Raw genomic sequence first — 114,823 nt, forward strand, 5'->3', positions numbered from 1 at the left:
CACTGCGTAAACTAGGGAACCGCCGTATACCGAACGGTACGTACGGTGGTGTGGGAGGTCGGCTACTCAAATAATGAGTAGCCTCCTACCCGATTTGGGTTATGAGGAAAAAGCTTCTTGCTGCAAGAGATTAATGAAACATTTTTAATTTTTGCACGTAGTAGGGTACAATACATGAAAAAGAGGAGGGCCTTCTTGCACATGAACCGATGGCGAAGAAGATTGTTCGGAGCACCAATGCTGCTGGCTGCATTGTTGCTCGTGACAATTGCAGGATTGTTAGGTGCTCCGTCGGAGCCCGCGAAAGCTACGGCCAATATAGGTCCAGCTGTCTATATTGTACCGGTGAAGCAAACGGTTGAATCAGGGCTTCAATCATTTTTGGAACGCGCTTTTAAGGAAGCAAAAGAAGCAAATGCAGAGCATGTCGTGCTCGTCATTAATACGCTCGGCGGACGAGTGGACAGTGCGGAACGGATTGGTCATCTTGTCCGGTCAAGCGGCATTCCGACGACCGCATTCGTAGAAGGGAAAGCTGTTTCGGCTGGAACGTATATTGCATTAAATGCCGGCAAGATTGTGATGCAGCCAGGCAGCACGATCGGCGCGGCAGCGGTTGTCGACGGCTCGGGTACGCTAATCGATAATCCCAAAACGGTTTCCTTCTGGGTGAAGCAAATGATGGAGGCTGCAGCTTTGAACGGACGGGACGATCAAATTGCCGCAGCAATGGTCGATCCGAAGGTCTCCTTAACGCTGCAGGATAAGATTGGCCGTGATAAGAAGGTTGGTGATATACTTACGTTATCCGCGAGTGAAGCGGAAAAAGTCGGATATTCGGACCATACTGCCAATACCGTAGATGAAGTTATTGCATGGCTTGGTTTGGAAGAGCGCGAACGGGTGGAGCTCAATCCGTCGCCTGCTGAGGCTGTTGCTAGGTGGCTGATTAACCCTGTCGTAGCAACGGTGCTTCTTATTCTCGGCATAGCAGGCGTAGCCATAGAGCTGCTTGTTCCGGGCTTCGGCGCTCCGGGAATTGTAGGAATACTGTCGTTTGGCTTATATTTCTTCGGTCACTATATCGCAGGATTCGCCGGAATGGAATCCGTCGTGCTGTTTGTACTCGGGATCGCTCTTCTTATCGTTGAGGTATTCGTCCCTAGCTTCGGCATATTGGGGATTCTTGGAAGCATTTCGTTAATTACGGGAGTGGTCATAGCGGCGCCTAACCCGATGACTGCTTTCATTTCGATTGTAATTGCGTTCGTCGCAGCGGTCTTCATTATCGTGTTCGCCGCCAGAAAGTATAAAAACCGCGGCATATGGAATAAGTTTATCCTTCGCGAGAAGCTGACGACGGAGCAAGGTTATTTGTCTGCGGATGTAAAGGACTCGCTGCTTGGCCAAGAGGGTTTAACTATAACGCCGTTAAGGCCTGCCGGCACAGTCCGAATCGGAGACAGCAGGATCGATGTCGTAACCTCCGGCGAGTTCGTAGATGCGAACAGGGCCGTAAAAGTAGTTAAAGCTGAAGGCACATGGGTAGTTGTGAAAGAAGTAGTAAAATAGGTGCAGGTCATTACAAAATATGGAGGTTATCTTACATGGATCCATTAATATCGGTTTTAATTTTAGTAGTCGTAGCTATCGTCGTTTTGTCAATATTTCTAAGCTTTTTCCCAATCATGCTGTGGATTTCCGCATTGGCTTCAGGTGTAAGGGTAGGTATCATTACACTCGTAGCGATGCGGTTGCGTCGAGTGGTCCCAAGCAGAATCGTTAATCCATTGATTAAAGCAACAAAAGCAGGGCTCGGTCTTAACATTAATCAGCTCGAAAGCCATTTCCTCGCAGGCGGTAACGTTGACCGCGTTGTGAATGCGCTGATTGCCGCTCAACGGGCGAACATTCCGCTTATATTCGAGCGTGCCGCAGCAATCGACCTTGCCGGTCGCGACGTGCTCCAGGCGGTACAAATGAGCGTTAATCCCCGCGTTATAGAAACACCGACCGTTGCGGCAGTTGCGAAAGACGGTATTGAAGTTAAAGTAAAAGCCCGCGTAACGGTTAGAGCGAATATCGACCGCCTTGTCGGGGGCGCCGGTGAAGAAACGATCATTGCCCGCGTCGGTGAAGGCATCGTAACGACTGTTGGATCCGCGAACTCCCATAAGGACGTGTTAGAAAATCCGGATATGATTTCGCGAACCGTTCTCGGTAAAGGGCTCGATGCCGGAACGGCATTTGAAATTTTATCGATCGATATTGCGGACGTTGATGTAGGCAAGAACATCGGTGCACATTTGCAAACCGAGCAAGCGGAGGCAGATAAGAAAATTGCCCAAGCCAAAGCAGAGGAACGCCGTGCAATGGCCGTTGCTCAAGAGCAAGAGAATAAAGCGAAGGTTGTAGAGATGAAAGCACGGGTTGTAGAATCCGAGTCTCAGGTGCCACTTGCCATGGCAGAAGCGCTCAAGAGCGGAAAAATCGGAGTAATGGACTACATGAGCCTGAAAAATATTGAAGCAGACACACAAATGCGAAGCTCTATCGGCAAGCCGGATGACTCCGCTGATAACAAAGAAGGTCGTTAATGCAAGCGTTCATTCAAGGGGAAATCGTTAGGCGCCGCCGAGCCTTGGAGGTGAAGGCATGATGAGAATTATTGAGTTTTTGTTAAATAACATCTTCATTGTAGTTATCATTTTTGGAGCTTTGGCTTCGTTATTCGGCAAAGCGGGTTCGAAGAAGAAACCAAGTCAAATGCCGAACTTCGGCGGGGGAGGATTGCCTCGCATTCCATCGCCGATGACGGATGAAAGGACGCATAGGGAAGAAAGGCCTCTGCAAGAACGCACAGATGTGCAGCCGCTCTATCGAAGCGCGAGTGAGCAGGAGCGTCAGCAAGCAAAGATGAGCGGGCCTTTAGCGGGCTCCCAAGAGGTCGGAAATGCTTACAGCACTTCACAAGCGGCCTCGCGCGAACGCTCGCCGCAAATAGTCGTCGCAGCGAATGTAACGAAGGAGGCACAGGGAGCTAGTGCCGCGCCCGTCAACAAAAGCTTCAGTGCAACCGCTGTACAAGCAAATGATCTGCGGCGAGCGGTGGTGTGGGCCGAGATTTTAGGACCGCCGCGCTCCAAAAGACCTTATCGCAGATAATAAACGAACCGTCGAAGCATCCAGCCTCGGCGGTTTTTGTTTTTTCGTCAAACTCGGCTGCATGTCCGCTACATTAATCTCATATTTAGCCGACAGTTTGCATATTTTGGTATAGTACATGAAAAATCTCATGCATTCGCTTACGAAGTAGGTTTGCTCCGCAAACCTTTAAGGAGGCAATGATTCGTCCATGCGTCGTATAAAAAGAAAATTTCGGAAAGTAACCGCTGAGCTATTGGATATGCCGCATGACGTCGTATATGATTTGCCGCGCTTAACGATGATAGGAGATCGACAATTATATATCGAAAATCACCGGGGAGTCGTACATTTTTCAAGCGAGCGTCTGCGACTTGCCTTAAGTAAGGGACAGCTGGAAGTAACGGGCAGCGATCTCGTCATCCGCACGATATGGACGGAGGAAGTATTTGTCGAAGGCCTCATTGAAAACATAAAATTTTTTCCTTGAATTCGCTTTTTCAAAAATAGCATTCATCTTTAGATTTTATGGGAGGGGAACCGTTTGAGCGTACAGGGCAGCACACAATGGTTGAAGGGGATCGTTACCGTTCAGATTCGCGGGGGACAACCTGAACAGCTTGTTAATCAGGCTCTTTCCGGCGGGCTTGAGCTGTCTTCCATCAGGTGGACAAGCAAAGGCTTGCTCGAATTCGAGCTGTCGGTTAGTGACTTTTTCCGGCTTCGCGCATACTTAAAGGAGACAGGCTGCCGTTCGCATGTGAGCAAACGGAAGGGCTTGCCTTTTTGGCTGGCGAAGGCCGAGCGGCGGAAGCTGTTTGCGGGCGGACTCGTCTTGTTTATTGCGCTTATTTTCATGCTTTCTTCACTTGTGTGGAGTGTCGAGGTTGAGGGGAACGTAAAACTCTCGGAGGAACAGATTCGCGAGGCAGCCAGGCAAGAGGGGCTCTACCCTATGCAATGGTCATTCCGGCTGGCGAATGCCGATGTGCTCTCCAAACAGCTTGTTCAGAAGCTCCCAGGCTCTTCATGGATCGGAGTGGAGAAGAAAGGGACAAAAGTCATCATTCAAGTTGTCGAGCAAACGATACCGGAACAGAGCCCCCTGCAAAATCCGCGGGACTTTGTCGCATCCGCCGATGCGGTAGTCACGGAGATTATTGCCGAGGCGGGCAGGCCTGTCGTCAAGAAGAACATGAGGGTCAAGAAGGGCGATACGCTTATCTCGGGAACAATCGGCGGAGAGGAATATTCGCGAACGGTCGTTGCGAAAGGGAAAGTGAGAGGGCTTGTATGGTATGAATTTGACATAGCAGCACCGCTGGTCCAGCATGTAAAAGTGTACACGGGCGAGAAGAAAACGAAGTGGTACGCTGTTATAGGTTCCAGGACTCTACAAGTTAGCGGGTACGGAGACCATCCATATGCGGCTTCGGAAACGATCCGACATGAGGAACAGGCGGCTTGGCGCAAATGGGCATTGCCGATCGGGCGAATGAAAGAGACGATTATGGAGATGAGAGTAGAGGATCGAACGTTAACGGAAGCCGAGGCGAAGAGTGTCGGCATTTTGCAGGCCAAAGCGGATGTGCTTATAAAAGCAGGCTCTGATTCCATCATCAGGAATGAAATTGTTTTGCATGAAAAGGCGGAGAATGGTAAAGTTTATATGAAAGTTCTTTTTGAGGTCGAGCAATCAATCGTTAAGGAAATGCCACTAGTCCAGATGCAAGGAGATTGAGAATTGTTGCAAATAGAGACGAAAGTAATTAAGATACCGCTCGGCAACGCAGTGGAAGGATTGGCTGTATTCGGACCGCAGGACAAGTACTTGCGCCAAGTACAGGAGCAGGTAGAAGCCTCAATTACGTCGCGTGACGCGGAGATCGTCATTTCGGGCCCGGCGGAGGAGGTTGAATCACTGGAGCAGCTCTATACCGTGCTGCTGCAGCTCGTTCGAGGGGGGTATACACCATCGGAGAGGGATGTATTTTACGCGCTTGAATTGGCAAGGTCTATGCAGGCCGAGGAGTTGCTAGACTTATTTAAAAAGGAAATTACGACGACCTTTCGCGGCAAGCCCATCCGTGTAAAGACGATTGGTCAGCGTCATTATGTGAAGACAATCCGCAAGCGGGATATCGTTTTCGGGATAGGGCCTGCCGGAACAGGCAAAACCTATCTAGCTGTCGTTCTCGCGGTGGCTGCTTTGAAAGAAGGCTCGATCAAACGGATCGTCCTTACGAGGCCGGCGGTCGAAGCGGGCGAGAACTTAGGCTTCCTGCCGGGTGACCTTCAGGAAAAAGTAGATCCATATTTGCGCCCGTTATACGATGCGCTGCATGACGTGCTTGGGCCCGAGCAAACGGTTAAGGCGATCGAACGCGGCATGATCGAAATCGCTCCGCTTGCTTATATGCGCGGACGTACACTGGACGATGCCTTTATTATTTTGGATGAAGCACAAAATACGACGCCCGAGCAAATGAAAATGTTTCTAACAAGACTCGGCTTCGGTTCGAAAATGGTTATTACGGGTGACGTCACGCAGATCGACTTGCCTCGAGGAAAAAACTCGGGTCTAATCGAAGCGCAGCGCATTTTAAAGGATATTGAGGAAATTGGTATCATTCTTTTCTCTGAACAGGATGTCGTTCGACATTCTTTAGTTCAGAAGATTATTGTGGCCTATAATTGGGATGCTGATAACAAAGCCTAGAGAGGAATGTCTGCTGCATGAACCAAAATCAGACCGGAAAACAGGGGAGCTTGCGGCCATCTAAGACGGCGGGTTGGAAGCATAGTGCAGCCGTTCGATGGGCGCTGATGTTTATGTTTGTGCTGCTGTTCTATTTCAGTTTAGCACCGCATGTAGTACCCGAAACGTACGATATTGAAGAGGGCGCCGTAAGCGAAAAAGACATTAAGGCGCCCTTCCAAATTAAAGACGACAAGGCGACGAGGCAAGCGGAGGAGGAGGCGGCCGAGAAGATCGATTTCATATATTCAATCGTTCCTCTTCGCAACGAAACGCTTGTCGACCAGATATTTGTGCGAATTGAGCAGCTGAATTTGGATGATCAAGTGACCGTACAAAATAAAATCGATATATACCGCAATGAAATTCCGGGCAGGTATTCTGAATATATCGATAATTTCGTTAAAGTTAACAAGGGCACGGGCACGTATAATGATGCGCTCCTGGAGGAAATGGCTATCATTGCGAAGGAGCAGCAATACACCATACCCGAAGAAACGTTTTACAAAATGCCGAACCTTACATCCGAAACGTTGACGGAAATGCGAAGCGTCGCGCGCGATATTGTTCGAAAGCTGACAGGCGAGCAGCTTCGTGAAGCGGAAACGGCAAGGACCCAAGTTGCCGAGCTCGTTAATGCAAGCTCGCTTTCGAGCCGGACAAGCCGTGAAATCGTACAGGAGCTGGCGAGGTTCGCCATTTCACCAAACAAATTTTTGGACAAGACAGCTACCGATGAGGCGAAGGAGCAGGCGAAGCAAAATACGCCTCCTGTCATCATCAAGGAAGGCGAATTGATCGTGAAGCGCGGCCAAACGATCACTCCTGACTTGTACAAGCTGTTAGCCGATTCCTCTTTGCTGCAAGATAAACAGAACTACTGGCCGCAGCTTGGACTGTTGATTATGTCGATTATGTTTATTGTTGTGCTGTATGCATATTTGCATCAATCAGGCAGCATTAACGGCTTAAAGCCAAAATATAACAACGCTTCACTCCTTATGCTATGGTTGATCTTTCTTATTAACATCATTACCATACAAATTATATCCCTGACGCAGACCGATGCTGCTCCCTATGCCGGATATCTTGCGCCAGCCGCGCTGGGAGCCATGCTTATCACCTTGCTGCTCGATATGCATCTAGCCATGATCAGCTCTATATTATTCGCGATTATGGGCAGTATTATATTAAATACAGGCCAGCATCAAATATTTGATTTTCAATATGGCTTTGTCATTATCGTCGTTTCAATTGCCGCGATCTTCTCCATACATCGGGCAAGTCAGCGATCCACCATACTCAAAGCAGGCATCATGGTCAGCTTATTCGGATCTTTGTCGGTCTTAACGATTTTGCTGCTATCTGAACAGCTTGAGCGAGTGTCCTTTATTTATTCGATTGCCTTCGCCTTTGCAAGCGGTTTGGTTACCGCGGTGCTGGTCATCGGGTTAATGCCGTTTTTTGAAGTGACGTTCGGCATCTTGTCTGCCCTGAAGCTCGTGGAGCTGTCCAATCCGAACCATCCGCTTCTGCGCAAACTGCTTACGGAAACGCCGGGAACCTATCACCATAGCGTGATGGTAGGAAATTTATCTGAAGCAGCGGCTGAAGCAATTGGAGCGGACGGGCTGCTTTGCCGGGTAGGCTCGTTTTACCATGATATCGGGAAGACGAAGCGGCCGAATTATTTTATCGAAAATCAGACAAACATCGAGAATCCGCATGATACGATTGATCCGAAGCTTAGCAAATCCATTATTGTCGCCCATGCAAGGGATGGTGTGGATATGCTTCGGGGGCATAATATACCTAAGCCGATCCGCGACATTGCAGAGCAGCATCACGGCACAACGTCGCTTAAGTTCTTTTATTACAAAGCGATTAAGCAACTGGAGGAGCAGGGTGTAGAGCCAACGTTTACGGAGGATGATTTCCGCTATCCCGGCCCGAAAGCCCAATCGAAGGAGGCTGCCGTCGTCGGAATCGCCGATTGCGTGGAAGCAGCGGTACGAAGCCTGCGGAATCCAACCGTAGAGCAGGTAGAAGCGATGATTAACAAGATCATCAAGTACAGGCTCGACGATAATCAATATAATGAATGCGATTTGACATTGAAGGAACTTGATAAAATTGCGCAATCGCTTAAAGAAAGCGTTATAGGTATCTTCCACTCACGCATTGAATACCCGGAAGATGTAAAAACAAAGGAGCGTATGGGATGAGCATACAATTGGATTGGAGCAATGAACAACAAAAGATGGAAATTCCGGATAGCTGGATAGTGAAGCTGGAACAATTGCTGCAATTAGCCGCTGAGGCGGAGGGCGTTACGGAAGGCGAGGTATCGCTGACATTTACGGACGATGAGGAAATTCATCAGCTAAACCGTGAATATCGCGGCATCGATAGGCCAACCGACGTATTATCATTTGCCATGCAGGAAGACGGTACGGAAGAGCTTGATATCATTTTTGAGGTGGAGAGCGAGAACGAATCCGATCCTATATCCGGCATGCTCGGAGACATCATCATTTCCGTGGAGACAGCGGCGGCACAAAGCGAAGAATACGGACATTCTTTAGAACGTGAAATAGGTTTTTTGTTTGTTCACGGCTTTTTACATTTGATTGGTTATGATCATCAGGACGATGCTGCTGAGGCGGAAATGACCGCAAAGCAGGAAGCCATCCTGCAGCAAGCGGGTCTTTCTCGTTAATGCGAAAACTTTTTCGCAGCTATTTAGTTGCATTGTCAGGCATAAGCTTTGCAATACGAACACAAGGACATATGCGTATTCACTTATTTGCGGCAATAGTTGCTTGCGGTTTAGGATGGTATGTGGCACTTAAACCATTGGAATGGGCGATTCTATTGCTGACAATTGCCGTTGTCCTCAGCGCGGAAATGATAAACACCGCTGTTGAACAAGCGGTAAATCTTGCAAGTCCGGACATTCATCCTGTCGCAAAGATAGCGAAGGATGTCGCTGCCGGTGCGGTTTTGATTGCGGCAACCATCTCTGCTGTTATTGGGCTGCTCATTATTGGGCCGCCCTTCTGGCATTTATTGTTCAAATGAGCCTGATTGAATTTGGGGGATCGTGAAATGGTGTTTGATGGTTTATCAGAGCCTTATACAAAGCTGCTATCCGCAGCAAGAGATGCAATGCCGAATGCGTATGTTCCCTATTCGAATTTTCAGGTAGGAGCCGCGTTGCTTGATGATGAAGGTCATATCCACCATGGTTGCAATGTAGAGAATGCCGCATACGGCCCTACGAATTGCGCTGAACGCACTGCGTTGTTTCGCGCGATTGCAGACGGAAAGCGAGCAGGACAGTTTAAGGCTATCGCGGTAATTGGCGACACGAAAGGTCCTATAGCGCCTTGCGGTATTTGCAGACAGGTCTTAGTTGAGCTTTGTGCACCTGATATGCCTGTTGTTATGGGAAATTTAAACGGACAGTGGACGATTTCGACCGTGTCCGATATATTGCCGGGAGCTTTTACTCCGGCATCATTAGATAATGGGGAGCGTTAATTAAAGGATGAGCAAAACAACATCGAAGGAACGCGATAATAAAAAATTTAAATCGGGCTTCGTAGCTATTATTGGCAGACCGAATGTCGGAAAATCAACGTTGATGAATCATTTGATTGGTCAGAAGATTGCCATTATGTCAGACAAGCCCCAAACGACACGAAACAAAATACACGGCGTTTACACAACAAACGATACACAGATCGTATTTTTGGATACGCCCGGTATTCATAAGCCGCAGTCGAAGCTTGGCAATTACATGATGCAAACGGCAGAAAGCGCCCTAAAGGAAGTGGAGGCCGCGTTGTTTTTGATCGATGCGTCTGAAGGCCTCGGTGGCGGCGACCGCTTTATAATCGAACAGCTAAAGAAGGTCAAAACACCCGTTTTCCTTGTTATGAACAAAATCGATAAGGTGGAGCCGGAGCAATTGCTGCCCATGATTACACAATATAACGAACTGCATGAATTTGCGGAAATTATTCCGATTTCTGCGCTTAAAGGCAATAATATCGAAACGCTGCTCGAGCAAATTTCCCGTTATTTGCCAGAAGGTCCGCAATACTACCCCGCTGATCAAATTACGGATCATCCTGAGCAATTCGTATGCTCGGAGCTTATTCGCGAGAAAATATTGCATATGACCCGCGATGAAATTCCGCATTCCATTGCGGTCACGATAGAAGATATGCGCGTAAAGGAAAACGGAGTTGTGTATATTGGAGCGGTCATCTTCGTCGAAAGGGACTCCCAGAAAGGGATCATAATCGGCAAAAAAGGGGAGCTGCTGAAGGAAGTCGGCAAGCAGGCCCGCAAGGATATCGAGGCATTGCTTGGCTCCCGCATTTTTCTGGAGCTTTGGGTCAAGGTTAAGAAGGATTGGCGTAATCAAGAGCGCGTGCTGAAGGATCTTGGCTTTCGACATGATTGAACCTATTTGACGAATTTTGTTAAGGATAGATGACGGTCGATTATCACATCCTAATAACGTCTGAAGCAGCATTTCAGGGGGACGAAAGGGATGAATACGAATGCGAGATTTTTCGTGGAAGTATTTTACGTTGACCGGGGATGTCGAATCCTTCATGCTTTACAAGGAGATGAATCAGTTTGGAGCGGAGGGTCCTGCTGATTCAATAGCTGGAGCCGAAGACGAGTTTGAAAAGATGGAATTGGAAGCTGAATCAAACTAACGGTTCCAATGAATTTATCGTATAGGCTGATTATCGAAAGAACGTTTAAAGAATATAAGCAAGCATAGCTTTTGATCGTATACTTGGCTTATATGTCGTCGCGCAGCGGAAGCGCGCCTCCATGGGAAGGCATGCTTCCGCTTTCGCGTTCAGGGGAGAGTTTGCGTTATGTTGTATCGTGTCGAAGGTATTGTTATTCGGAGCATGGATTATGGGGAAAACAACAAAATTGTAACGCTGCTTACAAAGACAAACGGCAAGGCAGGCGTACTTATACGCGGAGCAAAAAAAGTAAAAAGTAAGCACTCATCGCTTGCGCAGCCATTTACATACGGAGAGTTCGTTTATTTTCGAAGCAATGGTCTGGGAACGCTTAATCATGGTGAGATTATAGAATCTCACCATCTTTTGCGTGAACAGCTGGATATGGCAGCCTATGCGTCGTATGCGGTCGAGCTTACGGATCGCTCCTTACAGGACGAAGAGGCGACAGGTTTTCATTTTGAACAGTTAAATGCCTGCCTATCGGCACTTGAGCAAGGTAAGGATGCACAAATAGTCATTCATTTGTACGAGATGCGTATTCTGGATTTATCCGGCTATGCGCCAGAGCTTGAGGAATGTGTAAGCTGTGGCAATAGGTTGGGCCCTTTTAAATTATCGCCGCATGCAGGCGGTATTTTATGCTCTCGATGTTCAGGCAAGGATTCGAGTGCCATACCGCTGGGAGAAGGGGCGTATAAACTGCTCCGGTTATTTCGCATGATGGATATGCGAAGGCTGGGCAACATTCAAGTAAAGCTAGAAACGAAAGAGCAGTTAAAGGTGTGCATGCGCAAGCTGATTGATACTCATTTGGGGTTCCAGTTAAAGTCGCGCAGCTTTCTGGATCAGCTGGATAAGCTATTATAGGCAAACGGTTTGACATTTGGCATAAAAAAGCATAAAATAGTGCATTATGAATATGGGGCAGTGATGGAGAAAGTAATCGTTCGATGTCGTCTGAAATAGCGAGCCGGGAATAGTGAGAGCCTGGACGGACACGACGAAGAAAAGGCACTCCGGAGTCGTAATAAACTAAGAGGGTATACTCCAGAAGAGTAAACCAAGTAGGGTGGAACCGCGGGATAATAACTCTCGTCCCTACGTCTGGCAGCAGGCGTAGAGACGGGAGTTTTTTTGCATATCTGCCTTCGCTGATCCAGAAATAGTCCGCAAGCGGACATAAAACAGAGGAAGAAGGAGAGGATCGATTATGAATTTTCAAGGAATGATTTTGACGCTGCAGAAATTTTGGGCCGAACAAAACTGCATTCTGGTTCAGCCCTATGATGTAGAGAAAGGTGCGGGAACGATGAACCCTATGACGTTCCTGAGGTCAATCGGGCCTGAGCCTTGGAATGTTGCGTACGTGGAGCCGTCTCGTCGTCCTGCTGATGGCCGTTATGGCGAAAATCCTAACCGTCTATATCAGCATCATCAGTTTCAGGTCATTTTGAAGCCTTCACCGGACAATATTCAAGAGCTATATTTGGAGAGCCTGAAGCAGCTCGGAATCGATGCGAATGACCATGATATTCGCTTTGTTGAGGATAACTGGGAATCACCGACTCTAGGCGCATGGGGCTTAGGCTGGGAGGTGTGGCTGGATGGCATGGAAATTACGCAGTTTACTTATTTCCAGCAGGTTGGCGGTATCGATGCTAATCCTGTTGCCGTTGAAATTACCTATGGCATGGAGCGGCTTGCTTCTTATATTCAACAAAAAGAAAATGTGTTCGATCTGGAATGGGTGGATGGCGTAACGTATGGTGATGTCTTCAAGCAGCCCGAATATGAGCATTCGAAATATACGTTTGAAACGTCTGATTCGGCTATGCTGTTCACCTTGTTCAACATGTATGAGGAAGAAGCGAAAAAAACGATGGATCATAACCTCGTATTTCCTGCCTACGACTATGTGTTGAAATGTTCGCATACGTTCAATTTGCTTGATGCGCGCGGAGCAATCAGCGTGACGGAGAGAACGGGCTATATAACGAGGGTAAGGAATTTGGCACGTGCCTGCGCATCAACTTACTACGAGGAAAGGGAACGTCTTGGATTCCCGCTGCTGAACAAAGGAGTGAAGCAAAATGACTAGAGATTTGCTGCTGGAAATCGGTCTGGAGGAAGTGCCGGCAAGGTTTGTGCGCGGAGCAATGAACCAGCTGAAGGAAAAAACGGTTAAATGGCTATCCGATTCCCGCATTGAGCACGGCGGTGTGGATGCGTTCGCAACTCCGCGCCGACTCGCTGTGCTAGTGCGCGATGTGGCTGAGAAGCAGACTGATATGAACGAGGAGGCAAAGGGTCCAGCTCGAAAAATCGCTCAGGATGAGCAAGAAAATTGGAGTAAAGCGGCGCTTGGATTTGCGCGCAGTCAAGGCGTTGAGACAGATCAGTTGTATTTCCAAGAGTTGTCTGGCGTAGAGTACGTCTATGCAAAGAAAAACAGCATTGGAGCGGATACGACAAGCCTATTGCCAGAGGGACTGCTCTCCATCATTACTTCAATGTCTTTTCCAAAAAATATGCGATGGGGAACCCATGAGCTTCGTTTCGTAAGACCCATTCGCTGGCTTGTCGCGCTGTTTGGCAAAGAGGTTATTCCTTTTGAGATAACGAATGTAAAGACAAGCAACGTTTCTCGCGGTCACCGTTTCCTTGGCAGCGACGCAACGGTGCATGAACCGTCCCATTACATTGAGCGTCTGCGCGAGCAGCATGTCATTGTTGACGTAAGCGAACGCGAACAGCTAATCATCACTCAGATTAAGGAGTTGGTGAAGGAAAAGGGCTGGGAAATTGCGGTCAAGGAAGACTTGCTTGAAGAAGTGCTGTTCTTGGTTGAATATCCTAACGTATTGTTTGGCGGCTTTGAACCTGAATTCCTTCACATTCCGCAAGAAGTGCTCATTACCTCAATGCGCGAGCATCAGCGGTATTTCCCGGTGTTTAACGGGGAGGGCCAGCTTCAACCTTACTTCGTAACGGTACGGAACGGCGATCTTAAATCGATCGAGCTTGTTGCGAAAGGAAATGAGAAAGTGCTTCGGGCAAGACTTTCCGACGCGAAATTTTTCTATGAAGAGGATCATAAGCTAACGATTGAGCATGCGCTTTCGAAGCTTGAGAATATCGTTTATCACGAAGAGCTTGGTTCAGTTGCGGACAAAGTGAGACGCATCCGCGAAACGGCGGATTTGATTAGCAAGCATTTGCTTATTGATGGGCAGACTGCTCAGGATATTAGCCGTGCAGCGGATATTTGCAAATTCGATCTTGTATCGCAAATGGTATATGAGTTCCCTGAGCTTCAGGGAATTATGGGCGAGGATTATGCCCGCAAAGCGGGCGAGCGCGAAGCTGTGGCGAGAGCCATTAACGAACACTATCAGCCACGCTTTGCCGGCGACTTGGCTCCTTCCGATTCGACAGGAACAATCGTAAGCCTAGCGGATAAAATAGATACAATTGTCGGATGTTTCTCGATTGGCATTATTCCGACGGGCTCACAGGATCCATATGCGCTTAGAAGACAAGCTGCAGGCATCGTGCAAATCATTTTGGCACATGGCTTGAGGCTGCAATTGCACGATTTATATGATGCTGCATTGGCGGTTCATGAGAACCGCGGTTTGAAACGGAATGCAACGGATATTCGCAAGGATCTCTCGGATTTCTTTGCTCTTCGCGTGAAAAACGTGCTTTCCGAGCAGGGCGTACGCTACGACGTCATCGATGCGGTAATGGCTTTCGGATTTGCTGATTTGCGCTCCACGATCGAGCGCGCAGCAGTTGTTCAACTGCTTGCGGCCGGCGAGGATCGAGCGGAGTTTAAGCTTACGGTCGAGCAATTTAACCGCGTTAGCAATCTGGCGTCGAAGGCGACCAGTAACACGGTTGATCCTTCCCTGTTCGCAGAACAAGTGGAAACGGACCTGTATGAGCAATGGCTGGCGCAGCGTCCAACGTTCCTAACCGCAATCGAGCAAGGAGATATCACAAAAGCGGTACAATCCTTAACATCTTTGAAGCCTTTTATTCATACGTATTTTGAAAAAGTTATGGTCATGTCGCCGGATGAGGCAATTCGCGCGAACCGGTTGTCAACGCTTGCAAGCATTGCGGAAGATATCGCGATTGTCGCCGATTTCTCGAAGCTGGTTTGGTAGTCGAGCGAAAAAACGCTCATAGCTGATCTTCTTAACATTATGCGTCAGGGGGAAGATAGATGATGGCTAGCGCAATTCCAGAAGTAATTGTATTTGTCGTATCCGATGCCGCCGGAGATACGGGAGAGCTTGTCGTTCGTGCGGCAATCGCTCAGTTTCATCCGATAAATGCGGATATCCGAAGGGCGCCTTTTATTACGGATGAGGCAGGCTTGCAGCGCATTGCGCTGCAAGCGAAGCAAGCGGATGCGATTGTGCTGTATACATTAGTTATTCCGCAGCTTCGTGACAGCATGCGCAGGCTTTCCGAAGCTAACGGCATCGTGGCCATAGACCTGTTGGGGTCATTTATAGAGACGCTGGAATTGCGTACCGGTCGTAAATCAAGGCAAGAGCCTGGGCTTAATCATGTGCTTGATGCGGATTACTTCCGGAAGGTGGAAGCCGTCGAGTTTGCCGTTAAGTATGATGATGCGCGTGATACGTCCGGTGTTTTAAAGGCTGATATCGTGCTTGTCGGCGTGTCTCGGACCTCCAAAACTCCCTTGTCCATGTATCTTGCACACCAAAAATATAAGGTTGCTAACGTGCCGCTTGTTCCCGAGCTGAAACCGCCGGACGAGCTGTTTAAGCTACCGAAGCGCAAGGTGATCGGACTTACGATAGGTGTACCCTATTTGAATACGATACGCAAAGAGCGGTTAAAGGCGCTAGGTTTGCCTAACAATGCCTCCTATGCAACGACGGACCGAATTGAAAAGGAGCTTCAATATGCCGATACAATAATGAAGCAGCTCGGATGCGTTGTTATCGATGTTTCACACCGCGCCGTCGAGGAGACGGCAAGCTTAATTATGGAATATGTGCGGATGCCATAAGTACGTAAGGCAGGATTTTTTATAGTTTTGCCGTATATAATAGTACAGGTTAACAATTTGAATACGAGCGGTGATTCATTATTCGGATAGAGCAGCCAACCATTGTTGTCGATGCGGATGCATGCCCGGTAAAAGCGGAAATAGCAGAAGCTGCAAGATTGTTCGCGGTGCGCGTGCTAATGGTCGCGTCTCATGATCATCGTTTGCTGCCGCAAGAGGGAGTGGAAGTCGTTCAGGTGGATCGGTGCAATCAATCGGTTGATCTGTACATTGTGAACCATATAGTACGCGGAGATATTGTTATCACCCAAGATTTTGGTTTGGCATGTATAGCGATCGGTAAAGGTGCTCTCGTGCTGTCTCCGCGAGGCGAGCAATACACGGATGAAAACATCGATTATTTGATGGAACGAAGGCATGAGTTGGCTAAGCGGCGTCGAACCGGCGGTAAAACAAGAGGCCCAAAAGCCATGAACCAAGCAGATCGCGATCGTTTTCAACAAAAGTTGACAAAAGTTTTGCGAAATGAGCAGGAGAACCATGACGCATAGCGAATATTATTTACGTGTTACTAGGATGAAGGTGATGAACGATGACATACGGTAATAAAATACCGGAAGAGGTCATAGAGGCGGTACGTAAGCATCATGACATCGTAGAGACGGTCGGGAAATACGTTCATCTCACGAAGCACGGCAAATATATGAAGGGGTTATGTCCGTTCCATTCGGAGAAAACACCTTCGTTTACGGTTACGCCGGAACTCCAAATTTACCATTGCTACGGCTGCGGCAAAGGCGGTAATGTCATACGTTTTGTCGAAGAAATGGAAGGCTACACCTTTCCTGAAGCTGTACGGATGCTCGCAGAGGATGCAGGAATGCCCATTACGTGGGCTTCGCCTGACGGTAGTAAACCTACTCCTCATGATGCAGACCGGACAAAGATCATTGAAGCTCATGAGTTAACAATTAAGCTGTATCACCACGTGTTAAACAACACGAAGCAGGGGCAAGCAGCAAAGCAGTATTTGCGGGAACGCGGATTGAGCGATAAGCTGATCGATCATTTTATGATTGGCTATGCCCCTGAAGAATGGGATGTACTGGCAAGATTTTTAACGAAACGCGGATATGAGCTTGCATTAATGGAGAAAGGCGGATTGTTATCGGCTAAGTCGGACGGGAGCGGGTACGTGGATCGGTTTCGCAATCGCATTATGTTTCCAATTTGGGATCGAGACGGCAAAGCTGCCGCGTTTGCGGGTCGCATTATAGGCGAAGGACAGCCGAAATACTTGAATACCTCGGAGACGATGTTGTTTACGAAGAGCAAGACACTATACAACTTGCATTATGCGAGACCGGCTATCCGAAAAAGCAAGCAAGTTGTATTGTTTGAAGGCTACATGGATGTGATCAAATCTTGGAGTGCCGGCGTGAAAAACGGCATCGCAACGATGGGCACCGCCTTAACCGATGAGCATTGCGCCATTCTGAGGCGGCAAGCAGAAGAAGTCATCGTATGCTACGACGGTGATGACGCTGGACAAGCAGCCGCTTTCAAATCGATTCCGATGCTAGAGAACGCAGGTCTCAAAGTATCGGTAGCGATGCTTCCGAAGGGCAAGGATCCCGACGATTATATAAGTGAATACGGTCCGGAGGCATTCCTGCGGGAAACGATGGATCAGCCGGTATCGGTTACAAAATTTAAGCTTATATATTCTAGGAAAAACCATATACTGCTAAAAGAAGAAGGCAGGAAAAATTACCTGCTTGAAGCGGTAGAAACGATTGCGGAGCTTGATTCATCAACAGAACGCGAAGTCTACCTGAAGGAATTGTCCCGAGAGTTCGAAATCACACTTGACTCCTTGAAGCAGGACTGTTTTCAAAAGCGGCAAGAGCTTCAAAAAAAGAAGCCGCAAGGGGATAATAACGACAATTCGTGGAATAATGGTAGGAATGAAAAGCCCCGAAAGTCTGGTCCTCCTGCTCTTCGGCCTGCATACACTTATGCGGAGCGCAGATTGCTGCATGTTATGATGCGTGACAGAGATGTAGCGCAAGCGGTTCATGAACGTCTGGGCGATGCGTTTAATGTAGAGGATCATGCAGCGCTTGCCGCTTATTTATACGCTTATTATGCACAAGGCTATGATCCGGATGCCAGTCGATTTATTGCAACGCTGCATGATGACCGTTTAGAACGTACTGCCGCATCCATCTTGATGATGGACAGCGACTTTCCGTTTGATGAAACAACAATGGAAGCTTATATCCAGGATATTATAAAGGTTCCGCAGTTTCGGGATATTGAGCAGAGGAAAGAAGAAATGGTGCGTGCCGAGCGCGCTGGTGATGCTTTGTTGGCAGCACAATTAGGTCTTGAGATTATAACCCTAGAGAGACAGCTTAAAGCGAGACTGGACGATCGGATCTAGGGGGGAGGGAGTTGGAATATGGCGAATGATCAACATACTGAGCTAGATACGGAACAAAAGCTGGATCATGTAAAGGATCAATTGATCGAGCAGGGCAAAAAGAGGTCATCCTTAACGTATAAAGAAATTATGGAGAAATTGTCTCCGTTCGATCAGGATCCCGAACAAATTGACGAATTTTTTGAGCAGCTCGATGATTTTGGGATTGAGGTTCTGAACGAGAATGACGAAGAAAATCCGCTTGCCGCACAAGGGGAAGAGCAAGAGCGCGAGCAGGATGACTTTAATTTCGATGATGATTTGGCTTTGCCGCCAGGCATCAAAATTAACGATCCGGTAAGAATGTATTTAAAAGAAATCGGCAGGGTTCCGCTTCTTTCCGCGGATGATGAGATTGAGCTTGCTCAACGAATCGAGAATGGCGATGAAGAAGCTAAGCGGAGACTTGCGGAAGCGAATCTGCGTCTAGTGGTCAGCATCGCGAAACGATATGTCGGCAGAGGGATGCTGTTTCTCGACCTGATTCAAGAAGGGAACATGGGTCTTATTAAAGCCGTCGAGAAGTTTGATCATCAGAAGGGCTTTAAATTCAGTACGTATGCGACATGGTGGATTCGTCAAGCTATCACACGGGCGATTGCCGATCAAGCCCGAACGATTCGGATTCCGGTTCATATGGTGGAAACCATTAATAAGCTGATTCGCGTATCGCGCCAATTGCTGCAGGAGCTGGGACGTGAACCGACTCCGGAAGAGATAGCAGCGGAGATGGAGCTCAGCACCGAAAAGGTTCGCGAAATTATGAAAATTGCACAAGAGCCGGTATCGCTGGAGACGCCAATTGGAGAAGAGGATGATTCCCACCTCGGCGATTTCATTGAAGACCAAGAAGCGTTGGCACCGGCAGATGCTGCCGCGTATGAATTGCTTAAGGAACAACTCGAGGATGTACTCGATACGTTAACGGAGAGAGAAGAAAATGTGCTTCGCCTTCGCTTCGGGCTTGATGACGGACGCACAAGAACGCTAGAGGAAGTTGGCAAGGTATTCGGCGTTACGCGCGAGCGGATTCGTCAAATCGAGGCCAAGGCGCTTCGCAAGCTTCGTCATCCCAGCCGCAGCAAACGTTTGAAGGATTTTCTCGAATAAAAAGTTAGGAACATACATTGACCTTTCTGCTCCTGCAGCGAGGTCTTTTTTCTAAATATGAGATCGGATATTAGTCGAGACCGGAAGGACAACGGGTTATTATGAATCAGGACCGCCGAAATATTATCGTAAAGGAAATTGAACATTGGCGCCGAAGCAAGCTGCTGCCGGATCAATATTGTGATTTTCTGTTAAATTTATATGATGATCAAGATACGCACCGCATACCAAACGAGCAGCATGGTACAGTTGGCAAAGCCATAGCTGCAGTTCAGCGGGCAACCGGGATGCAATGGCTTCTTACTTTTGGAACTTTTACCTTAATCTCCTTTGTTGTGCTTTATTTTAACGAATTTCACTCATTATTGCAAATGGCTGTAATAGTGGGAGGAGCGGCCGTTTTTTTATGGATTGGCGGTCGTCTGCGCAGTAGGAATGAGGCTGCCGGAATGTCTTTGATCAGTACGGGAATGCTCCTTCTGTTAGGCGGGGGATTGTATATGCTGAATCTGCATAATTTAGAATATTGGGGCTGGAAAACGGGATTACTTGCTTTATGCTCGCTTTTTTGGGTCATTTATGGAATAGCTGCCCGCATACCTGTTCTGCACTTATGCGGCTGGTTAGCGGCAATATTGGTTTATGCATGGCTGTTATCTCAATATATGCTTGATTCCTATTGGTACGAAATACAACTATACTGGCTGCCGCTTGCTTGTTTATTCGGTTGGAGCAGCTGGTTCGTTCATCGTTGGGCCAAGTCTGTCTCCGCCGTATTGTTCTTGACTTGTGCCATCGTTTGGTTTATGCCTGAATTATATACAGCGATGTTTGATGATGTTGCGATTTGGCTTCAACTTCAGCTGCTGATTAAAATTGGAATCGGCGGAGGATTATTATTTTCAATGCGAAAACAATGGATGGTGTGGGTTGTATAATGTTAAAACTATCGAAACGTCTGCAAGGGATTGCAGATTACGTAAGTCCCGGATCCAAAATAGCCGATATCGGCTCGGATCATGCGATGCTGCCCGTTTATTTGCTGCAGATCGATAAATGCCCTGCCGCCATTGCGGGCGAGCTGAACGCCGGACCTTACGAGGCGGCAAAAAAACAAGGCGCCGATGCAGGATTGTCCAATCGATTGACGGTTCGTCAAGGCGATGGCTTGCAGGTATTACAGCCTGGGGAAGCTGATACCGTAACCATAGCGGGTATGGGCGGAAGTCTTATGAGCGAGATTTTGGAGGCGGGACATGCTGCAGGGAAGCTTGAGGGAGTAAAGGAGCTTGTTCTACAGCCAAATGTAGGCGAAGAAATTGTGCGTGAATGGCTTCTGGAGCATGGCTGGTATTTAGAAGCGGAGTCCATTCTTGAGGAAGACGGGAAGATCTATGAAATCATGCATGCCGTGAGGATATCCGAGGCCGATATTAGAAATGCGAATCTGTATGAGGGGGAATTTTTGCCGGCAGTCCTGCCGAATGAAACGAAAATCAAGCTGCTAAAGAAAATGGGTCCTCATTTGCTTCGCAATCCTAAGCCTGTTCTGTATAAGAAGTGGCGACATGAGCTGAATAAGCTCGAAAGAATTTGTGATCAGTTAGCCGGCTCAGATTTGGCGGAATCGGCACATAAACAAGCGCTGTTCCGTGCAGAGATAAAAGCAGTTGAGGAGGTTTTGCAATGTTTGCCCATGGCCAAACCGTAATTCAGATCATGGAGCAGCTGGCTCCAAAGCATTACGCGGTTGAGAATGATAAAATCGGTCTGCAGCTAGGCACGTTAAATAAGCCGATAAAGAAGCTGCTGGTCGCACTGGATGTGACAGATTCCGTCGTTAATGAAGCGATAAAGCAAGGTGTTGAACTCATTATCGCTCACCATGCGATTATATACCGTCCCCTTGCGAAGCTGGATACTTCGACAGCCGCCGGACAACTTTATGAGAAGCTTATCAAGCATGATATAGCCGTATATATTTCGCATACGAACTTAGACGTAGCTGACGGCGGGATGAATGATTGGCTCGCGGATCTGGTCGGAATCGTACCGGAAGAACGTCAATGTCTAGAAGAAGTACATACTGATAAATTGTATAAGCTAGTCGTGTTCGTACCCGAAAGTCACCATGAACAGGTTTTAGAAGCTGTATGGCGCTCGGGAGCCGGGGAAGTTGGCAACTATACCAATTGCAGCTTCAACATGAAAGGAACCGGAACTTTTATACCGGGTCAAGGAACCGATCCGTTTGTCGGCACGCAAGGCAAGCTTGAGAAAGCGGATGAGATTCGAATCGAAACGATCGTTCCCTACAGCGTTCATCGCAAAACGGTGCAGGCGTTGTTAAAGGCGCATCCTTATGAGGAGGTCGCCTATGATTTATATCCGGTTGATTTGAAGGGACGCTCGTTCGGTCTCGGACGCTCCGGCAAGCTGGCAGAGCCTGTTAGCTTAGGAGAGCTTGCTGAGCAAGTGAAACGAATTTTCGAAGTTCCAGCTGTTCGGGTCGTAGGTCCGCTGGACCGGGTTGTGCGCAAAGCAGCGGTACTGGGAGGCGCCGGGGCAAAATATGTGAGGCATGCGATTTTCGCCGGAGCGGATGTCCTAATTACGGGCGATATCGATTATCATACCGCTCACGACGCTTTAGCAGCCGGTATGACGATCATTGATCCCGGTCATAACATGGAGAAGGTTATGAAGCAGCGCGTCGCAGATTGGATGAACGAGCGTCTCCAGGGAAGTAAATATGAAACGACAGCAGTTGCCTCTGTTATGAATACGGAGCCGTTCACGTTCATCTAACTGGAAATCGTTTCACTGGAATTCGTTTCAGGGTTGAGCTTTTTCAAATTACCTTGTATACTTAGTCATGCTACGGAAAGTTTGACAGACAATCGCTGGCGGCCTTGTTGCCGCGAGAGGAAAGTCCGGGCTCCACAGGGCAGGATGCTGGATAACGTCCAGTCAGCGCGAGCTGAAGGATAGTGCCACAGAAATGGACCGCCGATGGCCGGCTTTACAGAGCCGGTACAGGTAAGGGTGGAACCGTGGTGTAAGAGACCACGAGGAGCATAGGTGACTATGTTCCTGGTAAACCCCATCTGGAGCAAGACCGAGAGGACGCGGCAGCCTTCGAGCTGCAGCCTTAGCCTGAGGCGCGTCCGGGTTGGTTGCTGGAGCCGTGCAGCAATGTACGGCCTAGATAGATGATTGTCGCTTCTTCGTGGGAGGGTCGTTCCCGTTCGCACCACCAGAAGTACAGAACCCGGCTTACGGCAAACTTTCCACACGACCACTCGAATCAAAGAGCACCCTTCGCATGCGAAGGGTGCTTTATTGTTGCCGCTTTGAAGGCCATCACTTAACTATTCGTATTTTGAAGCGATCCGCTCTAATCTGCGTTTGACATGCTCAGGAAAGGTTTGCAGCGTGCCTCCGAAAGTGGAGGCAGCCTGCAGAGCTTTATCCACATCAATTTCCCCATAGCCGAAATAGATATCTTTGCCTTCGGCGCCTAAATCAACAGCTGATTTCCGCATGATATCCATAACCTCGACATTAGAAAGCTCCGGATTAACGGAACGGATTAATCCGGCGAGCGCAGCCACGTGCGGGCTAGCCATCGATGTGCCTGACAGTGCGGCATATTGGCTGCCGTGATACGTGCTTGCGATGCTGTCGCCAGGCGCAGCGACGTCAATATAGTCTCCGTAGTTGGAGAACGAAGCTTTTTCTTTATTGCTGTCAGTCGCGGCAACGGCGAATACCTCAGGGTAAGCTGCAGGATACCCCGGCCGCTCTGTGTTGTCATTGCCGCTTGCCGCGATCATTACAACATCCCGCTCATAAGCGTACTTTATCGCATCGTGCAAAAAGTCTGCCTGGGCATAATTGCCGAGACTCATATTAATGACTTTGGCGCCGTGGTCAACCGCCCATATAATCCCTTGCGCAACGGAATAGGTGGAGCCTGCGCCGCTGCTGTCCAAAACTTTAATCGGCATGATTTTGTTATACCAAGAGAGTCCGGCAACGCCTTCGCCATTGTTGACCGTGGCCCCGATTATTCCGGATACATGCGTGCCATGACCAACATCGTCATTCGGCTCCTGCTCCTCGTCGATAAGATTAATGCCTTCTGTTATTTTATTTTTGAGGTCAGGATGGTTGCTTTGAACTCCGGTATCCAGAACGGCAACGACAATTTGTTCATCGCCTTTGGAAATATTCCAGCCTTTTTCAGTTTCAATGGAAGGAAGGTTCCATTGGTATTCCGAATAGAGAGCGTCGTTCGGCACAATCGAATCTTCTTCGTCATTGGTTAAATATAAATAATGGGGCTCCGTATATTCGGTCTGCCATTTTTGCTTGAAATAAGGAATGAGCTGCTCGGTTTCCATGTTTTTTGAACGGAAAACGAAAGTATCGCCAATCTGCTTCACCGATTCAGCATGAATATCTTGTTTCACTTGTTTCATTTCGGCTTCTGACATTGGTTTGGCGAAATGGACAACAACGTCGCGAACATGGTAATGACTTGCATTTCCATTTTCCTCACCCGTACGTACGGTTGTATCTATAGTTGAATTTGGCTTGACGGATTCAATTTTGTAATTGCCCTCCGCAGGGTAAGGGACGAGGCGAAGGTTCCGCATTTGATGCTTTTCAACCGATTTGACGATATCCTGCTTAATCACTCCTATGACCCCGATGCCGGCATGCCGGGAATCAGGCACTCCAAGCACCATGTAGCGGCTTCCGTCCAATGCTGTAAAAGCAGACGATTCAAACTTTGCTCCTTTGCCAACCTGCGCTTTAGCGGTCGCTACGTAGGCTTCGGCTTCATTTTTGCCGGTTTTGGGAATGCTGCCGCGATCGACGCTGCGCGTGCCGGAAACCCAACTCACGTAGCTCATGTGCATGTGCTCATGCATCATCTGCTTTAGTTGCGCATCTGCTTTTGCGCGCGATCCGTCGCTTGCACTCATCAGCTGTTGAAAATCTTTGGAGCATTCCGATATGCATAACATGGCAGTCGCATTCATATCCTCTTGTACGGCAGCGAGCTTAAGCGTATGCTCACGCTTGGCCGAGAAGCTCGACGATTGAGGCGCTCTATCGCTTTCGTACTCGCGAGGCTCGAATAAATTTGTTGACGGTATAAGTAAAGCAGCAACTGCTAAAATTGTAAGAGCACCAATCCATTTTTTTCCCATACATACAACCTCCCGTAATCGATCTGATAAGAGATGAGCCTAAACTATAGGTTCGGATTTCTAAGATGAAAATATGCGAACGGAAGCCTTAATCGCCAGTACCATCTCGATGTAATTTGTGGTACGATGATGATGATTGTAGTTTTTATGCTTGCTTGGATTATGAAAGGGGATCTACCTATATGCCATCTGCTAACGTCAAAGCACTTACGGAATCAACCCGCACAAAGCTAAAGGATGCAGTAAACCAGCTTGAACCGTTTCTTAACAACTATGCTTTACTCCAATTGACCGGAGAGAACAATGGAGAGGACGCTCAAACGTTTTATAAAGGCTTATTATCCGATTTAAGACATTTGTTGGTGTTTTCTGAAGTCTCGGTTGAAAAGCTGGGAGTTTTGCTCAGACGGCCCAATTTCGATACAGATTATGCGGAACGCGTGCTGTATGAGGTTTACCATCATTGCGTGAGCGCGTTCTTCTATCCGAAAAACGAATGTTATTCCGAGGACGGCCGATACGCTTACACAGGCCAGGATGCTATCCGTTTCCGATACAAGCCTATTCGCGAAGCTCGTGATATCGTGCTTGGCGTTTCGAAAATTTTCGAGGAGCTGCGCGATGAATTGGCCTATTACGAAAATGACTACATGACGCAGCGCCGCATGCAAGGACAAAAATAAGGCAGAATGAATCACCTCCGATCAGGGAAACTTGATAACGGAGGTGATTTTTTATGCCGAAAGGCGTGACATGTAGTGTCGCTAACTGCAACTTCTGGAAAGAAGGCAATAACTGCGGTGCTGATGAAATTAAAATCGAAATTGATCAGCATGCAGGAGCTAATTTAAACGAGGAGTTTGCCGGTGACGAGTTAGGCTTATATCATCAGGATGAAGCAAAGCAATCAGCCGCAACATGCTGCCAAACCTTTAAACCAAAGGAGTGAAGGTCGATGGGCAAGTATGAAGAAGATTTTAAACAATTGTTGGATGAACGAGACCGGCTATCACATGCGGGCAGATCTGTTGAAGGAACGAACGGCTTGCAAAATGTCAATGAAGAAATGGGCGCTGATTTTGCGGTCGACAGTCCAGTCGTGCATGCGGAGCGGAGAGAGGAACGATTCGTTGAGCGGTCAGAGCGGGCAGACGCCAAAACAGGCGGATATGCGCTTGGATGGGTATCACTTGTATTTGCGATAGCTTCATGGTTTATTTGGCCGGTTTTGCTTGGAGCAACAGCAGCGGTACTCGGCTTTATCGCATACCGACAAGGTGCGCGAGGGCTCGGCGGTTGGTCTATGGCAATCGGAATCATTGCATTAGCATTAAACTTACTCATTGTGCCTTTTTATTACGCGGTAACTTGAAATAAGAAGGAGCTCCTCCCCGGTTAGGGAAGGAGCTTCTTCTTATTTCAACGCCTGCTCGCGCAGCTGCTCCTGAATATGTGGCGGAATCTGTTTATTAAATTTATAATAAATCTTATGGACGTACGGAAGATAGGAGAGGGATTCAATGATTATAGACATAAGAAATGTATCATGGGCACGCGAAAACAAAACCATTTTACAAAATATAAATTGGTCGGTACGCGAAGGAGAGCACTGGTGTCTGCTCGGATTGAACGGTTCGGGCAAAACAACGCTCCTTAATATGATAAATGGGTATATATGGCCGTCCGAAGGGACGATGTCGGTGCTTGGCAAAACGTTTGGCGAATTCGATTTGCGCGAGCTGCGCAAAAGCATAGGCTGGGTCAGCACCTCGTTGCAGCAAATGCTGTATGGCAGCGAGACGGCATTAAATATTGTCCTTAGCGGAAAGTTTGCTACGATCGGGTTATATGATGCAACCGACGCGGAGGACAGGGATAAAGCTGAAGCGCTTATGCGCTCACTAGGCTGTTCAGCTTTAATCGGCCGAGTCTACGATACACTATCGCAAGGGGAAAGACAGCGTGTACTTATCGCGCGCGCCCTTATGGCTTCGCCGAAGCTGCTCATTCTAGACGAGCCGTGTACGGGCCTTGATGTGTTTGCCAGAGAGCAGCTCCTTCAGATGATCGCAATGGTTGCGAAGCAACGACAAGCTCCAACCATTGTGTACGTAACCCATCATGTAGAGGAAATTTTGCCTTGCTTTACGAATTCGCTTCTAATCAAGGATGGACAAGTATTTGCGGCTAGTGAAACGAAAGAAGTGCTTACATCTGCCATGATGAGCGATTTCTTAGGCGTGTCTGTTGAAATGAACAGACGTTCCGATAGAAGCTGGTTGTCTGTTAAGGGGGCTTTATGGAGCTAACTTTGGAAGAGTCAAAGCAGCAAATGCCGGAGCCAAGCAGACCGCAACAAATGAAAGCATGGGTGATGAATCGTTATTATGTGCGCAACAAACGGGATACGTACGTATGGCGCGTCGCAACCGGCAGTACGGCCATGTTCGGATCGCTATCGATGCTGACAGCCGCTCTGGGAATGCCAACCGGGTTTGGAACCTTTGTCGACTTGATTTTATTTTTAAGTGCCAATATCATTGCCATGTTCGCAGCATCGTTTCTGCTAACCTTTATTTTTTCACTTATGTATATCCCGCTGCCGCGGCGGTTTATTTCTACTGTGTTATACGTCGTTATAGAAACATACCTGATTTTATATTTTGCTGAATTTGGTCGAATGATGTCGATTGCGCTTGCTGCGGCATTCGCCTTCATAGGCGCCTTTGCGGGAGTTCTTATTGGACTGCTTTACCGTTGGGAAACGAAAGCTGTCCGAAAAATAGGTATTGCATTTCTGACAGCTCTTCTTTCCGTTGCCATATTTAAGTTCTCGGATTGGCCGGCTCCTGCCGACATTCCGCAAAGGGAAGAAGCGCAATCCGGCCAAGCGGCCGATTGGCGCCGACCTTTGCAAATACCCAATCCTGCTGAAAAAGGAAACCTTACCGTTCAAACCTTCACATACGGCAGCGGCAAAGACAAGCATAGAAATTGGTTTGGCGATCAGGTGGACGTTCGGACTGCCAGCGTTGATGCATCTGGCTACATCACGAAATGGCCGAAGCTTAAAACCTTTTTCTGGGGCTTTGACGAGCACGCACTTCCATTAAACGGACAAGTATGGATGCCTAAGGAAGCAGGAACGTATCCGCTGGCTTTGATTGTGCACGGCAATCATCTTATGGAACATTTTTCAGACGGCGGATATCGTTATTTGGGCGAGCTGCTGGCCAGTAAAGGCATTATTGCGGTATCGGTGGACGAAAATTTTCTCAACTATTCGGTATGGTCGGGTATACCCAATCACGATATGAAAATGCGCGCTTGGGTGCTTCTCAAGCATCTGCAGCAAATTCAGCAGCTGAATGAGCAAACCGAAAACCCGCTTTCAGGCCGAGTGGATTTGAGTCGGGTTGCTTTAGTAGGGCATTCAAGAGGTGGCCAGGCTGCCGCGATGGCTGCAGATGCGGACCGCTGGTTCAAACAGGATCAAACGATTGACAGCCTGGAGCATATTCACATTGAATCCGTTATTGCCATTGCGCCTACTGATAAGAAAGTGGATAAGCAATCGGCCCGGCTGGTTGATGTCAATTATTTGACGCTTCAGGGTGCTAGAGATGCCGATGTGAACAATTTTTATGGCGACCGGCAGTACAGCAGAGTCTCGTTCGGACCGCAAAGCGATAAATTTAAAGCGGCATTATATATTGAGGACGCCAATCATAGTCAGTTTAATTCAGATTGGGGCAGTATGGATGAACGGCCGCCCGGGGGCTTGTTCTTGAATCGCAAAGGATTATTGGAAAGTGAAGATCAGCGCCAACTATCAAAGGTATACATTTCAGCCTTCCTGGAGGCTACTTTGCTCGGAGAGAGGGAGTATGCGGCATTGTTCCGAGATTACAGGAGCGGACTAGACTGGCTGCCAAGCACGGGATACATGAATCGTTACGAAGAGTCAGGTTTCACCGAGATCGCACGGTTCGAACAGAGCAGCAAGACAGTGCTGAACGATGGAGGGAAAGCGGCAGCGCAAGGGATGAAGCAATGGCAGGTCACGTTCGCGGAAGATCGAGACGGCAAAAGTAAGGGGACGAAGGGAATTGAGCTGGAGTGGGCGGAGCCTGGAGCGGAATATAAGTTGGAGCTGTCTTCCTCAACGGTTGAGCTCGCTGAACAATTATCCGACCCAAGTCTCGTATTTTCAATGGCCAACCTGGAGCGTGATTTGATCGACCTGAACGAAGAAGATCTTAAGCCGGTCAAAGCTGAAGAAATCGCGCTGCCTCCCTTGCCGGAGCTGGAAGTCGTTTTAACGATGTCGGATGGTGGGACGAGAAAGCTGGAGCTCGATGCTATCATGCCAGTTCCTCCATCCGTTTATACGGCGTTTATGTCACTATCATGGCTGGAGGAGAGGATGAAGGACGAGAAATATAAGGAGCCAACGGAGCCGGTGTTTCAAACTTACATCCTGCCTATTGAGCAATTCGGTACGGAGGAGACGGTAATCGCCTTAAATGAGATCAGACAAATTACGTTCCGCTTCGTGAGCGGACCGGGTAAGGTCATGCTCAATGATATTGGTTTTATATCCAAATAAAGGAGTGTTATTATGACTAATCCGATTGATCAGCTGAGTCTCGAGCAGCGGCGCGTAGAAGAAGTGACGGGCATTATTCGTGCAAGAATAGAGGAGCTTCGCAATCAGGTAGGCGGAATGCGTGAGGATATTGTCGATATAAGGCGAAATTTCTGGGACGATGTGACTTTGAATTTCGAGGATGCGGCTGAATCGGCAGAGTCGCACGCGAGTATGAAGCAGCAGGCGGAGCTGCTGTCGGAGCGTGAAAGAAGCCATCGCCATGCGGTGGAACAGCTTCAAACCTTAACGAAGCTTGCCCAATCTCCGTATTTCGGAAGAATCGATTTCAACGAAAAAGGCGAGTCGCGAGCGGAGCAAATCTATTTAGGCGTAGGATCGTTATTAGATGAGAGCGGGCACGAATATTTGATATATGATTGGCGAGCGCCGGTATCGAGTCTTTATTACGATTATAGTCCGGGTCCTGTTCGATATGAAACGCCCAGTGGCTCTATACAAGGAGAAATGACGTTAAAACGACAATATATGATAAGAAACGGCGAAATTCGCAGCATGTTCGACACCGGGGTAACGATTGGAGACGAGCTGCTGCAGGAGGTGCTAGGCAAGCAATCCGATGCCCAGATGAAAAGCATCGTCGCCACGATCCAACGGGAACAAAATCGAATTATTCGTAACGAGAGAGCAAGGCTGCTCATTGTTCAGGGAGCTGCAGGAAGCGGGAAAACGTCAGCCGCGCTCCAGCGGGTCGCATACTTGCTATATCGGTACCGAGGCATGCTTTCAGCCGATCAAATCGTTTTATTTTCGCCAAACCCGATGTTTAACAGCTATGTTTCGACCGTGTTGCCCGAGCTGGGGGAACAAAATATGCAGCAAACAACATACCAGCAATATCTCGAGCACAGGCTTGGTAAATCGTTTGAGCTGGAGGACCCTTATTCGCAAATGGAATATACGCTGGGAGCTGTTCATGAGTCCGAATATGAAACAAGAATAGCTGCGATCAGCTATAAAGCCGGATTGCCGTTTATGCATTTGATTGAGAAATACGTAGGGGAGCTTGGCCATTCGGGACTGGTCTTCAAGCCTGTAACGTTTCGCGGACGGACGTTAATCGATGAGGAAGCCATCGCGGCGCAGTTTTATGCATGCGATCGTTCCGTCTCTATAGGCAATCGAATGCGATTGACGGCGGATTGGATTCTGAAGCAGTTGACGAAATTAAGCCGTGAGGAACGCGAGCAGGAGTGGGTGCAGGATCAGATCGAGCTGCTTGATCAAGAGCAGTATGCCCATGCATTCGAAGAGCTGCAGCGAAAAAACCGGTTTGCAGGCAATTCTTTTGATGATTTTGAGGCGGAAAAGGATTTTTTGGCTTCGATGGTCGTACAGGAGCAGTTTAAAAAGCTGCGGAAACGGGCGAAACGGCTATCCTTTCTTAATGTTCCTGCGATATATAGACGACTGTATGAAGGGGATCTCGTTCTGTTGGAACGGTTGGATGCCTGCGGGCAGAGTCTGCCTGATAATTGGAATCAAATAAGCGAACTAACGAAAGCCAAGCTGGATCGGGGAGAGATCTACTACGAGGACGCTACGCCTTTTTTATTTTTGAAGGAAAAGCTCGAAGGGTTTCACACGAATACTTCTGTAAAGCATTTATTTATCGATGAAGCGCAGGACTATTCGCCGTTCCAATATTATTATTTGAAACGTATATTTCCAAATTGTAAAATGACTGCGCTCGGTGACTTGAATCAATCGATTTTCGCTCATTCCCTTGCCGGAGAAGGATTTGATCCATTATCCGAGCTATATAGCGGGGAGGAGACGGAAAAAATCATCTTAACGAGAAGCTATCGCTCAACGCGTCCGATCGTGACTTTCACGAGCCGAATAATAGAAGGCGGCAGCCTGATCGAGCCGTTTAATCGCGATGGCGCAGAACCGACAATAACGCAAACGATAGATGAAGCACATTTAGTGCGAAGCATAAAAGAACGGGTGGAGCAGTTGGTCCAAGCAGGTTATTCCTCGATTGCAGTCATTTGCAAGACAGCGGAGGAGAGCAGACGCATATATATGGCATTGCAAACGTACATCCGTAAGTTGAGACTGATTGAGAAGGAAACGGTAACCTTCGAGAAGGGCGCTGTGATCATTCCGTCTTACCTTGCTAAGGGCGTGGAGTTCGACGCCGTTATCATTAGCGATGCATCGGTTGACAACTATGGACGGGAGAGCGAAAGAAAGCTCTTTTACACAGCATGTACGCGGGCGATGCATGAGCTGCATCTTTTTTACAGGAATGAGCTTACCTCATTTATAGATTAGGATCATTTTCTAATCTCCGGCCATATTTCATGCACATCCACTTGAAGCTCCGAGGCGACCAGCTCTGCTGTAAGCCTTTGGGGCTTTTCTATTTTTCCGTTGCGCAGCTTGGAAATCGTTTGTATCGATATGCCTGTTGACGCTGACAGGTGGCCTGCCGTAACGTCGCGCTTCGCCATCCATATTTTCAACTTCATCGATGATGCGATTTTATCGTCGATCGCTCTTAAATCCCATATGACGAATGCAAATTCCTTCACCTCGCCATTGCCGTCGAGAATTGGTGTAAAGGTTATCGAAAGCTCCAGCTCGATTCCGCTGAGCTTGCTCGTTTGCAGCGTTAGGCTGCGTTCTTTCTTCAAAAGATAGGCTTCCTGAAGCACAAGCTTCAATTTTTCTTGTTCTTTGTCGGCAATAAATGTCATGAGCGTCTCGTCTTCTATCGTCCGATCCGGTTCAAATAATAAAGGAGCAACGCTGTCACGCAAAAAACGGATATGCAGATGGCTGTCTACGATGCCGCTAATGAGCACTTTGTTCAGTTCAGCTTGCTCCGCTATCCATTTGTAAGAGGTTAAGTCTTCAAAAACGATAAAAGCCCTGTTTATGTCGTCATCTTCTTCCTTTGGTAATGGCTGTTGATCAATGCGTACCGGCAGATGACGCTTCAGCTTCGTATACAGCATGACCTCGCTCTTCAAAACTTGTCGAGTCGTGTCGATATTGTAATTTTGCAATAGGTGCGGGGTGCTCCTGGAACGAAGCTCGGCAAGGGTATATCCCGTTAACCGTAAGAATGCATAATTAGCATCCTCGATTTGCACCTCATGATCTTTTTCACGCAGGATAAGCATGGGCTGATCCATGCGTTGAAAGATTTGGTGATATACAGACAAAAAATAACCTCCTCAAATTCCTAAGCAGCTTCCTAATAAACAAGTTAAAGTATAAAATACCGCGTCGTTACAAACAAGTTCAGGTTTCGATGACTGGGGCCAATGTCGCCATGCCAATCCGGTTTAATTAATTAAACTCGGTAGCTTAATCGGTATTAAGCACGAGCATATCTTGTATATTTTGCACAAAATCGGCAGTAATAAACGTACAGCAAGCTTTATTCCGATCGGCATTACCGATAAGATAGATGAATGACGAGCACTGGCCATCATGAAAGGTTTTTGGGCCAAGCATAATTACATTCAAAGGGTTGCCAATGCAAGTCAGGTCGGTGTTACGTAATCTGACATGAATGATGTTGTCTTGTCGAAAATCTATGAAAACGGACTGTTATTTTTCAAGAAACCATGTATAATGTGTGTTAAGTGATTCATGTACAGAAAGCATCGACTTATCATTATTCATACAACGGGGGTGATACCAGGAATGGTTCAAGCGGCTCTGAACGGTTTATCGAAGAATGATTTGTACTTGTTTAACGAAGGAAGCTCCTATCACAGCTACCGTTTTATGGGTGCGCACCCCGTCCGCGTTGACGGCATTGAAGGTGTACGATTCACGGTATGGGCACCGAATGCCGCAACGGTTCGAGTGATTGGCGGATTTAATAACTGGAACGGCAGCAAGCATCGAATGAAACGTATTGGCAAGACGGGCATTTACAGCTTGTTCATCTCGGATATCAATGAAGGCGAATTGTACAAATACGAAATCGTCACTTCTGAGGGTACCGTAATACGTAAGGCCGATCCGTATGCATTTTTTGCCGAGCGAAGACCGAACACGGCATCTGTCGTAACGCAGCTTGGCGGATACGAATGGGAGGATGCGGACTGGTACGCGAAGAAGCGTGAGAAGCCTGCTTATTCAAATCCTTTGCTCATTTATGAGGTGCACGCCGGATCCTGGAAAATAAAAGGGAAAGAAGACTTTTATACCTATGATGAATTATCCGACGAATTAATCCCTTATGTGGCGAATATGGGCTACACGCACATTGAGTTAATGCCTATATCCGAGCATCCCCTCGATCAATCTTGGGGTTATCAAATAACCGGTTTCTATGGTGTTACAAGCCGATACGGATCGCCAAAGCAGTTGATGAGGTTTGTTGATAAATGCCATCAGCACGACATCGGAGTCATATTGGACTGGGTACCCGGTCATTTCTGCAAGGACGATCACGGTTTGCGCATGTTTGACGGAACCCCGCTCTTTGAAGGACCGGATGCAAAACGCGCTGAGAAGCCGTTGTGGGGCACGCTTTCCTTTGACTTCGGCAGAAGTGAAGTGATAAGCTTTCTTATTTCCAATGCGATTTATTGGATGGACGTATTTCATATGGACGGCCTAAGGGTTGATGCCGTAGCCAGTATGATCAATTTACATATGGATAAGCCGCCTGAGATGTTCACGTTTAATTATTTTGGCGGTTCCGACAACTTAGACGCTCTCCGCTTTTTGAAAAAGTTAAATGAAACGGTGTTTCATTATTACCCCGATACGCTTATGCTTGCAGAGGATTCTTCCGCTTGGCCCGCAGTCACAGCACCTACCTACAAAGGCGGCCTTGGCTTTAACTTTAAATGGAATATGGGCTGGATGAACGATATGCTGCGCTATATGGCGCTAGATCCGCCTGAACGCGCTCACCACCATCATCTGATAACATTCTCACTCCTTTATGCTTTCTCTGAAAATTTCGTCCTGCCGCTTTCGCATGATGAGGTTGTTCACGGTAAATGCTCCTTGCTTAACAAAATGCCCGGCACCTATGAAGAAAAGTTCGCCCAATTGCGGCTGTTTTATGGTTTTTGGATGACCCATCCCGGGAAGAAACTTCTTTTCATGGGTAGTGAATGGGGGCAGTTTGACGAATGGAAGGACGGCGACATGCTGGATTGGATGGTGCTGGAGTACGATACGCACCGCACCATGCATCATTATGTCAAATCATTGAACGGCTTCTACCTGAACCAACCTTCACTATGGGAGCGCGACAGCAATCCGGACTGCTTCGAGTGGATTGACGTACATAATGCAGCGCAGTCTGTCATATCCTTTATCCGCCGCGGTAATTCGGATTTTTCCGTCATCGTTGCTAATTTTTCCGGTAATAACTATTACGATTATCGCATCGGTGTTCCAGAGCCAGGTCTGTACAGCTCTATCATAAATAGCAATGATACGCAGTTTGGCGGCACGGATACACAACTTCATCCGTTTTACAGCAGTGAAAGCATCGCTTGGCATGGTCACAATCAAAGCATTTCGCTTCATTTACCCCCCTTTACTTTCCTGCTGCTCAACTTAGATCCGGGGGATACACATTGAGAGGGAGTTGGTGTCCATGGGCCGTAAAGAAATGATCGCAATGCTGCTCGCCGGGGGCGAAGGCAAAAGGCTTGGTGTTTTAACGAAGGATTTAGCTAAGCCGGCTGTCTATTTCGGCGGGAAATACAGAATCATTGATTTTACTTTAAGCAATTGCGCGCATTCGGGCATTGATACGGTAGGCGTCTTGACGCAGTATCAGCCGCTCGAGCTTAATCGGTATCTTGGCATTGGAAGTCCTTGGGGGCTTGACCGTCGCGATGGAGGCATGACGATATTGCCGCCTTATGTGAAACAAAAGGGCGGCGTTTGGTATAAGGGCACGGCGAACGCGATCTACCAAAACATGGCCTTTATTGAAAGATACGATCCGGAGTATGTTCTTATCATTTCAGGTGATCACATTTACAAGATGGATTATGAGCTTATGCTGGATCATCACAAGCGCTCGGGTGCGGATGTTACCATCGCAGGCATAGAGGTCGATTGGAAGGAAGCCAGCAGATTCGGCGTCATGCATATCGATGATGAGGATCGAGTTACGGCATTTGAAGAAAAACCGAAAAACCCGACCAGCAATATAGCGTCGATGGGCGTATATATTTTCACATGGACCGAGCTTCAAAAATATTTGATCTATGATGAAGCTAGCCGAAGCTCAAGCCATGACTTCGGCAAAGACTTAATTCCTTCGATGATGAGAGACGGCAAGCGTTTGCATTCCTACCCTTTCAAGAGTTATTGGAAGGATGTAGGAACGATCGAAAGCTTATGGGAAGCGAATATGGATTTGCTTGCAGATGAGCCGCCGCTCGAGCTGGCGGATCCGTCATGGCGTATTTATTCCGTTAATCCAAATCAGCCGGCACAACATATTGGAGCTTCGGCTGAAGTGTCCGCATCGTTAATCACCGAAGGCTGCTTGATCGAAGGTGAGGTCGACCGGTCGGTATTATTTTATGGGGTAAGGGCCGCTAAAAACAGCTTAATTGCGGAGTCGGTCGTGATGCCTAACGTACGAATTGGCGAAGGAGCGCGCATTTACAGAGCCATTATCGGTGAAGGGGCAGTCATCCAAGCGGGCGTTATAATTGGCAGTCCGGATGATAATGCCATAACGGTCGTCGCTGTCGATCAATATGTGACGAACGACCATTTACTGAGGGAGGTGGAGCATTCATGAAGCATAAAGTGATGGGCGTCATTAATTTAATTCATGAGACCGACGAGCTCGAACAATTGACGCAAGGGCGATGCCTGGCAACCGTTCCCTTTGGCGCACGCTACCGATTAATCGATTTTGTATTGTCGAGCATGGTCAACTCCGGTATTTCCAAGGTCGCCGTATTCGCCCATACCAAATATCGTTCGCTAATGGATCATCTTGGTTCAGGAAAGCATTGGGATTTGCAGCATCGCCAGAGCGGATTGTTCGTTCTGCCGCCTGCAACCGATGATATTCAAGAAATCAGCCGCGGCGATTTGTATCATTTTTATCAACAGAGGGACTTTTTTAATCGATCCACATTAGATTACGTCGTAATAACGCGCAGCCACATGGTTTGTAATATCGATTTCGAGAAGGTTATACAATATCATCTGGAGCGAGAGGCGGATATTACGGTCGTCTGCAAGCAGCAGGATTCATTGGCGGGCAAGGCACGAAAGGTGAGCATGGATGACGAAGGACGCATTACAGCCATTCAAGATCATTACGGAAGAATGACAAGCGATATCAGCTCCATGGAAATGTATGTCATGCACAAGGATTTGCTAATGGAGCTTGTAGAGACTTCCCTTGCTCAAGGTCAGGATCATCTTGTCCGGCATGCGATTTTTTCCAGGCTTGACAAGCTTAAGATATATGGATATATGTACGAGGGCTACTTAGGCATTGTGAATACGTTGACAAGCTATTACCGAAACAGCATGAATCTGCTGAGGCCTGAAGTGTGGAAAGAGCTTTTTTATCAGCCAGGTCCTATCTATACGAAGGTGAAGGATGAGCCGCCAGCCAGGTATCTGGAAAACTCGAAAGCAACCAACTCTCTTATTGCCAACGGCTGCCGCATAGAAGGGACCGTCGTGAATAGTATTTTATTTCGTGGCGTACATGTGCAGAAGGGCGCAATCGTGAGCAATAGCATCATTATGCAAAACGGTATGGTGGGTGAAAATAGTTTTGTCCAGCACAGCATACTGGATAAAGACGTTCGCGTAGAAGCGTATCGCGATATTCGCGGAGCGGATAGTTCCCCTTTCTTGGCAGGCAAACGGAAAATTATTTGATCATGATAAAGGCGCCATTGCAGCGTCATATTCGAAAGGAGTTTCCTATGAACATATTGTTCGCAACCTCTGAAGCTGTACCGCTGGCGAAGACGGGCGGGCTCGCTGACGTTGCAGGGGCGCTCCCTAAAGCGCTGAGCAAGCGTGGCGTTGATGCCAGAGTCGTGCTGCCTAAATACGAAGAAATTCCTGCACATCTAATCGGGCAGTTTGAGCAAATCGCCCATTTTACCGTATCCTTCAGCTGGCGCAATCAATATTGCGGTTTATTCAAAGCGGAATTAGACGGCGTAACCTATTACTTAATCGACAATGAGCGCTATTTTAAGAGAAAAGGACTTTATGGCTATGGCGATGATGCGGAGCGTTTTGTGTTCTTCTGCTTCGCGGTCATGGAGGCTGTACGTTTCATGGATTTCAGACCGGATATCGTACATTGCCATGATTGGCAAACCGGACTGATCCCTTTCTTGCTAAAGACGAGATATGCTTTCGATCCTGCCTGGGCTTACGCGAAATCCGTATTCACTATCCATAATCTGAAATATCAAGGGTTATTTGGAATCGACATGCTTCAGGACTTGATCGGTGCGGGTGACGATATGTTCCGTTATGATAGCCTTGAATTTCACGGTGCGGCAAGCTGCATGAAGGGCGGACTTGTATATGCAGATAAGCTGACGACAGTAAGCGGTACCTACGCGGAGGAAATTCAGACGGAATATTACGGCGAACGGCTCGATTCGCTGCTCAGGCACCGTTCCGGCGATTTAGTCGGCATCGTGAATGGGATTGACGATGAGCTGTTCGATCCGATGAATGATTCTGCTCTTCATATGCCTTACCGGAATTCCTTGAGCCGTAAACGGAAAAATAAACTGGAGCTTCAGCGAGAGCTCGGCTTGCCGCAATCGGAGTCTGTACCGCTTATCGGAATCGTATCCCGTCTTGTCGAGCAAAAAGGCTTCGATTTGATTATGGCGACCTTCGAGGAGCTGCTTGAAGAGGATGTCCAGTTTGTCATTCTGGGAGCGGGCGATTGGCACTACGAGCATTTTCTAAACGATAAGGCTTATTGGTATCCTGATAAGGTTGCCGTATGGATAGGCTATGACGACCGATTAGCCCGCCGGATTTATGCGGGCTCGGATATGTTCGCCATGCCTTCGCAATTCGAGCCATGCGGTCTAAGTCAGTTGATCGCGCTGCGCTACCTGTCTGTGCCAATTGTTCGCGAGACTGGAGGGCTAAAGGACACGGTACAAGCCTATAATGAATATACTGGCGAAGGAAACGGCTTCAGCTTTACGAATTACAATGCGCATGACTATATGTATACCGTGCGCAGAGCTCTGTCACTTTATCGTAATGAAGAAGCATGGAAGCAGATCGTGAATAACGGCTCCAAAGAGGATTATAGTTGGAATCATTCTGCCAAAGCCTATATTTCCGTTTACTCGCAGCTTTTAGCGCACGGAAAGGAGAAGGAACTATGGCCCGTCATATTGTAATCGGCAACGGGAAGATGCTTCTCAATCTAGATAAGCATTGTTATATTCGTGATATTTATTATCCTTATGTTGGACAATTAAACCATGTAGGCGGACAATACTGCCGTCTAGGCGTTTGGGTTGAGGGGACCTTTACCTGGCTGGATGAGTCGGAGTGGAAGTTTGATCTGGATTATATCGAGGATTCATTGGTTACCAACATTACGGCAACGCATGAGAGATTGGGCATCGAGCTTCATATGAACGATGGTATCCATCAGCGTGAATGCATTTATATTAAGAGGGTTGTCATACGCAACAAAACGAGCATGGCCAGAGAGGTCAGGCTGTTCTTTCATCAGGATTTGATGATCGATGGTTCGGAGGTTGGTGATACGGCAGTTTATTACCCGGAGAATCATACCCTTTATCATTACAAGAGAAACAACTATTTTATGTTCAATGGTTTCTCGGACGAGGGCGGCATGATGCAATATTCGACGGGTATCAAGAGATTTCAGTCAGCGGAGGGCACGTGGCGTGATGCGGAGGATGGCGTTCTGATGGGAAACTCGATTGCTCAAGGCTCCGTTGACAGTACGATCAGCTTTCGGACGGTCGTGCCTCCTAACAGCGAGAAGGACATTTATTATTGGATGTCAATCGGACAAAATTTGGAGGAAGTGAAAGAGCTTAACCAATATGTCCATGAGAACCATCCGGAGAAGCTGCTCAGCCGAATGGTCATTTACTGGAAGCATTGGCTGCGCCGAGCGGAAACCGATCTGGGAGATTTGCCCCGGGATGTTGTGAAGATGTTCAAGCAGAGCCTGTTGCTCGTTCGTACGCAGGTTGATGAGCGAGGAGCCATTTTGGCAGCAAATGATACCGATATTTTACAATATAACCGCGATCATTACAGCTATATGTGGCCGCGTGACGGAGCGCTTATTGCGGATGCGATGTCGATGGCTGGCTACCAGAGCGTTATCGCACCATTTTTCCATTTCTGCGCGCAGGCTCTATCGCCGGATGGTTACTTGTATCACAAATACAATCCGGACGGAACGGTTGGCTCAAGCTGGCATCCGTATATCGTGCAAGGCAGCAGAAGATTGCCGATACAAGAGGACGAGACAGCGCTTGTGCTGTTCGCATTATGGAAGGACTACGAGCGCAATCAAGTGATTGAGCTGCCGCAATCGTTGTATAGCAATCTAATAAGAAAAGCGGCCACCTTTCTAAGCTCCTATATGGAGCACTCCTTATCCTTGCCGAAGCCGAGCTATGACTTGTGGGAGGAACGCTACGGCATTTGGACCTATACAGCGGCTTCGGTATATGGCGGGTTGATGGCAGCCTCTTTCTTTACAGAGCTGTTCGGCGATTACGAACGCAGCGATCATTACAAGAACACGGCTCAAGCCATAAAGCACGGCATCATCTCTCATCTATGGGATGAAGAGTCAGGCCGATTCGCTAGGGGACTTATTCAGAAGGATAATCGATGGGTGAAGGATATGACCTTGGAGAGCAGTTTGTTCGGCGTCCTTGAGTTCGGAGTTCTTCCCGTCAATGATTATCGAGTCGTTCAGACGATGCAGGCTATCAAGGAAGGGCTGCAAATCAAGACGCATATCGGCGGCGTCGCGCGTTATACGAACGATTATTACTTCCAGCAGTCTGGGGAAATTGATAAGGTACCGGGTAATCCTTGGATTATCTGTACGCTGTGGGTGGCCAATTTCGAGATTGATTCTGCTAATTCGTTGGAGGAGCTTGAAGGGCCTCGCCGCACTCTTCAATGGGTATCCGATCATGCGCTTCAAAGCGGACTGCTGCCCGAGCAGTTGAATCCTTACGACGGGTCGCCGCTTTCGGTCGCGCCGCTTACTTGGTCGCACGCAACCGTCGTACACAGCGTATGTAAGTATGCAGAGAAGTATAAGCGGCTTCGGGAGCAAGCCGATTCTAGTGATGAAGCAAAGGAATAGCGTTCTTATCGTAATCGTAAAGAAACCACATGCGACTCGCATGTGGTTTCTTTTTGCTTCGTCACAGCCTAAACGAGAACATTCCGTATGAAAACCATTTTATTACTCAAAATAAAAACGGTAAATTCGACGATAAAATAAAATATTTTTTTATAAATAATGTTGATTTGAGAAATATTTTTTCATATAATAGAAAAGCTTGCTATCGTATGCTTTAAAGACAACTTAGGAGGACTCCACCATGTTATTACTTATCGTATTAGCCGCTATTGCAGTGCTGTTGCTGCTAATTACAGTAGCTAAGCTAAACCCGTTCGTTTCTCTCATAGTAACGGCAATCGGGGTTGGCCTAGCTGCAGGAATGCCGTTATTTACAACTGAAACAGGCGGCGCAGGCATCATTGACTCGATCAAAACGGGTATGGGGAACACGTTAGGATTTTTAGCAATCGTACTCGCACTGGGCACGATGCTTGGGAAAATGATGGCCGAATCCGGCGGAGCTGAGAAAATCGCGCAAACGTTAATCAAGCGATTCGGCGAAAAAAATGTACATTGGGCAATGATGTTTGTTGCTTTCATTGTTGGTATTCCCGTTTTTTTCCAAGTCGGTTTTGTTTTGTTAATTCCATTGGTATTTACAATTGCAAGGCAGACGGGCGTATCTCTCGTGAAAATCGGGGTTCCGCTCGTAGCGGGACTATCGGTGGTACATGGACTCGTTCCGCCTCATCCTGCAGCGATGGCGGCAGTCGGCATTTTTAACGCGGATGTAGGCTTAACGATCTTGTATGCGATAATCGTCGGGTTGCCGACCGCCATATTGGCTGGTCCTGTTTACGGACAATGGATCGGAAAACGAATTTATAAGCCGGTACCGAAGGAAATGGGAGATCAGCTTACGGAGACCGATTCTAAGAAGCGATTGCCCGGCTTTTTCAATACGGTATTTACCGTTCTTGTACCTGTCATTCTCATGCTGATCGCTTCGATCGCTGAGCTGTTCCTGGAGAAGGAAAGTGCGTTATACTCGGCATTGCGCTTCATTGGAGATCCGGTGACCGCGCTATTAATCGCAACGGTTTATTCCTTCTTCAGCCTAGGCTTCTTCCGCGGCTTAAGCAGGGAATCGGTGCTCAAATATACGAATGATTGCTTGGCGCCGACAGCTACGATTCTGCTGGTTATCGGGGCGGGCGGTGCTTTTAACCGAGTTCTTCTCGATTCCGGTATCGGCGAATACATCGCTGAGCTTGCGACATCCTCCAATGTTTCTCCCCTGTTGCTCGGATGGGGAATAGCGGCGTTGATTAGGGTTGCGACAGGATCGGCCACTGTTTCCATGATGACGGCAGCGGGCATCGTAGCGCCGATTGCAGCCATCGTTCCCGGCGCAAATTTGGAGCTTCTCGTTCTTGCAACCGGAGCGGGCTCGCTTATTTTATCTCATGTGAACGATTCAGGCTTTTGGATGATCAAAGAATATTTTGGCATGTCGGTCAAAGAAACGTTATTGACATGGACGGCTCTTGAAACGATCATTTCCGTAACAGCGCTTGCGTTCATTCTTATACTCGACGTATTCGTTTAATCGAACAAAGGTGAACCCGCGATTTTCCTGTCCATGGTTCCTTTGGCATTTGTATTCGTTATAGGCGGGTATCCGAAATGGCTTCCCGTACTTTCTCAAGTGAATGCTTCGCCTTATCCTTGTTTAGGATCATCACATTGACATAGAGCGCGTCAATCAAGCTTAGCTGGCCGATCCGTGACGCTAACGCTTCCGAACGGTATTCCGTTTCATCCGAGCTTGTGTGAAGCGATACATCCGCATGCTGGCTGATCGGGGATTTAGGGAAGCCGGTGATGGCTATTGTTTTCGCGCCGTTAACGCTTGCCGTTTGAATGATGCGAATCGTATCTTTGTTCGTGCCGGAGTGAGAGATGACGACTGCGACATCTTCCTTAGTCAGCTGTGCGGCCGACATCAGTTGAAAGTGCGCATCGGTAAATGCAAATGCTTGCTTTCCTGAGCGAATGAATTTGTGAAACGCATCCATGGCGATGACGCCAGAACCGCCAATGCCATAAAAATGAACGCGATTCGCATCGGCTATGAGCGATACGGCCGTACCGAAGGCATCGCCGTCTAAGATTTGAAATGTATTTTCTAAAGTGCGGATATTGGATTTGAACACCTTCTCGGCAATCGTCTTGGTGCTGTCGGATTCGTTTATTTCTTCGTATAATTGTTGAGTAGGTGTCATAATTTCCGATGCTAGCGCAATTTTCATCGCTTGATAGCCTTTATAACCGATGTGCTTGCAGAATCGGAATACGGTGGCTTCGGCGACATTCAAATCATCCGCGACCTCGTTTATTGTGCTATGAATGATTTTTTCGGGATTATTTAATATATAAGCAGCTATTTTCTTCTCTTTCTCGCTGAATCTTGCCTGATAAGAACGAATTTTTCCAAGCATATTTTGTACCATAGACATCCGCTTCCCCTTCGTATCGCAGCTTTTTTCATGAGAAGTATAACATAAACAAGGAAATGATCCTATTTTCTTAGCTGAATGCTATGAAACTTGTTTGATCGAATAAAACGTTAAGGAGTTGCATAGAAATGCAGGTTGGTATGATTGGTTTAGGCAAAATGGGCTTGAATTTGACTTATAATGTAATGGAGCAAGGCCATAAGGCGATTGTGTTCGATGTAAATCCAATTGCGGTGAAGGAGGCAGTGAAAGCAGGGGCTGTCGGTACAGCTTCATTGGAGGAACTGATACAATCGCTGAAGGCTCCTCGCGTCATTTGGATGATGGTGCCGGCTGGCGAGCTTACGGAGCAAGTAATTCAACAAACTAGCGCCATGCTCGAAAACGGCGATATTCTAATCGATGGAGGAAACTCAAATTATAAAGATACGATCAGGCGAGCCGAGCAGCTCTCCTTAAAGGGAATTTATTTTCTCGATGTTGGAACGAGTGGCGGTACGTCGGGCGCTAGATTAGGCGCATGTACGATGATCGGCGGCAATAAAACGGCATTTGCAGCGGTCGAGCAGCTGTTTAAGGATATTTGCGTGAAGAACGGTTATTTACATGCAGGGGAGAGCGGCAGCGGACATTTTTTGAAAATGGTTCACAACGGCGTTGAATACGGCATGATGCAAGCGATAGCCGAGGGTTTCGAGCTGCTGGAAAAAAGCGCTTACGACTTTGATTTCGAGAGGGTAGCCCGTGTGTGGAACAATGGTTCCGTTATTAGGTCATGGTTGATGGAGCTTACGGAAAATGCTTTTGCCAAGGATGCGCACCTGGATGGACTAAAGGGAGTTATGCATTCCTCGGGAGAAGGAAAATGGACGCTAGAGACGGCGCTCGACCTGCAGACAGCGACTCCGGTCATTGCTTTGTCGCTGCTGATGAGATACCGGTCATTAGAGGAGGATACGTTCTCAGGCAAGGTCGTTGCTGCGCTTCGTAATGAATTTGGCGGTCATAGCGTAGAACGTTCTTAAATGCCAGTTTGAAAAAATAGCTAATCAGCGGTATTGTAGAAGGAACGTATATATGCTTGCGAAGCAGGTTTGCTGCGCAAACCTAGCATATGCTTACGAAGCAGGTTTGCGCAGCAAACCTAAGGAGGAGGAAAAAGTTGAGTATGAAATATGTAATTGGCGTTGATATTGGCACAACCAGCACGAAGTCCGTGCTATTTACGGTTAACGGCTCCATTGTGGCCAGTCATGGCATTGAATATCCGCTCCATTCTCCGTCGCCAGCTATTGCGGAGCAGGACCCGGATGAAATATTCAGGGCCGTTCTCGGGACGATCGGACAGGCCGTTGCAAAGAGCAATGTGCAGCCTGCCGACATTTTGTGCGTGTCATTCAGCTCCGCTATGCATAGCGTTATCGCTGTGGATAAGGAAGGAACTCCGCTTACTAAATGTATTACATGGGCGGATAACCGCAGTTTAGAGTGGACCAATAAAATTAAAAACGATTGGAACGGGCATGACATTTATTTGCGTACGGGCACGCCTATTCATCCCATGTCACCATTATCTAAGCTTACCTGGCTTCGTCATGATCATAAAGAGCTGTTTGATCGTTCGTATAAGTTTATATCCATAAAGGAATATGTGTTCTTTAAACTGTTCGGCCGTTATGTTATTGATTATTCGATTGCATCCGCAACGGGCATGTTCAATTTGCGGCAGTTGCAATGGGATGAAGAAGCGCTCGAAGTTGCAGGGGTTACTGCTGACCGGTTATCCGAGCTCGTACCGACGACTTACAAGCTGGAAGGATTAGATAGTAGTTTTGCAGAGCAGATGAATATCCTTCGGGAGACGCCGTTCATCGTTGGCGCAAGTGATGGCGTTCTATCTAACCTCGGCGTGAATGCAATCGAGCCTGGGGTCGTTGCGGTAACGATCGGGACAAGCGGCGCGATTCGAGCCGTAACGGACAAGCCGGTTACAGATCCGAAGGGAAGAATTTTTTGCTACGCCTTGACGGAAAATCATTGGGTGATCGGCGGTCCCGTCAATAATGGAGGAATGATCTTCAGATGGGTACGCGATCAAATCGGAACGGCAGAGATTGCTGAAGCTAAGCAGCGCGGCGTGGATCCCTATGAGTTGTTGACCGAATTGGCGGCAAAAGTGAAGCCGGGCTCCGACGGGCTGATTTTCCATCCATACTTGGCGGGTGAACGCGCGCCGTTATGGGATGCGAATGCGAGAGGCTCCTATTTCGGACTAGGCTTGCATCATAAGAAGGAGCATCTGATCCGGGCCGCATTAGAGGGCGTTATATATAATTTATACAGCGTATTGATGGCTCTCGAGGAATTGACCGGCAAGCCGAAAAAAATTCAGGCGACGGGAGGATTTGCGAGATCCGAGCTATGGCGCCAGATGATGGCTGATATTTTCGATCAGGAGCTGCATGTTCCCGAAAGCATCGAAAGCTCATGTCTAGGCGCGGTTATTCTTGGATTGTACAGCTTAGGCGAGATCGATTCGCTTCATGCCGTAGCGGATATGGTAGGAGCATCGCACTTCCATTTGCCCAATAAGCAAAATGCGGAGATTTATTCCGAGCTCATGAGGATCTATATTCGCGTTTCTCGTTTATTGACTGATGAATATGCGAATATTGCGGCTTTTCAGCAAAAATGGGTATAGCTTAAATAGGAACAAATGCCGCTCAGATCACGTGATCTAAGCGGATTTACGCGAACGCCTAAATGGCATCACTAATTATTCCGGTGAACAGGCGCCTTGACCGTTAATGATACGCTAACAGCCGGCTGGCGGTGTTGGGTGCAGTCGAGGATATTGGCGAATATGTTTAATTCTAGAATCGGCTGTCAGATGCATGCCGTTGCCTGCCAAGATGCTGGCGGCTGAGCCTGCTGCAGTAACACGGATGCATCCGACCGTTATGTTTGGCGAGCCATTCACTCGATCAAGCTGAATAACCGCTCCGTTATCGTCAACAGGATCATTTAGCACGGGAAACGGGCGATAGAAAATCGGATAGGATTCAAAAAAAACATCTCCTGCAGTCGTATGATCCTCTTGCCGCTGCAGCGCTATGGCGCGCAGTTTTGCCTTTGTTTCTCCTCGATCGCCGAGCTGGACGGAGGCCGACTTTGCGGCGCTGATGATGCATATCGCACCTACATTAGCGGTTCTAATAGGAAAGTTAAGATCTGAGCTTTCATTAGCTGCCATCATCATCACTCACTGTGGACTCGCCCAGCATGTCGCCGGCATTGTCCGGCGAGGGGAATGGAGCTAACGGACCAACGATAACGGACTCTGGGGGCGTATCGAACATCGAGTACAAGGATACATGATCGGTATCTCCTACCTGAAGCATAGATGCGCTGGATATCCCGAGCAGCTCTATCTGTCCGACCGAAAGCGCGTGATTTATAACCTTGAAAACGATCATTTACGCCATACCTCCTGATGAAGGGGAGCCGTTCTGCAGCTGGCGCATGTAGGCGAATAGAGCAGCATCGGTATCCCTCGTCGTTTTTGCAAGCACACTCGATGTTATATTTCCGGTATCTTTCGCATCTGACTGTCCCTCAGCGCCGTTGCTGAACTGCTGCATATAATATTGAATTCGTGTAGGTACTTGCTTGCGAATATCCTCTATAATGATTCGTCGGTGAAAGGGATCAAGCGGCAGGCAAAGCTCATTCTCATAAGAAATCAGTTTCTGAGCAGCCTGCGTATCCAAATAACGGTTCATTTCGGCAAAAATATCGTCATATGGAGCAGGAAGAGGTGTGATCGCTGGTCCGGCTGAAGGGAAAACCTGCGGCTCTGTAACGCTAAGCTGGTCAATGCTGCCAGGAAATGTATCATTTCCTGAGCCGGGAGCGGTCATCCCGATATTCAACGTGCCATCCAGCTGTTCAACCTTCAATTGATCAAAATGATATTCAATGCTTTCGATGTTGTAAGAAGGACGAGCTTCAAGCTTTTTTACCTGATCGTATAAAGCATTAACCTGCGTCTCCAACTTATCGATGCGTTCTTGCTGTTCTCGCAGCTTATGCTGCACGTCAAGCGACCAGGCTTGCCAAGGAGACAGCTGATTAGGCTGCTGCATCTGTCAATTCCTCCTTCACCTGAGTTAAAGAACTTAACCTGTCAGGTTGGGTTTGGGAGCGGGACAAAAGAAAGCGGACTAGGCCCGCCCAACTGCGGAACGGGTCCCGTGAACCCGCCCGTATTATACAGCTGCGACAACGAACGAATGGATCCTGCGCTTCCGACCTGCAGGACGGAGCTGTTCGAGACATTATCGACTCGCATCTGATGGATTGTAATTTGCTGATGGATAGTTAGACTCATAAGACTCCCACATCATTATTCGTGTTATCCTGCACATCTGGATCAAGCGTGTTCGTAGCGCTCACTGCATTGTTGGAATTCGTAAGGCTTCCTGTTAAGAAAGAGCCTGAACCTGCGTACGTTTTCGAATTGCTGGATGGCGATACTTCCAAGGCATCGCCGAACTGGATAATGGAGCCGGAGCCGACGCTAACAATTTTGACAAAACCGACGACAGCGGGCATAAGCATCCCCTTTCTTAATGTGAATATATTGTTCAGCTTCCTACATTCTATGCGGCATACGCCCAGAGGTTCCCGATAAGCAAGTAGCCTGAATGCGAGTGGGCGCATATGCTGGTAGAAGTGCTGGGAGGCAGGTGTTTGCTTGTGGCATCCAAATGGGATGATCTGGAACAGTGGATGGAAGGACAGCGGCTTCCAAGAGGCTTTGAGCTATTGCGGGAGCCGGATTGGGTAGAGCAATACGTTCGTAAAATGATGACCAAAGCGCTGCCCGAAGCTGCTGGAGCGATGATTGGCAAGGGATTGGCGACCTTTTCCGAAACGCGCCACTTTGTTCTTGTGAAAATAAATTTACCTGAAGGCTATGAGCGGGAGCAGCTTAAACTGCTCGTACGTGAGGACCGGCTGCGCTTGGAAGGGCTGCCGGGCGGCAAAAATGAAACGATCAAGCTGCCGAAGCTTGTAAAGCCCCGGGTGTGTGAGACGCTATTGAAGAATGGCTTGTTACGGGTAAAGCTGAAAAAGCGCCCAACCAATCGTACGTACCATGAGGTCGATATTCGCGGTTAGCTCCTATTGCGAGGAGAGATCGAGCGCATGCCAATGAGGCGTGCGCTCTCTATTGTCACGAAATCGACAGGGTTTGCAGCTGGATTATGAGTGCTTTATCCCTTATAATGGCTAGTAAACGTGTACATATTAGCAAAAAAGGGAGTGCTTTCGGTGTCGTTAGTCGATGTAAGCAGTGTTTCTGCTTCGTTATTTATACTTGGAATCGTTTTTTTGTTGCTTATTTTCGGTTTGCTCAGCTTCGGAATATTGCGGATGTTTCAACAAAAATTTCGTACGGGCTGGCTTAGCTTCGGAGGAGCGGTCATTAGTTTTGCTGTCTTTATGTTGATATTAAATAAGTGGTATCTGTAGCGGGACTATAGATATATCACGACCGGAGGAATTAGGCTTGTTCTGGACTTTCATTTGGTTTCTCGTTAATATGCTGTTTGTCGCTTCCATTATTACATACTTATTTATGCATCGTTCGTATACGGAAAAGAGAAGGCTCTCGAACGATGCTGAGCTCCTTAACCGGCTGAATCGGCGTCGCAGGCTTGCAGGAGCGCTAAGTATTATCCTATTCATAGCGATGGCGGCCAGCTTTATGATCAACATGCGATTGAATGGTTAAGAGGCTCTCATTGACGAGAGCTTTTTTTTTGGTCATTATGGAGATAGAAACTTTTAAAGTTCGGAGGTTCGATCGATGCATACAATGGAAGACATTATACGCCGGATGTCTAGTCAAGGACTGCGAATAACGGATCAAAGGAAGACGCTTGCAAAGCTTTTTTCGGAGACGCAGGGTTATTTGGCCCCGAAGGAAGTATACGAATATATGGGCAAATCGTACACGGGCTTAAGCTTCGATACGGTATATCGCAATTTGCGCGTAATGGAAGAGCTTGGCGTACTGGAGCAGGTCATTTTCGAGGATGGCGGGAAGTTCAAGCTGCATTGCAGAGAGCATGATCACCATCACCATATGATTTGCCTGCAATGCGGCAAGACGTATCCGATTAAGTTTTGCCCGATGGAGCAGACGATCGTACCGGAAGATTTCCGGGTGGTGAAGCACAAATTCGAGGTTTTCGGCTACTGTAAGGAATGTGCGCAGGATGAGCCGGCAGCCAGCGAGCTGTAATGCGCACAGGAAGCGTGATGAAGCGTGTGACACAGGCGCCTATACATTTTTATCGTAAGGTGATATCGCCTCTGACACCGCCTTCGTGCCGGTTTTACCCCACTTGCTCGATGTATGCGCTGGAAGCGATCGAGAAGCATGGCGCGGCAAAGGGTTCATGGTTTGCGGCGAAACGGATCGCACGCTGTCATCCGTTTAACCCGGGTGGTTATGACCCCGTCCCGCCGGTGCATGACGATAAGGCTGCTGCACCTTGACAGGGAAGGCAAGGATTCGGTATATTTTGAAATAGATGCATCCATATATATCCTGGGAACGGATAAGTACAATGGAATACCTTTGCAGAGAGTCGGGCATGCTGGTGAGAGCCGACAAGGGAAGCTATTGGAAGATGGTCCGGGAGGATTCGTACTCAAGCTGCAGCACGATCGATTGCTGAGTAAGGGAACGACGTAATGCCGGCGTTAACGGCTGAGCCGCCAAGAAGGCGGCACACGAAGCTTTCACGCTGCAGAAGGTAATATTTGCGCACGTGATCGAAATTTGGGTGGTACCGCGTGAGTGTTAACTCTCGTCCCATGTTGGACGGGAGTTTTTTGCGTTTTTCAGCTTCAATACGATAATCAGGAGGGTCTCAAATGACGAACAACAATACGTTTTACATTACGACGCCGATCTACTACCCGAGCGATAAGCTGCACATCGGCCATGCGTACACGACGGTCGCCGGTGACGCCATGGCACGCTATAAGAGGCTTCGCGGCTATGATGTGTGGTATTTGACGGGTACGGATGAGCATGGACAAAAGATCGAGCGCAAAGCGAAAGAAAAGGATCAAACGCCGCAACAGTTCGTCGACGATATTGTCGTAGGCATAAAGGATCTATGGGCAAAGCTTGAAATTTCAAATGATGATTTCATTCGTACGACCGAGGAGCGTCATAAGCAGGTTGTCGGGAACATTTTCGACCTGCTGCTGAAACAGGATGACATTTATAAGGGGACGTATGAAGGATGGTATTGTACGCCATGCGAATCCTTTTTTCTGGAGAGGCAGCTTGATGATGGCAAATGTCCGGACTGCGGCCGGCCAGTAGAGCTTGTGAAGGAGGAAAGCTATTTCTTCCGCATGAGCAAATATGCAGACCGCTTGCTGCAGTACTATGAAGAGCATCCGGATTTCATTCAGCCGGAGTCGCGGAAGAACGAAATGATTAACAATTTTATCAAGCCGGGTCTCGAGGATTTGGCCGTTTCGCGTACAACGTTCGATTGGGGCGTTAAGGTGCCTGGTGATCAGAAGCATGTGATTTATGTCTGGATAGATGCTCTGTCGAACTATATTACGGCGCTCGGCTACGGTAATGAAGGCGGAGATGAGAAATATCGCCAATTCTGGCCTGCTGACGTTCATTTGGTCGGGAAGGAAATTGTTCGCTTCCACACGATCTATTGGCCGATAATGCTGATGGCGCTCGGCTTGCCGCTCCCCAAAAAAGTATTTGCCCACGGCTGGCTTCTAATGAAGGACGGTAAAATGTCGAAGTCCAAGGGTAACGTAGTGGATCCCGTCATGCTGATCGACCGATACGGCCTTGATGCGCTTCGTTATTATTTGCTGCGCGAAGTACCGTTCGGAGCCGACGGCACGTTTACGCCGGAAAATTTTGTTGAACGACTGAACTTCGATTTGGCGAATGACTTAGGAAATCTGCTCAATCGCACGGTCGCGATGATTGACAAATATTTTGAAGGCGTGATTCCTGCTTTCAAGGGAAAGGTAACGGCATATGACGAGACTCTGCAGCGGCTTGCGGGAGAAACGATTATCCAGGTAGAGGCAGCGCTTGAGAAGATGGAATTTTCGGTGGCGCTTGCTTCATTGTGGCAGCTGATTAGCCGTACGAACAAGTATATTGATGAGACACAGCCGTGGGCTCTTGCCAAGGACGAATCGAAGAATGAGGAGCTGGCTTCCGTTATGTATCATTTAGCGGAATCGCTGCGGATTGTTTCGATATTGCTGCAGCCGTTCTTGACGTATGCGCCAAGCGAAATGTGGAAGCAGCTTGGTCTTGAGAAGGGTGAGCTGACGGCATGGGACAGCACGAGGAAGTTCGGCACATTGCCCGGCGGCACGAAGGTGAGCAAAGGCTCTCCGCTATTCCCGCGCCTAGACACAGCCGAGGAGGCAGCGTTTATAGCTGCTGCGATGGGAGGCGGCCCGCAACCTGGGCAGGCGGCCGATCATGCGGCCGCAGCCGATTCAGCCGTAGAAGCGCAGCCGGCAGCAGAAGGGAAAGAGGAAATCGGAATTGATGATTTTGCTAAGGTTGAGCTCAGGGTAGCGCAGGTTATTGCTGCAGAGCCGGTGCCTAAAGCCGATAAACTGCTCAAGCTTCAGCTTGATCTTGGTTATGAGCAGCGCCAGGTCGTATCCGGCATTGCTAAGTTTTACACCCCGGAGCAAATGGTAGGCCGCAAGGTCATTTGCGTGACTAACCTGAAGCCGGTTAAGCTGCGCGGCGAATGGTCAAAAGGCATGATTTTGGCAGCGTCGCACGGAGAACAGCTGACGCTGGCCGCCGTTCCTGAAGATATGCCTAATGGCGCAGTGGTGAAGTAACAAAGAACGTAATTATTCCCAGGTTAGTTAAGGCTGGCAGTAAGGGCAATAAGGGGAGTACGGGCTTGCAAAAGCCCGTACTCCCCATTTGCTATTTGGGATAAAATTGTCTCAAACATACGGGGATGACATTATATTTCCTCTTATTCTTGTCAATAGATAGAGTAAGCCTATATATAAGTGTCTCTATGGTTGACAGCCTGCTGTGAGAGTCGTATAATACAAAACGTAATCATAACGATTACTAAAAGAAGCGTATAGAAACAGAAGTGGGGAGAGAATCAAATGAAAACATCGAATTCATCGATACGATTTACTGCACTAAGCTTGCTGCTATCGGCTCTGCTGATATTTGCGGTTGCCTGTGGAAATAATGTCAATAACGCGAACAAACCGGCTAATGCCGGCAATACGCCGGAAGTAAGCAATGAAACCGAAGTAGTAGAAAAGCAGCAGGTGAGTGTTGTTACAAGCTTTTATCCTTTGTATTTTCTTGCCTCTGAAATTGGAGGAGAGCATGTCGAGGCGGTCAATCTAGTAGCTGCAGGCGTAGAGCCGCATGATTGGACTCCAAAGAGCCGTGATTTGGATACCGCATCGAAAGCCCAATTGTTCCTGTATCATGGAGTTGGTCTGGAAGGCTGGGTTGACGATTTTGTTAAGGGCTTGTCCAAGGACAGCGCCGTAATTGCGAAAGAAATGAGCGAAGGCATTGACCTGATTGAAGGCTCTGAAGAGGAGAACGAGCATGCTGAAGAAGAAGGACACGAAGATGAGCATTCGGAAGAGGGATTAGATCCGCATACGTGGGTAAGTCCCAAATCTGCACTTATTCTCGCGGAAAACGTGAAAAACAGTTTAGTTGAGGTTGACGAAGCTAATCAAACGGATTACGAAAAAAATTACGACGAGCTTAAAAAGAAGATTGAGGCAATAGATGCAGACTACACAGCTAAGCTTGCTAATACTTCGAATAAAAACATCGTTGTATCGCATCAAGCCTTTGGATATTTGGCACGCGATTACGGTTTAAATCAAGTAGCCATAATGGGACTTAGTCCGGATGCAGAGCCTCGTGCTCAAGATTTACTTAGCATTACGGAGTTCGTGAAAGAAAACAATGTCAAATATATTTTCTTCGAGGAGCTGGTATCCGATCAGCTGGCGAGCACGCTTGCTGGCGAAGCGGATGTCGAGACGTTGGTACTGAATCCGCTTGAGGGATTAACCACAGAGCAGGATAAGTCAGGAGAGACGTATCTATCATTGATGGAACGAAACTTGCAAAATCTCGTGCAAGCATTACAATAGAAAAAAAAAAACCTACGGAGCTGATTCAGCTCCGTATTGCTGTGAGGAGAGAAATTATGGCGCAAATAACCTTAACAACAAATGCAAATGCCAGCTGCCACCAAGAGGTTATTTCCTTACAGGACGTCTCCTTTTCCTTTCAACAGCAGATGGTCATTTCGGATCTAAGCTTTGCGGTGAAGGAGCGAGATTTCATCGGCCTAATAGGCACTAATGGAGCAGGGAAAACGACATTGCTTCGAATGATCGTCGGCTTATTGAAGCCGACAAGCGGCATGATTCGTCTTTTCGGAGAGAATATTAACGACTTTAAGCAGTGGGAGCGCATCGGATACGTTCCGCAAAAAAATTCGTTTAATCCGCTTTTTCCGGCTACTGTTCGTGAAGTTGTACTGTCGGGGCTCTATGGACGAAATAAGCTGTTTAAAAAAATGACAAAGACCGATTATAAGAAGTGTGATGACGCGCTTCATGCGATGGGCATCGATGATTTGCAGGATAAGCGAATCGGCCAACTCTCGGGAGGACAGCAGCAGCGTGTCTTTTTGGCCAGAGCGCTTATTAATAATCCAACGCTGCTTATTTTGGATGAGCCGACCGTTGGCATCGATACGGAAACGCAAGAGAGCTTTTTTCATATGATCAAGCATATGCATCAGCATCATAACATTACCTTTTTGATGGTATCGCATGATTTGGATATGATTCGCTCGTATTTGGGTGAAGCGCCGGCTTCACAGAATGGAAAACTAAAGTTTCATATTAAGCATTCGCATGAAACGCAGGATTGTGTGGAAAATGATCTGGCACATAGCTTGAAGGGTCTAAGGGAGCAAATGGAGAGCAGGAAAGAGGTTGTTTTGATTGGAGATCGTAACTAGCGAATTTTTTCAACGAGCCCTCATTGGCGGATTGTTAATTGGCGTAACAGCCCCGCTGATGGGCTTATTTCTTGTCCTTCGCAGGCTGGCCATGATTGGGGATACGCTATCCCATGTATCGATTGCCGGCGTTGCGCTTGGTTTCTTGATCGGCGTATACCCGATTGCAGTAGGATTATTGTTTGCGATTGCCGCATCCTTCGCTATCGAGAAGCTGCGCAAGGCCTATAAGACGTATGCCGAGCTGTCGATTGCGATTATTATGTCCGGCGGTGTCGCTTTGGCTTCCCTCTTATTTACGATGGGAAAAGATTTTAATATGAACGTGAACAGCTATTTGTTTGGAAGCATTTATACGCTTAACTTGACGGATTTGTATGTAATCGGGGGTGTAACAGCTGTTGTTCTCATTGCGATCCGGACTCAGGTTAAAGAGCTGTTCCTCATTACATTCGATGAGGACGCTGCGGCGGTCAGCGGCTTGCCCGTCAAATTTTATAATGTTATGATAAGCGTGCTTACTGCGCTAGTTATTAGTGTTTCTATAAAAATTGTAGGTGCGCTGCTTGTTTCCGCATTGCTCACGATTCCCGCTGCCTGCAGCTTGATCACAGCCCGGAGCTTTCGGCAGAGCGTCATAACGGTCGTTGTTATCGGCGAGCTGGCCGTTGTCTGCGGTTTGCTCATTGCCGGCATATGGAATCTTGCGCCTGGCGGAACGATCGTATTATTACTGATTGCTGTTCTACTCTTGCTGCTTCTGTTTCGCCGAGGCGTGCGGGTTGGCAGTTGATCGGAATGAGGTGAAGAAGTTTGTCCGACATTAACATTTGGCTGGCGTTCGGCGCTGGTTTCGCATCGTTTATATCGCCATGTTGCTTACCGCTATACCCGTCGTATTTATCATACATAACGGGCATTTCCGTAACCGATTTGAAGGAAAGTACGAATGCAAAGCAAAAACGTATGCGAACAATGTCCCATACGCTGTTTTTCATATTAGGATTCTGTACGGTTTATTATGCTTTGGGATATGGAACTAATGTGTTTGCGGAGTTTTTTAGCGATTACAGACAGCTTATCAGGCAATTATCCGCTATCTTGATTATTTTAATGGGGCTATTCCTTATCGGCTTGTTTCAGCCGCAGCTGCTTATGAAAGAACGTCGTATGAATTTGATACCGAAAAAAGCTAATTACATCAGCTCTTTTATTTTTGGAATTGGTTTTTCCGCAGGCTGGACGCCATGCATGGGGCCGGCATTAACCGCTATTCTGGGATTAGCAGCGACTGAACCGGGTACATGGTTTCAATTAACGACTGCCTATGCGTTAGGCTTCGCCATTCCGTTTTTTGTACTTGCTTTTTTCCTTGGAACGGCAAGATGGATTTTGAAATATTCCGCTGCAGTTATGAAAATCGGCGGAGCCATTATGATCCTGATGGGGATTTTGCTCTTTACGGATCAAATGACCAAAATTACGATATGGCTTAATGTTATTACGCCGGAATGGTTAACCTTCTAAATGATGCAACTGTCCGCAACCGCACAGATCGGGTTGCAGTTCGTGTAATAGACAGTGTATGATACATAGAGTAACGCCTGGGAACTAGGTGAAGAAGTATGGTTAGGGGGTTCTTCAGTGCCGACACCGAGCATGGAAGACTACTTGGAAAGAATTTATAAGCTAATCGATGAAAAAGGTTATGCGCGTGTCTCGGACATTGCAGAAGGACTTGAGGTGCATCCGTCCTCAGTCACCAAGATGATTCAAAAGCTTGATAAAGATAATTATTTGATTTACGAGAAGTATCGGGGACTTGTCCTGACCAATAAAGGCAAGAAAATGGGGAAGAGGCTTGTTGACCGTCACCAGCTTCTCGAATCATTTTTGACGACGATTGGCGTTCAGGATGAAAATATTTATCAGGACGTAGAAGGAATAGAGCATCATTTGAGCTGGGATTCCATTACCTGCATTGAAACATTGGTTGAATATTTCCGCCGGGATTCACAAAGATTGGACGAGCTGCGCGCTGTGCGGGCTGAATTGGACAATGAGTAATACATAAGGGTCGGAAGAAGCGACAAAGAAGGGTCGGAAGCAATTGCTTCCGACCTTCTTCCATCTAATTAGTGATATTTAGGCAAATCATCGTCTTCCTTGCCGCCCTCGATAACCCGGAAAGGCACCGTCTTGGAGCGAGGCTTAGTCATTTTTGCTTTAGCGGCGGTTGCGCGTCTTTGCTTCACGTACGTACGGCTCTGCTGGGAGCCAGCGCCTCTAAGGAAAGATGGCGGATACTTATACATCAGGAATATACCGCCAAGCACCACGATAGGAATGATAAATGCGCCCGGACTCATAAACACGCTATATACGAGACCGATAACGAGTAATGCAAATAATGAAATAGACCATACATTCCATTTTCTCGGCATTCTGCTCATCGTAATAGACCGCCCTTCCATATTCATAGTGAAATTATTTCATTTGTCCGTCAATCTCGCGCATCCGATTAAACGATGCAATAGATACCGCAACCTGTTCATCGCGCGGCTCCTTTGTCGTAAGAAGCTGAAGCCACAATCCTGGATAGCCGAGGTAGCGAAGAACGGGCACATCCCTTAGCGCGTTAGTCCAGCGAAGCACCTCATAGGAGAGCCCGAGTACGAAAGGCAGCAGAAGGATTCTTATATATATCCTTTCCCAGATCGTATCCCAGGTGAAGATGGGAAGCGAATAGACAAAGACGCCAACAATGACAGTAAATACGATAAAGCTTGATCCGCAGCGGTAGTGCAGCCGGCTATACTTTTGCACTTTTCTTACGGTCAGTTCTTCACCGGCTTCATAGGCGCTAATTACCTTATGCTCCGCACCATGATATTGGAACAAACGTTTAATGATCGGAGTCAAGGAAATAAAATATAAATAGGCGAGCAGCAGAATGATTTTGATTAGTCCTTCTAATAAATTATGACCTACCTTGTTCACAAATACCCCGGCAAAAAGCAATTCTTCAATCGCAGCCGGAGCAGCCGTAAATATGAGCTTTCCGAAAATAAAGGACAGTACGCCGGCCACAGCAACGCCGACAAGCATGCTAAGGCTCCAACCGCCTGATTTTTTCTCTTCTTTAACGGGCTTGGCCTGCTTCACATCCGCTTGGTCCTGCTGATCGCCGGCTTCATCCTCGGCATAGGCCTCCATGGAGAAATTCAAATGCTGCGAGCCCTTAGCGCTTGATTCGATAATGCCGACCACGCCGCGTACGAGAGGAATTTTCTTCAAGCGCTGCACCCAGCGCTGCGAGGTCCGAGGTACCTCATAAAACACGATTTCATCGTTTTTGCGTCGGACAGCTGTTACATTAACGTGTTTGCCTGCAAACATAACGCCTTCAATAACCGCTTGTCCGCCATATATACTTCGGGAGTCTTGCGGCAAGAGCTAGTCACCTTCCTTGATTGAGGTATCGTCTTCGATGCTGCGACGAATGCACCTATAACTTTGTAAGTCTATTGTACTTGATCTATCTGCGAATTGCCAACGCAGGCAACCGGTTTGCTTCATGGATTAACTGGAAAGGAGGATTACGGTTCGATATTTTTTCACATACTAAGCCAAACCAAAATACATTGCAATTTGGAGGATAAAGGTATGGCAAAGCATAAGCAGGAAAATAACGATTATACGCCGCAGCATCATACGAATGCTTGGCTCTTCTCGATTAAAATCGGTTTTTTTGCGGGACTTATTTGGGGAACAATACGTTGGTTGTTTTATGAAATGAAATTCACAACAGAACTGCCCGGGTTTGCGGCCGATCCCTTTTTTCAAGAAGCATTTCTGAAAAGCTTCTGGGGTGTTCTGATTGGAATAGGCAGCTTCATACTCATCTCGATCGCAGCAGCATTACTCTATAAAGTAATGCTCGGGCGATTGCGCAGCCCGTTGCCGGGCATCATCTACGGTTTAGTCTGGTGGGCGGTCATCTTCATGGTCATCGGCCCATGGCTTGGCGTAACGGAGAGAATAACGAAGGCAGGATGGAATACGCTCTATACAGAGCTTTGCGTCTTTCTTCTATGGGGCGTTTTCATCGGCTACTCCATTGCCTTTGAGTTCACGGATGAGGCATCCCGGGAACCGGTTAAAGCACAATAACGACTTCTACTTCTCAAGCAGCGGGCATTTGTGGTAAAATGGCTAATGGCATTTGAAGCAAGGAAAGCTTCGGATGCAGGGGAGGTGCTTTCATGTACAAAATTGTTATTTTAAACGGCCCGAACCTGAATATGCTTGGCATTCGTGAGCCGGATGTATACGGAACGGAAACGCTGGAAGCCATTGAATCGCTCCTAAAGAATAAAGCGGAAGAGCTGGGCGTCCAAGTTGAATTTTTCCAAACGAATCATGAGGGCGCAATGATCGATCGCATACATAGCGTTTATGGGGACACGGATGGTATCGTCATAAATCCCGGCGCTTGGACGCATTACAGCTACGCGCTGAGAGATGCCCTTAGCACGGTAGGATTACCGGTCATTGAAGTGCATATGTCGAACATTCATAAGAGGGAAGCGTTCCGTCATGTATCGGTCGTGGCAGCAATCGCGGTCGGACAAATTGCAGGCTTCGGTTCACATAGCTATGAGCTCGGACTTTCCGCGCTTGTAAGCCATTTGAAAAAATTGGAGAGCGTGTTGAAAGGGTGAAGCGATTATGCTGAACGACAGAGTAAAGCGGCTTCGTCAATTGCTTTCGGAACAAGGCTTTGAGGCTATATTAATTGGAAGCGAGCACAACCGCCGGTATTTGAGCGGCTTCACAGGCTCATCTGGCATGGTGCTTATCACGCATTCCGACAGCTATTTGCTTACTGATTTCCGTTATCGAACGCAAGCGCCCCAGCAAGCGGCCGGATTTCAAATCGTCGAGCATGGGACTAACCCGATTGAGAATGTACGCGAGCTTTTGGCACAAAATAAGCTGAAGAAGCTGGCCTTTGAACAGGATCATGTCGTATACAGCCAATTTACGGCTTGGTCAAACACGTTGTCCGGCATTGCGCTTGAACCGGCTTCGGGGCTGGTTGAACAGCTCCGTATCATTAAGGATGAGGCAGAGCTGCAAATTATGCAGGAGGCCGCTGACCTTGCGGACCGCACCTTCAATCATATCCTGAAGATTATCCGTCCGGGTGTCAGGGAGACGGATATCGCGCTCGAGATGGAAGTGTTTATGCGCAGCCATGGCGCAACGTCATCTTCCTTTGATACGATTGTAGCCTCGGGGGAACGTTCTGCATTGCCCCATGGGGTAGCAAGCGGCCGTATCGTCGGTACGAATGAATTTGTTAAGCTTGATTTTGGTGCCTATTATAATGGTTATTGCTCCGATTTAACCCGGACGGTTGTCGTTGGAACGCCTGCGGACAAGCACAGTGAGATTTACAGTATCGTGCTGGAGGCGCAGTTGCATGCGCTCGAGCATATCAAGCCCGGCATGAGCGGCCGCGAAGCGGATGCGCTTACCCGCGATATCATTACGAAATACGGCTACGGTGATCTGTTTGGTCACGGTACGGGACATGGTCTCGGCATGGAAATTCATGAGTCGCCGCGGCTGTCAAAATTAAGCGACACGATTTTAACCCCCGGCATGACCGTAACGGTAGAACCCGGCATATATGTACCCGGCTTTGGCGGGGTGCGCATCGAGGACGACATCGTCATTACGGAAACCGGCATTAAAATATTAACCTCATCCCCGAAGGACTTGATCACTCTGGGCTAAGGACTATTCATTCAGGAGGGAATCTGCAATGATTTCAGTAAACGATTTTAAAACAGGTTTGACCGTACAAGTAGACACAGATATTTTCACCGTGCTTGACTTTCAGCACGTAAAACCGGGAAAAGGCGCGGCATTTGTACGCTCAAAGCTGAAAAACCTCCGTAACGGCAACGTTGTTGAGAAAACCTTCCGTGCCGGCGAAAGCATCGGACGCGCGATAATCGAGAATCGTGAAGTACAATACCTGTACAATTCGGGTTCCGAGTACACATTCATGGACAATGAGACTTATGACCAGTTCAACCTGGACAAGAAGCAGCTGGAGTGGGAGCTTAACTTCCTGAAAGAAAACATGAATGTTAACATTTCGAGCTATCAAGGAGAAATTCTCGGTATTCAAATGCAAAACAGTGTTGATCTGAAAGTGATTGAAACGGAGCCGGGTGTAAAAGGCAATACAGCACAAGGCGCAACGAAAAACGCAAAGGTTGAAACGGGCCTTAACGTTCAAGTTCCTTTATTCATTAACGAAGGCGACGTTTTGTTGATTGATACGCGCGAAGGCAAATACATTTCGCGGGCTTAGAAGAGCGTTTAAAAGAACCGTCCGAAACTTTCGGACGGTTTTTTGCAGGCGAATATACCCACGAGGTCATCAATTGTGATATAATGTTATCTTGTATGTATATGTCCAGGTAAGGAGTGAATCAGCTTTGTCGTTGATAGTGATGAAGTTTGGCGGCAGCTCCGTTGGAACGCCGGAGCGGATGCAGCGCGTTGCAAAGCGCATTATTGAGAGGCAGCAAGAGGGCAACGATATCGTTGTTGTCGTTTCTGCCATGGGAGATACGACAGACGATTTAATCGATCAGTCGAAACAGCTTAATCCGAATCCGCCGGCGCGGGAAATGGATATGCTGTTGACGGTGGGTGAACAAATATCGATCGCATTGCTTTCGATGACAATCAACCAATTGGGCCATCGTGCGGTATCCTTTACCGGCTGGCAAGCAGGTATTCGAACGGAAGCGGTACACGGTAAAGCAAAGATGACCAACATTCAGCCTGAGCGTGTATTTAAAGCGCTGGAGCAGGGGAACGCAGTTATTATTGCAGGCTTTCAAGGGATGACCGAAGACGGTGAAATCACGACGTTAGGCCGCGGAGGCTCCGACACGACTGCGGTTGCTATGGCAGCGGCGATGAACGCGGATGTTTGCGAAATTTATACGGATGTTGACGGCGTTTATTCGACAGATCCGCGCGTCGTGAAAAATGCCCGCAAGCTGAATGAGATTTCTTATGATGAAATGCTTGAGCTCGCGAATTTAGGCGCAGCGGTGCTTCATCCGCGGGCAGTGGAATATGCAAAGCATTATAATGTTAAGCTTGTTGTTCGCTCAAGCTTTACCCAAAACGAAGGTACAAGTGTGAAGGAGGAAGCGGTCATGGAGCAAGGCGTGGTCGTTCGCGGTATCGCGTTTGACAAAAATGTAGCTAGAATCAGCATTTTAGGCGTAGAGGATGTACCGGGTGTGCTGGCTAACGTATTTGGCGCATTGGCTGTTAAAGGAATCGATGTCGACATTATCGTGCAAAGCGGTGTGCAGGACGGTAAGGCAGATTTCTCCTTCACCGTGTCCGGCGACGATAAGGACAAAGCGATTGCCGTTATTGAAGGAAATCGCGGCTCCGTGCCTTTCCGTGAAGCGACATCCGAAGCGGACTTGGTTAAGGTGTCCATCGTAGGTGCGGGAATGGTCAGCAATCCTGGCGTTGCAGCGAAAATGTTCGCAGCCATATCCTCGCTAGGCGTAAGCATTAAGATGGTAAGTACGTCTGAAATTAAATGCTCCTGCGTCATTTCATCCGAGTCTTTGAACGAGGTCGTACGCGCACTTCATACAGCATATGGTCTTGATACTGCTGAGCAAGCGTTTGTGGGCGGTCCGCAGGATCGTCGTTAATATTCAATCGAAAAGGAAGAGGCTCGTTCCATGGGTTGGAACGGGCCTCTTTTCTGTTGCATATGTGCGGATTACCCGCTGAACATCTTGAAAATCTTGTATAAGATCGCAGTAATACCCGCCGCCATTAATGGTCCGACTGGCACACCCCGCATAAATACGATTCCGAGAATGGAGCCTATTACGAGCCCTACAATAATTTGCGGATCGAATCGCAGCAGGTCAAGTCCTTTTCCGTTGATGTAGGTCGCCGCCGCTCCGCCGAGTAAGGCTAGCCACCCGGGCCAGGAGGTGATTAGGGCTGTCACATCTTTGGTTTGTATTTTTCCCGCTGCGAAAGGAACCAGAACGCTTAGTGTGAGAAACAGCAATCCAAGCTCTAGCCCGCGTCTTTCGATCGTCGGAAGATATCGTTCCAGATGTATAAGTTTTACTGCAAGCAGAAGGCATGCGGCAGTCGCGATGATGTGGGATCGACCGACTAACCCTATAACAATCAAGATCACCAGAACGATTTCTCCAGCCATGGTAATAGACTCCTCACCCGCAAAAATGTCATCAGGTTAGCATTTTGCTAGCCTGCTTCATTATATGGAAAGCCTCGTCCATATATGTCTGCTAGATTCGGGTAAGCTGATCTCCATTCAGACGCGGAACATCATGGTAAATGTCAATTGCCGTGCAGGTTTCTATATCACGCTTCATACCAAGCTTTAAGAGTCTTCTCCCCGAAATTCCGCTCAATACCGTTTCTTTAATTCGATTCGAACGATTCCGATAAAGCGCAAGCATAGCCGTGCCAAAATCGTCCGTTTCAATTGCGACTTGGCTTAAGGATTGAAGCTTATCGAGAACAAGACCGGCGCATAGACCATCTTCAATGGCAAACTCATCATGGCTGCCGGCGCATAAAATAATGACATCCCTCCGCAAATCGATTGCCGCGCGCGCGCAAGCTTCGGCATTCAAGAGGGAGGCGGTCAGCACGTAATCGGCGCGCATCGATTTGTGGATCGCCCTTGTACCGTTCGTAGTAGTCAGCACGATACGCTTGCCCGCTACGACCTGTTCTGTATATTCCTCGGGCGAATTTCCGAGGTCAAAGCCTGCGATTTTGCGGCAGAAGCGTTCACCCCCGAGCAAGTCACCCGGTCGGTGCATCGCACGCGCCTCCATTACGGTTTCCGCCGGGACGACGCACAATGCGCCGGCGGAAATCGCCGTGATAATCGTACTCGTTGCACGCAGCACATCGATGATAATGGCTGTTTTATGATGAAATCTTGCAGAGCTTGCTTCATTCACGCTTGAAATAACTTGCACTTGCATTTTCGCACCGCCTTTCTAATCCATAAATGCCATAGAACAAATTCCGTTTATATCATGTAAAAATAAGGCTCCGAGGAGCTTCCGAATTCAAACGTGTCAGAACGGAGACCGCGGCGCATCGCTTCAAGTGAAAGAACGTCCGTCGGAGCAATATTTCCCAGATGAGCGTTAGCGCCAATTTGTTGAAGCATGTAAACCTGCTGCTGTTTCAATGGAGCTTCCCACATAAGACGGCTGCTGTCGCTTACTTTACGCAGAACCTTCTCCAGCGTGCCTTCATCGCATTTGCCTTCCGCATCGAATAAACCGACATTCACGCCCGATTCGCGCGCTTCTACCGTAACGAGCCTGGAGCCTGCTTCGAAATCGCATTCCGCCGTGAAAGCAAGCTCCTCCGGGTCGATCATGGAGCCGGAGGCTTTTTTTCCATATTCGGTCACGACATATAGCCCGCGTTCTATGCCTTCTTTTATGAGAGAGGTTCTTTGCTTGCGGTCCAGCTCGATCGTCCCGTCCGAAACCTCTAATCCGTTAAATCCGAGCGAACAAACGGTATCCAAAAAGGATCGAACGGCTTGCTGCTTTATGGCTGCTTCAAGTAACGTGCCTCCCGGCATAATAATGAGTCCGTTTTCCTTGGCAGCCATTAGTTTTTTCCGAAGCAAATCCGTCGGGTAGAGGACGCTCGTGCCGAAAGCAAGCTTAACAATATCGACATGAGTGCCGGCCATCTGAATAAAATCGGAAAAGGAATAGAGTCCCATGCCTTTGTCGATGACCATCGTTTGGCCCATTCGGCTTCTCCGATTGGTAGCGCGCTGACCTCCGGGGTCTTGCAGCAGGTGATGCCATTCATCAGCAGTTGCCATTCTCATCATTGTTATCTCCTCGCACATGCTAATTTCTTGTTGATCGAATGAATGATTCACTATATGCACTTGCCGTTAGGCAGGTGCCCGGCATGAAATAGAGACAAGCGTGCATATATTTATGGGACAACTGCATTTACGAAGGGAGGTTGCATTCGCATGCTCAATAAAATTGTTATGACTATGGCAACGCTGCGTCTCACATCCGGTACGATCGAGATTTGTGCTGCGCTGCTGATGCTGCGGTTAAACCAAATTGATAAAGCTTTGGTCGTGAATTCATCGCTTGCTTTAGTAGGACCGCTCATTTTGATTGCTACAACTACGGTTGGTTTAGTCGGGATGTCCGACAAGTTGTCTCCCTCTAAATTTATTTGGGTAGCCGCGGGCGTTATTTGCTTGATGATCGGCATTTTGAAAAAATAATAGATTGTTAATCTAGCAATGGAGGGAACAGGGGGACATATTTTCGCTATACAAGCATACAAATAGGACAATGAAGGACAAACATCCGGGAGTGATGATCGCATGCTGGCACGCGTAGTACATCTGCTGCCTTTGGAGCTGAAGACACTGCTGGAGCGTCTGCCTGAACAGCTGCAGGAGCAGCTTGAAGAAATTCGGATTCGCGAAGGCCGACCTCTTGAACTTGGTTTTCGGGGACAGTCCAGGTTTTTGACAATTGACGGTTCATTGAGACAAACGGCTGACGGCGCGTACAAGCCTTCGGCGGATACATGCCGCAAGCTTCTCGAACGCATTACGAATTACTCCTTATACGCGATGGAGGAGGAGCTGCGAAGAGGCTTCATAACGGTATCAGGCGGACATCGAATCGGACTTGCCGGAAGAACGATTTTAGACAGCGGCGTTGTAAGAGGCATTCGCGATATTGGCGCGTTCAATATCCGGGTCGCAAGAGAGGTGATTGGCGCCGGTATTCATTTGCTGCCGAAGCTGTTAGACCGCAATCGGAAAACGTTGCATTCCGCGCTCATTCTGGCCCCTCCGCAGCAAGGAAAAACGACGCTTGTTCGGGACATTGCAAGATCAGTCAGCTATGGCTTATGGCCGAGCTTCGAGGCAAGCGGCTGGCAGGGAAGGAAGGTCGGTATCGTCGACGAGCGTTCAGAGATTGCGGCCTGCGTAAGGGGAATTCCAACCTTCGATGTCGGACCGCGAACGGACGTAATGGATGCATGCCCGAAAGCGGAAGGCATGATGATGCTGCTGCGGTCCATGTCGCCCGAGGTGCTGATCGCGGATGAGATCGGGAGGCCGGAGGACGGAGAGGCGATTCGAGAAGCAAGCCATGCGGGGATCAGCGTAATCGCAACCGCGCATGCCTACGATTTGCAGGATGCCAGGGGGAGACCGGTGCTGCGAAAGCTTCTGGACGAAGGCGCATTTACCTATGTGGTCGAGCTGAAGCGAACCGAGCAGGGCATTATGCATCGAGTCGTATCCGCAGAAGCAAACGGGCGAGCAACAGCCCGCGAGCAGCCGGCATTACCGCCGCATCGTTCGGCTGTCGATGCTGTGCATTCCTTCTCCGGTCGGCATAGAGCTGATGACCCGTGATCAAGCTGCTGGGTGCGGTACTTATCCTGTTCGCAGGCACGATGATCGGCTTTCAGCAGGCGGCGAAATTCGCCGAACGCCCTCGTCAATTAAGTCAGCTTGCGCACGCGCTGCAGCGGCTGGAGACGGAAATCGGCTATGGGCATACGCCTTTGCCGGAGGCGCTTGAACGAACGGCTATGGCGGCGCCAGAGCCGCTCGCTACACTGTTTCGCAAAGCGGCGGGCGGTATCGTGGAAGCGGAAAATCTAACTTTCCGGGACAGCTGGGAGCAGGCGGTAAAATCGCAGTGGTCAGCGACATCCATGCGCAGTAACGAGCAGGCCGTACTCATCAGGCTGGGCTCTACACTTGGAATAAGCGACAAGGAAGATCAAATAAAGCATATACGTCTAGCGCTACTGCAGCTGAAGGCAGAGGAGGACGCAGCGAGAGACGATCAAGGGCGTTACGAGAAGATGTGGAAAAGTCTCGGTATTTTGATCGCTGTGCTGATCGTCATTTTGATGGTGTAATGGGGTGCCGCACAGATGATGAACATGGATGTGAGCGCCATTTTCCAAATTGCCGGTATCGGAATCGTCATTGCGATGATTCATTCGGTTCTGAAGCAAATGGGAAAGGAAGACATGGCGCATTGGGTAACGGTAATCGGATTTGTTGTCGTGTTATTTATGGTCGTCCGGCTTCTCAATGAATTGTTTCAGGAAATAAAAACGATTTTTTTGTTCCAGTAGACGTCTTCAGCGGACGTGCATGCAAGTAGGTGAACGAAGTGGAAATGATTCAAATCGTCGGTCTAGGTCTGATGGCAACCGTGCTTATACTCGTCATACGGGAACAAAAGCCGATGTTCGCTTTTTTGCTCGCTGCGTTTACAGGTCTCTTCATCTTCCTGTATTTGATCGGCAAAATCGGAATCGTCATAACCGTGTTGGAGGACCTGGCTAATCGATCGGGTATCCCTTCCATCTACTTGAAGACGGTCTTGAAAATTATCGGAATCGCGTACATCGCAGAGTTTGGAGCTCAAATAGTCAGAGACGCAGGTCAAGAGAGCATCGCTTCAAAAATTGAGTTTGCCGGCAAAATATTTATTCTCGTCATGGCCGTTCCGATTATTAGCGTGATCGTAGAGACCGTCATCGGTCTGCTGCCGGACGGGAGCTGATGCGGATGGTCAAGCATACTCACGTACGAGAAAGGGCCAGACTGCTGCTCGCTATTATTATCGGCACCTTCCTTTTAGCCTTCGTGCCTAATGTAGGCTTTGTGTACGCTTCTAACGCAGAGATGCCTGCCGAGGACCGTTTGTTTGAGCGGGATCAGCTGACGAAGGAGCTTACGACAGAGCAAATAGGCGGTCTGGAGACGGATGCAGTCGAATCGTACTGGAATAAACTGAGGAGCGAATATGGGGGCTTCTTTCCGGAACAACGTATACCTAGCTTTGTGGAAATGATTATTCCGGGCGGCGAGGGCCTTAAGCTGACGGACATGATGAAAGGGTTGTTGAAATACTTTCTGCATGAGGTGCTTTATAACGGGAAGCTGCTCGTCACGATCGTCATGCTGACTGTATTCAGTATGGTGCTTGAAACGCTCCAGAATGCTTTCGAACGCAATGCCGTCAGCAAGGTGGCCTACTCGATTACTTACATGGTGCTGATCATCATAGCTGTAAACAGCTTTAATGTCGCAATCGGCTATGCCAAAGGCGCAGTCGAAAACATGATTCAATTCATGCTCGCCATGGTGCCTCTGCTGCTTACGTTACTCGCTTCGATGGGAAATGTCGTTACTGTATCGGTCCTGCACCCTCTGATCATTTTTATGATTCATGCTGTCGGAACGATCATCTACACGGTTGTGTTTCCGCTCCTTTTCTTCTCGGCCGTGCTCCATATCGCTAGCGCGCTGTCGGAAAAGTTTAAGGTAACCCAGCTGGCAAACCTGCTTCGTACGATTGCGGTCGCCGTAATGGGCGTGTTGATTACGGTATTTCTCGGGGTCATTTCTGTGCAGGGCGCGACCGGGGCCGTCACAGACGGAGTGACCTTGCGGACGGCGAAATTCGTAACCGGCAACTTCGTTCCGGTCGTAGGAAGAATGTTCTCGGATGCGGCCGATACGGTTATATCCGCCTCGATGCTGGCCAAAAATGCGATTGGGCTGGCTGGCGTGATCATCCTGCTGTTTATCAGTGCATTCCCTGCGATTAAAATATTAACGCTGGCACTCATCTACAACGTTTCGGCGGCTGTTATGCAGCCGTTAGGAGAATCGCCGATCGTTACGTGCCTTCAGACGATCGGGAAAACGATGGTTTATGTGTTTGCGGCGCTGGCGGCTGTCAGCCTTATGTTTTTTCTCGCGGTTACGATCATTTTGACTGCCGGAAACGCAGCGCTGATGGTGAGATAAGGAAGGAGACGAACGCTGTGGTTGCTTGGTTAAGCGACTGGCTGCGAGACATCATAGCCGTTATTTTACTGGCGGTGGTCGTCGAACTGCTGCTCCCGAACAAAGCGATGCAGCGGTATGCGCGGCTCGTTGTCGGTTTGTTCATCCTAATGACGATTTTATCGCCCATATTAAAGCTCATGCAAAGCGATATTAGTACGAGGCTGGATAACGGAATGGAGCTGTGGAGCGAGTCTGCCATGAAGCGCGGAGTGCCTATGGCGGGTTTATCTCAAATACAGCGGGACGCGGAGCAGCTGAGCGAGAAACGCAACCTGGAAGCAGCCAAGCTAGCCGAGCGGACGCTGGAGGATTCCATAAAAGCTGAGCTTATCGAGCGTTCTAAGGCTCCGGTTGACAGTGTGGACGCCGTGTTGAAATGGGTCGTAAAGCCGGGGGGGCAGACCCCCTACATTAGTCAGATTATCGTTACTCTTAAATCTGGTAACGGGCAAGATGGAAGGCTGGAGGATACCGCCCCTATGAAAGAGGTGCTGCCCGTAAACATTGCCGTAGAGATCGAACAGATAGGCGGGGAAGGGAAAGTCCCGGCTTCGGGCCCGGAACATTCGGAACGTAAAACAGAGGCGGCAGAGGTCGGGCAGAAGGCGGATGAAGGTTGGACTGGAGCCGATCCCGAAACGACAGCGGCCATTATCGATTTGATCGAAAAAGGCTGGGGCGTAGCTTCTGAGCAAGTTGTCGTTAGACAGCCGTCGCAGCAGAAGCCTTAGCGATAAACGCATAAACGGAAAGGAGGTACGGCGCGGTGGCCAAATGGCTGGAAGGCATAGAATCAGCGGTTGGAGGCGGTCCCGGCGGTCCGAAGCGTGTTCGGACGCTGCGAATTTTGCTAATCGTTGGGGGGATTGGCGCGGCGCTAATGATTATGAATTCATTTCTAACGTATAAAGATGTGGAGCCTTCGGCTCAGGATCCAAATCCGCCGCCGCAGGCCGAAGATGTATGGGCTGGATCGGGAGCGTCTGCCAGCTCGCCATTCGCTGCGATCGAGCAGCCGCTGGAGACGCGGCTGAAGGAAATTTTGGAGAAAATCGTTGGCGTTGGCACGGTTGATGTGCTCGTGACGGTCGATTCGACGGAAGAAACTATATTCGTGCGCAATACACAAGAATCGGAATCGGTACAAGATGAAAACGATCGTAATGGCGGACGGAGACATGTAACGTCTATTACGAAGGACGGACAGGTCGTCCTGTATGAAGTGTCGGGAGAACAGAAGCCGATCATAACCAAAACGATTAACCCGCGTATTCGCGGTATTCTTATAGTCGCCAAGGGCGCTGAAAATGCGACGGTCAGACGTCTCATTGTCAATGCGGTTGAAAAGGGCTTTAATGTGCCGGTTAATCGAATTTCAGTCGTGCCAAGCAAGCAGTAAACTAATATGAATCATTGGGAGGGTGTTCACATGAACACGAAAAGACAAACGGTATGGCTCGTATCAATGCTTAGTTTGATGGTGGTATTGTCGGCTTATTATTTATTTACTCAGGACATCGATTCACCGGAAGTGCTAACGGACGGCTCGCAAACCGAGCAAGCAGCGCAAAATGCGACTGAAGCAGCGACGGATGGCAACGGACTCGTTGTGAACGAGGTACAGCCTGGCGACGATGCTGCCATTAGCGATGCGGAGCTTGAAATCTTGGATCAAATCGATAAGCAAGGCCTTGCGGCGGGCGGCCTGTTCAGCGAGCTGATGGCGAAGCGGGAAATGCAAAATACCGAAGCGGAGAATCGGATTATGGCAGCCATTTCCGAGACGCAAAGCAAGCAAGAGGAATCTGTAGCGGCAATTGCCGAGCTTGAACAGCTTGAAGACAAAACCTCGAAAAAGACAGGCCTGGAGTCAGAGCTCATGAAGCAATATGAAATGGCTTTGATCGATGAAGAGGGCGACCATTTCAAGGTTGTCGTATCGAGCGAGTCGCTGGATAAGAAGCAAGCCGCTGACATTATCAAATTGGTTATGAACACGATGGAAGTTAATGCGAATCAAGTATCCGTCCAATATGTAACGCAATAAGAAACGTTTAACGGTTTGCCCGTTAATGAACCCCTGACGCCGCCAGCTAATTTGCTGGCTGTGACAGGGGTTTTTGGTTCCTGCGGAGGACTGAACAAAAAATGATTCGTGTTCAGGCTTGTTTATGATATAATGTTAAACGTTATGTGAAAGAATTGGATAGATTGGCATTCATACCGTACGAAAAGTACTTTGAAGGCCATTTTGCTATCGTAAATTTAAGGAGTGAAAACATTCATGTTCAAATTGAGCGAGATTAAAGAGTTGATCAAATTGGTTGATCAAACTTCCGTTCATGAGCTGGAAATCGAAAACGAAGGGACTCGCCTGCTCATCCGCAAGCCAGGAAAAACAGAAGTGGTGAATGTGCAAGCGGCCCCAATTACGCATACATACTCGCCTGCACCGCTTCAAGCGGGATCATCGTTTCCTGCTGCTCCGGCTGCGCCGCAGCAAGCGGCTCCTGAGACTGCGCAAACTCTTCCGATCGCGGACAATCTGCATCAAATCGTATCGCCGATGGTAGGCACCTTCTACAGCTCGCCGACTCCGGATGCCAGTGCATTTGTCAAAATTGGAGACCGCGTAAATGAAAAGAGCGTCGTTTGTATCCTTGAGGCGATGAAGCTGATGAATGAGCTCGAAGCTGAAGTGCGCGGAGAAATCGTGGAAATTTTAGTTTCCAACGGCCAGCTCGTCGAATACGGTCAGCCTCTATTTGTTGTAAAACCAGAATAATCGAGCGATAAAGGCTCCGAATAGGGAAACTGACGTTTGAAAGGGGTTCCTACGTGAAATTTCACAAAATATTAATCGCAAATCGCGGCGAAATTGCGGTAAGAATCATTCGTGCTTGCCGAGAACTCGGTATTGGTACGGTTGCCGTTTATTCTGAAGCGGATCGCGACTCGCTGCACGTCCGGTTAGCCGATGAAGCTTACTGCATTGGACCGACGGCATCCAAGGACAGCTATTTAAATTTAACTAACATTATGAGCGTAGCAACAATAACGGAGTGCGATGCCATACATCCCGGCTACGGTTTTCTTGCAGAGAACGCTGATTTCGCTGAAATTTGCGAATCTTGCAACATTACCTTTATCGGTCCATCGCCGGATGCGATCAACCGAATGGGTGATAAGGCGGAAGCCAAGCTAACGATGAAATCGGCCAATGTTCCGATTATTCCGGGCTCTGACGGTCTCGTTGAAAGCATGGACGAGGCGATCAGCATAGCGCGAGAGATCGGATATCCAGTCATTATCAAAGCTACGGCTGGCGGCGGGGGCAAAGGTATTCGTATTGCAGATGACGAAACGATGCTGGTGCAGCAAATTACGACTGCGCAGCAAGAAGCCGAGAAGGCATTTGGCAACGCCGGCGTCTATTTGGAGAAATATTTGACCGGCATGAAGCACGTCGAAATCCAAATCATGGCCGACAAGCACGGGAATGCCGTTCATTTGTTTGAGCGCGATTGCTCTGTACAGCGCAGAAGGCAGAAGCTCGTTGAGGAAGCGCCATGCGTTTCGCTTACGCCGGAGCTTCGCGAGCGTATGGGACAAGCTGCCGTGCGCGCGGCGCTTGCCGTTAATTACTCGGGAGCGGGTACTTTAGAGTTTCTGCTCGGGCCGGACGACAATTTCTATTTCATGGAGATGAACACTCGTATTCAAGTCGAGCATCCCGTAACTGAGATGATTACGAACGTCGATTTAATAAAAGAAATGATTTCGGTGGCAGAAGGCAATCCGCTTTCCTTCGCGCAGAGCGACTTGAAGATCAATGGCTGGTCAATCGAATGCAGGATCAACGCTGAGGATTCCGAACGTAATTTTATGCCGTCGCCCGGACATATCCCGTTCTACCTGCCCCCTGGTGGAGCAGGCGTGCGAGTGGATAGCGCGGTATATCCAGGCTATACGATTTCACCGCATTATGATTCGATGATCGCGAAGCTGATCGTTTGGGGAGCGACTCGCGAGGAAGCGATTGCGAGGATGAAGCGAGCATTGTCCGAATTTGCAATTGAAGGAATACGGACGACGATTCCGTTCCACCTGAAGCTGCTGAACCACTCCAAATTCATCCAAGGAAACTTCGACATTAAGTTCCTTGAAGAGCATGATATTAACGTCCCGGAATAAGCAAACGACAAATTTGTGAACATGCAGTATCGTTTGTCATATTTCATGCCGAATGTTATAGTATATTAACAAGATGCGGTTTATTGCTTGGCTCAAAAGCTGAGTACGCGCAACTTTAAGGAGGTGTACAACCATCATGAGTACGATTGCTGCGGAGTATGAGAAAACGGACATTGGCACCATTCAAATTGCACCTGAAGTCATTGAAGTTATCGCTGGATTGGCTACGATTGAAGTAGAAGGCGTTGCTGGAATGAGCGGAGGATTTGCCGGAGGCATCGTTGAGCTTCTCGGCCGTAAAAATTTATCCAAAGGTGTTAAAGTTGAAGTGGGACAGCGCGAAGCTGCAGTGGATGTTTCCATTATCGTTGAATACGGCAACCGAATTCCGGAAATTGCTTCCGAAATTCAACGCAATGTAAAGCGTTCGATCGAAATGATGACAGGGCTCCACGTTGTTGAAGTGAACGTACATATTCACGATGTACATTTCAAGACGCAAGATAAACCGGAAGAAGAAGATTATCAGCATAGAGTGAAATAATGTAAGATTAATTTAATTCCTTACAACCCCCTCGTGAATGGGCATGCCGCTCGGCGCAAGGGGGTTTTCATTCGGCTTCACAGGAGGAGGCGCAAAGCTTGGTTAAAGTTGTGGACAAGCTGCTTTTGTTTTTGTACAGCATTGTAATCGGATGCTTATCCGTTTTCCTGCTTATCTTAGGATTCGGCGGAATTTCAAGAGATCTAATGTCTGATTTGATCGTCGATTTATATCGGCTCGATTCCTTGCAAATTACGGTTGCTGTAACGGGCGTCATCCTATTAGTGCTGAGCTTGCGATTTTTCATTGTCTCGCTGCAGCGAGGAACCGCATCTGCTCCGTCGATTGATCAACGAACCGACTTCGGCGATATCCGAATTTCTATTGAAACGATTGAAAACTTGGCGCTTAAAGCAGCCTCCCGCCAACGCGGAGTGAAAGATTTGCGCGCGCGTATACGGGCAACCGACGCTGGACTAGATATTGTTATCCGTGCAGTGGTCGACGGCGAAAGCTCCATTCCTGTCTTAACGGAAGAGATTCAACGCGTTGTCAAAGAGCATGTAGAGGACATTGCCGGTATACCGGTGACCAACGTTTCGGTGTACGTTGCGAACATCATCCAAACAGGTACGTTTAAGAGTCGCGTGGAATAGAGGTGGGTTTGCCAATGTGGAGGGAATTCTGGGCCATCTATGGAAAGCGTGCAGCAGGTGCTGCAACGGGACTATTTTTCGGTTTGTTATACTTGTTTGTCGGTTTTTGGGATATGCTCTTTGTAGGGCTGCTTGTCTCAATCGGTTACTGGATCGGCATGCAAAAGGAATTAAACAGCGGACCTATCTTCCCTTGGCAGCGGCTTTGGTATACGTTGTTAGAGAGATTTCGTCCGTTCAAATGATCCTGTGGTCTCCTCCGTACTCCGTATTCCGGATAGCCGCTTATTCGGGGCAGGGAGGAGATCATAGGTTTTTTTTGAGATAGAAGGCAGTGCAAGCGCAATTCATTATATTCGGCATTCATGCTGCCGCGGAGGTCATATGAAACGAAGATTAGCACGGGAAATAGCAATTTCAAGCTTGTATCAAATGGAAATGAATGAGGTTTCGGCTTCAGAGGCGGTCGATATGCTGATGGACGAGCTCCGTCAAGACAATGAAATTGGCGCCGATCCTTCCGAGATAGGCAGCACGGATGAGTTTGCCCGAGAGCTTGTTCAAGGTGTTTTAGAGCACAAGCAGGCGATTGACGGCATGCTTCAGCAATTTTTGACGGGGTGGCAGGTGGATCGTCTATCGCGGGTCGATCGCCAAGTGCTAAGATTGGCATGCTACGAAATGGTATTCCGTGACGATGTTCCGCCTAAAGCTACCATCAATGAAGCCATTGAATTGGCGAAGCATTTCGGCTTTGAAGAGTCAGGGAAATTCGTTAACGGCGTGCTTGGGAAGCTATTTCTAGAAATCAATGAACTGAAATCTTAATGAACTGACAGGAAAGTGATTTTTCCATAGACGCAAAAGGAGACTGGAGCTATGTGTGCACAAATTATTGAAGGCAAAAAAATATCTGACCTCATTCGCGGGGAAATGATTACGGAGACGGCGTCCCTCAAAGCTAAAGGAATCGTTCCTGGTCTTGCGGTCGTTCTTGTAGGAGAAGATCCTGCATCAAAGGTTTACGTTGGCTCGAAGGAAAAGGCTTGCCAGCAGCTTGGATTTTACTCGGAGGTACACCGTTTATCCGCTGAAACCAGTGAAGAACAATTACTTGCTGTTATCGACCGCTTGAATAATCAATCCACGATAAACGGCATCCTTGTTCAATTACCGCTTCCAAAGCATATTAACGAGAAAGCCGTTATTGATGCGATTCGCGTTGAGAAAGACGTTGACGGTTTCCATCCCGAGAGTGTCGGTAACTTAGTCATTGGAGATGACAGCTTGCTTCCTTGCACGCCAGCGGGTGTGATTGAGCTGATTAAGCGGAGCGGTTCTGATATTTCCGGCAAGCATGCCGTCGTTATCGGCAGAAGCAATATCGTCGGCAAGCCGGTAGCCATGCTGCTGCTTCGCGAGAATGCGACGGTTACAATTTGTCATTCGCGTACGGCGAACATGGAAGAGATCGCAAAGCAGGCTGATATCTTAGTCGTAGCAATCGGCAAGACTAAGGCGATTGACAGCAGGTTCGTAAAGCCTGGAGCAATTGTCATCGATGTTGGAATAAACCGGTTACCGGACGGCAAGCTGGCAGGAGATGTCGACTATGAGGATTGTCTTGAAACAGCCGGATCTATCACTCCGGTACCAGGCGGGGTTGGCCCGATGACGATTACGATGCTAATGAAAAACACGATTACAGCGGCAAAACGGGCAAATGGAATCAAGGAGTGACGTTGGCATGGCGGATCAGCCTCGTATCTATTCCATAAAAGAGCTTAATCGATATATTCGAATGAAGCTGGAAACGGATTCTTTGCTGGGCGACGTATGGCTGCGCGGCGAAATTTCAAATTTTACGCATCATTCAAGCGGGCATATGTATTTCACCCTAAAGGATAGCGATAGCAAGCTGAAAAGTATTATGTTCGCTTCTCATAATCAACGGCTGCCGTTCAATCCGAAGGAAGGCACAAAGGTTATTGCACGCGGTAACATATCGGTCTATGAACGCGATGGTAATTATCAATTTTATGTGACTGCGATGCAGCCGGATGGAATTGGAAGCTTATATCTCGCCTATGAACAGTTAAAAGGCAAGCTTGAGGCTGAAGGTTTGTTTGCCGCCGCACGCAAGCGGCCTATCCCGCGTTTTCCGCGTGCAGTCGGCGTAATCACCTCGCCGACGGGAGCGGCCGTGCGCGATATTATCATTACGCTGCAACGACGTTATCCTTCGGTTCCCATATACATATTTCCCGTTCTCGTTCAAGGAACGCAGGCAGCTCCTTCGATTGTGAAAGCGATAGAGGCGGTGAACCGTTTCGGCGAAGCTGACGTATTAATCGTAGGCCGCGGCGGAGGTTCTCTCGAGGAGCTATGGGCATTTAATGAAGAATCGGTAGCTCGCAGCATTGCCGGATCCGCGATTCCTATTATAAGCGCGGTCGGGCATGAAACGGATTTCACGATTGCTGATTTCGTGGCTGATTTGCGAGCGGCCACGCCCACAGCGGCGGCAGAGCTTGCGGTACCGAATGTATCGGAATTGCATAATCAGCTGCAGCGCCAGAAGCAGCGGCTCATTCATGGTATGCGCCACCTCGTACAGGATGACAAGGAGAAGCTTCAACGCATTCAACGTTCTCCGTTTTTCCTATATCCGCGCAAGTACTTGCTGGAGCAGGCTCAACAGCTGGATCGTCTGACTGAGCAGCTTGTACAACGGGCGCGGACCCTTTCGGAGCGCGGTTATTCCAGGCTTTCTCGGCTGCAAGCATCCTTAGCGGGACATCATCCGGGGGAAAGAGCCGTTTTAGCAGCCAAACGGCGGGAAGCTGCAACTAAACAGCTGAAGCAAGCGATGGTTAATGCACTTAAAGAAAAAAAACATAACCTGCATAGTGCAATAAAGCAATTAGATGCCTTAAGTCCGCTTAAGGTCATGTCCCGAGGTTATGGCCTCATATATGACGAACAGGAAAAAAAATTAATTAAAACGATTACCGATGTGCAGCCCGGAGACGTCCTTAAGGTGAAGGTAGCGGACGGTCAGTTGGACTGCCTAGTACGGTCAATGAGGGGAGATCAAATCGATGGAAGCAACGAATAACAGCGAACTTACTTTTGAGCAAGCGATGGTACGCTTAGATTCGATCGTATCGAGGCTTGAGAACGGTGATGTACCTCTGGAGACGGCAATTGAATTATTTCAAGAAGGAATGAAGCTGTCGCAGCTTTGCGGAGGCAAGCTGGAGCAAGTAGAGCGGAAAATCGAATTGCTGATCGAGACGGAACAGGGCTTCCAGAAAAAACCGTTTGCGCCGGTAAACGAGGATAAAGGGGAATAAGCTTGAACGAGAGGGTAGCTATTAAAGGATATTTAACGCAATGCGCGGAGCTGACGGAAACTGCGCTGAAACGGTCGATTCCAGCCGTTTGGGACGTTCCGGAACGTTTGAGGGAAGCGATGCTTTACTCGCTGGAAGCAGGAGGCAAGCGGCTTCGGCCAGCGCTAATTCTTTCGGCTGCGGAAGCAGTATTTGGCAAGACGTCAGCCTTTAATGCCGCTCTTCCGGTAGCATGCGCAGTTGAATTTATACACACGTATTCCTTGATCCATGATGATTTGCCAGCTATGGATAACGATGATTTTCGCAGAGGGAAGCCGACTAACCATAAAGTGTTTGGTGAAGCTATGGCGATTCTTGCCGGTGATGCGCTTCTCACGCATGCATTTCATCTGATTCCGCAAGCGGCCAGACAGGGCGGCATAAGTGCTGAGGTTGCGCTAGCCATTGTCGAGGATTTGGCGAGGCTGGCAGGGGCGCCAGGGATGGTTGGCGGTCAAGTGGCAGACATGCTCGGTGAGCAAGGCATTACTTCCATAAGCGAGCTGGAATATATTCACCTTCACAAAACGAGTGATTTGATCGTATTTTCCGTCACTGCAGGCGGGCGTATTGGCGGGGCTACTCAAAAGCAGATTGAACTGCTCGCTAGATTTGGACGTAATATTGGCTTAGCCTTTCAAATTCAGGACGATATTTTGGATTTGATTGGAGACGAGCAGAAGTTAGGCAAGAAGACGAACAGCGATGTACAGCAAAACAAAGTAACTTATCCGTATCTTATCGGGTTGGAAGAGAGTAAAGCTCAAGTCGAACGATTGACCCAAGAGGCGAAATCAGCTGTGCTGGAAGCCGGTTTTCAAGATCCGCTGCGGTTATTGGAAATTGCCGATTATCTTGTACAGCGCGATCATTAAAGCTGGAACAACAGCCTGATTGGTTGGGAAAAAAAGCGCAGTATGCTATAATAGGAAAAATGTTGATGTTTATGGGACGTCTTTTTACAGACTGTCCGCGAAAGCGAGGAAAGTAACGTGCTGCTTGACCAGATTAACGGACCTCAAGATTTGAAAGCTTTGACAACCGCTCAGCTAGAGCAACTGGCCGCTGAAATCCGTCAGTTTCTTATTGAGAAGCTTTCCGTTACGGGTGGTCATCTCGCTCCAAATTTGGGAGTCGTAGAGCTGACCCTAGCCATGCATTATTTATTTAATAGTCCTGATGATAAATTTATTTTTGACGTGGGCCATCAATCCTATGTCCATAAAATTTTGACCGGCCGCAAGGATCGGTTTGATACGTTGCGCAAATATAAAGGACTATGCGGCTTCGTGAAGCGTTCCGAGAGCGAGCATGACGTGTGGGAAGCCGGGCATAGCAGTACTTCACTATCCGCCGCAATGGGAATGGCGCTTGCCCGCGATCTGAAGGGTGACAGCAATCGAGTCGTTGCAGTTATTGGGGATGGCGCTCTAACCGGAGGCATGGCTTTGGAGGCACTTAACCATATCGGGCACGAGAAGAAAAATTTAATGGTCATCTTGAATGATAACGAAATGTCCATTGCGCCGAACGTGGGTGCGTTACACCATTATTTAGGGAAAATCCGGACGGATCGGCATTATCAGAAAGCGAAAGACGATCTACAGCAATTGCTGAACAAAATTCCAGCAATCGGCGGGAAGCTGGCTAGGACTGCTGAGCGTTTTAAGGACAGCTTGAAATATTTACTCGTTAGCGGTATTTTATTCGAGCAGTTTGGCTTTACTTATTTGGGTCCTGTGGACGGCCATGATTTGGAACAGGTGCTGGATATTATGAAGCAGGCGGATCAGGTACAGGGTCCGGTACTTGTTCATGTTCTTACTGTCAAAGGAAAGGGCTATTCACCCGCTGAAGCCGATTCCTTCAAGTGGCATGGAATTACTCCCTATAAGATCGAGTCCGGTCAAGTGGTGAAGGCCGTCGGCCCTCCCGTGTATACAGATGTATTCGGCGAGATGTTAATTGAGCTTGCGGAGAAGGACGAGCGAATCATCGCTGTGACGCCTGCAATGCCGGGCGGTTCCGGCTTGTTAAAATTCGCCGCAAGATTTCCGAATCGAATGATTGACGTAGGGATTGCAGAGCAGCATGCGGCTACTATGTCAGCTGCACTTGCGATGGAGGGCCTGAAGCCGGTATTTGCGGTGTATTCAACCTTCCTGCAAAGAGCGTATGATCAAGTTGTGCATGATATATGCCGACAGAACCTGAATGTCATTTTTGCGATTGATCGAGCAGGCTTTGTGGGTCCGGATGGCGAAACCCATCACGGTGTTTATGATATTTCCTTTTTAAGGCATATCCCGAATTTAGTTATCATGATGCCAAAGGATGAAAATGAACTGAGACAAATGCTTAAAACCGCCATTGATTATAATGACGGTCCGATAGCCGTGCGTTATCCGCGCATTGCGGGCTTAGGCGTCGAAATGGACCCGAATCCGCAGGCGTTGCCGATCGGCACGTGGGAAACGGTTCGCGAGGGAGAGTCCGGTGTTATATTGGCTATCGGCCCTATGATTCAGGTTGCTGAGGAAGCTGCAGAGCTTTTGAAGCGTGAAGGATTAAATGTACAAATTGTTAATGCGCGATTCATAAAGCCGCTTGATGAGCACATGCTGTTATCGCTTGCTGCAGAAGGCAAAAACATGATCGTGCTGGAGGAGGGCTCGGAGCTAGGCGGTTTCGGCAGTTCTGTCCTTGAATTTTATTCACTCAATGGTATTTACGGTCTTCCCGTGCGTATAATTGGTGTTCCCGATCTATTTGTCGAGCATGGAACGATCAAGGAGCAAAGGCATGAAATCGGTTTAACGGCCGAGAGAGTCGCTGCCGAGCTTAAATCAATGCTGCCGCGCCGCATAAAGCGAGTAACGGGACAGCAATAGTTGCTGAAGGAGAAAGATGACAACGACAGTTAAAGAGCGAATTGATGTGCTGCTGGTTGAGCGCGGTTTTTTTGAAAGCAGAGAGAAGGCGAAGGCAGCTTTGATGGCAGGGCTCGTGTTAGTCGATAACGAGCCCGTAGACAAAAGCGGCATGAAGGTTTCGCGAGCGGCGGATATCAAGGTGAAGGGCGCTTTACACCCCTACGTCAGCCGCGGCGGCTTAAAGCTGGAGAAGGCCATTCGTTCATTTGGTATCGATGTAACAGGCCGCGTCATGCTTGATATCGGTGCGTCTACCGGCGGATTTACGGATTGCGCATTGCAAAATGGTGCTTCGTACGTATATGCGATCGATGTCGGATACAATCAGTTAGATTGGTCTCTACGGCAGGATGAACGTGTGAATGTGATGGAACGTACGAATTTTCGCTATACGCAGCCTTCAGATTTAATCGGTCCTGCACCGACTTTCGCCACTATCGATGTTTCATTCATTTCATTGAAGCTTATCCTGCCCGCATTATCTACTTTGCTTTCGGTAGATTCCGGCATCGTAGCGCTCATCAAACCGCAGTTTGAAGCTGGAAGGGAAAAGGTCGGGAAATCAGGCGTCGTTCGTGATTCTTCGGTGCATAAAAATGTATTGAAGACGTTATTATCCGCTGCGGCCGAGCTAGGGTATTCCTTGCAAAACTTAACGTTCTCGCCCATTACGGGAGGAGAAGGCAATATCGAGTTTTTAGCTTATTGGACGTGGACGGCAAAGCCGAATGAAAATGTACCTGCTGAAGCAGAAATCGAACGAATCGTTGAATTAGCTAATCAAACCTTTAAAGCTGGAAAATAAAAAAGTGAACAAGAAGGGTGCCGTACAGTTTTTTATAACTGCAGGGGCATCTTTTTTCTTTACATCAGCATAAACAATTTGCTAAAATGTAAGAAACCAAACAAACGTTCGCTTTTGAGCGTGACAGGAATTTGCCCCCAGTATGGCGAACGATTAAGGAATAAGAAACCATTAGCGAAATGGGGGAGCTTATGGATACGTACGGTGATTGGTTGATTATGCTGCTCGCAGGCATTGTGTTAGCGATATGGATGCTTCGAGCATTTTATCGTTGGCTGCATGAGCCTGCAAGCGTTAATCGACTAAAGCTAGGCAAAGGCGGCGAGCTTAAACCTGATGATGAGAATATACTGCTGCTTGAACGCGCTGGCTATGAAGTGAGCTCCGGCAAGCATTTAGTGCCGATCCCTATTCTTTTAGATGACGTGCCGCTTGGTAAGGGCAGTCGATTATATATTGATTATATTGCGGAGAAGGATAAAAGCATGTATATCGTAAAGACTGCGCGTGACCGAATGCCGATGGATTGGTCGGCAAGCGGAGTAAGGGACAGGCTGCTCGTTTATTCCTTGTTATTGCCAGAATGTGCAGGCGTATTATTCGTAGATGCTAAGGATAAGGTTATACGCAAGATTACTTTTCACATCGCAGACTAATTAGTCATGGAGGGTTTATATGAAGGGTATCCGTCAATATAGAATTAAAGAAATTATTACGAATCATGCGATTGAGACGCAGGAAGAACTTGTAGAAGCGCTGCGTGCTGGCGGCTTGCAAGTGACACAGGCTACCGTATCGAGGGATATGAAGGAACTGATGCTAATAAAGGTGCCTGCAGGTGAAGGGAAATATAAATATTCAATTCCACAGGAGCATCAACGTCAAAATCCGATTCACAAGCTTAAGCGTGCCTTGCTTGATCATTTTGTACATATTGACTTTACAGATAATTTAGTCGTCATGAAATGCTTGCCTGGAACTGCAAATGCAATCGGAGCCTTACTTGATAATATGGAGTGGCCGGAAGTGATGGGTACCATTTGCGGCGACGATACGATATTGATGATATGCCGCACCAAGAAGCAAAGCGGAGAAGTTGTCGAGCGGTTGCTCGAGCTATTGAACTAAGGAGGATTCGGCCATGCTGCGTGAGCTATCTATAAGGAATTTAGCGGTGATTGAAGAAGTAAACGTTACTTTTCATCATGGATTTCATGTGTTAACAGGGGAGACGGGTGCAGGTAAATCGATTTTGATCGATGCATTAAGTTTAGTTGTTGGCGGCAGAGGCTCTGCAGACATGGTACGGTACGGCTGTGACAAGGCTGAGATGGAAGCCTTGTTCGATTTGCCTCTGGGTCATCCGGTGTGGAAGGTGCTGAATAAGCTGGGTGTAAATTCCTCTTCTGAGGAGATGCTCGTTATAAGGCGGGAGCTGTCATCCTATGGGAAGAGCAGCAGCCGAGTGAACGGTCAGCTTGTCACGATGACCATGCTGCGTGAAATAGGAGAATATCTGGTGAACATTCACGGGCAGCATGAGCATCAGTCCTTGCTGCGGACGGAGCAGCATTTGGAGTGGCTGGACTTGTTTGCAGGCGATTTGCTAATCGAGCGGAAGCAAAATTACCGCGCCGTTTTCAGTCAACTGCAGCAAGCTAGAACCTCTTTGCGCGAGCTGGAAAATTCAGCAAGGCATAACGTTCAAATGCTTGATTTGTATCGATTCCAGATCGAAGAAATATCAAGTGCGCAATTGAAGCCGCTTGAGGACGAATTACTTACGGAGCAGCGGCGCAAGCTAATGTATGCAGGCAAAAGAATGGATGCCGTCTCCGAAGCCTATTCTCTGCTTTATGACGGGAAAGGCTTGGATGCAGTAAGCAAGGCAATCACAAAACTTACAGACATCCAGTCTTATGACGCGGTGAAGCTCAGTCCGCTTTTGGAGCAATTGCAATCAGCTTTTTATCAAGCAGAGGATGCTGCTTTTCAATTGAGGGATTACCGTGATGGAATAGAATCTGATCCGGAGCTGCTTTCGCAGGTTGACGATCGGCTTGATTTGATTAATGGCTTAAAGCGTAAGTATGGAGAAACGATTCCGGATATATTAAGTTATTTGCAGCGAACGACAGTAGATCGCGACAAGATCGAGAATCGGGATCAGCTTCTTGAGGAGCTGCGCTTAGAGGAAAGCCGTCTATACGAACAGGCATTGGAATTAGCGATGGAATTGTCGCAGCTTCGAGAGCATGCCTCTATACGTTTGTCAGAGGCAATTGAAAAGGAGCTGGGGCAGCTTCAAATGTCCGCCGCCAAGTTTCGTGTGCAAATTGATCAATCGATAGCCGGAACAGTTGAAGAAGATCGTCCCCGATTACATGCGAATGGCATGGATGAAGCGATTTTCATGCTGTCGACCAATCCTGGAGAGCCTTTGAAACCGTTAAGCAAAATTGCGTCCGGCGGAGAAATGTCACGAATAATGCTTGCGCTCAAAAGTATTTTCGCTGAGATTGATCAAGTTCCGGTTCTTATATTCGATGAAGTCGATACCGGCGTAAGCGGTCGTGCAGCACAAGCAATCGCGGAGAAGATGTCGCAGCTGGCTGCGAGATGTCAAGTATTCTCGATCACACACTTGCCGCAGGTAGCTTGTATGGCGGATCATCATTACGAAATAAGCAAGCAGGTTGTCGGAGCGCGTACGTCTACATCAGTTGCAGAATTGATTGGAAACATTCGAATCGAAGAGCTTGCCCGTATGTTAGGCGGAGTGGAAGTAACGGAAAAAACAAGGCATCACGCACAAGAAATGCTTGATTTAGCGCATAGACAGAAGGGGGCGTAATGGAAGCCATTCAGGGAATGTTTTTGCGGACATAAAACAAACAGGTCGGGGTAACTTAAAGGTACGCCAATGGCGATAAAGCCTTCTACGTCATGCGATGGAATTACAGGGAGCGTGAAATCATTGAACTCCAATCAAAGGAAGCGATGGTTTGGCCTAATTCTCGTGTTCTTCATTTGTATGATCGGGAGCTCCACCCCGTTTCAACATTTTGCCGCCATTCCGAATGAACTTCGTTTATTCTCCGGGCAACTGAAACGATTACAATATGGAGTGCCCGTTCATGCAGAAGTAACGGTCGACCCTCATATGCTTAAGATTAATGGTACTTCCAGTAACTCGCTGTCCGTCAATTTGAATGAACCACTGTCATTGCAACCGAATCATAGCGGTCAAACCAAAATGAAAGTGAAATTATTTGGTAAAATTCCATTTAAGACGGTTAAAGTCAATGTCGTACCAGATTTACGCGTTATTCCGGGCGGTCAAACGATCGGTGTTAAAGTGAAATCAGCGGGTGTCTTAGTTGTTGGACACCACCAAGTTGTAAGTGATTCAGGGGAGAAACAATCACCTGGAGAAGCGGCTGGACTGCGTTTAGGTGACCTTATCGTAAAGATCAATGGGAAAAGAGTCAATGAAGTTCACAAGGTGGCAGAGCTATGCGAAAAAGCCGGTCTTGATAAGCAATCGCTCTTAGTAAGCTATAAACGCGACGGAAAGTTTGCTGAAACGCGTTTAACTCCTTTGTTCGATGCGGAAGACAAAGCTTGGAGATTAGGCTTGTATATCCGTGACTCCGCTGCGGGAGTTGGGACGCTTACGTTTTACGCACCCGATCAAGGGGTGTATGGAGCATTGGGACATGTCATAACAGACATGGATACACAAACGCCGATCGAAGTTGGTGAAGGTCAAATTTTACAATCAAGCGTTACATCTATTAACAAAAGCCAAAATGGCGAACCTGGAGAAAAACGAGCTCAATTTGTGAAAGAAAGCAAAATATTAGGTAATGTTGAACGAAATACTCGATTTGGCATTTTCGGTAAAATGAATGAAGTTCCTACCCACAGCTACAATTCAAATTCAGTTCCCGTAGCATTTGCCGAAGACGTTAAAGAAGGACAAGCACAAATCTTAACGGTCATAAGCGGACAGAAGGTAGAACGTTTCAATATCGAAATCATTCATGTCTCAAAGCAACCAGGCCCTGCAACTAAGGGAATGGTTATCAAAATTACGGATAAACGATTACTGAACAAGACAGGCGGTATCGTGCAAGGTATGTCAGGAAGTCCTATAATACAGGATGGTAAGCTTGTAGGTGCTGTCACTCATGTATTTGTAAACGACCCTGCCTCAGGATACGGCTGCTTCATCGAATGGATGCTGCAGGATGCAGGCATATTGTTGAAATCAGCTAACGGTCGAGTAGATGAGGCTGCATAACACGTGCAAGCTTTTATAATAAGCGTCTGGTATGGCTGAGGAAATGCCATGCTGGACGTTTTTATTTTATTTAGATTGAATGAATTAAAACCGCGTCTTTGTCATTGTGGGCGATGGAATTTGTCGAAGAAGAAAGAACGAAATCGTTATATGTAGTAAATTTTTAATTATAACGAAGTCACGTAAAAAAATAAAGAAAAATAATATTCGACAGAAGGAATTAATCTACCCATGTCGAAAACTTTAAGTAGACAACTAGTGAGCGAAATAATGAATAACATTTAAGGGAGGACCACAACTTGCATAAGATCGAAGTACTATTGGCAGATGACAACAGAGAATTCACTAACCTGTTATCGGAATACATATCCGAACAATCTGATATGAGTGTAAGTGGAGTCGCTTATAATGGAGAAGAGGTTTTAAGACATTTGGAGGAAACACGAAACGTTCCGGATGTACTTATACTTGATATTATTATGCCTCATTTGGATGGACTTGGCGTGCTTGAGCGCTTGAAAGAAATGAACCTGTCCCCTATGCCGAAAATTATTATGCTTACTGCTTTCGGTCAAGAAAATATTACTCAGAAAGCTGTTCAATTGGGCGCTTCCTATTATATTTTGAAGCCGTTCGATATGGATATCTTAGCGAACCGTATTCGTCAGCTAGCCGGTAATCCGACATTCTCCTCGACGGGCAGCTTCTCAACGAGTTCCTCAACTTTGAAGTCGAATGTCGTGCCAATCGCTAAAGGAAAAAACCTCGATGCGAACATTACGAGCATTATCCATGAAATTGGCGTACCCGCCCACATTAAAGGGTATCAATATTTACGCGAGGCGATAACGATGGTGTATAACAATATTGAAATTCTGGGAGCGATTACAAAAACACTGTATCCGGCGATCGCCGAAAAATTCAAAACGACGCCTTCACGCGTCGAACGCGCGATCCGCCACGCGATTGAAGTCGCATGGACGCGCGGCAACATCGACAGCATCAGCCACTTGTTCGGGTACACCATCAACATCAGCAAGTCGAAGCCAACCAATTCCGAGTTCATCGCGATGGTGGCAGATAAGCTGCGAATCGAGCATAAGGTGAGCTAATTGTCATAATCGAAGATACTCAGTTCTTGGATATGCTTGACTAATTAAAACCGTTTGTTATTGGATTGCTTATAGCAGTCCGTAACAAACGGTTTTTTAACAAGAGTATGTATGCGCGAAGGAGAGACGATAAGGCTAAACAAAAAAAGGCCATCATAGGATGCCTTAGTTGTAAACGACTCTTCTATTTAAGTAAACATTTTTTCCATACTTTTGGATTAATCCGTAGGACTCCGCTTTTACATAAGCATGAATTTCTTTTAATCGTTGGTTGCTTGGTTGAAGGGTCTCTTTTACTTTCCCATCAACGAATACATCAAATACAATTTTCATCTTGCACCTCATTTTCTTTTGATATTCTTATATTAGTATTTATGTATTTCGTAATGATAAAGTGTAGTTAGGAATATTGTAATCATTTTTCGAAAGCATTATCGCAATGTAAAATACAAAAGAGATCGGTATTGACTTGCTTTTGAACAAAATAAAAACCGCTAGTCTGCGATTCGAATAAATCGTCAGAATAAGCGGTTTTGCAGGAAGGAATTAGCTTTGGGGCTTCGGAGGACGCGATCGCTTCTGCTTAAAGCGCGGGGCGACGTAATTACGCTTCCGATCTCTGAAAAAGGTCCAGCCGCCAATAAAGCCGGCGCCGGCGGCGAACATAATGAAGCCCACTATAAACTTCAGCCACTGAAAATGAGGCGTAACGGCATCATTACCGAAATCGGAGAAGTACACAAAGACGGTATCCTTCATTTCTAGAAATCCAAAGCAAGCGAGTAAGCCGGGAATGACAAGCATTAAAATCGCGATAAATCGGGCTGTGACTAATTTCATGAAAGCAGCGTCTCCTTGTCGGTCAAAATATACAGTTAGCTCTATCATACCTGTTTACGTTACGAGTGTCTATTTCATAAAGGACGATGTAATGGTCGGCCAAAACAGGTACAATAGAAAGGTATGTCATGATACAATGCATAAGGGCAGTAGTGATCAACGAATGTTTATGCGAAAAAAATATATAGTGCAGGAATTAGTGGAGGGAATGGTAATATGGCTATACAGGTAGATGTCGCTGTACTTGGCGGAGGTCCAGGCGGCTATACGGCAGCGATTCGCGCGGCTCAGCTCGGAAAGACGGTAGCGATCATAGAGATGGATAAGCTTGGAGGAACCTGTCTACATAAGGGCTGCATACCGAGCAAGTCGCTGCTTCGAAGCGCGGAGGTATTCGCAACGCTCCACAACGCAAGTACATATGGGATACAAATAACGGAAGGCGCCATTTCGCTGGACTTTGGCAAGGTCCAGGCGCGCAAGGATCAAACGGTGGAGCAGCTATATCGCGGACTTCAAGGTTTGATGAAAAATAACGGCATTCAAATCATTCAAGGCAAGGGCAGAGTTATTGGTCCTTCTATTTTTTCACCGCGCAGCGGCTCGCTTGCCGTTGAATTGCCTGATGGAGAAATGGAATCGGTCGTTTCCACTAATCTCATTATCGCGACAGGCTCAAGACCGCGTACGCTTCCCGGTCTAATACCGGATGGTCAATTCATTTTGACTAGCGATGAAGCGCTGGTGATGGACGAGCTTCCTGCATCTATTCTTATTGTCGGCGGAGGCGTTATTGGAGTGGAATGGGCTTCACTGCTTCATGATTTTGGCGTTCAGGTAACGCTGGTAGAAGCGGGCTCACGATTGCTGCCGGGTGAGGATACCGAGGTTTCGGCTGAGCTGACGAAGCTGCTTCGAAGCCGCGGCGTGCGTATATTAACGGGCATTCAGCTGCAGACGGATAACTGCAAGGTCGATAACGGAGAAGTGTCGATTTCGGCCAGCACACCGGATGGTGACGTTCTGTTGAATGCAGAGAAGCTGCTTATTTCCGTCGGTCGATTACCGAACGTTGAAGGCATTGGACTTGAAAATACCGATATTCGAACAGCTAATGGAGCCATTGAGGTGAATGCATTCGGACAGACGAGCGAGCCCCATATCTATGCGATTGGCGATGTTGTAGGCGGCGTTCAGCTCGCACATGCGGCTGCGCATGAGGGGATCAATGCCGCTGAGCATATTGGCGGAGCCAAACCGGCTGCGATAGAGCACCATCTCATCCCGCGCTGCATTTATTCGCGGCCCGAGATTGCTTCCTACGGTTTGACGGAGGACGGAGCCCGTGCGAAAGGGTTTGATATTAAAACCGGTAAAATCCCTTTCGGGGCCATTAGCAAGGCGCTTGTGCTCGGTGAAAAGGATGGCTTTGTCAAGGTGATCGCCGATCGCAGGACGAATGATATTGTTGGCGTTCATATGATTGGGGCACATGCAACGGACTTAATATCTGAAGCTGCACTTGCAGGTGTTCTCAACGCGACACCTTGGGAGGTCGGGCAGATGATTCACCCGCATCCGACGCTTGCCGAGGCGCTCGGCGAAGCGATGCTGGCCGTGGACGGCAAAGCGATCTCGTTCTAAAGGGACAGTTTTCTTTTTAGGCCAAATGAGGTTATAATATATATGATCAAGTCTTAGTACCAGGTTATAATAGTAGGTAAAAGGAGGAACACCTTATGACCCAATCCGCTTCTTCTGGGCAAAATGTTCGTCATTTGGAATTAGGGCTTAGCGATGAGCAAGCAATTGACATGTATGCTATGATGGTGACCGCGCGCAAATTCGATGAACGGATGCTGCTGCTGCAGCGTGCGGGTAAAATTAATTTTCACGTTTCCGGTGTTGGCCAAGAGGTAGCACAGGTAGCGGCTGCATTCGCATTAGATCGCCAAAACGATTATTTCTTGCCTTATTACCGCGATTACGGCTTCGTTTTATCAGTTGGCATGACGCTGCGCGATTTATTGCTGTCCGTATTCGCGAAAGCGGAGGATCCCAACAGCGGCGGTCGGCAAATGCCAGGGCATTTCGGATCGAAGAAGCTACGCATCGTAACGGGCTCCAGCCCGGTAACGACACAGGTTCCGCATGCAGTAGGCATTGCATTGGCAGCGAAAATGAAAAAGAACCCGCTCGTCAGCTTCGTGACGTTCGGTGAAGGCTCCAGCAATCAGGGTGACTTCCATGAAGGCTGTAACTTTGCTGGCGTGCATAAGCTGCCTGTCATTTTCATGTGCGAAAACAATCAATATGCGATTTCCGTACCTATCCATAAACAGCTTGCCGGTAAAGTCGCAGATCGCGCAATCGGATATGGCTTCCCAGGTCTGCAGGTGGATGGCAACGATGCCCTCGAAGTGTTCCGGGTCGTGAAGGAAGCGCGCGAGCGTGCCATTGCCGGCGAAGGCCCGACACTTATAGAAGCGCTTATGTACCGTATATCTCCGCATTCCACGTCAGATAACGATCTTGCGTATCGGACAAAGGAAGAGGTTGAGCTGAATAGAGCGAAGGACGGCATTCCAAAATATAAAGAATACTTAATCGATTGCGGCATTTGGTCGGAGGCGCTCGAGGCCGAGCTCCAGGCGAAAATTCGTAAAGAGCTTGATGAAGCAACCGAATATGGCGATAAAGCGCCGTTCCCTGCGCCTGAATCGACATTGCTGCATGTTTATGCGGATGACGCGGAGCAAGGAGGGCGAAGCTAATGGCAGCTATGGATTATATCGATGCGATACGGCTTGCAATGAAGGAAGAAATGGAACGTGATGAGGATGTTTTCGTGCTTGGCGAGGATGTCGGTCTAAAAGGCGGCGTGTTCACGACGACGAAAGGACTGATGGAGCAGTTTGGCGAGGAGCGCACGCTTGATACGCCTCTTGCTGAATCAGCAATCGCGGGCGTTGCCATTGGCGCGGCGTTGTATGGGATGAAGCCAATAGCGGAAATGCAATATTCAGATTTCATGTTCCCGGCAACGAACCAGATTATTAGCGAAGCGGCAAAAATTAGGTATCGTTCTAATAATGACTGGTCGTGTCCGCTCGTTATTCGCGCGCCGATCGGCGGGGGCGTATTTGGAGGTCTCTACCATTCCCAATGTCCGGAATCCGTATTTTTCGGAACACCGGGCCTAAAGATCGTCGCGCCTTACCGGGCCTACGATGCAAAGGGCTTATTGAAGGCGGCGGTACGCGATCCAGATCCCGTTATTTATTTTGAAAACAAAAAATGCTATAAACTTATTAACGATGATGTTCCCGATACGGATTACATCGTGCCGATCGGCAAGGCGAACGTTCTTCGCGAGGGCGACGATCTTACGGTAATCGGCTATAGTCTGCCGCTTCACTTCGTGGAGCAGGCGGCAGAAGAACTCGCAGGCGAGGGAATAAGCACTCAAATTCTTGATCTTCGGACATTGCAGCCGCTTGATAAAGAAGGTATTCTTGATGCGGTACGCAAAACAGGCAAAGTACTCATTATTCACGAGGATAATAAGACGGGCGGAGTCGGTGCCGAGGTGTCCGCTATTATCGCCGAAGAGCTGTTATATGAGCTTGATGCGCCTATCATGCGTTTATGCGGTCCGGATGTCCCGGCTATGCCGATTAACCCGCCGGGCGAGAAGTTTTTTATGCTCAATAAGGAAAAAGTGAAAGAGGCCATGCGGCATTTGGCGCAATATTAGGCGTCAGTTGGGAGATGAGATACATGAAATCACTGACAGAAATCGTCGTGCCGCAGCTTGCGGAATCGCTCGTATCGGCCACTATTGATAAATGGTTGAAGCAGCCAGGCGATTGGGTAAATATTTATGAGCCAGTCTGTGAGATATTGACAGATAAAGTAAATGCTGAGCTTCCTTCTACGGTAGCGGGCAAGCTCGTGAAAATTTTAGTGGGCAAGGGTGAGACGGTGCCTGTGGGAACGGCGATCTGCATGATCGAAACCGAGGATGCGGGCGATGCGGAGGCTTCCGCTGATTTGCAGCCCGATTATACGGGATCTGTAAAAGCTTCGCCGCCGATCGCAGCCGCTGAAGCGGATTCGGAGGATGCGCCGATGCGTAACCGATTCTCGCCAGCCGTACAGCAATTGGCTGCGGAGCATTCTATTCGGTTGACGGATGTTCACGGAACCGGACTGGGAGGCCGCATAACACGCAAGGATGTGCTTGCTTATGTTGCTTCCGGTGCCGGAAAAGCGAATCTTGCAACTGGCAGTAATGCGTCTGTAACGACGCAGACCGCCGTAGACGCGGCAGGACAGGTGCGTTCGTCCGGTTTGCATTTGACAGAAACGCCCCGGTTGCCGAGAATCGAGGTCGAAGGGGCGTCGGCCAGCCGCGGCGACAGCTTTATTGATGTAACGCCGCTTCGCAATACGATCGCGCGTAATATGAGGCAAAGCGTCAGCGAAATTCCGCATGCTTGGACGATGATCGAGGTCGATGTGACGAATCTCGTACTGCTGCGGAATAAGCTGAAGGATGATTTTATGAAACGAGAAGGCATTAACTTGACCTATTTAGCTTTCCTGCTGAAAGCAGTCGTTAATGCGATCAAGGATTTCCCGATTATGAACTCCATGTGGGCTGTTGATAAAATTATCGTCAAGCGTGACATCAATATTTCGTTAGCAGTTGGTACAGAGGACTCCGTATTGACTCCGGTCATAAAAAATGCCGATCACAAAAACATTGCAGGCCTTGCGAAGGAAATTGAAGAGCTTGCCCGTAAAACACGCGAAGGCAAGCTCACGTTGTCGGATATGCAGGGCGGCACGTTTACGGTAAACAATACGGGTTCATTCGGATCGATTTTGTCTTATCCGATCATTAATTACCCGCAAGCAGCAATTTTGACCTTCGAATCCATCGTGAAGCGGCCTGTCGTTATTAATGATATGTTGGCCGTTCGTTCCATGGCGAACCTATGTTTGTCGCTGGATCATCGGATTTTGGACGGAGTGATCTGCGGACGTTTCCTGCAGCGGGTGAAGGACAATTTGGAGAGTTTCAATTTGGAAAGCAAATTGTACTAGAAATGGGGAAAACCAACATGGCTGATGCTAATAACGCAAATAGCTTGAAACAGTTGGATGCCCGCTATATTAGACTGCTCGAATACGCTGATGCGTGGGAGCTGCAAAAAGCATACGTAAAGCAAATTGATCGGGAGGAGCGTCAGGAGACGCTTCTCCTTCTTCAGCATCCGCCTACCTATACAATGGGTTCAGACAAGCATCCGGAGCATTTGCTGCTTGGAGAAGCTGAGCTTAAGGAGCGCGGTATCTCTTTGTTTCAAATCGATCGCGGCGGAGACATTACTTATCACGGGCCAGGCCAGCTGGTTGGGTATCCGCTGTTATATTTGGACGCTGCCGGTCTCGATTTGCATGCTTATTTGCGCAGTCTGGAGCAGGTCATTATGAATTGGCTTGCCGAGTATGGTATAGAAGCGGGCAGAAAACCGGAATATACAGGAGTGTGGGTCGGCGATCAGAAAATTGCGGCAATCGGAGTGAAATTTAATAAAGCCCGGCACCGGCGGGGCTTTATTACGAGTCATGGCTTCGCATTAAATGTGAAGGCCGGAATTGCTGCCGACGGGTTTAGCGGCATCATTCCTTGCGGAATCGAGCAGTACGGCGTTACCTCGTTCAATGACCTGACGGGGGGTTGCCTTTCGGTCGAGGAAACCGCGAGCCAGTTGCTCCCTCATTTTGCAAAGGTGTTCGGTTATGAGCTCGCAGCATTAATAAAATAGCGAACCGATGCCCGCAAACAATGTGGTAATTAGAAGTGCGGATACCAGTACGATTGCGATGATACGCATAAGTTGCTGTCTGTGCATAGAGCAGGACTCCTTTCCTGTTGAAGCTTTATAAAGCTTGTCATAGTCTATAGTATACCAAATTAACGGACGGAGGAAACGTAATGATTGCAAAGGACCGTTTAGTTGGCGAATTTATGGATTTGGTGCGCATCGATAGCGAAACGGGGAATGAACAGGAAATAAGCCGGGTAATAAAGGAAAAGTTCGAAGCGCTGGGGCTGCAAGTCAGCGAAGATGATGCGGCGGCTAAAACCGGTCACGGCGCGGGCAATCTTTTTGCTTTATGGGAAGCGGACGGAGAGGATGAGAAGGTTCCGACTATTTTCTTTACTTGCCATATGGATACAGTTACGCCTGGCGCAGGCATTAAGCCGCAGCTTGATGCGGATGGCTATATTCGGAGCGACGGCACGACGATTCTCGGAGCAGATGATAAAGCGGGCATCTCGGCTATTTTTGAAGCGGTTCGCGTCGTAAAGGAGCAGTCCATTCCGCATGGCCGCATTCAGTTTGTCATTACGGTAGGCGAGGAATCCGGTCTGCTTGGGGCGCGAGCACTCGATGCTTCGAAACTGGTGGCGAAATTCGGGTATGCGCTCGATTCGAACGGAGCGGTCGGCGATATAGCGGTCGCGGCACCTACACAAGCAAAGGTAACGATTAAAATGTACGGGCGATCTGCACACGCAGGGGTAAATCCGGAGGATGGCATCAGCGCGATTCAGGTCGCCGGTAAAGCGATCTCAAGAATGCCGCTTGGACGTATTGATGAGGAAACAACGGCTAATATTGGCCGATTCGAAGGCGGAGGAGCAACGAATATCGTCTGTGATTTTGTAAGGCTTGATGCGGAGGCGCGCAGCATTGTACAGCATAAGCTGGACAATCAGCTTGAGGCCATGCGCAAAGCTGTATTAAGCGCAGCTGAAGAATTTGGAGCCCGCGGCGAGCTGGAGAGTGAAATCATATATCCGGCTTATCAATACGATGATGAAGATCCTGTCGTACAACTGGCGAAAAAAGCGATAACGGCTATCGGCCGTACACCGCGAACCTTCCATTCCGGGGGCGGCAGCGATGCCAACATTTTTAATGGACTCGGTGTGCCGACAGTTAATCTTGCCGTCGGCTATGAGCACATTCATACGACTAAGGAGCAGATCAAAGTTGAGAATTTAGTGAAGACGACGGAGCTAATTGTTGAGATTATCAAACAAGCAGCCAAAGCTGCATTATAAGCTGCTCTGAGATTAACATGCTGTTCCAGCTTTGTTACTTGAATTTACTTGTTGCGACATGACAGAAAGCCCTTCGATCCTATTGTCCAGCGCAGGCTGAAGCAGGATGGAGGGTTTTTGTCTGGAAGCTGTAGACAATCAGCGTTCTTTGCCTGACTGAATCCGGCGTACGCTGATTATGTTCGTGTACTCGGACAATGGGCTTTTTGAGAGCGAGGCTGCAGATAATTTGCGCAGCTGATGACGTATTTCCCAGCCTTTTCCTACAAGACGTAAATGGTTCAAAGCAACATATTGTTTCATAATAATCCGCCCCTGTCGATTTGATATAATGATAGATATGCAGGTGCCGGACAAGTTATGCGAACTCGATATACGGAAATAAAGGAGATGAGATAAGATGAATGAGAGGCAAGAGAATGCGCTGTGGCGTGAGGAAACGATAAAAACGGACCCGATATTTACGGGTAAAATGATATCTTTGCAGGTAGACACCGTTACCCTGGCAGATGGAAGAACGGCGACAAGAGAGATCGTCAAGCATCCAGGCGCCGCTGCCGTTATGGCGTTATTAGACGGCAAGCTTCTCGTCGTTGAGCAATTCAGAAAGCCGCTTGAGAAATTCCAAATCGAAATTCCGGCAGGCAAGCTCGATCCGGGCGAGGATCCGCAAACAGCAGCAGCCCGCGAGCTAGAAGAAGAAACCGGTTACCGATCAAACAACCTCAAGCTTTTAAGCTCGTTCTACACGTCACCGGGCTTCGCCGACGAGAAGCTTTATGTCTACTTCACTGACCAAGTCGAGCAAGGCGTCCAAAGCCCTGACGAGGACGAAAATCTCAAAGTAGAAGCGATCACCCTCGAGCAAGCGGAAGCCTATATACAAGAAGGTCGTATAAGCGATGCCAAAACCATCCTTGCCGTCTACGCCTGGAAGCTCTACACCCTGACAGGTCGGCTCTAGCCGACCTCCGTCATACCTCCCCCCAAACCCTCATATAGTAAAATAGACAACCCTTAAAATTCACTCATCTTTAAGACTCACTCACTCACTCACTCACTCATTCTGTTTTCGAATGGAAGCGTGTCCCTCAGGGACGAAAGCGATCCTAAATACAAAGAAACTCACAACCGTCTCTAAATCACCTGCGTTACCGTTGCACTTTCAGGTACCACAAGAGATCCCAAAGAAAGCGTGTCCTGCAGGGACGAAAGCGTTCGATGCTCCAACGTATCACGCGAGCGACAGTTCATCTCCTTCGTTCGTCCAATTGCGGGTGTCCAGAGGGTGCAACCCTTGGGGCCCTCCCTTGGAAGGGAGGGTTTGGGAGGGTTCGAAAGCCTTTGAAGGTTTGGGTAGAAGCCTTTGAAGGTTTGGCAGAAAAACCCTCGAGGGCAGGGTGAAGCATCAGAAAGGTTGGATGGCCATGATCAAAAATCAACTGTCATTATATGTATTTGTTTCGGTATTGTTCGTTGTGGGCGTTATATTTGGTGCGTTGATGGTGAATGCATTGACGCTTGAACAGCAGCAGGAACTTGCTCGGGACATAGACCAGTATGTGCAGCTAATGAATGCGGGAATCGGCACAGGCGATGCAGCATCGTTTTGGGAACGTTTTATCTTTCATAGCAAATGGCTCATCATTTTATGGCTGCTGGGGATTACAGTGGTCGGTATTCCTGGGGTGCTGGCCCTGAATTTCCTTAAGGGTGCTTTGGTAGGATTTTCAGTGGGTACGCTGATTAATCAATACGCTTGGAAGGGCGTACTGTTTTCGCTTGTGTCGATTGCTCCGCAAAACATCCTTGCCGTTCCGGCGATGATCATCGCAAGCGCGGCAGCCATTTCATTCTCGATGTTTGTCATCAAAAACAGACTGTTGCAGCAAAAAGGCGATCTGGCGCCTCAGCTCGGTTCGTTCACGTCTACTGCGATGCTTATGCTCATTATTTTTGCTGGAGCAGCCTTGTTTGAGGCCTATTTGTCTCCATCCCTGATCAGTTGGGTTTCACCGCTTCTGTTGCCGGCTGACCCGCATTATGACGCCAAAATGTTTGACTTTCCTGCAGGTTAGCACCTATAATGAGAGGAAACGTTTCCTGAAATAGGTGCAGACATGTGGTAGGGGGGAAATCATGGAGGCCCGGATTGAGAAGATTAAACAACAGTTGCAGTCGCAGGGCTACAAATTAACCCCGCAGCGTGAAGCTACGGTTCGTGTTCTTCTTGAAAACGAAGACGACCATCTGAGCGCTGAAGATGTATTTATGCTAGTAAAAGATAAGGCGCCAGAAATCGGACTTGCAACGGTTTATCGGACATTGGAATTGCTAAGTGAAATGCATGTTGTCGAAAAGTTGAACTTCGGCGATGGGGTTGCCAGGTACGATTTGCGTACTGACAGTAACAAGCATCATCACCATCACTTAATATGCGTACAATGCGGATCAATGGATGAAATAAAAGAAGACTGGCTTTTGCCGCTTGAAGAACGTTTAGAACTGGAATACGGTTTTTTTGTAGTCGATCATAGGCTGGATTTTCAAGGTGTATGCCGTCGTTGCAAAGAAAAGAATGATCAAACAAAACCAAATGACAATCAAAAATAAACGGCCTGGCTGCCCAGCATCTCTGGACGGCAAGGCCGTTTTGGCACTCATTTGGACAAGAATATGCGATCGAGCTGCATCAATCCCGAGCCCTGGGAACGGGTCCCGTAGCCCTTTAATTTAATGGCGCTCCGGCGCAGGCGAGTCTTTACGGCTAAGGGGCTTAATCCTGCTTTTCCTGCCATCAATAAAGCCGCGCCGCCAGCCACATGCGGTGCCGCCATACTCGTGCCGGATTGCACCGAATAGGTGCCGCCAAGCCAGGTTGACCATATTTTCTTACCAGGAGCCGTTATGCTGATTCCTTTCCCTCTGCTGCTGAAATCCGCTATTTGATTTGAGCGGTTAGAGGCGGCAACTGCAATCGTCTCGGCAAAAGAAGCCGGCTCATCGATCTTGCCGCTTGTGCTCCCGGAGTTCCCGGCCGAAGCGACGATGACAATGCCTTGCTTTGCGGCTCGTTTTACGGCTGCATGCAAGCTCTCGCTGCTTTCAGAGCCCAATAAACCTAAGCTCATATTGATGACTTTCATTTTTTTTCGAATACACCAATCAATCCCCTCGATAATATCCGATACATATCCGTTACCATTTCGGTCAAGTGCTTTGACCGCGTACAAAGCGGCCTCAGGCGCTGTCCCTATTATTTTTCCAGGAATGCCTGCTGCGGACACAATACCGGCGACATGAGTTCCATGCCCGTTGTCGTCCGCAAAGGAGCCGCCATCGATTGTATTTATCCCTCCTGCAATTTTTAGATTTGGATGATTTGCAATTCCCGTATCGATAACGGCTATTTTGATGCCATGGCCGCGTGTTGTTTTCCAAGCCTTCGGAGCTTTGATGCGATTTATATTCCATGTGATTAGCGCTGGAGCTGTTGCACGAGTAATCAGCGGCAAAGAGCGGCTGCGGCGTGCCTTGCATTTATTTCTTTCTAATCCATGAGCTCGCAACTTAAGATCCTTTTCCACTAGTCTGACTTGGGGATGAGTGAGTAAGTCCCGCCAAGAGCTGCGGATATCAAAATGGCACCCAATCATTCGGCAGTTTGGAACGGTTTTAAATGGATATATACCTGCTGTTCTTAATTGCTTAAGACAGCGATTATAGGATTTCATGGTACGCAGAATGATTAATTGGCGAAAGGTATGTCGAGAAGGCTTGCAGGCAGCACAGCTTTTAAGCGTGATTTCAAGCTTTGACAAAGTCGGAGCCTCCTTAATCTGGCATTTGGCTATATCAGTGTATGGGGACGACAAAGCTTGCGTATGGGTAACTGCCTTCTGCGCACATATTTTTTGAAATATAACAAAGTATAAATTTGATGTGATTACCGTTCTTGACGATCATTTGGTCCAAACCGTTCATACATCATAGAAAGAGAATGATTATGAAGAGAGCTGTGCTGAATCATGATAAGAGGAGGAGAAGGGTATGATTGTCGGAGTCCCGAAGGAAATGAAACAAAGTGAGTACCGTGTAGCCTTGACGCCTGCAGGAGTGACTGTATTGGCAGCTGCCGGACATCGAGTTCTCGTCGAAACAGGAGCCGGGAACGGAAGCGGCTTTGAGAATGCAGACTATGAACGAGAAGGCGCTGAAGTGGTCGGTACAGCTGAGGAGGTGTGGTCCATAGCCGATATGGTCATGAAGGTCAAAGAACCGTTGCCGGAGGAGTTCGGGTACTTTCGGGATGGCTTGCTGCTGTTTACGTATTTGCATTTAGCGGCTGCGCCGGATTTGACGAAGGCATTAGTCGATAATGGTGTAACTGCAATTGCATATGAGACGATTCAGCTTGCCAATGGCAGTTTACCGCTCTTAACGCCGATGAGCGAGGTCGCAGGTAGAATGTCCGTCCAAGTGGGCGCGCAGTTTCTGGAGGCGTTTAACGGCGGGAGAGGCGTTCTGCTTGGAGGTGTACCTGGCGTGCAACCGGCAGAAGTCGTCATTATAGGCGGTGGAATTGTAGGCACGAATGCTGCGAAAATAGCGCTTGGCATGGGTGCGAACGTGGTGATCTTAGAGAGAAACGCCGATCGGATGCGTTACTTGGACGATGTATTTGGCAGCCGGATACAAACTCTGATGTCCAGTCCGTATCATATTGCGGAAGCAGTGTCCAAAGCGGATCTATTGATAGGAGCTGTTCTTATTCCGGGCGCACGCGCTCCACATCTCGTGACGGAGCAAATGGTTCAGAGTATGAAAAAAGGGGCGGTTATCGTTGATGTGGCTGTCGATCAAGGCGGTTCCATCGCAACCGTAGACCGGCCTACTACTCACAAGGACCCTATTTATATGAAGCACGGAGTCGTTCACTATGCGGTAGCGAACATACCAGGCGCGGTTCCCCGGACATCCACGTTCGCATTAACAAACGTTACGATAAGCTATGCGTTAGAGCTGGCGAATCAAGGTATGGATGCCGTTCGCAAAAGCGTGCCTCTACAAAAAGGGGTGAACACCCATAGAGGCAAGGTGACGAATGAACCGGTTGCTGCAGCTACGAACCTGCCATTTACTCCGCTTGAAAAATGGTTAGACAGCGTCCCTTACGACCGATTGCAGCTTTGACGGTATATTCGCACTAGCCTCTTCATATGGTGATACGGATAAGCAACCTTATCGACCTAATAGAGGAGGCTGGTGTTCATGATTTTTTCGATACGTACTTGGACGAGCCGTGTTGTATTTATTGTTGTTTTTTCCGTTTTATTGTTAGCGGTAACCGGGGGCTATCGCTGGCTTGCAGAGGCGCTATCGCCCGTTCATCCTTACCGGGTGCCCGAGGGGGATGCGCTAAAAGTGTTTATTTCTGAGCCTGGTCCGCCAGACAGCAGTAAAATGGCCGATCGGCTTCGTTGGTTTTATTGGTACGGGGAGTAGCATTTAAGGCGCATGCTGCACAGATTGTTTGAGCAAGCAGGATTTCACACGTCGAACGTTGAATCTTTTTGTAGAATAATCCCATCCGTAACGTGCCGGTAGTGAAAGGAAGTCCAATGAAAGCATATTTGAAAAGCTATATCGACTATTTATTGGAGGAGCGAAGGCTTTCCGCAAATACGCTTTCCTCTTATGAGCGTGACTTAATCTGCTTTGTTTCCTATATAGAGGAGATAGGACAGAATGAGCTGTCAGCTATCCAAAGACATCACATCTCCAGATATATGCAGCATTTAAAGGATCAAGGCAGGAAAGCGGCGACGCTGTCAAGGCATGTTGTTTCTATCCGTGCCTTCTTTCATTATTTAGTGATTAAAGGAATCATCGTACATAATCCATCCGTTTATATGGAATCGCCGAAGCAGGAGAGACGGCAGCCAAGCGTGCTGAGCGTCGCTGCAACGAGCCTTTTGCTCGAGACCCCCAGCTGTATCAACGCAAGCGGAAAACGGGATAAGGCCATGCTCGAGCTCATCTATGCAACAGGAATCCGTGTAACCGAACTGGTGTCGCTAAATATGGAGCATGTTAACTTACAGCTTGGCTATATTCAGTGTATTGGTACAGGTTTGAAGGAAAGAATTGTCCCGTTCGGCAAGCTGGCGAATGAGGCATTGAAGGACTATCTGCAAACGGGCAGGGATGAGCTTAAGACTGGAAGGAAGTCGGAATCCGCCCTGTTTCTTAATCACTTGGGAACGCGTCTGACAAGACAAGGATTTTGGAAGACGATAAAAAAGTACGCGAAGGAAGCCGGCATAGAGGATGCGATTACGCCTCACACGCTTAGACATTCAGTTGCATCTCATATGCTGGACAACGGCGCGGATATCCGCGCCGTTCAGGAGTTGCTTGGTCATGCGGATATTTCGACGACACTTAAATACACGCAGAATTCCAAGACGCGGATGAGGGATGTTTACAGCAATGCGCATCCTCGCGCATAATCGGCCCAGAAGAACAGGCCAAACCTCGAGGCAGCGAAGGGAGTCATACTTATGAAATTTGAGCGAATCGCGGTTATCGTATTGGACAGCGTCGGCATCGGCGAGCTGCCGGATGCGGAAGCTTTCGGTGATCTTGGGTCGCACACATTAGGGCATATCGTTGACCGCGTGCCCGATATTCAGCTTCCCCATTTGAGAAGATGGGGACTTGACCGGATAGCTCAGCTTAGTAACTGGAGTCCGTCTTATGAACCTGCGGCAGCTTACTTTGGAAAAATGGTTGAGGTTTCGGTCGGCAAGGATACAATGACCGGACATTGGGAGCTGATGGGCCTTGCGATAACCGTCCCCTTTCAAACCTTCCCCGATGGATTCCCGCCAGAGCTGCTTGGCCCGTTTATAGAACGAACAGGCCGTAAAGTAATCGGCAACAAAGCTGCCAGCGGTACGGAGATTTTGGATGAGCTAGGCGCCGAACAAATGGAAACCGGGTCGTGGATCGTATACACTTCTGCGGACAGCGTATTTCAAATCGCGGCGCATGAGGAGGTTATTCCTCTAGAGGAGCTGTATCGTGCCTGCGAAATTGCGAGAGAGCTGACGATGGATGAGCGCTTTGCCGTCGGTCGGGTTATTGCACGACCATATACCGGGAAGCCCGGCGCCTTCAAACGAACGACGAACAGACATGATTATGCTGTAAAGCCGCCGCAGCCAACTGTTCTGAATGCTTTGCAGGAGGCTGGTTATGACACCATTGCGATCGGTAAAATAAACGATATTTTCGATGGAGAAGGGATAAGCGCCGCAACTTCTACAAAAAGCAATGCGGACGGGATCGAAAGAACGATTGAGCAGCTTAAACAACCGTTCAAAGGGCTCCTTTTCACCAATCTCGTTGATTTCGATTCACTTTACGGCCATCGTCGCGATCCTGCGGGTTATGCAGCGGCGCTTGAGGAGTTTGACAAAGCCGTTCCTGAACTGGAGCGGCAGCTTGGCGAGCGGGATCTTCTGATTGTCACGGCTGATCACGGGAATGATCCTACTCATCCCGGAACGGATCATACGCGCGAGTACGTCCCGATTTTGTTGTTCAGCCCTTCATTTAAACGTCCCGGGCAACTGCCGATCCGTTCCACCTTCTCGGATTTAGGCGCGACGATCGCGGACAATTTCGGAGTAGTCGCTCCGCCGAACGGGACCAGCTTTTTGAATGAGCTGGACAAGATGGAGAATGAGGCAGGCATCACCGAATGAATGATTGCCGGTTAGATCGATAATATTTTAGGAGGAATTTGTTATGAATGCTTTTACCTTGGCAGCATTAACAGCTTCTCACATTAAGGAAGCAGCGCAATTTATCGAACAGCAAACATCGTTAAGACCGGAAATCGGTCTAATTATGGGTTCGGGACTCGGTGTTCTCGGCGACCATCTTCAAGATGCGGTAACGATTCAATATCATGACATCCCTCACTTTCCGATTTCCACGGTGGAAGGTCATGCGGGAGAATTGCTTATCGGAACCTTGTCCGGAAAAACCGTGCTGTTGATGCGCGGTCGTTTCCATATGTACGAGGGCTACGGTCCCGAGCTTACGGCTTTCCCGGTTCGCGTCATGAAAGCACTTGGCGTTCATGCCTTACTCGTAACGAATGCAGCCGGAGGCGTCAACACCGATTACGATGCCGGCAACCTTATGCTTATTTCCGATCATATCAACTTAACCGGCAAAAATCCGCTTATCGGTCCTAATGACGATGAGCTTGGCGTGCGGTTCCCTGATATGTCTGAAGCATACAGCAAGCGCCTGCGTGCGTTAGCAAGGGAGATTGCTGTAAGCCAAGGCTTTATATTGCGCGAAGGGGTGTATGCAGGCCTGCTTGGACCAACGTATGAAACGCCTGCTGAAATTCGCATGCTGCGCATATTGGGTGCCGATGCTGTCGGAATGTCGACTATTGCCGAAGTGATTGCCGCGCGCCATTCGGGAATAGAAGTAGCAGGAATTTCTTGCATTAGCAATATGGCCGCGGGTATTTTGGATCAACCGCTGTCGCATGCTGAGGTGATGGAGACGACGGAACGAGTCAAGTCCCAATTTCTGGGACTTGTTACCGCCTTAATCGCTTCCATGTAATGTTTTTTGTAACAGAATTGTAACATTCGGGTCGACTCATTATGACAGTGTTTTTTTTGTGGTTCGTCGTATAATGTCCATGATCAAAGAATGATGGAGTGGACGAGCATATGGATAAGCAATTACTCATACGGATGGAGCAGTTGCGTAATAAGATGGAGGAAACAGCTCTACTGAAGCAAAATTTACTGCACCGCGACGTCATCTTGTTAAGCCAATCGCTTGATGAGATTATCGTTCAAGTGCAGAGAGAGCGTTATGCCTTATCGCGCGCGAACTAACCGATGAACGAAACACACGCTTACGAAGGAGTTTTGCATTCGCAAAACTTTAAGGAGGACAACATGCGATCGGTAGATCTTATTCAGAAGAAGCGAGACGGCGGCGAGCTGACCGCCTCAGAATTAACGTATTTAATAGACGGTTATTCGCGCGGTGACATTCCGGATTACCAGCTCTCCGCTTGGGCAATGGCCGTTTTTTTTCGAGGAATGACGCCTCGGGAGACTGCGGCGCTTACGCTTGCGATGGCTAATTCCGGCGACCAGGTCGATCTTGGGCCGATCAGCGGAATTAAAGTGGACAAGCATAGTACCGGCGGAGTAGGGGATAAAACGACATTAATTATAGCTCCGCTCGTCGCATCTGTCGGCATTCCCGTTGCCAAAATGTCTGGGCGCGGACTTGGGCATACTGGCGGCACAATTGATAAGCTTGAATCGATAGAGGGCTTCCGGACTGAACTGTCGCGGGAGAGATTTATGTCGCAGGTAAGTGAAATTGGATTATCGATTATTGGCCAAAGCGGCAACCTGGCTCCAGCGGACAAGAAGCTTTATGCGCTTAGAGACGTTACGGCGACTGTGGAATCCATTCCGCTCATCGCAAGCTCAGTTATGAGCAAGAAGATTGCAGCGGGCGCGGATGCCATCGTACTGGATGTGAAAACAGGCAGCGGTGCATTCATGAAGACGCTGGAGCAGTCGGAGCAGCTTGCAAAGGCCATGGTGGATATCGGTACTGAGGTTGGCAAAAACACGGCGGCCGTTATAAGCGATATGGATCAACCGCTTGGTTTTGCAATCGGAAATGCGCTTGAGGTACAGGAATCGATCGAAACGCTGAAAGGCAACGGGCCAGAGGATTTAACGGAGCTTTGTTTGACGTTAGGCGCTCACATGGTCGTATTAGGCGGTAAGTCCGATTCGGTTGAGGCGGCGAAGATGCTGTTGCGTGAACAAATTGACAACGGGGCAGCGCTTGAGAAATTTATAGCGTTCGTCGCGGCTCAGGGCGGGGATGATACGATTGCCGATGACCCGTCGCGACTTCCTCAAGCGCCGGTTCTTGTTGAGATAAGGTCGGATGGAGCAGGTTATGTTCAAGCGATAGAAGCTGAGCAATTAGGGCTTGCTGCTATGCTCCTTGGGGCTGGCAGGGCAACAAAGGATGCTGCAATCGATTATGCTGTTGGCGTTAAGCTGCGCAAGAAGGTCGGGGATGCCGTACAAACCGGCGATTCACTTGCCGTTCTTCATGCGCGTGATCATAACGAGTCTGTCCATGAGGTTGCGGAACGCGTAAGGAAGGCTTACACGCTAAGCGACGTGAAACCGGAAGCGCGTGCGCTCCTGCTTTCTGTCGTGACCGCTGAAGGCATAACGAGATATAGCACATATTCATAGGAAGCTAGTCATCCGTTCCGATCGCCGGAGCGGATTTTTTTTGCTTAAATTTCACCGCGAAACGAGCTTTAGCCGCCAAAGGAAGGCGTCAGCCGTTTACGCTTGGCGGAATTAGAGACGGAGTTCATTTTACTTCATCGTTTTGGAATATTTTTCTGAATAAAGGTCAACACTGAAAAGGAAAATATAACCGAATTATGCCACTGCAATGACAACACTTTCAGGAGGGAACTTTGTTGAAAAATCGATCTATCAAGCTATGTATACTTATCCTCGCATTTGCTATTGCAATACCGACGGCTGCATTTGCGACGGTTGAGCCAGCGCCTGCACCCGGCAATCAAGCCCCTGCCGTTAATTTGGCGTCTTCGGCCCGATCGGCCATTTTGATGGATGCGGACTCTGGAACCGTAATTTACGAGAAAAACAGCCATGATAAGCTGCCGCCTGCGAGTATTACGAAAGTGATGACGCTTCTTCTTATTATGGAGGCTCTTGATGACGGAAAGATCAAATTAACCGACAACGTTCAGACAAGCGAATATGCGGCATCCATGGGCGGCTCGCAAATATTCCTTGAAGCGGGCGAAGAGATGACGGTGGACGACATGATCAAGGGCATCGCGCTGGCTTCCGGAAATGATGCATCGGTTGCGATGGCAGAGAAGCTTGCAGGCACGGAGCAACAATTTGTAGCTATGATGAATGAACGCGCGCAGCAGCTCGGAATGAACGATACACAATTTGCGAATCCAAATGGGCTGCCGGTCGCGAATCATTATTCATCTGCCCATGATATCGCAGTCATGTCACGGGAGCTGCTAAAGCACTCTGAAGTAACGAAATACACGGGCATGTATCAGGATTATTTACGCAAGACGTCGGAGAAGCCTTTCTGGCTCGTGAATACGAACAAGCTCGTTCGATTTTACAGCGGTGCAGACGGCTTGAAAACGGGCTTTACTAGCGAAGCGAAGTATTGTCTCGCCGCAACGGCGAAGCGCGATAATATGCGGGTAATTGCCGTTGTGATGGGAGAGCCCGATACGAAAACAAGAAATGCCGAAGTTTCTCAGATGTTCGATTATTCGTTCGCTCAATATATGAATCACTCGATCATCAAAGAAGGCGAATCGATGGGGACGCTGCAGATCGAGAAGGGGACAGCGCCGGAGCTGCCGCTTGTTGCGAAACATGCGTATAGCGTGCTATTGAAAAAAGGAAGCGCTACGAAGGACATCCGTTATGAGCTGAAAATCGATGGGCCTTTGAAAGCTCCTATCCAAATCGGTCAGCCAATCGGCAAGCTGGTCGTCTATCAAGGCGATAAGGTGTTGAAGGAGTTTGACGTTGACGCCCCATTATCCATAGAGCGTGCAGGCTGGTGGAAGCTGCTTAAACGGTCGGTCTCGGGTTTGTTTACTTAATTTGGAACCTGCAGACTGTATTAGTCATTTAATCAACTCGTTTTTTGTCAGCTGATAGCGTTATGCTTCTAGTTTTGTCGGCAAGCAGGAATCACTCTCTATTTTGGAGAATTGCTAGTTCTATCTCGGCATGTTTAAGTTTGAAAAAACCTAGAGGAGATGAACAGCTTTATGAGTCTGCAAGCAGAATTGGAGCATTACCGCAATGTGCTGATCGTACGCCTACGGGGAGAGCTGGATCATCATACGGCTGATGTCGTTCGCTTTAAGATGGAGGAGGCCCTTCTTCGAGGAAGCAGCGATCATGTCATCCTCAGCTTAAAGGATTTGCAATTTATGGACAGTTCCGGTCTAGGGGTCATTCTGGGCAGGTACAAGCAGGTAAAGAGCAAGGGCGGCAAAATGGTCGTATGCGATGTGAATCCAAGCGTGTATCGCCTGTTTGAGCTCTCGGGCCTGTTTAAAATTTTAACGATTCACGAGAATGAACGTACCGCAATTTCCAGTTTGGAGGTGGTGTCATGAACGGATCGAATGAAATGACGCTTTCCTTCAGCGCCCGCTCGGAAAATGAAGCTTTCGCACGAATCGCGGTCGCTGCATTTGTGTCACAGCTCGATCCGACGCTAGAGGAGCTGAATGATTTAAAGACGGCCGTGTCTGAAGCTGTAACGAACGCGATTATTCACGGCTACGAAAGCGATATCTCCTGCAAGGTGTCAATTGAGGCGAGAATCGAAGGCGATTCCGTCTCCATCACAGTGTCGGATAATGGACGGGGAATAGAAGACTTAGAGCTTGCAAGGCAGCCGCTTTTTACATCTAAGCCTGAGCTGGAGCGTTCAGGGATGGGCTTTACGATTATGGAAAACTTTATGGACCGTTTCGAGGTTTCAAGCATGGTAGGCGGCGGAACGCGAGTTGCGATGCTGAAGCGAATCGAATCGAAAAAAGCGCTCTACAATTAGCGCATAGGGGTTGAGCCTCATGGATGTCAATCTAAAGCAAACGGCCCAGCCTTACTTGGACGATGCGGAAGTAAAGCGGCTCATAGCGCTAAGTCAGTCCGGCGACACGCTTGCAAGAGATACACTCGTTCAATGCAATATACGGCTCGTTTGGTCAGTTGTTCAACGGTTCATAAATCGCGGTTATGAGCCCGAGGATTTATTCCAGATCGGTTGTATAGGATTGCTGAAGTCGGTGGACAAATTCGATTTGTCCTACGATGTGAAATTTTCCACCTATGCGGTACCGATGATTATTGGGGAAATTCAACGGTTTTTGCGCGATGATGGTACGTTGAAGGTAAGCAGGTCCCTCAAAGAAACGGCGAATAAAGTTCGTAAAATGAAGGACGAGCTTTCGAAGACTCTAGGGCGCTTGCCTACCATTAGCGAGGTTGCGGAGCGGCTTGGCATAACGCCGGAGGATGTCGTATTCGCCCAGGAAGCGAATAAACCGCCAACGTCCATACACGAAACCGTATTTGAGAACGATGGCGATCCCATTACGCTAATGGACCAAATTGCAGACGAATCGCAGGAGCGATGGTTCGATAAGCTTGCGCTTGTCGAAGCGATCGAAGGCCTGAGCGAGCGTGAACGGCTGATCGTGTATTTGCGCTATTACCGCGACAAGACGCAATCCGAAGTAGCGACCAGGCTTGGCATATCCCAGGTACAGGTCTCGCGGCTGGAGAAAAAAATATTGCAATCCATTAAAGATCAAATCGCCCTTTAAGGCGGTTTGGTCTTTTCCATTTTTTACCTCTCCTAGCATGAGTATACGAATCGACCTTTTCTCATACTAAAAGGGAAACATACACCAGCGTTATGGCAGAAGGGAAGCTGACAGATGGAAGCATCCAAACAAGCGGTCCTCTATCTGCGCCTCAAAAAAAGAATTTACATTAAGCCGGAACACCGCGTCACGTTAGGCCAGGCAGCCCGCTTGCTTGCCGTAAATGATTCGATCGAGGAACAATTGAAAGGGCTTGTGCTCTATGAGCATAAAAAAGCCGATGGCAATCGGGTTGTCATCGATCTTTTGCAAATCGTAAAAATAATCCGCGAGCGGATGCCGGATTTAACGGTTGAGGCCTATGGAGATCCACAGGTACTTGTCATGGTAGCGGAGAAGCAGGTGAAGCCGCGCATTCCACTTCTCATCTTCTCGTGGCTGCTCCTGTTTTTTGGGTCCGGGCTTGCGATCATGAACTTCCATACGGATGTAAGCATGAAGGAGGTTCATATCCGTATCGTCGAGCTTATAACAGGGAAACGTACCGATCATCCATTATGGTTCCAAATTCCGTATTCATTAGGAATCGGACTTGGCATGGTGTTATTTTTTAACCACTTGTTCCGCAAACGGTTTAATGAGGAGCCTAACCCGCTTGAGGTCGAGCTTTACATGTATCAGGAAAATGTAAACTCGTATGTGATCGCCGATGAGATGCGCAAAAAGGCGGACTATGACCAAACGCAGGATAAGCGGCATGATTAACGGGCTGTCTAATGTATTCGTTGCTCTCCTCGGTTTGGCGGGAGGTATAGCGGTGGGCAGCGGATTAGTTGCATTGCTAATCGTGCTGGATCTTATTCCCCGTCTTGCCCAAATCGCCTATGCTTATCGGATGTCGGCATGGTTTGAGACAGCGATCATATGCGGATCCTTGTATTGGACATTCGCTGATTTTTTGGATTGGAAATTAGCACTGCCGTCAGGTTTCATTCTTAGCGGAGCGGGATTGATTGACGGGATGTTTGTCGGAATGCTGGCGGCTGCTTTGACTGAAGTCATGAACGTGCTGCCTATTTTGGCAAAACGCATGAATCTATCCAACTATATGGTTGCGCTTGTGATGGCAATGGTCATAGGTAAAACATTAGGTTCTTTATTCGACTGGCTCGTATTTCAATGGTAATTCATTATGAATGAGGTGAAGGCAGATGAGAGATTCACACTCCGGGCAAGGACATGAGGAGCAGGGAGATAAACACGCTATGCCTCCTTATCCTCCGGCAATAACCGAGGAGCAACAGCGCGAGGAATCGGTTGCTCCTGCTTCAATGCGAATCAAGAAAACAAGCTCGATGTCATTGGAAGACGGAGAGGAGAACTACATACCCAATCAGTTGGATGATGTGCTGAGGCGTTTAGAGCATGAGATTGGGTACAAAACTAGCTTTGACGTCGTCGTAAGGGAAATGACGTTCGGCGATAAACGTACCGCCATGCTATGTATGAACGGGCTAGTGAAGGATACGTTGCTTACCGAAGTGCTCAATCGGCTAACCTTCCTTCAGCCTGACGATTTGTCGAGTCATGCGCTCCATTCTTTCCTCGATTTGTACGTACCGGCCGCTCAGGTAACGAAGGAGGATGATTGGAACAAAATGCTGTCAGGCGTTCTGTCTGGCGGAACGGCATTATTTATCGATGGCGAATCCAGTGTTATTATGATCGATGCCAAGGAGTTCCCGGCCCGCGGTCCGGAGGAGCCTTCGCTCGAGAAGGTCGTTCGCGGAAGCAGGGACGGCTTTGTCGAAACGTTAATGGTGAACGTATCTTTAGTCCGGAGACGCGTTCGTGACCCTCAGCTCCGATATGAAATTGTACAGGTTGGCGAGAGGACGAAAACAGATGTATGTATTGCTTATATCAATGATTTAGTCGACAAGGAACTGTTGAAATCCATTAAAAACAAAATAAAGATGGTGAAGCTTGACGGTTTGCCGCTTGCCGATAAACAATTGGAGGAGGCCACTGTAAAACGAGGCTGGAATCCATTTCCGCTTGTACGGTATTCAGAACGGCCGGATACGGTAGCTGCCCATTTGCTTGAAGGCTCCGTAGCTGTATTCGTAGACACCTCTCCAAGCGTAATGACGCTGCCGACAACGTATACAGACCTCATTCAGCATGCGGAGGAAAATCGACAAACCCCGTTTATCGGGACGTATTTGCGCTGGGTTAGATTTCTTGGAATTTTCGCATCGCTGTTTATGCTGCCGCTTTGGTTGCTTTTCGTTATGCATCCTGAGATTAAACCTGTTGCGCTTGAGTTTTTGGGTCCGTCCAAAACGGGTCAGCTTCCGTTATTCGTTCAATTTTTGCTGGCTGAGATCGGTGTTGACCTGCTGCGAATGGCGTCTGTACATACTCCTTCGTCACTCGCAACGGCAATGTCGCTTGTCGCTGCTATATTAATCGGCGATATTGCGGTACAGACCGGCGTTTTCGTGAACGAGGTTATCTTGTATATGGCTGTTTCGGCGATCGGCATGTTTGCCACGCCGAGCTATGAGCTGGGCTTAGCCAATCGGATCGTACGGCTGGTTTTAATTGTCGCGGTTGCCGCCTTTAGTGTACCGGGTTTTGTTATTGCTACGACGGCGATCTTGCTGATGCTGGTTTGTGAGCGTTCCTTCAACCGTCCATACATGTGGCCGATCATACCTTTCGATATGAGAGCGGTGTGGGGCATAATCATTAGGCAGCCTGTGCTGTATAACCGCTATCGCCCGAATATTTTGAAACCGCAGCAGCGGGATAAGATGCCTAGCACGGAGTAAATTCACAATAATGCAAATGAAATGTGAATTTATCCATTTCTCCAGCGGGAAGATTGCGTTATACTGGTGCTATTGATGCAAATTCTATCCGTTCTATCTGTATGCAGATGGAAGAAAGCTGAGGGGAAATATATGTACCTGCATGGAACTAGTAAAATTAACGCAAACGGTCATTTGGAAATAGGCGGCTGCGATGCCGCTGATTTGGCGAGCCGGTTCGGCACGCCGCTATATATTGTCGATGAAGCATTGGTTCGTCAACGCGCGAACGAATACGTCGAGGCTTTCAAAGCTTCCGGACTTAAATTTCAAGTCGCTTATGCAAGCAAAGCGTTCAGCGTAATGGCCATGTGTGCGATTGCAGAGCAAGAGGGACTATCGCTTGACGTTGTATCCGACGGTGAACTTTATACCGCTATGCAAGCGGGCTTCCCTGCCGAGCGTATCCATTTCCATGGCAATAACAAAACGCCAGAAGAAATTAACATGGCGCTTGATGCCGGTATCGGCTGCTTCGTAGTCGACAACTTCCTTGAGCTTGAGCTGTTGAATGCGCTCGCTGGCGACAAAGGCAAGAAGGTTAACATATTGCTTCGTATTACGCCAGGAGTAGAAGCTCATACACATGATTATATTTCGACAGGCCAACAGGATTCGAAGTTCGGCTTTGATCTGGGCAACGGAGCTGCGAAGCAAGCGATCCAAGAAGCGATGGCATTGCCTAACTTAATCGTATTGGGCGTACATTCTCATATCGGGTCGCAAATTTTCGAAGTTGAAGGCTTCCGCATGGCAGTGGACAAGGTTGCTGATTTTGCGGTTACTGTACGTAATGAGCTTGGGCTTACTTTTAAGGTCATCAACCTTGGCGGCGGCTTCGGCATCCGTTATGTCGAAGGCGATACTCCGCTTCCAATCAGCGAATACGTAGCTGCCATTACAGGCGCCATCATTTCGAATTTCTCGAAAGCGGAATTTCCGCTGCCGGAAATTTGGGTTGAGCCGGGCCGGAGCATGGTTGGCGATGCAGGTACAACTCTGTATACCGTTGGTACAAGCAAAACGATTCCGGGCGTTCGCAAATACATTGCCGTTGACGGCGGAATGACGGACAACCCTCGCCCAGCGCTTTATCAATCGAAGTACGAAGCGGTTCTGGCTAACCGTGCCAATGATCCGAAAGAAGAGACGGTTTCCGTAGCAGGCAAATGCTGCGAGAGCGGAGATATGCTGATTTGGGATCTTGATCTGCCGAAGGCTGAAAATGGCGACTTGCTTGCTGTTTTCTGTACAGGTGCTTATAATTATGCAATGGCAAGCAACTATAATCGAATTCGCCGTCCTGCTGTCGTTTTCGTTAAGGACGGGCAAGCGGATCTTGCCGTTAAGCGGGAATCGCTTGAAAATATCGTATGCAATGACGTCATTCCGGCAAGACTTCAAAAATCACCGCTTGCGAAATAAGGGCAATATTGGTAACGTAGTCTTATTCGGATAAAGAAAGGTAGATGCAGCAATGGCAAAACAGGCAAAAATTACACTAGCAAACGGCGGAGCGGTCGTAATCGATTTATTCGATCAAGACGCGCCGAACACCGTAGCAAACTTCGAAAAGCTGGCTAATGACGGTTTTTATAACGGACTGACGTTCCACCGCGTTATTCCGGGCTTTGTCGCACAAGGCGGTTGCCCGAATGGCACTGGTACAGGCGGCCCTGGTTACACGATCAACTGTGAAATCAACCCGAACAAGCATGAGCGCGGATCGCTTGCTATGGCGCATGCAGGCCGCAACACAGGAGGCAGCCAGTTTTATATCGGCTACGCTCCACAGCCGCATCTTGACGGCGGTCATACCGTTTTCGGCAAAGTAGCAAAGGGTATGGAGTATGTTGACGCTTTTAAAGGCGGAGACAAGATGGAAAAGGTTGAAGTTGTCGAAGTTTAATGGTAAGATACTTACTATAATTATGTAAGTGCAGCTTTCCTTCGGGGTCGGGTGTAATTCCCAACCGGCGGTGATCGGGTAGCACAGGAAGGATTGGACAACCATACTTCCTGTGCTACCCGTCAGTCCGTGACCCGGGCCGAACGGTTATATTGGCAGTCAATGCTCATATATCAATCGGAACGGTGGACCTGGTGAAAATCCGGGACCGACAGTACAGTCTGGATGGGAGAAGGAGAGGCATCGACAGCTATATCATTCATGCTTATTAGCTTGTGTTTTATTTCACAAGTGAAATAGGTTTGTTTCATTAGCGTATTTTACGAACCGATTCCGTAGCGATTACGGTTTCTTTAAGAGCGGCTTCTTAATGCTCTCTTTGAAGGTCGGTTTTGTCGTTGTTTTCTCAGGTTTCTTTCATCACCCCTGTCGGCAAGCATGCCGACAGGGGTGATTTTATTTTATGGATATTTTAAACGATGAATATTATATGCGATTAGCATTGGAAATAGCCGCTAAAGCCGCCGGACAGACAGGTATAAATCCCGTAGTCGGTTGCGTTGTTGTAAAGGAAGGCCGGATTATTGGCATCGGTACACATCTGAAGCGCGGAACGGGGCATGCCGAAGTGCACGCGCTTCAAATGGCTGGAGATGAAGCGGAAGGCGCAACGGTGTATGTCACTTTAGAGCCTTGCAGCCATTACGGCAAAACACCTCCTTGCTGCGAACGGATCATTGCCGCAAAAGCAGCTAGAGTAGTCGTGGCAGCGGGCGATCCGAATCCGCAGGTATCCGGAAAAGGTATCTCGAGGCTGCGCGAAGAGGGAATTGACGTAGCCGTTGGTGTACTTGAGCAGGATTCTCAACAAATGAACGAAAAGTTTAATAAATATATTACGACCAAAATGCCCTTCGTTACTTTAAAAACGGCAAGCACGCTGGATGGCAAAATAGCATCCCATACCGGCGACAGCCGCTGGGTCACAGGGGCTGTGGCCCGTGAACAGGTGCATACACTTCGTCATCAGCATGAGGCTATCATGGTCGGAATCGGCACGGTTCTGGCTGATGATCCTCTGTTGAACACTCGTGCCTCAGTGCCGGCGATCAATCCCGTTCGAATTATTGTGGATTCCACTCTTCGACTGCCTTTGAGCGCGAGGGTAGTAACGGATCGGTCCATTCGAACGATCGTACTAGCTTCGGGCCATGCAGCAGTCGATAAGCGTAAATCGTTAGAAGCTGCCGGCGTTGAGGTAATGGAATGCGGAAACGAAGCGAAGGTAGACTTAGAGATAGCGATGCAGAAGCTTGGCGAGCTTGAGATCGGGTCGATTTTGCTCGAGGGCGGCGGTTTGTTAAATGGCGCAATGCTCGAAGCAGGGTTAATCGATAAAATCATGCTCTACTTCGCCGCCAAAATAATCGGCGGGGAACAGGCGCCTGGAACCTTTAGCTTCAACGGATTCGAGAAAATGGCAGATGCCATTGAGCTGGAGCAAGTAAAGGTTGAAATGGCCGGCGAAGACATTTGCGTTACCGGTTACCCGGTTTACAAAAAGTAAGCCAGATTAGTAAAAATGTTACGAAGTGAGTTTGCTTACGCATGCTCTTTAGGAGGACGTCCATGTTTACCGGATTAGTTGAAGAAATGGGACAGATGAAAGGGATAACGAAAGTGGGGGAGGCTATGCGTTTAGTTATCGGAGCAACCCGTGTTACTGAGGGGGTCATGCTGGGGGACAGCATTTCGGTAAACGGTGTTTGCTTGACGGTAACGGCATTTGATCGTTCCTCGTTCTCGGCGGACGTCATGCCGGAAACGTATCGCAAATCAAGCCTTCACCGGCTTCGGCCTGGCGAACGTGTTAATCTCGAGCGGGCAATGCAGGCGGGAGCGCGTTTCGGAGGTCATATCGTGCAGGGACATAGCGATGGCATCGGACAAATATCGACCCGCAAAACGGATGCAAATGCAGTCGTGTTTAATATCCAGCTTGATGATCCGGGATTGCTGCGATATGTCATCCCGAAGGGTTCCATCACAATAGACGGAATTAGTCTGACTGTTGTTGACACCTCAACCAACAGCTTCACGGTGTCCATAATCCCGCACACGCTAAGCGAAACGGCTCTTCAGCACAAGCATGCGGGAGACACAGTCAATATCGAATGCGACGTGATCGGCAAATACGTCGACCACCTTCTCCATTTCAAGCAATCCGAAGCAGCTGGATCCAAGTCCAAGCTTACAACATCATTCTTAATGGAAAATGGATTCTTATAATCGATCCTCCGTACAAATTTTCACCAACAGTAAGCGTGTCCCGCAGGGACGAAAGCGAGCACTACTTAAACGCATCACAAAACCGTCTCTGTTC

123 protein-coding genes, 1 other RNA gene and 1 riboswitch are annotated in these 114,823 nt (G+C 48.3%); of the genes, 106 read left to right on the forward strand and 18 right to left on the reverse strand.

The window, feature by feature from the left end:
- The first annotated feature begins 201 nt into the window (after positions 1 to 201).
- From L1N85_RS03195 to rnpB, 23 genes are all read left to right on the forward strand, one after another.
- Positions 202 to 1,572: an NfeD family protein gene (locus L1N85_RS03195; RefSeq protein ID WP_235234736.1), complete on the forward strand. Its 1,371-nt coding sequence runs from the start codon at positions 202 to 204 to the stop codon at positions 1,570 to 1,572.
- 35 nt (positions 1,573 to 1,607) lie between these two features.
- Complete coding sequence (floA, locus tag L1N85_RS03200) at positions 1,608 to 2,597, forward strand: flotillin-like protein FloA (RefSeq protein ID WP_235234737.1); 990 nt, start codon at positions 1,608 to 1,610, stop codon at positions 2,595 to 2,597.
- Positions 2,598 to 2,655: 58 nt separating this feature from the next.
- Positions 2,656 to 3,165, forward strand: a complete 510-nt coding sequence (locus tag L1N85_RS03205) for a hypothetical protein (RefSeq protein ID WP_235234738.1) — start codon at positions 2,656 to 2,658, stop codon at positions 3,163 to 3,165.
- Positions 3,166 to 3,355: 190 nt separating this feature from the next.
- On the forward strand, positions 3,356 to 3,634 hold the full coding sequence (gene yqfC / locus L1N85_RS03210; protein WP_235234739.1) for a sporulation protein YqfC: 279 nt from the start codon (positions 3,356 to 3,358) through the stop codon (positions 3,632 to 3,634).
- A 54-nt stretch (positions 3,635 to 3,688) separates the two neighbouring features.
- A complete protein-coding gene (yqfD, locus tag L1N85_RS03215) occupies positions 3,689 to 4,885 on the forward strand; it encodes a sporulation protein YqfD (protein ID WP_235234740.1) in 1,197 nt (398 codons plus the stop codon).
- A 6-nt stretch (positions 4,886 to 4,891) separates the two neighbouring features.
- Positions 4,892 to 5,863: a PhoH family protein gene (locus L1N85_RS03220; RefSeq protein ID WP_235235298.1), complete on the forward strand. Its 972-nt coding sequence runs from the start codon at positions 4,892 to 4,894 to the stop codon at positions 5,861 to 5,863.
- Positions 5,864 to 5,880: 17 nt separating this feature from the next.
- Positions 5,881 to 8,127, forward strand: a complete 2,247-nt coding sequence (locus tag L1N85_RS03225; protein ID WP_235234741.1) for an HD family phosphohydrolase — start codon at positions 5,881 to 5,883, stop codon at positions 8,125 to 8,127.
- The gene (ybeY, locus tag L1N85_RS03230) at positions 8,124 to 8,621 is read left to right on the forward strand and encodes an rRNA maturation RNase YbeY (RefSeq protein ID WP_235234742.1); all 498 of its coding nucleotides are present in this window, start codon (positions 8,124 to 8,126) and stop codon (positions 8,619 to 8,621) included. Before L1N85_RS03225 ends, ybeY begins: the two co-directional genes overlap by 4 nt.
- The gene (locus L1N85_RS03235) at positions 8,621 to 8,983 is read left to right on the forward strand and encodes a diacylglycerol kinase family protein (RefSeq protein WP_235234743.1); all 363 of its coding nucleotides are present in this window, start codon (positions 8,621 to 8,623) and stop codon (positions 8,981 to 8,983) included. Before ybeY ends, L1N85_RS03235 begins: the two co-directional genes overlap by 1 nt.
- A 27-nt stretch (positions 8,984 to 9,010) precedes the next feature.
- Positions 9,011 to 9,445 (forward strand): cytidine deaminase, encoded by a 435-nt coding sequence (locus L1N85_RS03240; RefSeq protein ID WP_268818127.1) that lies wholly within the window; start codon positions 9,011 to 9,013, stop codon positions 9,443 to 9,445.
- Positions 9,446 to 9,452: 7 nt separating this feature from the next.
- Positions 9,453 to 10,376 carry a GTPase Era gene (era, locus tag L1N85_RS03245; protein WP_235234744.1) on the forward strand — a complete coding sequence of 308 codons (924 nt, stop codon included), beginning with the start codon at positions 9,453 to 9,455 and terminating at the stop codon, positions 10,374 to 10,376.
- Positions 10,377 to 10,476: 100 nt separating this feature from the next.
- Positions 10,477 to 10,638, forward strand: coding sequence for a YqzL family protein (locus L1N85_RS03250; protein ID WP_235234745.1), 162 nt, complete (start codon positions 10,477 to 10,479; stop codon positions 10,636 to 10,638).
- Positions 10,639 to 10,806: 168 nt separating this feature from the next.
- Positions 10,807 to 11,550, forward strand: a complete 744-nt coding sequence (gene recO / locus L1N85_RS03255; RefSeq protein WP_235234746.1) for a DNA repair protein RecO — start codon at positions 10,807 to 10,809, stop codon at positions 11,548 to 11,550.
- Between the two features lie 343 nt (positions 11,551 to 11,893).
- Positions 11,894 to 12,781: a glycine--tRNA ligase subunit alpha gene (gene glyQ, locus L1N85_RS03260; protein WP_235234747.1), complete on the forward strand. Its 888-nt coding sequence runs from the start codon at positions 11,894 to 11,896 to the stop codon at positions 12,779 to 12,781.
- A complete protein-coding gene (gene glyS / locus L1N85_RS03265; RefSeq protein WP_235234748.1) occupies positions 12,774 to 14,855 on the forward strand; it encodes a glycine--tRNA ligase subunit beta in 2,082 nt (693 codons plus the stop codon). The genes glyQ and glyS overlap by 8 nt, the downstream gene beginning before the upstream one ends.
- 62 nt (positions 14,856 to 14,917) lie before the next feature.
- Complete coding sequence (locus L1N85_RS03270; protein ID WP_407946316.1) at positions 14,918 to 15,733, forward strand: pyruvate, water dikinase regulatory protein; 816 nt, start codon at positions 14,918 to 14,920, stop codon at positions 15,731 to 15,733.
- Between the two features lie 80 nt (positions 15,734 to 15,813).
- Positions 15,814 to 16,284, forward strand: a complete 471-nt coding sequence (locus L1N85_RS03275) for a YaiI/YqxD family protein (protein ID WP_235235302.1) — start codon at positions 15,814 to 15,816, stop codon at positions 16,282 to 16,284.
- A gap of 41 nt (positions 16,285 to 16,325) precedes the next feature.
- The gene (gene dnaG, locus L1N85_RS03280; RefSeq protein WP_235234750.1) at positions 16,326 to 18,179 is read left to right on the forward strand and encodes a DNA primase; all 1,854 of its coding nucleotides are present in this window, start codon (positions 16,326 to 16,328) and stop codon (positions 18,177 to 18,179) included.
- Between the two features lie 18 nt (positions 18,180 to 18,197).
- Positions 18,198 to 19,328, forward strand: a complete 1,131-nt coding sequence (gene rpoD, locus L1N85_RS03285; protein ID WP_235234751.1) for an RNA polymerase sigma factor RpoD — start codon at positions 18,198 to 18,200, stop codon at positions 19,326 to 19,328.
- A 101-nt stretch (positions 19,329 to 19,429) separates the two neighbouring features.
- Positions 19,430 to 20,266, forward strand: a complete 837-nt coding sequence (locus L1N85_RS03290; protein ID WP_235234752.1) for a hypothetical protein — start codon at positions 19,430 to 19,432, stop codon at positions 20,264 to 20,266.
- Complete coding sequence (locus L1N85_RS03295; protein WP_235234753.1) at positions 20,266 to 21,039, forward strand: tRNA (adenine(22)-N(1))-methyltransferase; 774 nt, start codon at positions 20,266 to 20,268, stop codon at positions 21,037 to 21,039. The genes L1N85_RS03290 and L1N85_RS03295 overlap by 1 nt, the downstream gene beginning before the upstream one ends.
- On the forward strand, positions 21,015 to 22,136 hold the full coding sequence (locus L1N85_RS03300; RefSeq protein ID WP_235234754.1) for a Nif3-like dinuclear metal center hexameric protein: 1,122 nt from the start codon (positions 21,015 to 21,017) through the stop codon (positions 22,134 to 22,136). Before L1N85_RS03295 ends, L1N85_RS03300 begins: the two co-directional genes overlap by 25 nt.
- A gap of 76 nt (positions 22,137 to 22,212) precedes the next feature.
- An RNA gene (gene rnpB, locus L1N85_RS03305) (RNase P RNA component class A) lies at positions 22,213 to 22,622 on the forward strand.
- Between the two features lie 77 nt (positions 22,623 to 22,699).
- Here rnpB and L1N85_RS03310 read toward each other — a convergent pair.
- Positions 22,700 to 24,550 (reverse strand): S8 family peptidase, encoded by a 1,851-nt coding sequence (locus L1N85_RS03310; RefSeq protein WP_235234755.1) that lies wholly within the window; start codon positions 24,548 to 24,550, stop codon positions 22,700 to 22,702.
- Between the two features lie 182 nt (positions 24,551 to 24,732).
- Between L1N85_RS03310 and L1N85_RS03315 the strand changes: the two genes are divergently transcribed.
- The 6 genes from L1N85_RS03315 (at position 24,733) to helD (ending at position 31,499) form a co-directional block, all read left to right on the forward strand.
- Complete coding sequence (locus tag L1N85_RS03315) at positions 24,733 to 25,233, forward strand: YpuI family protein (protein WP_235234756.1); 501 nt, start codon at positions 24,733 to 24,735, stop codon at positions 25,231 to 25,233.
- Between the two features lie 53 nt (positions 25,234 to 25,286).
- Positions 25,287 to 25,499: a DUF1540 domain-containing protein gene (locus L1N85_RS03320; protein WP_235234757.1), complete on the forward strand. Its 213-nt coding sequence runs from the start codon at positions 25,287 to 25,289 to the stop codon at positions 25,497 to 25,499.
- A 6-nt stretch (positions 25,500 to 25,505) separates the two neighbouring features.
- On the forward strand, positions 25,506 to 25,922 hold the full coding sequence (locus tag L1N85_RS03325) for a DUF308 domain-containing protein (RefSeq protein ID WP_235234758.1): 417 nt from the start codon (positions 25,506 to 25,508) through the stop codon (positions 25,920 to 25,922).
- Positions 25,923 to 26,070: 148 nt separating this feature from the next.
- Positions 26,071 to 26,859 carry an ABC transporter ATP-binding protein gene (locus L1N85_RS03330; RefSeq protein WP_235234759.1) on the forward strand — a complete coding sequence of 263 codons (789 nt, stop codon included), beginning with the start codon at positions 26,071 to 26,073 and terminating at the stop codon, positions 26,857 to 26,859.
- Positions 26,850 to 29,159, forward strand: coding sequence for an alpha/beta hydrolase (locus tag L1N85_RS03335; protein WP_235234760.1), 2,310 nt, complete (start codon positions 26,850 to 26,852; stop codon positions 29,157 to 29,159). The genes L1N85_RS03330 and L1N85_RS03335 overlap by 10 nt, the downstream gene beginning before the upstream one ends.
- A gap of 12 nt (positions 29,160 to 29,171) precedes the next feature.
- Entirely contained in the window at positions 29,172 to 31,499 is a 2,328-nt protein-coding gene (gene helD, locus L1N85_RS03340) for an RNA polymerase recycling motor HelD (RefSeq protein ID WP_235234761.1), read from the forward strand.
- A gap of 2 nt (positions 31,500 to 31,501) precedes the next feature.
- Here the strand turns inward: helD and L1N85_RS03345 are convergent, their stop codons facing one another.
- Complete coding sequence (locus L1N85_RS03345) at positions 31,502 to 32,395, reverse strand: helix-turn-helix domain-containing protein (protein WP_235234762.1); 894 nt, start codon at positions 32,393 to 32,395, stop codon at positions 31,502 to 31,504.
- Positions 32,396 to 32,882: 487 nt separating this feature from the next.
- On the opposite strand from L1N85_RS03345, the gene glgB reads away from it, so the two are divergent.
- From glgB to L1N85_RS03375, 6 genes are all read left to right on the forward strand, one after another.
- Positions 32,883 to 34,790, forward strand: coding sequence for a 1,4-alpha-glucan branching protein GlgB (gene glgB / locus L1N85_RS03350; protein ID WP_235234763.1), 1,908 nt, complete (start codon positions 32,883 to 32,885; stop codon positions 34,788 to 34,790).
- A gap of 16 nt (positions 34,791 to 34,806) precedes the next feature.
- Positions 34,807 to 35,973, forward strand: a complete 1,167-nt coding sequence (locus L1N85_RS03355) for a glucose-1-phosphate adenylyltransferase (protein WP_235234764.1) — start codon at positions 34,807 to 34,809, stop codon at positions 35,971 to 35,973.
- Complete coding sequence (gene glgD / locus L1N85_RS03360; RefSeq protein WP_235234765.1) at positions 35,970 to 37,079, forward strand: glucose-1-phosphate adenylyltransferase subunit GlgD; 1,110 nt, start codon at positions 35,970 to 35,972, stop codon at positions 37,077 to 37,079. Before L1N85_RS03355 ends, glgD begins: the two co-directional genes overlap by 4 nt.
- 47 nt (positions 37,080 to 37,126) lie before the next feature.
- A complete protein-coding gene (glgA, locus tag L1N85_RS03365) occupies positions 37,127 to 38,590 on the forward strand; it encodes a glycogen synthase GlgA (protein WP_235234766.1) in 1,464 nt (487 codons plus the stop codon).
- The gene (locus L1N85_RS03370; protein WP_235234767.1) at positions 38,572 to 40,563 is read left to right on the forward strand and encodes a glycoside hydrolase family 15 protein; all 1,992 of its coding nucleotides are present in this window, start codon (positions 38,572 to 38,574) and stop codon (positions 40,561 to 40,563) included. The genes glgA and L1N85_RS03370 overlap by 19 nt, the downstream gene beginning before the upstream one ends.
- A gap of 241 nt (positions 40,564 to 40,804) precedes the next feature.
- Positions 40,805 to 42,154 (forward strand): GntP family permease, encoded by a 1,350-nt coding sequence (locus L1N85_RS03375; protein ID WP_235234768.1) that lies wholly within the window; start codon positions 40,805 to 40,807, stop codon positions 42,152 to 42,154.
- 58 nt (positions 42,155 to 42,212) lie between these two features.
- On the opposite strand, the gene L1N85_RS03380 is transcribed toward L1N85_RS03375, so the two are convergent.
- A complete protein-coding gene (locus L1N85_RS03380) occupies positions 42,213 to 43,058 on the reverse strand; it encodes a MurR/RpiR family transcriptional regulator (protein ID WP_235235304.1) in 846 nt (281 codons plus the stop codon).
- A 134-nt stretch (positions 43,059 to 43,192) separates the two neighbouring features.
- Between L1N85_RS03380 and gnd the strand changes: the two genes are divergently transcribed.
- Both gnd and gntK read left to right on the forward strand, forming a co-directional pair.
- A complete protein-coding gene (gene gnd, locus L1N85_RS03385) occupies positions 43,193 to 44,089 on the forward strand; it encodes a phosphogluconate dehydrogenase (NAD(+)-dependent, decarboxylating) (protein ID WP_235234769.1) in 897 nt (298 codons plus the stop codon).
- A gap of 143 nt (positions 44,090 to 44,232) precedes the next feature.
- Positions 44,233 to 45,765: a gluconokinase gene (gene gntK, locus L1N85_RS03390; protein ID WP_235235306.1), complete on the forward strand. Its 1,533-nt coding sequence runs from the start codon at positions 44,233 to 44,235 to the stop codon at positions 45,763 to 45,765.
- A 114-nt stretch (positions 45,766 to 45,879) separates the two neighbouring features.
- Here the strand turns inward: gntK and L1N85_RS03395 are convergent, their stop codons facing one another.
- From L1N85_RS03395 to L1N85_RS03415, 5 genes are read right to left on the reverse strand one after another with little or no spacing between them, the layout of a single operon-like run.
- Positions 45,880 to 46,323 carry a spore germination protein GerPE gene (locus L1N85_RS03395; protein WP_235235308.1) on the reverse strand — a complete coding sequence of 148 codons (444 nt, stop codon included), beginning with the start codon at positions 46,321 to 46,323 and terminating at the stop codon, positions 45,880 to 45,882.
- Positions 46,307 to 46,537: a hypothetical protein gene (locus L1N85_RS03400; RefSeq protein ID WP_235235310.1), complete on the reverse strand. Its 231-nt coding sequence runs from the start codon at positions 46,535 to 46,537 to the stop codon at positions 46,307 to 46,309. Before L1N85_RS03400 ends, L1N85_RS03395 begins: the two co-directional genes overlap by 17 nt.
- Positions 46,538 to 46,540: 3 nt before the next feature.
- Positions 46,541 to 47,209, reverse strand: a complete 669-nt coding sequence (gene gerPC / locus L1N85_RS03405) for a spore germination protein GerPC (RefSeq protein ID WP_235234770.1) — start codon at positions 47,207 to 47,209, stop codon at positions 46,541 to 46,543.
- Between the two features lie 41 nt (positions 47,210 to 47,250).
- Positions 47,251 to 47,454, reverse strand: a complete 204-nt coding sequence (locus tag L1N85_RS03410; protein ID WP_235234771.1) for a spore germination protein GerPB — start codon at positions 47,452 to 47,454, stop codon at positions 47,251 to 47,253.
- Positions 47,451 to 47,678 carry a spore germination protein gene (locus L1N85_RS03415; protein ID WP_235234772.1) on the reverse strand — a complete coding sequence of 76 codons (228 nt, stop codon included), beginning with the start codon at positions 47,676 to 47,678 and terminating at the stop codon, positions 47,451 to 47,453. Before L1N85_RS03415 ends, L1N85_RS03410 begins: the two co-directional genes overlap by 4 nt.
- Before the next feature lie 144 nt (positions 47,679 to 47,822).
- Here L1N85_RS03415 and L1N85_RS03420 point away from each other — a divergent pair, with 144 nt between their 5' ends.
- The 11 genes from L1N85_RS03420 (at position 47,823) to mntR (ending at position 56,263) form a co-directional block, all read left to right on the forward strand.
- Positions 47,823 to 48,248, forward strand: coding sequence for an Hsp20/alpha crystallin family protein (locus tag L1N85_RS03420; RefSeq protein ID WP_235235312.1), 426 nt, complete (start codon positions 47,823 to 47,825; stop codon positions 48,246 to 48,248).
- Positions 48,249 to 48,401: 153 nt separating this feature from the next.
- Positions 48,402 to 48,602, forward strand: a complete 201-nt coding sequence (locus L1N85_RS03425) for a hypothetical protein (RefSeq protein WP_235234773.1) — start codon at positions 48,402 to 48,404, stop codon at positions 48,600 to 48,602.
- Positions 48,603 to 48,639: 37 nt separating this feature from the next.
- Positions 48,640 to 48,864 carry a hypothetical protein gene (locus tag L1N85_RS03430; RefSeq protein ID WP_235234774.1) on the forward strand — a complete coding sequence of 75 codons (225 nt, stop codon included), beginning with the start codon at positions 48,640 to 48,642 and terminating at the stop codon, positions 48,862 to 48,864.
- 75 nt (positions 48,865 to 48,939) lie between these two features.
- A complete protein-coding gene (locus L1N85_RS03435) occupies positions 48,940 to 49,377 on the forward strand; it encodes a Fur family transcriptional regulator (RefSeq protein ID WP_235234775.1) in 438 nt (145 codons plus the stop codon).
- Between the two features lie 17 nt (positions 49,378 to 49,394).
- Complete coding sequence (yidD, locus tag L1N85_RS03440) at positions 49,395 to 49,634, forward strand: membrane protein insertion efficiency factor YidD (protein WP_235234776.1); 240 nt, start codon at positions 49,395 to 49,397, stop codon at positions 49,632 to 49,634.
- A 381-nt stretch (positions 49,635 to 50,015) separates the two neighbouring features.
- Positions 50,016 to 52,004: a methionine--tRNA ligase gene (gene metG / locus L1N85_RS03445; RefSeq protein WP_235234777.1), complete on the forward strand. Its 1,989-nt coding sequence runs from the start codon at positions 50,016 to 50,018 to the stop codon at positions 52,002 to 52,004.
- Between the two features lie 285 nt (positions 52,005 to 52,289).
- Entirely contained in the window at positions 52,290 to 53,315 is a 1,026-nt protein-coding gene (locus tag L1N85_RS03450; RefSeq protein WP_235234778.1) for a metal ABC transporter solute-binding protein, Zn/Mn family, read from the forward strand.
- Between the two features lie 56 nt (positions 53,316 to 53,371).
- A complete protein-coding gene (locus L1N85_RS03455; RefSeq protein ID WP_235234779.1) occupies positions 53,372 to 54,196 on the forward strand; it encodes a metal ABC transporter ATP-binding protein in 825 nt (274 codons plus the stop codon).
- Entirely contained in the window at positions 54,180 to 54,989 is an 810-nt protein-coding gene (locus L1N85_RS03460; protein WP_235234780.1) for a metal ABC transporter permease, read from the forward strand. Before L1N85_RS03455 ends, L1N85_RS03460 begins: the two co-directional genes overlap by 17 nt.
- A gap of 20 nt (positions 54,990 to 55,009) precedes the next feature.
- Positions 55,010 to 55,723 carry a cytochrome c biogenesis CcdA family protein gene (locus L1N85_RS03465; RefSeq protein WP_235234781.1) on the forward strand — a complete coding sequence of 238 codons (714 nt, stop codon included), beginning with the start codon at positions 55,010 to 55,012 and terminating at the stop codon, positions 55,721 to 55,723.
- A 117-nt stretch (positions 55,724 to 55,840) separates the two neighbouring features.
- A complete protein-coding gene (mntR, locus tag L1N85_RS03470; protein WP_235234782.1) occupies positions 55,841 to 56,263 on the forward strand; it encodes a transcriptional regulator MntR in 423 nt (140 codons plus the stop codon).
- Between the two features lie 68 nt (positions 56,264 to 56,331).
- Here the strand turns inward: mntR and L1N85_RS03475 are convergent, their stop codons facing one another.
- Positions 56,332 to 56,649, reverse strand: coding sequence for a hypothetical protein (locus L1N85_RS03475; RefSeq protein ID WP_235234783.1), 318 nt, complete (start codon positions 56,647 to 56,649; stop codon positions 56,332 to 56,334).
- A 34-nt stretch (positions 56,650 to 56,683) separates the two neighbouring features.
- Positions 56,684 to 57,649 carry a DUF1385 domain-containing protein gene (locus L1N85_RS03480; protein WP_235234784.1) on the reverse strand — a complete coding sequence of 322 codons (966 nt, stop codon included), beginning with the start codon at positions 57,647 to 57,649 and terminating at the stop codon, positions 56,684 to 56,686.
- A 213-nt stretch (positions 57,650 to 57,862) separates the two neighbouring features.
- On the opposite strand from L1N85_RS03480, the gene L1N85_RS03485 reads away from it, so the two are divergent.
- The 5 genes from L1N85_RS03485 to L1N85_RS03505 all read left to right on the forward strand — a co-directional run bounded on the left by L1N85_RS03485 (position 57,863) and on the right by L1N85_RS03505 (position 61,968).
- Positions 57,863 to 58,369, forward strand: coding sequence for a YqhR family membrane protein (locus L1N85_RS03485; protein WP_235234785.1), 507 nt, complete (start codon positions 57,863 to 57,865; stop codon positions 58,367 to 58,369).
- A 92-nt stretch (positions 58,370 to 58,461) separates the two neighbouring features.
- A complete protein-coding gene (gene aroQ, locus L1N85_RS03490) occupies positions 58,462 to 58,920 on the forward strand; it encodes a type II 3-dehydroquinate dehydratase (protein ID WP_235234786.1) in 459 nt (152 codons plus the stop codon).
- A gap of 7 nt (positions 58,921 to 58,927) precedes the next feature.
- Complete coding sequence (locus tag L1N85_RS03495) at positions 58,928 to 60,001, forward strand: M24 family metallopeptidase (RefSeq protein ID WP_235234787.1); 1,074 nt, start codon at positions 58,928 to 58,930, stop codon at positions 59,999 to 60,001.
- A gap of 28 nt (positions 60,002 to 60,029) precedes the next feature.
- Positions 60,030 to 60,587 carry an elongation factor P gene (gene efp, locus L1N85_RS03500; protein WP_235234788.1) on the forward strand — a complete coding sequence of 186 codons (558 nt, stop codon included), beginning with the start codon at positions 60,030 to 60,032 and terminating at the stop codon, positions 60,585 to 60,587.
- A gap of 127 nt (positions 60,588 to 60,714) precedes the next feature.
- The gene (locus L1N85_RS03505; protein WP_235234789.1) at positions 60,715 to 61,968 is read left to right on the forward strand and encodes an aspartate kinase; all 1,254 of its coding nucleotides are present in this window, start codon (positions 60,715 to 60,717) and stop codon (positions 61,966 to 61,968) included.
- A gap of 71 nt (positions 61,969 to 62,039) precedes the next feature.
- Here the strand turns inward: L1N85_RS03505 and L1N85_RS03510 are convergent, their stop codons facing one another.
- The 3 genes from L1N85_RS03510 to comA all read right to left on the reverse strand — a co-directional run bounded on the left by L1N85_RS03510 (position 62,040) and on the right by comA (position 64,172).
- Positions 62,040 to 62,495, reverse strand: coding sequence for a DUF441 domain-containing protein (locus tag L1N85_RS03510; protein WP_235234790.1), 456 nt, complete (start codon positions 62,493 to 62,495; stop codon positions 62,040 to 62,042).
- A gap of 91 nt (positions 62,496 to 62,586) precedes the next feature.
- On the reverse strand, positions 62,587 to 63,297 hold the full coding sequence (locus tag L1N85_RS03515; protein ID WP_235234791.1) for a 2-phosphosulfolactate phosphatase: 711 nt from the start codon (positions 63,295 to 63,297) through the stop codon (positions 62,587 to 62,589).
- 47 nt (positions 63,298 to 63,344) lie between these two features.
- On the reverse strand, positions 63,345 to 64,172 hold the full coding sequence (comA, locus tag L1N85_RS03520) for a phosphosulfolactate synthase (RefSeq protein ID WP_235235314.1): 828 nt from the start codon (positions 64,170 to 64,172) through the stop codon (positions 63,345 to 63,347).
- A 153-nt stretch (positions 64,173 to 64,325) separates the two neighbouring features.
- Between comA and L1N85_RS03525 the strand changes: the two genes are divergently transcribed.
- The 26 genes from L1N85_RS03525 to spo0A all read left to right on the forward strand — a co-directional run bounded on the left by L1N85_RS03525 (position 64,326) and on the right by spo0A (position 86,161).
- Positions 64,326 to 64,592, forward strand: coding sequence for a YqhV family protein (locus L1N85_RS03525; protein ID WP_235234792.1), 267 nt, complete (start codon positions 64,326 to 64,328; stop codon positions 64,590 to 64,592).
- A 102-nt stretch (positions 64,593 to 64,694) separates the two neighbouring features.
- The gene (gene spoIIIAA, locus L1N85_RS03530) at positions 64,695 to 65,747 is read left to right on the forward strand and encodes a stage III sporulation protein AA (protein WP_235234793.1); all 1,053 of its coding nucleotides are present in this window, start codon (positions 64,695 to 64,697) and stop codon (positions 65,745 to 65,747) included.
- Positions 65,744 to 66,262, forward strand: coding sequence for a stage III sporulation protein SpoIIIAB (spoIIIAB, locus tag L1N85_RS03535; protein ID WP_235234794.1), 519 nt, complete (start codon positions 65,744 to 65,746; stop codon positions 66,260 to 66,262). The genes spoIIIAA and spoIIIAB overlap by 4 nt, the downstream gene beginning before the upstream one ends.
- Positions 66,263 to 66,280: 18 nt before the next feature.
- Positions 66,281 to 66,484 (forward strand): stage III sporulation protein AC, encoded by a 204-nt coding sequence (gene spoIIIAC, locus L1N85_RS03540; RefSeq protein WP_053376756.1) that lies wholly within the window; start codon positions 66,281 to 66,283, stop codon positions 66,482 to 66,484.
- A gap of 38 nt (positions 66,485 to 66,522) precedes the next feature.
- Complete coding sequence (gene spoIIIAD / locus L1N85_RS03545) at positions 66,523 to 66,918, forward strand: stage III sporulation protein AD (protein ID WP_235234795.1); 396 nt, start codon at positions 66,523 to 66,525, stop codon at positions 66,916 to 66,918.
- Positions 66,919 to 66,923: 5 nt separating this feature from the next.
- Positions 66,924 to 68,171 (forward strand): stage III sporulation protein AE, encoded by a 1,248-nt coding sequence (gene spoIIIAE, locus L1N85_RS03550; RefSeq protein ID WP_235234796.1) that lies wholly within the window; start codon positions 66,924 to 66,926, stop codon positions 68,169 to 68,171.
- Positions 68,172 to 68,188: 17 nt separating this feature from the next.
- Positions 68,189 to 68,944 carry a stage III sporulation protein AF gene (gene spoIIIAF / locus L1N85_RS03555; RefSeq protein ID WP_235234797.1) on the forward strand — a complete coding sequence of 252 codons (756 nt, stop codon included), beginning with the start codon at positions 68,189 to 68,191 and terminating at the stop codon, positions 68,942 to 68,944.
- 35 nt (positions 68,945 to 68,979) lie between these two features.
- The gene (gene spoIIIAG / locus L1N85_RS03560; protein WP_235234798.1) at positions 68,980 to 69,612 is read left to right on the forward strand and encodes a stage III sporulation protein AG; all 633 of its coding nucleotides are present in this window, start codon (positions 68,980 to 68,982) and stop codon (positions 69,610 to 69,612) included.
- 30 nt (positions 69,613 to 69,642) lie between these two features.
- Positions 69,643 to 70,260, forward strand: a complete 618-nt coding sequence (locus L1N85_RS03565; protein ID WP_235234799.1) for a SpoIIIAH-like family protein — start codon at positions 69,643 to 69,645, stop codon at positions 70,258 to 70,260.
- A gap of 237 nt (positions 70,261 to 70,497) precedes the next feature.
- The gene (gene accB / locus L1N85_RS03570) at positions 70,498 to 70,998 is read left to right on the forward strand and encodes an acetyl-CoA carboxylase biotin carboxyl carrier protein (protein ID WP_235234800.1); all 501 of its coding nucleotides are present in this window, start codon (positions 70,498 to 70,500) and stop codon (positions 70,996 to 70,998) included.
- Between the two features lie 53 nt (positions 70,999 to 71,051).
- Positions 71,052 to 72,407: an acetyl-CoA carboxylase biotin carboxylase subunit gene (gene accC / locus L1N85_RS03575; RefSeq protein WP_235234801.1), complete on the forward strand. Its 1,356-nt coding sequence runs from the start codon at positions 71,052 to 71,054 to the stop codon at positions 72,405 to 72,407.
- Positions 72,408 to 72,543: 136 nt separating this feature from the next.
- Entirely contained in the window at positions 72,544 to 72,951 is a 408-nt protein-coding gene (locus L1N85_RS03580) for an Asp23/Gls24 family envelope stress response protein (protein ID WP_235234802.1), read from the forward strand.
- A gap of 98 nt (positions 72,952 to 73,049) precedes the next feature.
- The gene (gene amaP, locus L1N85_RS03585) at positions 73,050 to 73,607 is read left to right on the forward strand and encodes an alkaline shock response membrane anchor protein AmaP (protein ID WP_235234803.1); all 558 of its coding nucleotides are present in this window, start codon (positions 73,050 to 73,052) and stop codon (positions 73,605 to 73,607) included.
- A 14-nt stretch (positions 73,608 to 73,621) separates the two neighbouring features.
- Positions 73,622 to 73,852 carry a DUF2273 domain-containing protein gene (locus L1N85_RS03590; RefSeq protein WP_235234804.1) on the forward strand — a complete coding sequence of 77 codons (231 nt, stop codon included), beginning with the start codon at positions 73,622 to 73,624 and terminating at the stop codon, positions 73,850 to 73,852.
- A 139-nt stretch (positions 73,853 to 73,991) separates the two neighbouring features.
- Positions 73,992 to 74,435: a transcription antitermination factor NusB gene (nusB, locus tag L1N85_RS03595; protein WP_235234805.1), complete on the forward strand. Its 444-nt coding sequence runs from the start codon at positions 73,992 to 73,994 to the stop codon at positions 74,433 to 74,435.
- Positions 74,436 to 74,486: 51 nt separating this feature from the next.
- Complete coding sequence (folD, locus tag L1N85_RS03600; RefSeq protein WP_235234806.1) at positions 74,487 to 75,347, forward strand: bifunctional methylenetetrahydrofolate dehydrogenase/methenyltetrahydrofolate cyclohydrolase FolD; 861 nt, start codon at positions 74,487 to 74,489, stop codon at positions 75,345 to 75,347.
- 7 nt (positions 75,348 to 75,354) lie between these two features.
- Positions 75,355 to 76,725, forward strand: a complete 1,371-nt coding sequence (gene xseA, locus L1N85_RS03605; protein WP_235234807.1) for an exodeoxyribonuclease VII large subunit — start codon at positions 75,355 to 75,357, stop codon at positions 76,723 to 76,725.
- A complete protein-coding gene (gene xseB, locus L1N85_RS03610) occupies positions 76,709 to 76,963 on the forward strand; it encodes an exodeoxyribonuclease VII small subunit (RefSeq protein ID WP_235234808.1) in 255 nt (84 codons plus the stop codon). The genes xseA and xseB overlap by 17 nt, the downstream gene beginning before the upstream one ends.
- Positions 76,964 to 76,965: 2 nt before the next feature.
- Positions 76,966 to 77,880, forward strand: coding sequence for a polyprenyl synthetase family protein (locus L1N85_RS03615; RefSeq protein WP_407946312.1), 915 nt, complete (start codon positions 76,966 to 76,968; stop codon positions 77,878 to 77,880).
- A 117-nt stretch (positions 77,881 to 77,997) separates the two neighbouring features.
- Complete coding sequence (gene dxs / locus L1N85_RS03620) at positions 77,998 to 79,896, forward strand: 1-deoxy-D-xylulose-5-phosphate synthase (RefSeq protein WP_235234809.1); 1,899 nt, start codon at positions 77,998 to 78,000, stop codon at positions 79,894 to 79,896.
- Positions 79,897 to 79,912: 16 nt separating this feature from the next.
- On the forward strand, positions 79,913 to 80,743 hold the full coding sequence (locus tag L1N85_RS03625; protein ID WP_235234810.1) for a TlyA family RNA methyltransferase: 831 nt from the start codon (positions 79,913 to 79,915) through the stop codon (positions 80,741 to 80,743).
- Between the two features lie 191 nt (positions 80,744 to 80,934).
- Positions 80,935 to 81,399 (forward strand): hypothetical protein, encoded by a 465-nt coding sequence (locus L1N85_RS03630; RefSeq protein WP_235234811.1) that lies wholly within the window; start codon positions 80,935 to 80,937, stop codon positions 81,397 to 81,399.
- 19 nt (positions 81,400 to 81,418) lie between these two features.
- Positions 81,419 to 81,871: a transcriptional regulator AhrC/ArgR gene (ahrC, locus tag L1N85_RS03635; RefSeq protein ID WP_235234812.1), complete on the forward strand. Its 453-nt coding sequence runs from the start codon at positions 81,419 to 81,421 to the stop codon at positions 81,869 to 81,871.
- A gap of 13 nt (positions 81,872 to 81,884) precedes the next feature.
- A complete protein-coding gene (gene recN, locus L1N85_RS03640) occupies positions 81,885 to 83,597 on the forward strand; it encodes a DNA repair protein RecN (protein WP_235234813.1) in 1,713 nt (570 codons plus the stop codon).
- A 123-nt stretch (positions 83,598 to 83,720) separates the two neighbouring features.
- Entirely contained in the window at positions 83,721 to 85,049 is a 1,329-nt protein-coding gene (gene spoIVB / locus L1N85_RS03645; protein WP_235234814.1) for a SpoIVB peptidase, read from the forward strand.
- A 299-nt stretch (positions 85,050 to 85,348) separates the two neighbouring features.
- Complete coding sequence (spo0A, locus tag L1N85_RS03650) at positions 85,349 to 86,161, forward strand: sporulation transcription factor Spo0A (RefSeq protein ID WP_235234815.1); 813 nt, start codon at positions 85,349 to 85,351, stop codon at positions 86,159 to 86,161.
- A 165-nt stretch (positions 86,162 to 86,326) separates the two neighbouring features.
- Here spo0A and L1N85_RS03655 read toward each other — a convergent pair whose 3' ends face one another.
- Both L1N85_RS03655 and L1N85_RS03660 read right to left on the reverse strand, forming a co-directional pair.
- On the reverse strand, positions 86,327 to 86,494 hold the full coding sequence (locus tag L1N85_RS03655; protein WP_235234816.1) for a mechanosensitive ion channel protein MscL: 168 nt from the start codon (positions 86,492 to 86,494) through the stop codon (positions 86,327 to 86,329).
- 213 nt (positions 86,495 to 86,707) lie between these two features.
- The gene (locus L1N85_RS03660) at positions 86,708 to 87,001 is read right to left on the reverse strand and encodes a DUF2627 domain-containing protein (protein ID WP_235234817.1); all 294 of its coding nucleotides are present in this window, start codon (positions 86,999 to 87,001) and stop codon (positions 86,708 to 86,710) included.
- A gap of 216 nt (positions 87,002 to 87,217) precedes the next feature.
- Between L1N85_RS03660 and lpdA the strand changes: the two genes are divergently transcribed.
- From lpdA to lipB, 5 genes are all read left to right on the forward strand, one after another.
- Positions 87,218 to 88,645, forward strand: a complete 1,428-nt coding sequence (gene lpdA, locus L1N85_RS03665) for a dihydrolipoyl dehydrogenase (protein WP_235234818.1) — start codon at positions 87,218 to 87,220, stop codon at positions 88,643 to 88,645.
- Positions 88,646 to 88,740: 95 nt separating this feature from the next.
- Entirely contained in the window at positions 88,741 to 89,775 is a 1,035-nt protein-coding gene (locus L1N85_RS03670; protein ID WP_235234819.1) for a thiamine pyrophosphate-dependent dehydrogenase E1 component subunit alpha, read from the forward strand.
- Positions 89,775 to 90,758 (forward strand): alpha-ketoacid dehydrogenase subunit beta, encoded by a 984-nt coding sequence (locus tag L1N85_RS03675; protein WP_235234820.1) that lies wholly within the window; start codon positions 89,775 to 89,777, stop codon positions 90,756 to 90,758. Before L1N85_RS03670 ends, L1N85_RS03675 begins: the two co-directional genes overlap by 1 nt.
- 14 nt (positions 90,759 to 90,772) lie before the next feature.
- Positions 90,773 to 92,113: a dihydrolipoamide acetyltransferase family protein gene (locus L1N85_RS03680; protein ID WP_407946313.1), complete on the forward strand. Its 1,341-nt coding sequence runs from the start codon at positions 90,773 to 90,775 to the stop codon at positions 92,111 to 92,113.
- A 17-nt stretch (positions 92,114 to 92,130) separates the two neighbouring features.
- Entirely contained in the window at positions 92,131 to 92,838 is a 708-nt protein-coding gene (gene lipB / locus L1N85_RS03685; RefSeq protein ID WP_235234822.1) for a lipoyl(octanoyl) transferase LipB, read from the forward strand.
- On the opposite strand, the gene prli42 is transcribed toward lipB, so the two are convergent.
- A complete protein-coding gene (gene prli42, locus L1N85_RS03690) occupies positions 92,827 to 92,925 on the reverse strand; it encodes a stressosome-associated protein Prli42 (RefSeq protein WP_235234823.1) in 99 nt (32 codons plus the stop codon). The genes lipB and prli42 overlap by 12 nt on opposite strands.
- An 83-nt stretch (positions 92,926 to 93,008) precedes the next feature.
- Between prli42 and L1N85_RS03695 the strand changes: the two genes are divergently transcribed.
- A complete protein-coding gene (locus L1N85_RS03695) occupies positions 93,009 to 94,145 on the forward strand; it encodes a M20/M25/M40 family metallo-hydrolase (RefSeq protein ID WP_235234824.1) in 1,137 nt (378 codons plus the stop codon).
- 138 nt (positions 94,146 to 94,283) lie between these two features.
- Here the strand turns inward: L1N85_RS03695 and mciZ are convergent, their stop codons facing one another.
- Positions 94,284 to 94,448 carry a Z-ring formation inhibitor MciZ gene (mciZ, locus tag L1N85_RS03700; protein WP_235234825.1) on the reverse strand — a complete coding sequence of 55 codons (165 nt, stop codon included), beginning with the start codon at positions 94,446 to 94,448 and terminating at the stop codon, positions 94,284 to 94,286.
- Positions 94,449 to 94,545: 97 nt separating this feature from the next.
- Between mciZ and L1N85_RS03705 the strand changes: the two genes are divergently transcribed.
- The 3 genes from L1N85_RS03705 to fur all read left to right on the forward strand — a co-directional run bounded on the left by L1N85_RS03705 (position 94,546) and on the right by fur (position 96,758).
- Positions 94,546 to 95,109, forward strand: a complete 564-nt coding sequence (locus tag L1N85_RS03705) for an NUDIX hydrolase (protein WP_235234826.1) — start codon at positions 94,546 to 94,548, stop codon at positions 95,107 to 95,109.
- 463 nt (positions 95,110 to 95,572) lie between these two features.
- Positions 95,573 to 96,223 (forward strand): stage II sporulation protein M, encoded by a 651-nt coding sequence (gene spoIIM / locus L1N85_RS03710; protein WP_235234827.1) that lies wholly within the window; start codon positions 95,573 to 95,575, stop codon positions 96,221 to 96,223.
- Between the two features lie 61 nt (positions 96,224 to 96,284).
- The gene (fur, locus tag L1N85_RS03715; protein ID WP_235234828.1) at positions 96,285 to 96,758 is read left to right on the forward strand and encodes a ferric iron uptake transcriptional regulator; all 474 of its coding nucleotides are present in this window, start codon (positions 96,285 to 96,287) and stop codon (positions 96,756 to 96,758) included.
- A gap of 47 nt (positions 96,759 to 96,805) precedes the next feature.
- Here fur and L1N85_RS03720 read toward each other — a convergent pair whose 3' ends face one another.
- A complete protein-coding gene (locus L1N85_RS03720; protein WP_235234829.1) occupies positions 96,806 to 97,714 on the reverse strand; it encodes a S8 family peptidase in 909 nt (302 codons plus the stop codon).
- 481 nt (positions 97,715 to 98,195) lie between these two features.
- On the opposite strand from L1N85_RS03720, the gene ald reads away from it, so the two are divergent.
- From ald to ribE, 18 genes are all read left to right on the forward strand, one after another.
- Positions 98,196 to 99,338: an alanine dehydrogenase gene (ald, locus tag L1N85_RS03725; protein ID WP_235234830.1), complete on the forward strand. Its 1,143-nt coding sequence runs from the start codon at positions 98,196 to 98,198 to the stop codon at positions 99,336 to 99,338.
- A gap of 78 nt (positions 99,339 to 99,416) precedes the next feature.
- Positions 99,417 to 99,650: a DUF4227 family protein gene (locus tag L1N85_RS03730; protein WP_235234831.1), complete on the forward strand. Its 234-nt coding sequence runs from the start codon at positions 99,417 to 99,419 to the stop codon at positions 99,648 to 99,650.
- A gap of 116 nt (positions 99,651 to 99,766) precedes the next feature.
- Positions 99,767 to 100,657 carry a site-specific tyrosine recombinase XerD gene (gene xerD / locus L1N85_RS03735; RefSeq protein WP_235234832.1) on the forward strand — a complete coding sequence of 297 codons (891 nt, stop codon included), beginning with the start codon at positions 99,767 to 99,769 and terminating at the stop codon, positions 100,655 to 100,657.
- Positions 100,658 to 100,708: 51 nt separating this feature from the next.
- The gene (locus L1N85_RS03740) at positions 100,709 to 101,917 is read left to right on the forward strand and encodes a phosphopentomutase (protein ID WP_235234833.1); all 1,209 of its coding nucleotides are present in this window, start codon (positions 100,709 to 100,711) and stop codon (positions 101,915 to 101,917) included.
- Between the two features lie 43 nt (positions 101,918 to 101,960).
- Positions 101,961 to 102,800 (forward strand): purine-nucleoside phosphorylase, encoded by an 840-nt coding sequence (locus L1N85_RS03745; protein ID WP_235234834.1) that lies wholly within the window; start codon positions 101,961 to 101,963, stop codon positions 102,798 to 102,800.
- Between the two features lie 110 nt (positions 102,801 to 102,910).
- The gene (locus L1N85_RS03750; RefSeq protein WP_235234835.1) at positions 102,911 to 103,081 is read left to right on the forward strand and encodes an aspartyl-phosphate phosphatase Spo0E family protein; all 171 of its coding nucleotides are present in this window, start codon (positions 102,911 to 102,913) and stop codon (positions 103,079 to 103,081) included.
- A gap of 63 nt (positions 103,082 to 103,144) precedes the next feature.
- Entirely contained in the window at positions 103,145 to 104,485 is a 1,341-nt protein-coding gene (locus L1N85_RS03755) for a pyrimidine-nucleoside phosphorylase (RefSeq protein ID WP_235234836.1), read from the forward strand.
- A gap of 236 nt (positions 104,486 to 104,721) precedes the next feature.
- Positions 104,722 to 105,912 carry a D-alanyl-D-alanine carboxypeptidase family protein gene (locus tag L1N85_RS03760; RefSeq protein WP_407946314.1) on the forward strand — a complete coding sequence of 397 codons (1,191 nt, stop codon included), beginning with the start codon at positions 104,722 to 104,724 and terminating at the stop codon, positions 105,910 to 105,912.
- A gap of 171 nt (positions 105,913 to 106,083) precedes the next feature.
- Complete coding sequence (gene spoIIAA / locus L1N85_RS03765; RefSeq protein ID WP_235234838.1) at positions 106,084 to 106,437, forward strand: anti-sigma F factor antagonist; 354 nt, start codon at positions 106,084 to 106,086, stop codon at positions 106,435 to 106,437.
- The gene (gene spoIIAB / locus L1N85_RS03770; RefSeq protein WP_235234839.1) at positions 106,434 to 106,880 is read left to right on the forward strand and encodes an anti-sigma F factor; all 447 of its coding nucleotides are present in this window, start codon (positions 106,434 to 106,436) and stop codon (positions 106,878 to 106,880) included. Before spoIIAA ends, spoIIAB begins: the two co-directional genes overlap by 4 nt.
- Before the next feature lie 19 nt (positions 106,881 to 106,899).
- Positions 106,900 to 107,655, forward strand: a complete 756-nt coding sequence (gene sigF, locus L1N85_RS03775; RefSeq protein WP_235234840.1) for an RNA polymerase sporulation sigma factor SigF — start codon at positions 106,900 to 106,902, stop codon at positions 107,653 to 107,655.
- Positions 107,656 to 107,769: 114 nt separating this feature from the next.
- The gene (locus L1N85_RS03780) at positions 107,770 to 108,420 is read left to right on the forward strand and encodes a stage V sporulation protein AA (protein ID WP_235234841.1); all 651 of its coding nucleotides are present in this window, start codon (positions 107,770 to 107,772) and stop codon (positions 108,418 to 108,420) included.
- Positions 108,389 to 108,841, forward strand: coding sequence for a stage V sporulation protein AB (locus L1N85_RS03785; protein WP_235234842.1), 453 nt, complete (start codon positions 108,389 to 108,391; stop codon positions 108,839 to 108,841). Before L1N85_RS03780 ends, L1N85_RS03785 begins: the two co-directional genes overlap by 32 nt.
- 25 nt (positions 108,842 to 108,866) lie before the next feature.
- Entirely contained in the window at positions 108,867 to 110,492 is a 1,626-nt protein-coding gene (locus L1N85_RS03790; protein WP_235234843.1) for a spore germination protein, read from the forward strand.
- 132 nt (positions 110,493 to 110,624) lie between these two features.
- Positions 110,625 to 111,956 (forward strand): diaminopimelate decarboxylase, encoded by a 1,332-nt coding sequence (gene lysA, locus L1N85_RS03795; RefSeq protein ID WP_235234844.1) that lies wholly within the window; start codon positions 110,625 to 110,627, stop codon positions 111,954 to 111,956.
- A gap of 52 nt (positions 111,957 to 112,008) precedes the next feature.
- Positions 112,009 to 112,440, forward strand: a complete 432-nt coding sequence (locus tag L1N85_RS03800) for a peptidylprolyl isomerase (RefSeq protein ID WP_235234845.1) — start codon at positions 112,009 to 112,011, stop codon at positions 112,438 to 112,440.
- A gap of 33 nt (positions 112,441 to 112,473) precedes the next feature.
- Positions 112,474 to 112,681: riboswitch (FMN riboswitch) on the forward strand.
- A gap of 222 nt (positions 112,682 to 112,903) precedes the next feature.
- Entirely contained in the window at positions 112,904 to 114,007 is a 1,104-nt protein-coding gene (gene ribD / locus L1N85_RS03805; protein WP_235234846.1) for a bifunctional diaminohydroxyphosphoribosylaminopyrimidine deaminase/5-amino-6-(5-phosphoribosylamino)uracil reductase RibD, read from the forward strand.
- Between the two features lie 62 nt (positions 114,008 to 114,069).
- On the forward strand, positions 114,070 to 114,729 hold the full coding sequence (gene ribE, locus L1N85_RS03810) for a riboflavin synthase (RefSeq protein WP_235234849.1): 660 nt from the start codon (positions 114,070 to 114,072) through the stop codon (positions 114,727 to 114,729).
- Positions 114,730 to 114,823 lie beyond the last annotated feature (94 nt).

Source organism: Paenibacillus alkaliterrae (assembly GCF_021532375.1).
GTDB classification, from domain to species: Bacteria; Bacillota; Bacilli; order Paenibacillales; family Paenibacillaceae; genus Pristimantibacillus; species Pristimantibacillus alkaliterrae.

Coding starts and splice junctions, on each gene's coding strand:
- L1N85_RS03235 (WP_235234743.1), top strand. CDS start 8,621: ATGCGAAAACTTTTTCGCAGCTATTTAGTTGCATTGTCAGGCATAAGC.
- L1N85_RS03780 (WP_235234841.1), top strand. CDS start 107,770: ATGGAAGCATCCAAACAAGCGGTCCTCTATCTGCGCCTCAAAAAAAGA.
- L1N85_RS03630 (WP_235234811.1), top strand. CDS start 80,935: ATGGATACGTACGGTGATTGGTTGATTATGCTGCTCGCAGGCATTGTG.
- L1N85_RS03250 (WP_235234745.1), top strand. CDS start 10,477: ATGCGAGATTTTTCGTGGAAGTATTTTACGTTGACCGGGGATGTCGAA.
- L1N85_RS03320 (WP_235234757.1), top strand. CDS start 25,287: ATGCCGAAAGGCGTGACATGTAGTGTCGCTAACTGCAACTTCTGGAAA.
- L1N85_RS03375 (WP_235234768.1), top strand. CDS start 40,805: ATGTTATTACTTATCGTATTAGCCGCTATTGCAGTGCTGTTGCTGCTA.
- spoIIIAE (WP_235234796.1), top strand. CDS start 66,924: ATGGTCAAGCATACTCACGTACGAGAAAGGGCCAGACTGCTGCTCGCT.
- glgA (WP_235234766.1), top strand. CDS start 37,127: ATGAACATATTGTTCGCAACCTCTGAAGCTGTACCGCTGGCGAAGACG.
- L1N85_RS03755 (WP_235234836.1), top strand. CDS start 103,145: ATGCGATCGGTAGATCTTATTCAGAAGAAGCGAGACGGCGGCGAGCTG.
- ribD (WP_235234846.1), top strand. CDS start 112,904: ATGGATATTTTAAACGATGAATATTATATGCGATTAGCATTGGAAATA.
- L1N85_RS03695 (WP_235234824.1), top strand. CDS start 93,009: ATGATTGCAAAGGACCGTTTAGTTGGCGAATTTATGGATTTGGTGCGC.
- L1N85_RS03195 (WP_235234736.1), top strand. CDS start 202: ATGAACCGATGGCGAAGAAGATTGTTCGGAGCACCAATGCTGCTGGCT.
- L1N85_RS03310 (WP_235234755.1), bottom strand. CDS start 24,550: ATGGGAAAAAAATGGATTGGTGCTCTTACAATTTTAGCAGTTGCTGCT.
- spoIIIAA (WP_235234793.1), top strand. CDS start 64,695: ATGCTGGCACGCGTAGTACATCTGCTGCCTTTGGAGCTGAAGACACTG.
- L1N85_RS03660 (WP_235234817.1), bottom strand. CDS start 87,001: ATGAAATTAGTCACAGCCCGATTTATCGCGATTTTAATGCTTGTCATT.
- glgB (WP_235234763.1), top strand. CDS start 32,883: ATGGTTCAAGCGGCTCTGAACGGTTTATCGAAGAATGATTTGTACTTG.
- ybeY (WP_235234742.1), top strand. CDS start 8,124: ATGAGCATACAATTGGATTGGAGCAATGAACAACAAAAGATGGAAATT.
- L1N85_RS03205 (WP_235234738.1), top strand. CDS start 2,656: ATGATGAGAATTATTGAGTTTTTGTTAAATAACATCTTCATTGTAGTT.
- L1N85_RS03590 (WP_235234804.1), top strand. CDS start 73,622: ATGTGGAGGGAATTCTGGGCCATCTATGGAAAGCGTGCAGCAGGTGCT.
- xseB (WP_235234808.1), top strand. CDS start 76,709: ATGGAAGCAACGAATAACAGCGAACTTACTTTTGAGCAAGCGATGGTA.
- L1N85_RS03295 (WP_235234753.1), top strand. CDS start 20,266: ATGTTAAAACTATCGAAACGTCTGCAAGGGATTGCAGATTACGTAAGT.
- yidD (WP_235234776.1), top strand. CDS start 49,395: ATGAAGCGTGTGACACAGGCGCCTATACATTTTTATCGTAAGGTGATA.
- L1N85_RS03790 (WP_235234843.1), top strand. CDS start 108,867: ATGAGAGATTCACACTCCGGGCAAGGACATGAGGAGCAGGGAGATAAA.
- ahrC (WP_235234812.1), top strand. CDS start 81,419: ATGAAGGGTATCCGTCAATATAGAATTAAAGAAATTATTACGAATCAT.
- L1N85_RS03525 (WP_235234792.1), top strand. CDS start 64,326: ATGCTCAATAAAATTGTTATGACTATGGCAACGCTGCGTCTCACATCC.
- L1N85_RS03435 (WP_235234775.1), top strand. CDS start 48,940: ATGCATACAATGGAAGACATTATACGCCGGATGTCTAGTCAAGGACTG.
- comA (WP_235235314.1), bottom strand. CDS start 64,172: ATGAGAATGGCAACTGCTGATGAATGGCATCACCTGCTGCAAGACCCC.
- L1N85_RS03325 (WP_235234758.1), top strand. CDS start 25,506: ATGGGCAAGTATGAAGAAGATTTTAAACAATTGTTGGATGAACGAGAC.
- L1N85_RS03655 (WP_235234816.1), bottom strand. CDS start 86,494: ATGAAAATTGTATTTGATGTATTCGTTGATGGGAAAGTAAAAGAGACC.
- prli42 (WP_235234823.1), bottom strand. CDS start 92,925: ATGCACAGACAGCAACTTATGCGTATCATCGCAATCGTACTGGTATCC.
- accB (WP_235234800.1), top strand. CDS start 70,498: ATGTTCAAATTGAGCGAGATTAAAGAGTTGATCAAATTGGTTGATCAA.
- L1N85_RS03670 (WP_235234819.1), top strand. CDS start 88,741: ATGACCCAATCCGCTTCTTCTGGGCAAAATGTTCGTCATTTGGAATTA.
- recO (WP_235234746.1), top strand. CDS start 10,807: ATGTTGTATCGTGTCGAAGGTATTGTTATTCGGAGCATGGATTATGGG.
- L1N85_RS03705 (WP_235234826.1), top strand. CDS start 94,546: ATGAATGAGAGGCAAGAGAATGCGCTGTGGCGTGAGGAAACGATAAAA.
- ald (WP_235234830.1), top strand. CDS start 98,196: ATGATTGTCGGAGTCCCGAAGGAAATGAAACAAAGTGAGTACCGTGTA.
- L1N85_RS03680 (WP_407946313.1), top strand. CDS start 90,773: ATGAGATACATGAAATCACTGACAGAAATCGTCGTGCCGCAGCTTGCG.
- L1N85_RS03380 (WP_235235304.1), bottom strand. CDS start 43,058: ATGGTACAAAATATGCTTGGAAAAATTCGTTCTTATCAGGCAAGATTC.
- lysA (WP_235234844.1), top strand. CDS start 110,625: ATGTACCTGCATGGAACTAGTAAAATTAACGCAAACGGTCATTTGGAA.
- L1N85_RS03270 (WP_407946316.1), top strand. CDS start 14,918: ATGGCTAGCGCAATTCCAGAAGTAATTGTATTTGTCGTATCCGATGCC.
- L1N85_RS03745 (WP_235234834.1), top strand. CDS start 101,961: ATGAATGCTTTTACCTTGGCAGCATTAACAGCTTCTCACATTAAGGAA.
- efp (WP_235234788.1), top strand. CDS start 60,030: ATGATTTCAGTAAACGATTTTAAAACAGGTTTGACCGTACAAGTAGAC.
- L1N85_RS03485 (WP_235234785.1), top strand. CDS start 57,863: ATGGCAAAGCATAAGCAGGAAAATAACGATTATACGCCGCAGCATCAT.
- era (WP_235234744.1), top strand. CDS start 9,453: ATGAGCAAAACAACATCGAAGGAACGCGATAATAAAAAATTTAAATCG.
- L1N85_RS03565 (WP_235234799.1), top strand. CDS start 69,643: ATGAACACGAAAAGACAAACGGTATGGCTCGTATCAATGCTTAGTTTG.
- L1N85_RS03315 (WP_235234756.1), top strand. CDS start 24,733: ATGCCATCTGCTAACGTCAAAGCACTTACGGAATCAACCCGCACAAAG.
- L1N85_RS03300 (WP_235234754.1), top strand. CDS start 21,015: ATGTTTGCCCATGGCCAAACCGTAATTCAGATCATGGAGCAGCTGGCT.
- L1N85_RS03730 (WP_235234831.1), top strand. CDS start 99,417: ATGATTTTTTCGATACGTACTTGGACGAGCCGTGTTGTATTTATTGTT.
- L1N85_RS03495 (WP_235234787.1), top strand. CDS start 58,928: ATGCTGAACGACAGAGTAAAGCGGCTTCGTCAATTGCTTTCGGAACAA.
- L1N85_RS03410 (WP_235234771.1), bottom strand. CDS start 47,454: ATGAGTCTAACTATCCATCAGCAAATTACAATCCATCAGATGCGAGTC.
- glgD (WP_235234765.1), top strand. CDS start 35,970: ATGAAGCATAAAGTGATGGGCGTCATTAATTTAATTCATGAGACCGAC.
- aroQ (WP_235234786.1), top strand. CDS start 58,462: ATGTACAAAATTGTTATTTTAAACGGCCCGAACCTGAATATGCTTGGC.
- nusB (WP_235234805.1), top strand. CDS start 73,992: ATGAAACGAAGATTAGCACGGGAAATAGCAATTTCAAGCTTGTATCAA.
- L1N85_RS03580 (WP_235234802.1), top strand. CDS start 72,544: ATGAGTACGATTGCTGCGGAGTATGAGAAAACGGACATTGGCACCATT.
- folD (WP_235234806.1), top strand. CDS start 74,487: ATGTGTGCACAAATTATTGAAGGCAAAAAAATATCTGACCTCATTCGC.
- gerPC (WP_235234770.1), bottom strand. CDS start 47,209: ATGCAGCAGCCTAATCAGCTGTCTCCTTGGCAAGCCTGGTCGCTTGAC.
- L1N85_RS03740 (WP_235234833.1), top strand. CDS start 100,709: ATGAAATTTGAGCGAATCGCGGTTATCGTATTGGACAGCGTCGGCATC.
- rpoD (WP_235234751.1), top strand. CDS start 18,198: ATGGCGAATGATCAACATACTGAGCTAGATACGGAACAAAAGCTGGAT.
- dnaG (WP_235234750.1), top strand. CDS start 16,326: ATGACATACGGTAATAAAATACCGGAAGAGGTCATAGAGGCGGTACGT.
- gntK (WP_235235306.1), top strand. CDS start 44,233: ATGAAATATGTAATTGGCGTTGATATTGGCACAACCAGCACGAAGTCC.
- spoIIAB (WP_235234839.1), top strand. CDS start 106,434: ATGAACGGATCGAATGAAATGACGCTTTCCTTCAGCGCCCGCTCGGAA.
- L1N85_RS03750 (WP_235234835.1), top strand. CDS start 102,911: ATGGATAAGCAATTACTCATACGGATGGAGCAGTTGCGTAATAAGATG.
- ribE (WP_235234849.1), top strand. CDS start 114,070: ATGTTTACCGGATTAGTTGAAGAAATGGGACAGATGAAAGGGATAACG.
- glyS (WP_235234748.1), top strand. CDS start 12,774: ATGACTAGAGATTTGCTGCTGGAAATCGGTCTGGAGGAAGTGCCGGCA.
- L1N85_RS03510 (WP_235234790.1), bottom strand. CDS start 62,495: ATGGCTGGAGAAATCGTTCTGGTGATCTTGATTGTTATAGGGTTAGTC.
- L1N85_RS03225 (WP_235234741.1), top strand. CDS start 5,881: ATGAACCAAAATCAGACCGGAAAACAGGGGAGCTTGCGGCCATCTAAG.
- sigF (WP_235234840.1), top strand. CDS start 106,900: ATGGATGTCAATCTAAAGCAAACGGCCCAGCCTTACTTGGACGATGCG.
- spoIIIAC (WP_053376756.1), top strand. CDS start 66,281: ATGAACATGGATGTGAGCGCCATTTTCCAAATTGCCGGTATCGGAATC.
- glyQ (WP_235234747.1), top strand. CDS start 11,894: ATGAATTTTCAAGGAATGATTTTGACGCTGCAGAAATTTTGGGCCGAA.
- L1N85_RS03240 (WP_268818127.1), top strand. CDS start 9,011: ATGGTGTTTGATGGTTTATCAGAGCCTTATACAAAGCTGCTATCCGCA.
- lipB (WP_235234822.1), top strand. CDS start 92,131: ATGGCTGATGCTAATAACGCAAATAGCTTGAAACAGTTGGATGCCCGC.
- xerD (WP_235234832.1), top strand. CDS start 99,767: ATGAAAGCATATTTGAAAAGCTATATCGACTATTTATTGGAGGAGCGA.
- helD (WP_235234761.1), top strand. CDS start 29,172: ATGACTAATCCGATTGATCAGCTGAGTCTCGAGCAGCGGCGCGTAGAA.
- gnd (WP_235234769.1), top strand. CDS start 43,193: ATGCAGGTTGGTATGATTGGTTTAGGCAAAATGGGCTTGAATTTGACT.
- L1N85_RS03515 (WP_235234791.1), bottom strand. CDS start 63,297: ATGCAAGTGCAAGTTATTTCAAGCGTGAATGAAGCAAGCTCTGCAAGA.
- recN (WP_235234813.1), top strand. CDS start 81,885: ATGCTGCGTGAGCTATCTATAAGGAATTTAGCGGTGATTGAAGAAGTA.
- mciZ (WP_235234825.1), bottom strand. CDS start 94,448: ATGAAACAATATGTTGCTTTGAACCATTTACGTCTTGTAGGAAAAGGC.
- L1N85_RS03625 (WP_235234810.1), top strand. CDS start 79,913: ATGACAACGACAGTTAAAGAGCGAATTGATGTGCTGCTGGTTGAGCGC.
- L1N85_RS03450 (WP_235234778.1), top strand. CDS start 52,290: ATGAAAACATCGAATTCATCGATACGATTTACTGCACTAAGCTTGCTG.
- L1N85_RS03475 (WP_235234783.1), bottom strand. CDS start 56,649: ATGAGCAGAATGCCGAGAAAATGGAATGTATGGTCTATTTCATTATTT.
- spoIIAA (WP_235234838.1), top strand. CDS start 106,084: ATGAGTCTGCAAGCAGAATTGGAGCATTACCGCAATGTGCTGATCGTA.
- L1N85_RS03370 (WP_235234767.1), top strand. CDS start 38,572: ATGGCCCGTCATATTGTAATCGGCAACGGGAAGATGCTTCTCAATCTA.
- L1N85_RS03335 (WP_235234760.1), top strand. CDS start 26,850: ATGGAGCTAACTTTGGAAGAGTCAAAGCAGCAAATGCCGGAGCCAAGC.
- L1N85_RS03290 (WP_235234752.1), top strand. CDS start 19,430: ATGAATCAGGACCGCCGAAATATTATCGTAAAGGAAATTGAACATTGG.
- floA (WP_235234737.1), top strand. CDS start 1,608: ATGGATCCATTAATATCGGTTTTAATTTTAGTAGTCGTAGCTATCGTC.
- xseA (WP_235234807.1), top strand. CDS start 75,355: ATGGCGGATCAGCCTCGTATCTATTCCATAAAAGAGCTTAATCGATAT.
- spoIIM (WP_235234827.1), top strand. CDS start 95,573: ATGATCAAAAATCAACTGTCATTATATGTATTTGTTTCGGTATTGTTC.
- L1N85_RS03800 (WP_235234845.1), top strand. CDS start 112,009: ATGGCAAAACAGGCAAAAATTACACTAGCAAACGGCGGAGCGGTCGTA.
- L1N85_RS03415 (WP_235234772.1), bottom strand. CDS start 47,678: ATGCCCGCTGTCGTCGGTTTTGTCAAAATTGTTAGCGTCGGCTCCGGC.
- L1N85_RS03785 (WP_235234842.1), top strand. CDS start 108,389: ATGACCAAACGCAGGATAAGCGGCATGATTAACGGGCTGTCTAATGTA.
- yqfC (WP_235234739.1), top strand. CDS start 3,356: ATGCGTCGTATAAAAAGAAAATTTCGGAAAGTAACCGCTGAGCTATTG.
- L1N85_RS03675 (WP_235234820.1), top strand. CDS start 89,775: ATGGCAGCTATGGATTATATCGATGCGATACGGCTTGCAATGAAGGAA.
- L1N85_RS03395 (WP_235235308.1), bottom strand. CDS start 46,323: ATGATGATGGCAGCTAATGAAAGCTCAGATCTTAACTTTCCTATTAGA.
- lpdA (WP_235234818.1), top strand. CDS start 87,218: ATGGCTATACAGGTAGATGTCGCTGTACTTGGCGGAGGTCCAGGCGGC.
- metG (WP_235234777.1), top strand. CDS start 50,016: ATGACGAACAACAATACGTTTTACATTACGACGCCGATCTACTACCCG.
- L1N85_RS03455 (WP_235234779.1), top strand. CDS start 53,372: ATGGCGCAAATAACCTTAACAACAAATGCAAATGCCAGCTGCCACCAA.
- L1N85_RS03355 (WP_235234764.1), top strand. CDS start 34,807: ATGGGCCGTAAAGAAATGATCGCAATGCTGCTCGCCGGGGGCGAAGGC.
- fur (WP_235234828.1), top strand. CDS start 96,285: ATGGAGGCCCGGATTGAGAAGATTAAACAACAGTTGCAGTCGCAGGGC.
- L1N85_RS03330 (WP_235234759.1), top strand. CDS start 26,071: ATGATTATAGACATAAGAAATGTATCATGGGCACGCGAAAACAAAACC.